The 113,556-nt window shown below is 55.5% G+C and carries 111 protein-coding genes, 2 tRNA genes and 2 pseudogenes (2 of these 115 running past the window's edge); 71 read left to right on the top strand and 44 right to left on the bottom strand.

Annotation, left to right across the window (positions count from 1 at the left end; genetic code table 11):
• Nucleotides 1-229, bottom strand: a pseudogene (locus RY075_RS10515) (LysR substrate-binding domain-containing protein) (its annotated part extends 191 nt beyond the left edge of the window); the annotation flags it as partial.
• Nucleotides 230-320: 91 nt separating this feature from the next.
• Here RY075_RS10515 and RY075_RS10510 point away from each other — a divergent pair.
• The 7 genes and pseudogenes from RY075_RS10510 to clcB form a co-directional block, all read left to right on the top strand.
• A pseudogene (locus RY075_RS10510) lies at nt 321-512 on the top strand (alpha/beta hydrolase); the annotation flags it as partial.
• A gap of 257 nt (nt 513-769) precedes the next feature.
• Entirely contained in the window at nt 770-1,519 is a 750-nt protein-coding gene (locus tag RY075_RS10505) for a YoaK family protein (RefSeq protein WP_338628534.1), read from the top strand.
• A gap of 250 nt (nt 1,520-1,769) precedes the next feature.
• Complete coding sequence (gene osmY, locus RY075_RS10500) at nt 1,770-2,480, top strand: osmoprotectant ABC transporter permease OsmY (protein WP_003857442.1); 711 nt, start codon at nt 1,770-1,772, stop codon at nt 2,478-2,480.
• A gap of 18 nt (nt 2,481-2,498) precedes the next feature.
• Nucleotides 2,499-3,398: an osmoprotectant ABC transporter substrate-binding protein OsmX gene (gene osmX / locus RY075_RS10495; protein ID WP_023324570.1), complete on the top strand. Its 900-nt coding sequence runs from the start codon at nt 2,499-2,501 to the stop codon at nt 3,396-3,398.
• A gap of 8 nt (nt 3,399-3,406) precedes the next feature.
• On the top strand, nt 3,407-4,054 hold the full coding sequence (gene osmW / locus RY075_RS10490; RefSeq protein ID WP_006808875.1) for an osmoprotectant ABC transporter permease OsmW: 648 nt from the start codon (nt 3,407-3,409) through the stop codon (nt 4,052-4,054).
• The gene (osmV, locus tag RY075_RS10485) at nt 4,054-5,202 is read left to right on the top strand and encodes an osmoprotectant ABC transporter ATP-binding protein OsmV (RefSeq protein ID WP_003857446.1); all 1,149 of its coding nucleotides are present in this window, start codon (nt 4,054-4,056) and stop codon (nt 5,200-5,202) included. The genes osmW and osmV overlap by 1 nt, the downstream gene beginning before the upstream one ends.
• Nucleotides 5,203-5,307: 105 nt before the next feature.
• Nucleotides 5,308-6,618: a voltage-gated ClC-type chloride channel ClcB gene (clcB, locus tag RY075_RS10480; protein ID WP_022651052.1), complete on the top strand. Its 1,311-nt coding sequence runs from the start codon at nt 5,308-5,310 to the stop codon at nt 6,616-6,618.
• Here the strand turns inward: clcB and bioD are convergent.
• The 3 genes from bioD to RY075_RS10465 form a co-directional block, all read right to left on the bottom strand.
• Nucleotides 6,553-7,248: a dethiobiotin synthase gene (gene bioD / locus RY075_RS10475; protein WP_015570628.1), complete on the bottom strand. Its 696-nt coding sequence runs from the start codon at nt 7,246-7,248 to the stop codon at nt 6,553-6,555. The two genes, clcB and bioD, sit on opposite strands and share 66 nt — an antisense overlap.
• Before the next feature lie 129 nt (nt 7,249-7,377).
• Nucleotides 7,378-8,598 carry a sugar metabolism global transcriptional regulator Mlc gene (gene mlc / locus RY075_RS10470; RefSeq protein ID WP_032658277.1) on the bottom strand — a complete coding sequence of 407 codons (1,221 nt, stop codon included), beginning with the start codon at nt 8,596-8,598 and terminating at the stop codon, nt 7,378-7,380.
• 121 nt (nt 8,599-8,719) lie between these two features.
• Nucleotides 8,720-9,625: a LysR family transcriptional regulator gene (locus RY075_RS10465; protein ID WP_003857454.1), complete on the bottom strand. Its 906-nt coding sequence runs from the start codon at nt 9,623-9,625 to the stop codon at nt 8,720-8,722.
• A 121-nt stretch (nt 9,626-9,746) separates the two neighbouring features.
• On the opposite strand from RY075_RS10465, the gene RY075_RS10460 reads away from it, so the two are divergent.
• The 4 genes from RY075_RS10460 to RY075_RS10445 all read left to right on the top strand — a co-directional run bounded on the left by RY075_RS10460 (nt 9,747) and on the right by RY075_RS10445 (nt 14,115).
• A complete protein-coding gene (locus RY075_RS10460; protein WP_003857455.1) occupies nt 9,747-11,000 on the top strand; it encodes an MFS transporter in 1,254 nt (417 codons plus the stop codon).
• 74 nt (nt 11,001-11,074) lie between these two features.
• The gene (locus RY075_RS10455; RefSeq protein WP_048243991.1) at nt 11,075-12,559 is read left to right on the top strand and encodes a carboxypeptidase M32; all 1,485 of its coding nucleotides are present in this window, start codon (nt 11,075-11,077) and stop codon (nt 12,557-12,559) included.
• A gap of 149 nt (nt 12,560-12,708) precedes the next feature.
• Nucleotides 12,709-13,014: an acid resistance repetitive basic protein Asr gene (gene asr, locus RY075_RS10450; RefSeq protein ID WP_180241191.1), complete on the top strand. Its 306-nt coding sequence runs from the start codon at nt 12,709-12,711 to the stop codon at nt 13,012-13,014.
• 279 nt (nt 13,015-13,293) lie between these two features.
• Nucleotides 13,294-14,115, top strand: a complete 822-nt coding sequence (locus tag RY075_RS10445; RefSeq protein WP_003857461.1) for a serine protease — start codon at nt 13,294-13,296, stop codon at nt 14,113-14,115.
• A gap of 5 nt (nt 14,116-14,120) precedes the next feature.
• On the opposite strand, the gene mdtI is transcribed toward RY075_RS10445, so the two are convergent.
• Together mdtI and mdtJ are read right to left on the bottom strand one after the other, a co-directional pair.
• A complete protein-coding gene (gene mdtI / locus RY075_RS10440; protein WP_003857463.1) occupies nt 14,121-14,450 on the bottom strand; it encodes a multidrug/spermidine efflux SMR transporter subunit MdtI in 330 nt (109 codons plus the stop codon).
• Entirely contained in the window at nt 14,437-14,799 is a 363-nt protein-coding gene (mdtJ, locus tag RY075_RS10435; RefSeq protein WP_003857465.1) for a multidrug/spermidine efflux SMR transporter subunit MdtJ, read from the bottom strand. Before mdtJ ends, mdtI begins: the two co-directional genes overlap by 14 nt.
• Nucleotides 14,800-15,220: 421 nt before the next feature.
• Here mdtJ and RY075_RS10430 point away from each other — a divergent pair, with 421 nt between their 5' ends.
• Complete coding sequence (locus tag RY075_RS10430) at nt 15,221-16,261, top strand: AI-2E family transporter (RefSeq protein WP_032609090.1); 1,041 nt, start codon at nt 15,221-15,223, stop codon at nt 16,259-16,261.
• Here RY075_RS10430 and RY075_RS10425 read toward each other — a convergent pair.
• Nucleotides 16,258-17,205, bottom strand: coding sequence for a zinc-dependent alcohol dehydrogenase family protein (locus RY075_RS10425; protein ID WP_302378523.1), 948 nt, complete (start codon nt 17,203-17,205; stop codon nt 16,258-16,260). The two genes, RY075_RS10430 and RY075_RS10425, sit on opposite strands and share 4 nt — an antisense overlap.
• The gene (locus RY075_RS10420; protein ID WP_003857470.1) at nt 17,198-18,232 is read right to left on the bottom strand and encodes an LLM class flavin-dependent oxidoreductase; all 1,035 of its coding nucleotides are present in this window, start codon (nt 18,230-18,232) and stop codon (nt 17,198-17,200) included. Before RY075_RS10420 ends, RY075_RS10425 begins: the two co-directional genes overlap by 8 nt.
• A 207-nt stretch (nt 18,233-18,439) precedes the next feature.
• Here RY075_RS10420 and yajD point away from each other — a divergent pair, with 207 nt between their 5' ends.
• The 9 genes from yajD (at nt 18,440) to pqqF (ending at nt 27,069) form a co-directional block, all read left to right on the top strand.
• On the top strand, nt 18,440-18,787 hold the full coding sequence (yajD, locus tag RY075_RS10415; RefSeq protein ID WP_003857471.1) for an HNH nuclease YajD: 348 nt from the start codon (nt 18,440-18,442) through the stop codon (nt 18,785-18,787).
• Nucleotides 18,788-19,046: 259 nt separating this feature from the next.
• Nucleotides 19,047-20,312 carry a Y-family DNA polymerase gene (locus RY075_RS10410; RefSeq protein ID WP_048210389.1) on the top strand — a complete coding sequence of 422 codons (1,266 nt, stop codon included), beginning with the start codon at nt 19,047-19,049 and terminating at the stop codon, nt 20,310-20,312.
• Nucleotides 20,313-20,416: 104 nt separating this feature from the next.
• Complete coding sequence (locus tag RY075_RS10405) at nt 20,417-21,436, top strand: dipeptidase (RefSeq protein ID WP_047365582.1); 1,020 nt, start codon at nt 20,417-20,419, stop codon at nt 21,434-21,436.
• Between the two features lie 138 nt (nt 21,437-21,574).
• The gene (pqqA, locus tag RY075_RS10400; RefSeq protein ID WP_002905689.1) at nt 21,575-21,646 is read left to right on the top strand and encodes a pyrroloquinoline quinone precursor peptide PqqA; all 72 of its coding nucleotides are present in this window, start codon (nt 21,575-21,577) and stop codon (nt 21,644-21,646) included.
• A 55-nt stretch (nt 21,647-21,701) separates the two neighbouring features.
• The gene (gene pqqB, locus RY075_RS10395) at nt 21,702-22,619 is read left to right on the top strand and encodes a pyrroloquinoline quinone biosynthesis protein PqqB (protein ID WP_003857504.1); all 918 of its coding nucleotides are present in this window, start codon (nt 21,702-21,704) and stop codon (nt 22,617-22,619) included.
• 2 nt (nt 22,620-22,621) lie between these two features.
• Nucleotides 22,622-23,377, top strand: coding sequence for a pyrroloquinoline-quinone synthase PqqC (gene pqqC, locus RY075_RS10390; RefSeq protein WP_003857506.1), 756 nt, complete (start codon nt 22,622-22,624; stop codon nt 23,375-23,377).
• 2 nt (nt 23,378-23,379) lie between these two features.
• Entirely contained in the window at nt 23,380-23,658 is a 279-nt protein-coding gene (gene pqqD / locus RY075_RS10385; protein ID WP_003857508.1) for a pyrroloquinoline quinone biosynthesis peptide chaperone PqqD, read from the top strand.
• Nucleotides 23,645-24,787, top strand: coding sequence for a pyrroloquinoline quinone biosynthesis protein PqqE (gene pqqE / locus RY075_RS10380; protein ID WP_302378524.1), 1,143 nt, complete (start codon nt 23,645-23,647; stop codon nt 24,785-24,787). Before pqqD ends, pqqE begins: the two co-directional genes overlap by 14 nt.
• A 5-nt stretch (nt 24,788-24,792) precedes the next feature.
• Complete coding sequence (gene pqqF, locus RY075_RS10375; RefSeq protein ID WP_302378525.1) at nt 24,793-27,069, top strand: pyrroloquinoline quinone biosynthesis protein PqqF; 2,277 nt, start codon at nt 24,793-24,795, stop codon at nt 27,067-27,069.
• 86 nt (nt 27,070-27,155) lie between these two features.
• Here the strand turns inward: pqqF and RY075_RS10370 are convergent, their stop codons facing one another.
• Together RY075_RS10370 and RY075_RS10365 are read right to left on the bottom strand one after the other, a co-directional pair.
• The gene (locus RY075_RS10370; protein WP_109948989.1) at nt 27,156-29,585 is read right to left on the bottom strand and encodes a glucose/quinate/shikimate family membrane-bound PQQ-dependent dehydrogenase; all 2,430 of its coding nucleotides are present in this window, start codon (nt 29,583-29,585) and stop codon (nt 27,156-27,158) included.
• A gap of 346 nt (nt 29,586-29,931) precedes the next feature.
• Nucleotides 29,932-30,351: a translesion error-prone DNA polymerase V autoproteolytic subunit gene (locus RY075_RS10365; protein WP_003857514.1), complete on the bottom strand. Its 420-nt coding sequence runs from the start codon at nt 30,349-30,351 to the stop codon at nt 29,932-29,934.
• 325 nt (nt 30,352-30,676) lie between these two features.
• On the opposite strand from RY075_RS10365, the gene RY075_RS10360 reads away from it, so the two are divergent.
• The gene (locus tag RY075_RS10360) at nt 30,677-30,877 is read left to right on the top strand and encodes a hypothetical protein (protein WP_003857516.1); all 201 of its coding nucleotides are present in this window, start codon (nt 30,677-30,679) and stop codon (nt 30,875-30,877) included.
• A gap of 46 nt (nt 30,878-30,923) precedes the next feature.
• Here RY075_RS10360 and RY075_RS10355 read toward each other — a convergent pair whose 3' ends face one another.
• Nucleotides 30,924-31,790, bottom strand: a complete 867-nt coding sequence (locus RY075_RS10355; protein ID WP_003857518.1) for an aldo/keto reductase family oxidoreductase — start codon at nt 31,788-31,790, stop codon at nt 30,924-30,926.
• A gap of 145 nt (nt 31,791-31,935) precedes the next feature.
• On the opposite strand from RY075_RS10355, the gene RY075_RS10350 reads away from it, so the two are divergent.
• Complete coding sequence (locus RY075_RS10350; RefSeq protein ID WP_003857520.1) at nt 31,936-33,597, top strand: methyl-accepting chemotaxis protein; 1,662 nt, start codon at nt 31,936-31,938, stop codon at nt 33,595-33,597.
• 32 nt (nt 33,598-33,629) lie between these two features.
• Here RY075_RS10350 and smrA read toward each other — a convergent pair whose 3' ends face one another.
• On the bottom strand, nt 33,630-34,193 hold the full coding sequence (gene smrA, locus RY075_RS10345; RefSeq protein WP_003857522.1) for a DNA endonuclease SmrA: 564 nt from the start codon (nt 34,191-34,193) through the stop codon (nt 33,630-33,632).
• Between the two features lie 348 nt (nt 34,194-34,541).
• Nucleotides 34,542-35,447 carry a LysR family transcriptional regulator gene (locus RY075_RS10340; RefSeq protein ID WP_003857524.1) on the bottom strand — a complete coding sequence of 302 codons (906 nt, stop codon included), beginning with the start codon at nt 35,445-35,447 and terminating at the stop codon, nt 34,542-34,544.
• 175 nt (nt 35,448-35,622) lie between these two features.
• Between RY075_RS10340 and RY075_RS10335 the strand changes: the two genes are divergently transcribed.
• The 6 genes from RY075_RS10335 (at nt 35,623) to uspE (ending at nt 42,498) form a co-directional block, all read left to right on the top strand.
• A complete protein-coding gene (locus tag RY075_RS10335) occupies nt 35,623-36,933 on the top strand; it encodes a M20 family metallo-hydrolase (protein WP_032658257.1) in 1,311 nt (436 codons plus the stop codon).
• The gene (locus RY075_RS10330; protein ID WP_003857528.1) at nt 36,933-38,378 is read left to right on the top strand and encodes a M20 family metallopeptidase; all 1,446 of its coding nucleotides are present in this window, start codon (nt 36,933-36,935) and stop codon (nt 38,376-38,378) included. The genes RY075_RS10335 and RY075_RS10330 overlap by 1 nt, the downstream gene beginning before the upstream one ends.
• A gap of 44 nt (nt 38,379-38,422) precedes the next feature.
• On the top strand, nt 38,423-39,949 hold the full coding sequence (gene abgT, locus RY075_RS10325; protein ID WP_325773788.1) for a p-aminobenzoyl-glutamate transporter: 1,527 nt from the start codon (nt 38,423-38,425) through the stop codon (nt 39,947-39,949).
• A gap of 9 nt (nt 39,950-39,958) precedes the next feature.
• Nucleotides 39,959-40,474, top strand: a complete 516-nt coding sequence (gene ogt, locus RY075_RS10320) for a methylated-DNA--[protein]-cysteine S-methyltransferase (RefSeq protein ID WP_003857532.1) — start codon at nt 39,959-39,961, stop codon at nt 40,472-40,474.
• 183 nt (nt 40,475-40,657) lie between these two features.
• Entirely contained in the window at nt 40,658-41,410 is a 753-nt protein-coding gene (gene fnr / locus RY075_RS10315) for a fumarate/nitrate reduction transcriptional regulator Fnr (RefSeq protein ID WP_000611906.1), read from the top strand.
• 137 nt (nt 41,411-41,547) lie between these two features.
• Nucleotides 41,548-42,498 (top strand): universal stress protein UspE, encoded by a 951-nt coding sequence (uspE, locus tag RY075_RS10310; protein ID WP_003857535.1) that lies wholly within the window; start codon nt 41,548-41,550, stop codon nt 42,496-42,498.
• A 38-nt stretch (nt 42,499-42,536) separates the two neighbouring features.
• On the opposite strand, the gene RY075_RS10305 is transcribed toward uspE, so the two are convergent.
• From RY075_RS10305 to pntA, 3 genes are all read right to left on the bottom strand, one after another.
• The gene (locus tag RY075_RS10305; RefSeq protein ID WP_003857538.1) at nt 42,537-43,649 is read right to left on the bottom strand and encodes a mechanosensitive ion channel family protein; all 1,113 of its coding nucleotides are present in this window, start codon (nt 43,647-43,649) and stop codon (nt 42,537-42,539) included.
• A gap of 107 nt (nt 43,650-43,756) precedes the next feature.
• The gene (pntB, locus tag RY075_RS10300) at nt 43,757-45,145 is read right to left on the bottom strand and encodes a Re/Si-specific NAD(P)(+) transhydrogenase subunit beta (protein WP_003857541.1); all 1,389 of its coding nucleotides are present in this window, start codon (nt 45,143-45,145) and stop codon (nt 43,757-43,759) included.
• 10 nt (nt 45,146-45,155) lie between these two features.
• Nucleotides 45,156-46,685 (bottom strand): Re/Si-specific NAD(P)(+) transhydrogenase subunit alpha, encoded by a 1,530-nt coding sequence (gene pntA, locus RY075_RS10295; protein ID WP_003857543.1) that lies wholly within the window; start codon nt 46,683-46,685, stop codon nt 45,156-45,158.
• Between the two features lie 535 nt (nt 46,686-47,220).
• Here pntA and ydgH point away from each other — a divergent pair.
• The 3 genes from ydgH (at nt 47,221) to folM (ending at nt 50,495) form a co-directional block, all read left to right on the top strand.
• Nucleotides 47,221-48,165: a DUF1471 family protein YdgH gene (gene ydgH, locus RY075_RS10290; protein WP_000769339.1), complete on the top strand. Its 945-nt coding sequence runs from the start codon at nt 47,221-47,223 to the stop codon at nt 48,163-48,165.
• Between the two features lie 185 nt (nt 48,166-48,350).
• A complete protein-coding gene (locus RY075_RS10285; RefSeq protein ID WP_109948992.1) occupies nt 48,351-49,733 on the top strand; it encodes an amino acid permease in 1,383 nt (460 codons plus the stop codon).
• A gap of 39 nt (nt 49,734-49,772) precedes the next feature.
• The gene (folM, locus tag RY075_RS10280; RefSeq protein WP_003857550.1) at nt 49,773-50,495 is read left to right on the top strand and encodes a dihydromonapterin reductase; all 723 of its coding nucleotides are present in this window, start codon (nt 49,773-49,775) and stop codon (nt 50,493-50,495) included.
• Here folM and RY075_RS10275 read toward each other — a convergent pair.
• Nucleotides 50,492-50,827, bottom strand: a complete 336-nt coding sequence (locus tag RY075_RS10275) for a GlpM family protein (protein ID WP_003857551.1) — start codon at nt 50,825-50,827, stop codon at nt 50,492-50,494. The genes folM and RY075_RS10275 overlap by 4 nt on opposite strands.
• 127 nt (nt 50,828-50,954) lie before the next feature.
• Here RY075_RS10275 and rstA point away from each other — a divergent pair, with 127 nt between their 5' ends.
• The 4 genes from rstA (at nt 50,955) to tus (ending at nt 55,113) form a co-directional block, all read left to right on the top strand.
• Nucleotides 50,955-51,674 (top strand): two-component system response regulator RstA, encoded by a 720-nt coding sequence (gene rstA / locus RY075_RS10270; RefSeq protein ID WP_003857553.1) that lies wholly within the window; start codon nt 50,955-50,957, stop codon nt 51,672-51,674.
• A gap of 392 nt (nt 51,675-52,066) precedes the next feature.
• A complete protein-coding gene (gene iraM, locus RY075_RS10265; RefSeq protein WP_058659747.1) occupies nt 52,067-52,486 on the top strand; it encodes an anti-adapter protein IraM in 420 nt (139 codons plus the stop codon).
• 324 nt (nt 52,487-52,810) lie between these two features.
• Nucleotides 52,811-54,109, top strand: a complete 1,299-nt coding sequence (gene rstB / locus RY075_RS10260; RefSeq protein WP_003857557.1) for a two-component system sensor histidine kinase RstB — start codon at nt 52,811-52,813, stop codon at nt 54,107-54,109.
• Between the two features lie 74 nt (nt 54,110-54,183).
• Complete coding sequence (tus, locus tag RY075_RS10255; protein ID WP_023314048.1) at nt 54,184-55,113, top strand: DNA replication terminus site-binding protein; 930 nt, start codon at nt 54,184-54,186, stop codon at nt 55,111-55,113.
• Here the strand turns inward: tus and fumC are convergent, their stop codons facing one another.
• Together fumC and fumA are read right to left on the bottom strand one after the other, a co-directional pair.
• A complete protein-coding gene (gene fumC, locus RY075_RS10250; protein ID WP_045897796.1) occupies nt 55,114-56,508 on the bottom strand; it encodes a class II fumarate hydratase in 1,395 nt (464 codons plus the stop codon).
• 182 nt (nt 56,509-56,690) lie between these two features.
• Nucleotides 56,691-58,337 carry a class I fumarate hydratase FumA gene (fumA, locus tag RY075_RS10245; protein WP_032609072.1) on the bottom strand — a complete coding sequence of 549 codons (1,647 nt, stop codon included), beginning with the start codon at nt 58,335-58,337 and terminating at the stop codon, nt 56,691-56,693.
• Nucleotides 58,338-58,536: 199 nt separating this feature from the next.
• Between fumA and manA the strand changes: the two genes are divergently transcribed.
• A complete protein-coding gene (gene manA, locus RY075_RS10240) occupies nt 58,537-59,712 on the top strand; it encodes a mannose-6-phosphate isomerase (protein ID WP_171854470.1) in 1,176 nt (391 codons plus the stop codon).
• A 99-nt stretch (nt 59,713-59,811) separates the two neighbouring features.
• Nucleotides 59,812-61,338, top strand: a complete 1,527-nt coding sequence (locus RY075_RS10235) for a YdgA family protein (protein ID WP_023324553.1) — start codon at nt 59,812-59,814, stop codon at nt 61,336-61,338.
• A gap of 101 nt (nt 61,339-61,439) precedes the next feature.
• On the opposite strand, the gene RY075_RS10230 is transcribed toward RY075_RS10235, so the two are convergent.
• Nucleotides 61,440-62,468: a Mal regulon transcriptional regulator MalI gene (locus tag RY075_RS10230; RefSeq protein WP_003857568.1), complete on the bottom strand. Its 1,029-nt coding sequence runs from the start codon at nt 62,466-62,468 to the stop codon at nt 61,440-61,442.
• A 179-nt stretch (nt 62,469-62,647) separates the two neighbouring features.
• Between RY075_RS10230 and malX the strand changes: the two genes are divergently transcribed.
• From malX to add, 3 genes are all read left to right on the top strand, one after another.
• On the top strand, nt 62,648-64,240 hold the full coding sequence (gene malX, locus RY075_RS10225) for a maltose/glucose-specific PTS transporter subunit IIBC (RefSeq protein WP_338628522.1): 1,593 nt from the start codon (nt 62,648-62,650) through the stop codon (nt 64,238-64,240).
• 50 nt (nt 64,241-64,290) lie between these two features.
• The gene (locus RY075_RS10220; protein ID WP_338628520.1) at nt 64,291-65,463 is read left to right on the top strand and encodes a MalY/PatB family protein; all 1,173 of its coding nucleotides are present in this window, start codon (nt 64,291-64,293) and stop codon (nt 65,461-65,463) included.
• 96 nt (nt 65,464-65,559) lie between these two features.
• The gene (gene add / locus RY075_RS10215) at nt 65,560-66,558 is read left to right on the top strand and encodes an adenosine deaminase (RefSeq protein ID WP_058659751.1); all 999 of its coding nucleotides are present in this window, start codon (nt 65,560-65,562) and stop codon (nt 66,556-66,558) included.
• Nucleotides 66,559-66,614: 56 nt separating this feature from the next.
• Here the strand turns inward: add and RY075_RS10210 are convergent, their stop codons facing one another.
• Nucleotides 66,615-67,655 (bottom strand): oxidoreductase, encoded by a 1,041-nt coding sequence (locus tag RY075_RS10210; protein ID WP_003857576.1) that lies wholly within the window; start codon nt 67,653-67,655, stop codon nt 66,615-66,617.
• A gap of 239 nt (nt 67,656-67,894) precedes the next feature.
• Between RY075_RS10210 and blr the strand changes: the two genes are divergently transcribed.
• From blr to gstA, 12 genes are all read left to right on the top strand, one after another.
• Entirely contained in the window at nt 67,895-68,020 is a 126-nt protein-coding gene (gene blr / locus RY075_RS10205) for a division septum protein Blr (RefSeq protein WP_151884424.1), read from the top strand.
• Between the two features lie 229 nt (nt 68,021-68,249).
• On the top strand, nt 68,250-68,465 hold the full coding sequence (ydgT, locus tag RY075_RS10200) for a transcription modulator YdgT (protein ID WP_000217941.1): 216 nt from the start codon (nt 68,250-68,252) through the stop codon (nt 68,463-68,465).
• Between the two features lie 85 nt (nt 68,466-68,550).
• On the top strand, nt 68,551-68,991 hold the full coding sequence (locus RY075_RS10195; RefSeq protein ID WP_015570663.1) for a DUF2569 domain-containing protein: 441 nt from the start codon (nt 68,551-68,553) through the stop codon (nt 68,989-68,991).
• 76 nt (nt 68,992-69,067) lie between these two features.
• A complete protein-coding gene (gene rsxA / locus RY075_RS10190; protein WP_003857582.1) occupies nt 69,068-69,649 on the top strand; it encodes an electron transport complex subunit RsxA in 582 nt (193 codons plus the stop codon).
• A complete protein-coding gene (gene rsxB, locus RY075_RS10185; RefSeq protein WP_003857583.1) occupies nt 69,649-70,227 on the top strand; it encodes an electron transport complex subunit RsxB in 579 nt (192 codons plus the stop codon). Before rsxA ends, rsxB begins: the two co-directional genes overlap by 1 nt.
• Nucleotides 70,220-72,241 (top strand): electron transport complex subunit RsxC, encoded by a 2,022-nt coding sequence (gene rsxC / locus RY075_RS10180; RefSeq protein WP_022650947.1) that lies wholly within the window; start codon nt 70,220-70,222, stop codon nt 72,239-72,241. Before rsxB ends, rsxC begins: the two co-directional genes overlap by 8 nt.
• A complete protein-coding gene (gene rsxD / locus RY075_RS10175) occupies nt 72,242-73,294 on the top strand; it encodes an electron transport complex subunit RsxD (RefSeq protein WP_003857588.1) in 1,053 nt (350 codons plus the stop codon).
• Between the two features lie 10 nt (nt 73,295-73,304).
• Nucleotides 73,305-73,925, top strand: coding sequence for an electron transport complex subunit RsxG (rsxG, locus tag RY075_RS10170; RefSeq protein ID WP_003857590.1), 621 nt, complete (start codon nt 73,305-73,307; stop codon nt 73,923-73,925).
• Between the two features lie 2 nt (nt 73,926-73,927).
• Complete coding sequence (locus RY075_RS10165) at nt 73,928-74,614, top strand: electron transport complex subunit E (protein WP_003857592.1); 687 nt, start codon at nt 73,928-73,930, stop codon at nt 74,612-74,614.
• Nucleotides 74,611-75,246 carry an endonuclease III gene (gene nth, locus RY075_RS10160; RefSeq protein ID WP_003857594.1) on the top strand — a complete coding sequence of 212 codons (636 nt, stop codon included), beginning with the start codon at nt 74,611-74,613 and terminating at the stop codon, nt 75,244-75,246. Before RY075_RS10165 ends, nth begins: the two co-directional genes overlap by 4 nt.
• A 613-nt stretch (nt 75,247-75,859) precedes the next feature.
• Nucleotides 75,860-77,368: a dipeptide/tripeptide permease DtpA gene (gene dtpA / locus RY075_RS10155; RefSeq protein WP_003857596.1), complete on the top strand. Its 1,509-nt coding sequence runs from the start codon at nt 75,860-75,862 to the stop codon at nt 77,366-77,368.
• 105 nt (nt 77,369-77,473) lie between these two features.
• A complete protein-coding gene (gene gstA, locus RY075_RS10150) occupies nt 77,474-78,079 on the top strand; it encodes a glutathione transferase GstA (protein WP_003857598.1) in 606 nt (201 codons plus the stop codon).
• Between the two features lie 90 nt (nt 78,080-78,169).
• Here gstA and pdxY read toward each other — a convergent pair whose 3' ends face one another.
• From pdxY to anmK, 5 genes are all read right to left on the bottom strand, one after another.
• On the bottom strand, nt 78,170-79,030 hold the full coding sequence (pdxY, locus tag RY075_RS10145; RefSeq protein ID WP_045344119.1) for a pyridoxal kinase PdxY: 861 nt from the start codon (nt 79,028-79,030) through the stop codon (nt 78,170-78,172).
• Nucleotides 79,031-79,096: 66 nt separating this feature from the next.
• Complete coding sequence (tyrS, locus tag RY075_RS10140; protein WP_003857600.1) at nt 79,097-80,371, bottom strand: tyrosine--tRNA ligase; 1,275 nt, start codon at nt 80,369-80,371, stop codon at nt 79,097-79,099.
• Nucleotides 80,372-80,496: 125 nt separating this feature from the next.
• Nucleotides 80,497-81,153 carry a pyridoxamine 5'-phosphate oxidase gene (gene pdxH, locus RY075_RS10135; RefSeq protein ID WP_003857601.1) on the bottom strand — a complete coding sequence of 219 codons (657 nt, stop codon included), beginning with the start codon at nt 81,151-81,153 and terminating at the stop codon, nt 80,497-80,499.
• A gap of 57 nt (nt 81,154-81,210) precedes the next feature.
• Nucleotides 81,211-81,540: a C-type lysozyme inhibitor gene (gene mliC / locus RY075_RS10130; protein ID WP_086527933.1), complete on the bottom strand. Its 330-nt coding sequence runs from the start codon at nt 81,538-81,540 to the stop codon at nt 81,211-81,213.
• 87 nt (nt 81,541-81,627) lie between these two features.
• Nucleotides 81,628-82,752, bottom strand: coding sequence for an anhydro-N-acetylmuramic acid kinase (anmK, locus tag RY075_RS10125; protein WP_022650944.1), 1,125 nt, complete (start codon nt 82,750-82,752; stop codon nt 81,628-81,630).
• A gap of 255 nt (nt 82,753-83,007) precedes the next feature.
• Here anmK and slyB point away from each other — a divergent pair, with 255 nt between their 5' ends.
• Together slyB and RY075_RS10115 are read left to right on the top strand one after the other, a co-directional pair.
• Nucleotides 83,008-83,475: an outer membrane lipoprotein SlyB gene (gene slyB, locus RY075_RS10120; protein ID WP_003857604.1), complete on the top strand. Its 468-nt coding sequence runs from the start codon at nt 83,008-83,010 to the stop codon at nt 83,473-83,475.
• A 193-nt stretch (nt 83,476-83,668) separates the two neighbouring features.
• Nucleotides 83,669-85,033, top strand: a complete 1,365-nt coding sequence (locus tag RY075_RS10115; protein ID WP_023313968.1) for a GGDEF domain-containing protein — start codon at nt 83,669-83,671, stop codon at nt 85,031-85,033.
• Nucleotides 85,034-85,068: 35 nt separating this feature from the next.
• Here RY075_RS10115 and slyA read toward each other — a convergent pair whose 3' ends face one another.
• The gene (gene slyA, locus RY075_RS10110) at nt 85,069-85,509 is read right to left on the bottom strand and encodes a transcriptional regulator SlyA (RefSeq protein WP_032634142.1); all 441 of its coding nucleotides are present in this window, start codon (nt 85,507-85,509) and stop codon (nt 85,069-85,071) included.
• 187 nt (nt 85,510-85,696) lie between these two features.
• On the opposite strand from slyA, the gene RY075_RS10105 reads away from it, so the two are divergent.
• Genes RY075_RS10105 through RY075_RS10095 form a run of 3 tightly spaced genes read left to right on the top strand, consistent with a single transcriptional unit; the run spans nt 85,697 to nt 88,829 of the window.
• Complete coding sequence (locus tag RY075_RS10105; RefSeq protein WP_003857607.1) at nt 85,697-85,933, top strand: DUF1656 domain-containing protein; 237 nt, start codon at nt 85,697-85,699, stop codon at nt 85,931-85,933.
• A 2-nt stretch (nt 85,934-85,935) separates the two neighbouring features.
• Nucleotides 85,936-86,796 (top strand): HlyD family secretion protein, encoded by an 861-nt coding sequence (locus RY075_RS10100; protein ID WP_110108814.1) that lies wholly within the window; start codon nt 85,936-85,938, stop codon nt 86,794-86,796.
• Nucleotides 86,796-88,829: an FUSC family protein gene (locus tag RY075_RS10095; protein WP_137042041.1), complete on the top strand. Its 2,034-nt coding sequence runs from the start codon at nt 86,796-86,798 to the stop codon at nt 88,827-88,829. Before RY075_RS10100 ends, RY075_RS10095 begins: the two co-directional genes overlap by 1 nt.
• Here RY075_RS10095 and sodC read toward each other — a convergent pair.
• The 3 genes from sodC to RY075_RS10080 form a co-directional block, all read right to left on the bottom strand.
• Complete coding sequence (gene sodC / locus RY075_RS10090; RefSeq protein WP_045332183.1) at nt 88,808-89,326, bottom strand: superoxide dismutase [Cu-Zn] SodC; 519 nt, start codon at nt 89,324-89,326, stop codon at nt 88,808-88,810. The genes RY075_RS10095 and sodC overlap by 22 nt on opposite strands.
• An 81-nt stretch (nt 89,327-89,407) precedes the next feature.
• Nucleotides 89,408-90,304 carry an aldo/keto reductase family oxidoreductase gene (locus RY075_RS10085; protein ID WP_023313962.1) on the bottom strand — a complete coding sequence of 299 codons (897 nt, stop codon included), beginning with the start codon at nt 90,302-90,304 and terminating at the stop codon, nt 89,408-89,410.
• A 48-nt stretch (nt 90,305-90,352) separates the two neighbouring features.
• On the bottom strand, nt 90,353-90,592 hold the full coding sequence (locus tag RY075_RS10080; RefSeq protein WP_232967690.1) for a DUF1289 domain-containing protein: 240 nt from the start codon (nt 90,590-90,592) through the stop codon (nt 90,353-90,355).
• Between the two features lie 147 nt (nt 90,593-90,739).
• Between RY075_RS10080 and eptA the strand changes: the two genes are divergently transcribed.
• The 5 genes from eptA to rnt all read left to right on the top strand — a co-directional run bounded on the left by eptA (nt 90,740) and on the right by rnt (nt 95,420).
• Complete coding sequence (gene eptA, locus RY075_RS10075; protein WP_109948998.1) at nt 90,740-92,380, top strand: phosphoethanolamine transferase EptA; 1,641 nt, start codon at nt 90,740-90,742, stop codon at nt 92,378-92,380.
• 26 nt (nt 92,381-92,406) lie between these two features.
• Nucleotides 92,407-93,006 carry a TetR/AcrR family transcriptional regulator gene (locus RY075_RS10070; protein ID WP_003857618.1) on the top strand — a complete coding sequence of 200 codons (600 nt, stop codon included), beginning with the start codon at nt 92,407-92,409 and terminating at the stop codon, nt 93,004-93,006.
• Nucleotides 93,007-93,059: 53 nt separating this feature from the next.
• Nucleotides 93,060-94,157, top strand: coding sequence for an alkene reductase (locus tag RY075_RS10065; protein WP_015570682.1), 1,098 nt, complete (start codon nt 93,060-93,062; stop codon nt 94,155-94,157).
• A 99-nt stretch (nt 94,158-94,256) separates the two neighbouring features.
• Nucleotides 94,257-94,664 (top strand): lactoylglutathione lyase, encoded by a 408-nt coding sequence (gloA, locus tag RY075_RS10060; protein ID WP_003857623.1) that lies wholly within the window; start codon nt 94,257-94,259, stop codon nt 94,662-94,664.
• Between the two features lie 96 nt (nt 94,665-94,760).
• On the top strand, nt 94,761-95,420 hold the full coding sequence (gene rnt, locus RY075_RS10055) for a ribonuclease T (RefSeq protein ID WP_003857625.1): 660 nt from the start codon (nt 94,761-94,763) through the stop codon (nt 95,418-95,420).
• A 79-nt stretch (nt 95,421-95,499) separates the two neighbouring features.
• On the opposite strand, the gene grxD is transcribed toward rnt, so the two are convergent.
• A complete protein-coding gene (grxD, locus tag RY075_RS10050) occupies nt 95,500-95,847 on the bottom strand; it encodes a monothiol glutaredoxin 4 (protein ID WP_003832760.1) in 348 nt (115 codons plus the stop codon).
• A gap of 337 nt (nt 95,848-96,184) precedes the next feature.
• Between grxD and RY075_RS10045 the strand changes: the two genes are divergently transcribed.
• Both RY075_RS10045 and sodB read left to right on the top strand, forming a co-directional pair.
• Nucleotides 96,185-96,943 (top strand): C40 family peptidase, encoded by a 759-nt coding sequence (locus RY075_RS10045; RefSeq protein ID WP_023313959.1) that lies wholly within the window; start codon nt 96,185-96,187, stop codon nt 96,941-96,943.
• 122 nt (nt 96,944-97,065) lie between these two features.
• Nucleotides 97,066-97,647: a superoxide dismutase [Fe] gene (sodB, locus tag RY075_RS10040; RefSeq protein ID WP_003857629.1), complete on the top strand. Its 582-nt coding sequence runs from the start codon at nt 97,066-97,068 to the stop codon at nt 97,645-97,647.
• A gap of 37 nt (nt 97,648-97,684) precedes the next feature.
• Here sodB and RY075_RS10035 read toward each other — a convergent pair whose 3' ends face one another.
• Together RY075_RS10035 and RY075_RS10030 are read right to left on the bottom strand one after the other, a co-directional pair.
• On the bottom strand, nt 97,685-98,851 hold the full coding sequence (locus RY075_RS10035; protein WP_003857631.1) for an MFS transporter: 1,167 nt from the start codon (nt 98,849-98,851) through the stop codon (nt 97,685-97,687).
• Nucleotides 98,852-99,012: 161 nt separating this feature from the next.
• Complete coding sequence (locus RY075_RS10030; protein WP_003857632.1) at nt 99,013-99,102, bottom strand: YnhF family membrane protein; 90 nt, start codon at nt 99,100-99,102, stop codon at nt 99,013-99,015.
• A 297-nt stretch (nt 99,103-99,399) separates the two neighbouring features.
• Here RY075_RS10030 and purR point away from each other — a divergent pair, with 297 nt between their 5' ends.
• A complete protein-coding gene (gene purR / locus RY075_RS10025) occupies nt 99,400-100,425 on the top strand; it encodes an HTH-type transcriptional repressor PurR (protein WP_003857634.1) in 1,026 nt (341 codons plus the stop codon).
• Between the two features lie 17 nt (nt 100,426-100,442).
• On the opposite strand, the gene punR is transcribed toward purR, so the two are convergent.
• Complete coding sequence (gene punR, locus RY075_RS10020) at nt 100,443-101,354, bottom strand: DNA-binding transcriptional activator PunR (RefSeq protein ID WP_003857638.1); 912 nt, start codon at nt 101,352-101,354, stop codon at nt 100,443-100,445.
• A gap of 112 nt (nt 101,355-101,466) precedes the next feature.
• On the opposite strand from punR, the gene punC reads away from it, so the two are divergent.
• Nucleotides 101,467-102,666 carry a purine nucleoside transporter PunC gene (punC, locus tag RY075_RS10015; RefSeq protein ID WP_003857639.1) on the top strand — a complete coding sequence of 400 codons (1,200 nt, stop codon included), beginning with the start codon at nt 101,467-101,469 and terminating at the stop codon, nt 102,664-102,666.
• A gap of 298 nt (nt 102,667-102,964) precedes the next feature.
• On the top strand, nt 102,965-104,113 hold the full coding sequence (cfa, locus tag RY075_RS10010; RefSeq protein ID WP_003857641.1) for a cyclopropane fatty acyl phospholipid synthase: 1,149 nt from the start codon (nt 102,965-102,967) through the stop codon (nt 104,111-104,113).
• Between the two features lie 31 nt (nt 104,114-104,144).
• Here the strand turns inward: cfa and RY075_RS10005 are convergent, their stop codons facing one another.
• On the bottom strand, nt 104,145-104,786 hold the full coding sequence (locus RY075_RS10005) for a riboflavin synthase (protein WP_003857643.1): 642 nt from the start codon (nt 104,784-104,786) through the stop codon (nt 104,145-104,147).
• A 225-nt stretch (nt 104,787-105,011) separates the two neighbouring features.
• On the opposite strand from RY075_RS10005, the gene mdtK reads away from it, so the two are divergent.
• From mdtK to RY075_RS09990, 3 genes are all read left to right on the top strand, one after another.
• Nucleotides 105,012-106,385 carry an MdtK family multidrug efflux MATE transporter gene (mdtK, locus tag RY075_RS10000; protein ID WP_003857645.1) on the top strand — a complete coding sequence of 458 codons (1,374 nt, stop codon included), beginning with the start codon at nt 105,012-105,014 and terminating at the stop codon, nt 106,383-106,385.
• 153 nt (nt 106,386-106,538) lie between these two features.
• Nucleotides 106,539-106,615 (top strand) — tRNA-Val (locus tag RY075_RS09995).
• Between the two features lie 4 nt (nt 106,616-106,619).
• A tRNA-Val gene (locus tag RY075_RS09990) sits at nt 106,620-106,696 on the top strand.
• A 178-nt stretch (nt 106,697-106,874) separates the two neighbouring features.
• On the opposite strand, the gene RY075_RS09985 is transcribed toward RY075_RS09990, so the two are convergent.
• From RY075_RS09985 to tssA, 9 genes are all read right to left on the bottom strand, one after another.
• The gene (locus RY075_RS09985; RefSeq protein WP_003857647.1) at nt 106,875-107,345 is read right to left on the bottom strand and encodes an Hsp20 family protein; all 471 of its coding nucleotides are present in this window, start codon (nt 107,343-107,345) and stop codon (nt 106,875-106,877) included.
• A 172-nt stretch (nt 107,346-107,517) separates the two neighbouring features.
• A complete protein-coding gene (gene glgS / locus RY075_RS09980; protein ID WP_022650936.1) occupies nt 107,518-107,718 on the bottom strand; it encodes a cell surface composition regulator GlgS in 201 nt (66 codons plus the stop codon).
• A 179-nt stretch (nt 107,719-107,897) separates the two neighbouring features.
• Nucleotides 107,898-108,020, bottom strand: a complete 123-nt coding sequence (locus RY075_RS09975; RefSeq protein ID WP_255580146.1) for a hypothetical protein — start codon at nt 108,018-108,020, stop codon at nt 107,898-107,900.
• Nucleotides 108,021-108,074: 54 nt separating this feature from the next.
• On the bottom strand, nt 108,075-108,470 hold the full coding sequence (locus tag RY075_RS09970; protein WP_072034766.1) for a hypothetical protein: 396 nt from the start codon (nt 108,468-108,470) through the stop codon (nt 108,075-108,077).
• A 331-nt stretch (nt 108,471-108,801) separates the two neighbouring features.
• Entirely contained in the window at nt 108,802-109,245 is a 444-nt protein-coding gene (gene tssE, locus RY075_RS09965) for a type VI secretion system baseplate subunit TssE (RefSeq protein ID WP_032661771.1), read from the bottom strand.
• Complete coding sequence (tssJ, locus tag RY075_RS09960) at nt 109,245-109,769, bottom strand: type VI secretion system lipoprotein TssJ (RefSeq protein WP_003857655.1); 525 nt, start codon at nt 109,767-109,769, stop codon at nt 109,245-109,247. Before tssJ ends, tssE begins: the two co-directional genes overlap by 1 nt.
• A complete protein-coding gene (tssG, locus tag RY075_RS09955) occupies nt 109,750-110,844 on the bottom strand; it encodes a type VI secretion system baseplate subunit TssG (RefSeq protein ID WP_074165190.1) in 1,095 nt (364 codons plus the stop codon). The genes tssJ and tssG overlap by 20 nt, the downstream gene beginning before the upstream one ends.
• Nucleotides 110,799-112,562: a type VI secretion system baseplate subunit TssF gene (gene tssF, locus RY075_RS09950; protein WP_048243957.1), complete on the bottom strand. Its 1,764-nt coding sequence runs from the start codon at nt 112,560-112,562 to the stop codon at nt 110,799-110,801. The genes tssG and tssF overlap by 46 nt, the downstream gene beginning before the upstream one ends.
• Before the next feature lie 32 nt (nt 112,563-112,594).
• On the bottom strand, nt 112,595-113,556 hold the 3' portion of the coding sequence (gene tssA / locus RY075_RS09945; RefSeq protein ID WP_232967693.1) for a type VI secretion system protein TssA. 613 nt of this gene lie beyond the right edge of the window; 962 of the gene's 1,575 nt are visible here — the last part of the coding sequence; the start codon falls outside the window, past its right edge; its stop codon occupies nt 112,595-112,597.

Raw genomic sequence — 113,556 nt, 5'->3', positions numbered from 1 at the left:
CCTCCATGTAGCTGTCGGAAAAGGCCCATTGCCCCTCCGGACGGTGAGTCACTCGCTTCCCATCCTGCACAAGCTCCCATTGATAGTGGTTACCGTCGGCGAACTGGTAGGCAATGCAGGGATGAGCATCCAGATCGGCGGGCGTCTGCGGAAAACCATAGCGCCGAAAATGCGCCGGAGCGGCAACCACAGCCATCTCCATATCGGGCGTGATGCGCACGGCAATCATCCGGCCCCAGCCGGACGCCAGCGTCGAATGAAAACATTCACCCAAACTGTCCGCTGTGCTGCTATGCGCATCATTAAGTTGATTTAAAACAATGGATTAGTAAGAAACACGAAATCCTGACGCCCGCGTTTCGATGGTGACAACCTGGGATAAGACCTTCGCCGAGAGCGATAAAGTCGACCACCGCAAGGTGACGTTCGAGAACCGATACGGGATCACCCTGGCTGGCGATCTGTACATTCCCAGGAACATCGGCGACCAGATGCTGGCTTCTCTTCTCGTCGTTGTGAATTACACCTATGTCTACACTGAATCAAATCTCATCCCGCTCCAGCGAGCATGCATACTGGGCCGGTATTTATGCCCGCCAGTCTGCTCGCGTCATCAGCAATAAAGCATTATATTAACAAGGTTATTTTATTTAATTACAAAACCTCGCACTCCTCCCGTTGAAATAATAATTAAGCAATATCCTGGTCAGCCAGCGACATCGCTTTGTTAGCTTGAGCGTTCAGGCAAAGCTCAAACCGGAGGTATTCTTTGCTGATTAAATTAAAGAAAGAACGAACGCATCAGGAGGATCGTCGTCTTGCCCTCTGGCTGGCGACCTCCGCGGGACTGCTGAATGCCATTGCGCTGGGCGCATTCGGCTTTTTTCCCTCGCATATGACGGGCAATACCTCGCAGCTATCCAGCGAAGTTTCCTCCACCGATCTCAGCGATATTCTTTTCTTCGGTGCCATTATTCTTTCGTTTGTCTCAGGTGCCATCGCTGCGCGGATTATTGTTATCTGGGTGATTATCCATAACGTCAGGCTGGTATTCAGCCAGGTTCTGTTTGTTGAAGGGCTATTACTGGCAGGGGTATCCCTGTACGAAATGTATTTTCACTCCTTTGCCACGAATCAGGAGATTATTATTTTCCTGTGCGGGTTGATGGGAATTCATAATTCCACCTCCACTCAGCTATCCGGTGGACGGGTAAGATCCACACACATCACCGGCACGCTGACCGATGCGGGCATTTCGCTGGCCTCCGTTATGGTCGCCATGATGCGCCGGGATTATTCCAAAGATACGGCCGCGCAAAAGAGTCAGCTCAAAACCCATTTAACTACCCTTTTCTCCTTTATCAGCGGAGGTATCGCGGGGCTGATCCTGTTCAGAGAGTTTGGATTCCACGCGATGCTGGCGCTGGGCCTGATGCTGGTGGTCGTCGCCGCCTTCTCTATCGTCCGCATCTCGTGGCGGGTACGAAAAGTGCGCGCCGCGCTTAGTCGACAGGTTTAATCAGCACGCCTTACGTGACATTGTCACGTAAGGCATGCTTCTTTAAGACTATTCTGCCTGCCCACTGACAGCCCTTATGCCATAAGGCTTCACCCAGGTTGTCACTAATTTCATAGGGTTACTGTTTTACCCCCTTCGCTGGAACCCTTCCGTTTCGCTTGCTATAGGTGAAGTACCCCTGCCGAAACATGGCATAACAACAGGCAACCGGTGGTTGCTATAACGCATGCGCACAGGGAGACACACCGCAATGCACCCATTACTTAAACGTTCGCTGCTTTTTGTCGGCGCGATTATCGTGGTTCTCGCTCTCCTCACCTGGGGAATTGGACTGGAGACGATTAAGGCGCGCCAGGTTGACCTGATCTACCTCGGGCAACAGCACCTGATTCTGGTCTTTTCATCAATGTTCTTTGCCCTGCTGGTGGGCATTCCAAGCGGTATTCTGCTGAGCCGTCCGGCCGCGCGTGGTATCGCCGAATATGTGATGCAAATCTTTAACGTGGGTAACACCCTGCCGCCGCTAGCCGTTCTGGCGCTGGCGATGGTGGTGATTGGCATCGGTGATAAACCGGCCATTATCGCCCTCTTTCTGGCCTCTCTGCTGCCGATTGTGCGTAACACCTATGCCGGGTTGTGCTCTGTTCCCGCGTCGTTGCTGGAAGCGGCAAACGGTATCGGCATGACCAAATGGCAGCGCCTGCGTCAGGTTGAGATCCCTAACGCGTGGCCGGTGATGCTTTCTGGTATTCGCATTGCCACTGCGATTAACGTCGGTACCGCACCGCTGGCATTCCTGATTGGCGCCAGCAGCTACGGCGAGCTGATTTTCCCTGGGATCTATCTGAATGACTTTCCGACGCTGATCCTGGGCGCGGCGGCCACCGCCCTGTTCGCCCTGATTCTGGATACGCTGCTGGCGGCACTGGGTCGACTACTGAGCCCGCATCTCGCGCGATAATTATAACAAGGAGCTTCTATGAGACTGTTTTCCGGCCTGACGGCGCTATGCGCCGCCGCGCTCTTCACCAGCCAGGCGCTCGCCGCGCCGCTGATCCTGGCAACCAAGAGCTTTACCGAGCAGCACATTCTCTCGGCCATGACCGTGCAGTATCTGCAAAAGAAAGGGTTTCAGGTGCAGCCGCAGACCAATATTGCAACGGTGATTTCCCGTAACGCGATGATCAACAGGCAGATTGATATGACCTGGGAGTACACCGGCACGTCGCTGATCATCTTCAACCACATCAACAAACGCATGTCGCCACAGGAGTCATACGAGACGGTGAAACGCCTCGACGCGAAGCACGGTCTGGTGTGGCTTAAACCTGCCGATATGAACAATACCTATGCCTTTGCCATGCAGCGCAAGCGCGCCGAGGCTGAACATATCAATACCATGTCTGAGATGGTGGCAAAGATTGAGCAGATCCGTAAAACCGATCCGGATAACAACTGGCTGCTGGGCCTTGACCTGGAATTTGCCGGACGCAGCGACGGGATGAAACCGTTGCAGGCGGCCTACAAGATGGAGCTGGACCGCCCGCAGATCCGCCAGATGGATCCGGGCCTGGTCTATAACGCGGTGCGCGACGGGTTTGTCGATGCGGGGCTGATCTACACCACCGACGGGCGCGTAAAGGGCTTCGATCTTAAAGTGCTGGAAGACGATAAAGGCTTCTTCCCGAGTTATGCCGTGACGCCAGTTGTTCGAAAAGACACGCTGGAGGCTAACCCGGGGCTGGAGGAGGCGCTGAACACCCTCTCAGCCCAGCTCAATAACGACGTTATCACCGACCTGAATAAGAAGGTGGATATCGACCATCAGTCACCGCAGCAGGTCGCCCGTGATTTCCTGCGTAGCAAACAGTTGCTGTAGGAGGCGCTATGGAGACGATTCACTATATTCTCGACAACTGGGACTATCTCTTAACCCTGACGCTGCAACACCTGTGGCTGGTGGCACTCGCCGTCGGCCTGGCGATTATTATTGGCGTGCCGCTGGGCATTTTAATTGTCCGCCATAAATGGCTGGCAACGCCGGTGCTGGGGATCGCCACCATTGTGCTCACCATCCCGTCAATTGCGCTTTTCGGCCTGATGATCCCGCTCTTTTCGCTGATCGGTCAGGGCATTGGCGCCCTGCCCGCGATTACGGCGGTGTTCCTCTATTCGCTGCTGCCGATTGTGCGTAACACCCACACAGCGCTCGACAGCCTGCCGCCGGGCCTGCGAGAAGCGGGACGCGGTATCGGCATGACCTTCTGGCAGCGTCTGCGCTGGGTGGAAATCCCGATGGCGCTGCCGGTGATTTTTGGCGGCATCCGCACCGCCGTGGTAATGAACATCGGCGTCATGGCGATTGCCGCCGTGATCGGTGCGGGCGGGCTGGGCCTGCTGCTGCTTAACGGTATTGGCGGGAGTGATATTCGTATGTTGATTGCGGGCGCGCTGATGATTTGTCTTTTAGCGATTGTGCTCGACTGGTTGCTGCACCGTTTGCAGGTGGTACTGACTCCGAAGGGGATTCGATAATGATAAAACTGGAAAACCTCACCAAACAATTTTCACAGAAACACGGCCAGACGTTTAAGGCCGTCGACAACGTCAACCTGAACGTGCCTGAAGGGGAAATGTGCGTGCTGCTCGGCCCGTCCGGCTGCGGGAAAACCACTACCCTAAAGATGATCAACCGTCTCATTACGCCAAGCAGCGGGACGATCCTGATTAACGGCGAAGACACCAGCGGAATGGACACCGTGACCCTGCGTCGCAACATTGGCTACGTGATCCAGCAAATTGGCCTGTTCCCGAACATGACCATCGAAGAGAACATTACCGTCGTGCCGCGCATGCTGGGTTGGGATAAAGCGCGCTGTAAATCCCGTGCCGAGGAGCTGATGGATATGGTGGCAATGGATCCGCATAAATTCCTTCACCGCTATCCGCGCGAAATGTCCGGCGGTCAGCAGCAGCGTATCGGCGTCATCCGCGCGCTGGCAGCGGATCCTCCGGTCCTGCTGATGGATGAACCGTTCGGCGCGGTCGACCCGATTAACCGTGAGGTGATCCAGAACCAGTTCCTGGAGATGCAGCGCAAGCTGAAAAAGACCGTGATGCTGGTGAGCCACGATATTGACGAAGCGCTGAAGCTGGGCGACCGTATTGCCGTCTTCCGTCAGGGACGTATCGTGCAGTGCGCCAGCCCGGACGAGCTGCTGGCGAAACCCGCGAATGAGTTTGTTGGCTCGTTTGTTGGCCAGGACCGGACGTTGAAACGCCTGCTGCTGGTATCGGCGGGCGACGTCACTGACCAGCAGCCGACGATTACGGTACGCGAATCGACGCCGCTGCCGGAGGCCTTCGCCACCATGGATGACAACGATATTCGCGCCATTACCGTGGTTGATGAGCACGGCAAACCGCTCGGCTTTGTGAAGCGCCGCGAAGCGCGTAACGCCAGCGGCAGCTGCGGGGATATTCTGCATCCGTTCCGTATGACCGGTAAGGCCGAGGATAACCTGCGCGTGGTGCTTTCTCGCCTGTATGAGAGCAACACCAGCTGGATGCCGATTGTGGACGAGGACGGACGCTATAACGGCGAGATATCCCAGGATTATATTGCGGAGTATTTGAGTTCAGGGCGTACGCGCCGGGCATTAAATATTCATAGCGAGAGTTAAGCATTCAGGCCGGGTACTGCCCGGCCTTTTTCCGCACGCATACCTTTTGCTAACCTCCCGATTTCCCGCCACAATATTGTATCGTCCCCGTTAAATCACGACTTCATGCAACGTCTTCACGCTTACCCCGACATCCGCGCGATGTTTCGCCGTCTCCTGATTGCTACCGTCACCGGCGTGCTGGCGGCGCTGGCCGTTGCGGTGTTCCGCCACAGCATGTATCTGCTGGAGTGGCTATTTCTCAGCAACGAAAGCGGAAGTCTGGTGAACGCCGCAGCCGCGTTATCGCCCTGGCGGCGGGCGCTGACGCCTGCGCTAGGTGGTCTGGCCGCGGGGATGCTGCTGTGGGGATGGCAGCGCATGACGGCACAACGTCCCCACGCCCCGACCGATTATATGGAAGCGCTTGAGACGGGTGACGGCCAGTTTGACTACGGCGCCAGCCTGGTGAAATCCCTCGCGTCGTTGCTGGTGGTCGCCAGCGGCAGCGCCATCGGCCGTGAAGGCGCCATGATCCTGCTCGCCGCCCTCGCCGCCTCCTTTTTTGCACAACGTTGTACGCCAAAATCCGAATGGAAACTGTGGATCGCCTGCGGTGCCGCCGCCGGGATGGCCAGCGCCTATCATGCGCCGCTGGCGGGCAGCCTGTTTATCGCAGAGATCCTGTTTGGCACGCTGATGCTGGCCTCCCTCGGCCCGGTGGTGATTGCCGCTGTAGTGGCCCTGCTGACCACGCGCCTGTTAAGTCCCGGCGCGAATACGCTATATGATGTCCATCTCAGCGAGATGCTTACGGCGGTGGATTATTTCCTGATCGTTGGCGTGGGTCTGCTGGCTGGCGTTTGCGGCCCGCTGCTGATGTGGCTGATGGCGGCCAGCCACAGGCTGTTTCTGCGTCTCAAACTCTCACCGCCGTGGCAGCTGGCGCTGGGTGGTCTGATCGTCGGGCTGCTGTCGCTGCTGACGCCGAAAGTATGGGGGAATGGCTATAGCGTGGTTCAGGCGTTTTTGCAGTCGCCGCCGCTGCTGTCGGTGATTGCTGGCGTCTTTATTTGCAAGCTGCTGGCGGTACTGGCAAGCAGCGGGTCCGGCGCGCCGGGAGGCGTGTTCACGCCAACCTTGTTCGTTGGTATGGCAACGGGAATGCTGTTTGCGCAGATCTTTGCGCTGTGGTTTCCTGGCTCTGAGACGGCGATCCTGCTTGGGCTGGCGGGAATGGCGACGCTGCTCGCCGCCACAACGCATGCGCCAATCATGTCGGCCTTGATGGTCTGTGAGATGACCGGGCAGTATTTTTTACTTCCCGGTTTGCTGGTTGCCTGTGTTGTGGCGTCGGTATTGTCGAGAACGCTACGCCACGACTCGATCTACGGCCAGCATACCGCCGAAAGCCGAGAGATCGATATAGTGCGCTAATTCGCGCTGCTCTGCGCGGGGCAGATAAGGCAGTTCGCCTACCAGCGGGCCAGGCAGCTTTTTGCTCAGCACGTCGATGATTTCAGCGTAGTGCGCAAGGCCCGGGTTAATACGATTCGCCACCCAACCAATCAGCGGCAGGCCGTCATTAGCGATAGCCTGCGCCGTCAGCAAGGCATGGTTGATGCACCCTTCCTGGATGCCCACGACCATAATCACCGGCAATTGCTCCTGCACCACCCATTCGGAAAGGGGACGTAAATCGTTCATCAGGCTGCGCCAGCCACCGGTCCCTTCAACGACAACGTGGTCAACCTTTTCACTCAGATTTGCCAGGCCATCAGAAAGCAGGCTGTAGTTGATAAGCCCACTGTGAGCGACGCTGCTTTCCTCTTCGCTTAACGCGATAGGATTGACGGCATCATAAGGCAGTTCCAGAGACGAGACGCTTTGCAGAACCAGGGCGTCCTTATTGCGCAGCCCTTCTGGCGTCTCTTTACTGCCTTTTGCAACCGGCTTGTATCCTGCAACGCGTTTACCGCTTGCCGCCAGGGCCTGGAGTAACGCGCGGGATACGACTGTCTTCCCGACAGACGTATCCGTACCAGTAATAAAGAAACGCTTAAGCATGACTCATTCCACCTCTTGGGTATGCTTCAAAATATAAACCAGGTAAATAATTCAGTGGGGAAAGTCTACGGGATGCGTGCGCTACCGGGCTTGAGATAGCGCAATTTTTCGTACATCTCTGGAAAAGAGTTAGCCCTGAAGCAAACGAATCAGTAACGAGCCGTTGTACATCGCATCTTTTACCAGCGCGGCGCCGGCCATCGTGCCCTGGTTGGAAAATTGCGTACTTTCGACCACGATGTTTTTACTGTACGCGGGAAGCGCCTGCTGATTGATGCAGGCGGAAATCGCCGGAAAGAGGATATCCGCCGCCTGGCTGAGCGGGGAGCCGATCAGTATTTTTTGCGGGTTAAACAGGTTCACCATAATGGCCAGAATGCGCCCGACATTATTGCCCACGCCGGTAATAATGTCCTTCGCCAGCAGATCGCCCTGCCTTGCCGCTGCGCACAGTGCCTCGACGCTCAACGGTTGACCGTGCAGCGTGGAGCTCATCGACTGGCTGAGCCGCACTTGCGCCAGCTCCAGCACGCTTTCGACGCTGGCAATCGTCTCCAGACAGCCATGGTTACCGCAGTAGCAGCGTTTTCCGTACGGATCGACCTGCGTATGGCCGATCTCCACCAGGCTACTGCTGCCAGCATGCAACAGACGCCCGTCGGTAATCACACCAGCGCCAACGTTATGATCAATCACCACCTGAATCACGTCGCGCGCGCCCCGGGAAGCGCCAAACAACGCCTCCGCCATCGTCCAGGCGCTGATATCATGCTGAATATAGACCGGTACACCGGTGTGGTTTTCCAGCACGTCGCCCAGCGGCATCTCTTTGACGTTTTCATAAAACGGCATGCGGTGCACAATGCCATTTTCGGTATCAATAATTCCCGGCAGGGTGATCGCAATCGCCGTTAAACGTTCAAGACGCTGCTGGTGACGAATAAAGAACTGGTCGATGTGGGTCAGAATGGCATCGAGAAGTGGTTGCTCTGCATCGAGCGGGAGTTCCAGCCGGTCTTCCACCACCAGCTTGCTGCTGAGGTCGCGCAGCGCGAGGAAGATTTCCCCGCGGCTAATCCGCAGCGACAGGTAGTGCCAGGCTTCCGTTTCCACCACCAGCCCTACCGCCGGACGGCCACGACTGCCCGGCTCCTGAATTTCTGTCTCCTGAACCAGATGGGCTTCCAGCATTTCGCGGACAATCTTGGTAATACTGGCGGGTGCCAGTTGTGCCAGGCGCGAAAGATCGATACGCGAAACCGGACCAAGCTGATCAATCAGGCGATAAACGGCGCCCGCGTTGGTCTGCTTGATCTGATCGATATGCCCTGGCTGACTATCAGCAACCACCTCGTACTCCCTTATTTTCGAGCTTCGAAATAAACTGAGGGCTATGGTGAAGCACTTCAATGGCTGACGTCAAATTTTTACTTAGCCATGTGATTTACTGCACATTTTCGCCCACTTTTCCCTATAAATAACGCCCGCGAGAAGCGGTAATTAATTGTTCTTTGAAACGCTGTGCCGCATGGCTCTGTTCATGATGTTTAGACCACACCAGCCACATCTCTGAGACTGCATCCTGCTCGGCTATCTTCACCCAGCGCATTTCCGGCAATTGTACCCGTTTAAACGAGGCCGGGAGAATCGACACGCCAAGCCCTGCGGCAACGAGACCAATGATCGTCATGGCTTCCCCCACCTCCTGCGCGATAGTCGGGACAAGGCCATATCGCCGCATCAAACCAAGAATATCGTCATACAACCCGGTTCCCACCTGTGGGTCAAAAAAGACAAATGGCTCTTTCGCCAGTTCAGCCAGCGTGACGCTGTGCTGCGCGGCGAGCGGATGATCCCGGGGGATCATCGCCATCAGCGGTTCGCGCAGGATCACCTGCCACGCCAGGGTATCAGGCAACTGCGTATTACGCATCAGCCCCAGATCGAGCGATCCTTCGTTAAGCGGCGATATCTGCTCGCGAGTATTTATTTCGCGCGTCTGAATATGCACATCCGGAAAGTTACGGCGAAACGAAGATAGCGTTTGTGAAACAGCGCTGATAAAGGGGGCCGATGAGGTAAACCCGATGCGCAGCTCTCCCGTCTCCCCGAGATAAAGCCGTTCCGCTCTGGCGGCGGCGTCCTCCACCATACTCAGGATTTGTCGGCTATCGGCAAGAAACTGTTTTCCCGCCGCCGTCAGGCTCACGCTGCGGTTGGTTCGCGCCAGCAGACGCGCCCCGACCTGCTGCTCCAGGATCTGTATCTGCTGGCTTAGCGGTGGCTGAGAGATATTCAGCCTTGCCGCCGCACGACCAAAATGCAGCTCTTCGGCGACGGCGACAAAATAGCGTAGATGGCGCAGCTCGATATTCATATTTTTAAAGTATCATTTGAGATTATTAATATATTAGACAGAATATTTACATTTTCCTACCCTAATCTTGTGGTCATACCCGTCACCAGAAACCACGGGGATGTTTAAGCAAGGATTATGTGTGAGCCGTACAACGACCGTTGATATCGCGCCGGCCAGCGACATTGATGATTTACCCGCAGCACCGCAGCCGGTTCAGTTTATTAAACGTGGTACCCCCCAGTTTATGCGCGTCACGCTGGCGCTCTTCTCAGCGGGTCTCGCCACTTTCGCCCTGCTCTACTGCGTTCAGCCGATCCTGCCGGTCCTGTCGCATGAATTTGGCGTGTCGCCAGCCAGCAGCAGTATTTCGCTCTCCATTTCAACCGGGATGCTGGCGATCGGTCTGCTGTTCACCGGGCCACTTTCGGATGCCATCGGGCGTAAGCAGGTCATGGTAACGGCGTTAATGCTGGCCTCCGTGTGTACCTTGTTGTCCACCATGATGACCAGCTGGCACGGCATTCTGATCATGCGCGCGCTGATTGGGTTATCCCTGAGCGGCGTGGCGGCGGTCGGGATGACCTATCTCAGCGAGGAGATCCACCCGAGTTTCGTGGCCTTCTCCATGGGGCTGTACATTAGCGGGAACTCTATCGGCGGGATGAGCGGACGCCTGCTCAGCGGTGTGTTTACTGATTTCTTTAACTGGCGCATTGCGCTGGCCGTTATCGGCTGCTTCGCCCTCGCTTCGGCGCTGATGTTCTGGAAAATCCTGCCGGAATCGCGCCATTTCCGCCCGACCTCCCTGCGTCCGAAAACGTTATTTATCAACTTTCGCCTGCACTGGCGCGATCAAGGGCTGCCCCGTTTGTTCCTGACCGGTTTCCTGCTGATGGGCTCGTTCGTGACGCTGTTCAACTACATTGGCTATCGTCTGATGCTTTCACCGTGGCATCTTAGCCAGGCATTAGTGGGTTTGCTCTCTGTGGCATATCTCACCGGGACATGGAGTTCGCCAAAAGCGGGCGCCATGACCGCGCGCTTCGGCCGTGGTCCGGTGATGCTGGTATCCACCGCCGTGATGCTGTTCGGACTGCTGATGACGCTTTTCTCTTCCCTGTGGCTGATTTTTGCCGGAATGCTGCTCTTCTCTGCGGGCTTCTTTGCCGCGCATTCCGTTGCCAGCAGCTGGATTGGCCCACGCGCGCGCCGCGCTAAAGGTCAGGCTTCGTCACTGTATCTGTTCAGTTACTATCTTGGTTCCAGCATAGCCGGTACGCTCGGCGGGGTGTTCTGGCATAACTACGGCTGGAACGGCGTGGGCGGATTTATCGCGCTGATGCTGTGCGCGGCACTGCTGGTGGGCGCGAGCCTGCATAAACGACTGCATTAACATTCAGCCCTCTTCGTGTTTAAATCGAGCCGATGCTAATTTTTGTCATGGGCTGATTCAGACACGAGGACTTCATGAAAAACAATAACTATCAACAACTCACCCGCACCTTCCAGCGCCTCTCCCGCTTCTCTCACCTCTCCTCCATCGCCAGCTGGGACATGTTCACCATGATGCCGCCAGGCGGCAGCGCCGCGCGCGGTGAAGCGCTGGCGGAGATGAGCGTCCTGCAACATCAGATCCTGACCGATAAAAAAGTGGGTGAATGGCTGGCGGCGGCGGCAGACGAAGATCTGAACGACGTTGAGCTGGCCAACCTGCGTGAAATGACGCGCCACTACCAGCAGGCAACTTTACTGCCGGAATCGCTGGTGGAGGCCAAATCGCTGGCGGGCAGCAGGTGTGAACACGCGTGGCGCACTCAGCGTCCGGCCAACGACTGGCAGGGCTTTTCAGCCAACCTGAAAGAGGTGGTGAAACTCAGTCGTGAAGAAGCCCGCCTGCGCGCTGAAGCTAAAGGCTGCACGCCTTACGACGCGCTGCTGGATATCTTTGAACCCGACATGACCAGCGCTCGCCTGGATGTGCTGTTCGGCGATCTGAAGTCCTGGCTACCGGAGTTGCTGGCAAAGGTTGTGGAAAAACAGGCTCAACGATCGTTCGTTCCGCCACAGGGTCCCTTCCCGACCGCCACGCAGCGCGAGCTGGGCCTGGAAGCGATGAAAATGCTTGGCTTCGATTTTAACGGCGGTCGTCTGGACGTTAGCGCCCACCCGTTCTGCGGCGGCGTGCCGGAAGATGTGCGTATCACCACGCGTTACGATGAAGATGAACTGCTCAGCGCGCTTTTCGGCGTGATCCACGAAACCGGACATGCCCGCTACGAGCAAAACCTTCCGCGAGCATGGGCCGGTCAGCCCGTTGCGCTGGCGCGCTCTACGGCGATCCATGAATCCCAAAGCTTGTTCTTTGAAATGCAGCTAGGCCGCAGCGACGCTTTCCTGAAGCATCTGCTTCCGGCGGTTCATGCCCGTTTCGGCAGCCAGGCGGCATTCAGCGAAGAGAATTTCATTGCCTGGAACCAGCGCGTGAAGCCGGGCTACATCCGCGTTGATGCGGATGAAGTGAGCTATCCGGCGCATGTGGTGCTGCGCTATGAGATCGAGCGCGCGCTAATCAATGGCGAAATTGAAGTCGATGATATTCCCGCGTTATGGGATGAGAAAATGCAGGCCTGGCTTGGGTTATCCACCAAAGATAACTATCGCAACGGCTGTATGCAGGATATCCACTGGACCGACGGCGGTTTTGGCTACTTCCCGTCTTACACGCTGGGGGCAATGTATGCGGCACAGCTGTTCCATGCCGCCAAAACTGCGCTGCCCGGGTTGCAGACATCCATTGCCGGGGGCGATTTCTCAGCACTGTTTGACTGGCTGCGTCAGAATATCTGGCAGCACGGCAGCCGTTTCAGCACATCGCAGCTCATCACCCAGGCCACGGGCGAAGACCTGAATATCCGCTACTTCCGCGAACACCTGACGTCCCGCTATCTGTAACCGAACGCGCCGGGGGTCCACCCCGGCGTTGTACATACGGTTACACGCCGATACCAATCACTCACGGAAACCCCGAATTTACAGGGATATAGTTATTTCAACGGCCCCGCAGTGGGGTTAAATGAAAAACCAAATTCGAGGGTATGAAAATGAAAAAAGTATTAGCTCTGGTTGTTGCCGCTGCTATGGGTCTGTCTTCCGCTGCATTCGCGGCTGAAACTACCGCCACCGCAGCGCCTGCGGCTTCCACCGCTGCTCCGGCCAAAACGGTTCACCAAAAAAAACATCACAAAGCGGCTAAACCAGCGGCAGAACAGAAAGCGCAGGCCGCTAAAAAGCACCACAAAAAAGCGGCAAAACCAGCGGTAGAGCAGAAAGCCCAGGCGGCTAAAAAGCATCATAAAAAAGCAGCAAAACACGAAGCGGCTAAACCTGCTGCACAGCCAGCAGCGTAAGAGTACAAGCTTAACCGTGCCCTTCGGGGCACGTTGGTAAACCGGCGCTGAACGGGTTTGCGGTCAGCGCCGTTTTTTTATCCGGAGGGCGTATGCTGCGGCGCTATCGGTTTGAGTTCATTCTTATCCTGCTAATTTTATGCGCGCTCATCGCCAGCCACTTTTATCTTTCCTGAATGTAGCACGCTGATTTTACTCCCACTTTCTCGCCGTCGCGTCTATAGTATTTTTATAGGGATCACTTTTAATAATCATAATTACCCCCCACCAGAGTGTGATATGCGTAAATCTGTTGTGTTGTTACTGGGAACGTTTAGCCTTTTTGCTGGCTTTTCACATGCGGATGATGGCGACGATGACGCCATTAGCGCCAAAGAGGTAAAGACGCTGTTTTTTGGTCATGACGATCGTACGCGTGTCACCGATCCTACCGAATCGCCCTGGGATGCCATCGGGCAACTGGAAACCGCCAGCGGCAATTTATGTACTGCAACCCTCATTACGCCACGCCTTGCGCTGACGGCGGGTCATTGCCTGTTAATGCCGCCTGAAGGCAAACCGGATAAAGCGATCGCCCTGCGCTTTGTGTCGCAAAAAGGAATATGGCGCTACGAAATTCACGGTATTGAGGGGCGGGTGGATCCGTCGCTTGGCAAACGCCTGAAACCGGATGGTGATGGCTGGATTGTGCCGCCCGGGGCGGCCTCCTGGGATTTCGGGCTGATCGTTTTACGTTATCCGCCGTCCGGGATCACCCCGCTGCCGCTCTTTGATGGCGATAAAGCCGCGCTCACCGCCGCCCTGAAAGCCGCCGATCGAAAAGTAACGCAGTCAGGCTACCCTGTTGATCACCTCGATTCGCTGTACACCCATACGGACTGCGTGGTGACGGGTTGGGCGCAAAACAGCGTGCTGTCGCATCAGTGCGATACGCTACCGGGTGATAGCGGATCGCCGCTGATGTTAAAAACCGATAACGGCTGGCAGCTGATTGGCGTTCAAAGTTCTGCGCCAGCGGCGAAAGACCGCTGGCGCGCCGATAACCGGGCGTTGTCGGTGACCGGTTTTCGCGACCGGCTGGAAGCCCTGGCGCAGCAGTAGGTCACTCAGGCCAGTTTAATCATGATCATGCCGGCGAGCAGTAATACCAGCCCTATCCAGCCTTTATTGTTTAAACGCTGCCCGAACATAATCCAGCCTGCCGCCAGGGTGGCGGCAATACCGAAGCCACCCCACAGCGCATAGGCCACGGACAGATCGATGCCTTTCACCGCCTGCGACAGGGCGCTAAACGCCCCCAGAACCGCGGCAATCGATAACAGGCCGTAGGCTTTGCGACGAAAACCGTCGGAGAACTTCAGAAAGACGTTCGCAATAATTTCCAGAACGATGGCGAAAGCCAGCCAGGCCGCGTGGATCCATTCAAACTGCTGCATGGGTCTGCTCCTTCTGCTGTTTTGCCGGTTTGCGTGTACCCGATTTAATCAGCACGATACCCGCGACCAGGGTCGTCAGCCCGGCAATTTTCATTGTCGTCAGGGTTTCATCAAATAACATGACGCTAAACAGCGTAATCAATAAAATACCAACACCTTCCCACAATGCGTATGCCACGCCCAGCGCGATTTTTTTAACCGCGAAAGAGAGGAAAATATAGGAAAGCGTAATCATGACCAGCATCAAAATAAAACCGGTGCTGCCATCACTCACGCTCGCCCATTTCATCGACAAGGTGCCGGTAATTTCAGCGACGATCGCCAGAGCTAATAAAATCCAGTAAAACATGTTTTTTCTCCTGCTTGAGAATATAATCCATCGAGGCTCACTGCGGACAGCAAACCAAAAAATTGGGAATTAAATCAGTTAGCTAAGCGCATAGCGCCAGCTCAGGCAGAAGACGTGACTATAGGGCGGAACGCCAGTGTTGCTCACCAGAAAGCAGGCAGAGGGAGGTTGAAAACAGAGCAGAGTTGTTTGAAAAATACGTCCTGAACAAATTGTCCATAAAATTACAATTATCCGCGGTGTTGCTTCTCGTCTTTGCGGATGAAAATTGTCCTCGGTAGTTGAACACGCCTGATTTGTATCATAAGCCGGGAATTTACTCAAAGCCTTTTCATTTCTTTACCCAGTCTGTTTGATTTTGGTTAGTTTTTTTAATCCGCTTTCCCCTCTATTATAAATAAAAAACTGTTCAGGAACGTCCATGGCCAAACCTATTATCACCCTCAACGGGCTTAAGATCGTCATCATGCTGGGCATGCTGGTGATCATTCTGACCGGCGTTCGTTTTGCGGCCGATATCATCGTGCCTTTTATCCTGGCGCTTTTTATCGCGGTGATCCTCAATCCACTGGTGCAGCGAATGGCGCGGCTGCGCATCCCGCGTGTGCTGGCGATAAGCCTGCTTATCAGTATTATTATCGTTGCGATGGTGCTGTTAGTCGCCTATCTGGGAACCTCCCTGAACGAGCTGGCGCGGACGCTACCGACATACCGCTCTTCCCTGGCGACCCCGCTGCTGCAAATTGAACCCTGGCTGCAACGCGCGGGTATCGAAGTCTCGGTTGAGGAACTGCTTAAATACATCGATCCGAATGCCGCCATGACGATTGTCACCAGCCTGCTGGCACAACTCTCCAACGCCATGACCTCGATTTTCCTGCTGTTCCTGACGGTTGTGTTTATGCTGCTGGAAGTTCCACAGCTGCCTGCAAAGCTCCAGCACATCATGGTGCGTCCGGTAGAGGGAATGGGCGCCATTCAGCGCGCGCTCGACAGCGTTTCACGCTATCTGGTGCTGAAAACGGCCATCAGCCTGGTGACGGGATTAGTGGTCTGGGGGATGCTCGCCGCGCTGGATGTGCGTTTTGCCTTCGTCTGGGGGCTGCTGGCCTTTGCGCTCAACTATATTCCTAACATCGGCTCCGTGCTGGCGGCGATCCCCCCTATCCTTCAGGTGCTGGTTTTCAGCGGTTTGTATGATGCCCTGATTCTGCTGGCAGGCTATCTGGTGATTAACCTTGTCTTCGGGAACATTCTTGAACCACGGATAATGGGACGCGGGCTGGGGCTTTCAACCCTTGTAGTGTTCCTGTCCCTGATTTTCTGGGGCTGGCTGCTCGGGCCTGTCGGCATGCTGCTCTCCGTTCCGCTGACAATTATTGTCAAAATTGGCCTCGAGCAGACCGCCGGTGGACAAAGTATCGCTGTACTGCTGAGCGACATGAGCCATAAGGCCGATTAATTGTCCATCGACAGCATGGGCTTGCCCGTTCTTCCCGCTTCGCGATAGTTGCCTACTGCCCGCTGCCATTCCGACAGCGGGTAGAGGGTGACATCGCTGCACTGACTGGCGCGCAGTTTAGGCCAGATGCGCCGAAACTCCGCCTGCCACGCCTCAGCGCTCAGCGCGTCCAGATAGTTACGAATGTGAAACCACGCCACGCACGGCAACGGCCGCTGCTGCCGGAAGGTCTGCCCGGAGAGCAGCCCGTAGCAGACAAAGGTGCCGGTTTCGGGCATCACGCTCAGGATCGTCTCCGCCAGGCTGCCGCCCGTGGCGTCGTACACCACGTCTGCGCGCGCGGCGGCAGCGTTGACGGCGGCCATATCGTGTTGCGCAATCGGGACGATCCCCTTTTCAGCCAGACGTTGAGCGTGCACGGGCGAGCGATGGATCCCGTAAACCGCCTCTGCACCCGCCTGGCGTGCCCATTGCCCGAGCAGAACGGCGCAGTCAGAACCGGCAGCGGTGAGCAGCACCGTTTTCCCGACCGGAGGATAGCGGTCCAGCATCATCTGTGCGGCAAGCGGATTGATATACGCCCGCGCGGCAAGAAGCGAGTCGACGTCGTCCGGGACGGGAACCGCATACGCTGCCGGGCAGTCGACATAGCGCTGCCAGGTTCCCTGCCCCCGTAACGGCAGGACCCGCTTGCCCAGCAGCGCCGGATAAGCGGCGGGCGTTTCGGTCACTATTCCGACCCCTTCATAACCGGCTATCGCAGGCAGCGACGTGCGATGGCGATATGCCCCGGTGATGGGAATGAGATCGGAGGCGTTCACCGGAGAAAAAAGCATGCGCACACGTATCTCTCCCGGCTGTCGCGGGGACAATGGTGTGGTTTCCGCTTGCAGTACCGATTCAGGCTCACCAAACCGGCGATACCAGAGAGCCAGATTACGCATTGCGATCGCGCCATCCCATTTCCGGTGCGACATGTTTCAGGATGGACTCGATCACATGTGCGTTGTATTCCACGCCCAGCTGATTCGGCACGGTAAGCAACAGCGTATCCGCTTCCGCGATCGCTTCATCCTTTTTCAACTGTTCAATCAGCTTGTCTGGCTCTGCGGCATAGCTGCGTCCGAAAATGGCCCGCGTTTTCTCATCCAGATAGCCCACGCTGTCGCTCTCATTGCGGCTTGAACCGAAATACATCCGGTCGCGTTCGTCCATCAGGGCAAAAATACTGCGGCTGACCGAAACGCGTGGCTGACGGGTATGCCCTGCCTCAGCCCAGGCCTGTCGGTAGGCACGGATCTGTTTTGCCTGCTGAATATGGAACGGCTCGCCGGTTTCATCATCTTTCAGCGTTGAGCTTTGCAGGTTCATCCCCAGTTTTGCCGCCCATACTGCCGTTGCATTAGAGCCAGCCCCCCACCAGATACGATCGCGTAAGCCTTCTGAATGCGGCTCCAGACGCAACAATCCCGGCGGGTTTGGGAACATCGGCTGTGGGTTAGGCTTCGCAAACCCTTCACCGCGTAATACATCAAGCAGTACCTCAGTGTGGCGGCGCGCCATATCAGATTCGGTTTCCCCTTCCTGCGGCACGTAACCAAAATAACGCCAGCCATCAATCACCTGCTCCGGGGAACCCCGGCTGATACCAAGCTGTAATCGCCCGCCGGAGATGAGATCTGCCGCGCCAGCATCTTCCGCCATATACAGCGGATTTTCATACCGCATGTCGATCACGCCCGTCCCGATTTCGATGCGTTTGGTTTTCGCGCCTATTGCCGCCAGCAAGGGGAATGGCGAACTGAGCTGGCGGGCAAAGTGGTGCACACGGAAATAAGCCCCGTCCGCGCCCAGCTCTTCGGCTGCGACCGCCAGATCGATGGACTGTAGCAGCGTGTCAGCCGCGGTTCGCGTGCCGGACTGGGGTGACGGCGTCCAGTGACCAAACGACAAAAATCCGATCTTTTTCATAGTGGAGTATCCTGATAAAGCATTGCGTTATCCCTACTCTACGCATTAACGGATGAGAATAAATGGTGATTATTTAACGGAATGCTTCAAATAAACTGACAGAAATACGCAAATCGCAGGCTGCCTTCCCGCAGAGGAGGCATTCTCCTGACATCTCATAATGGGATATAGTGTGAACTATTCTCTTTTTAACAGGTAACATCAGCAATGGCTCTGATCCCCAAAAACTACGCACGGCTGGAAAGCGGCTACCGTGAAAAAGCGCTAAAAATCTACCCCTGGGTTTGTGGACGCTGCTCGCGTGAGTTTGTTTATTCAAATCTTCGTGAACTCACGGTTCACCATATCGACCACGATCACACCAATAACCCGGAAGATGGCAGTAACTGGGAGCTGTTGTGCCTGTTTTGTCACGATCACGAGCACTCAAAGTACACCGAAGCGGATCAGTATGGCACCACCGTTGTCGCGGGTGAGGATGCGCAAAAAGACGTGGGTGTCGCCACGTTTAACCCCTTTGCCGATCTCAAGGCGATGATGGACAAGAAGAAGTAATATCGACGGCTTCACTGCCCATACCTGCCGTATGGGCACTTATATTCCTTAAACATTTCATTAAATACCCTTTCCGCCAGATTTGCCTCGCCGCCATTCTGAATATAACCCTCTTCCTCCTGCACCCGTACGACGTCACTCCTCGTTCCCCCTTGATCTTTGCTATCAATATACAATACTGTATATAAATACAGTATTTATTAACGGTGATCATAATGCAGTTTTTCACCCCACCTGGCGATACCAGAGCGAGCTGACCATGTTTGCACTGTGTGATGTGAACGCTTTCTATGCTTCCTGTGAAACGGTTTTTCGCCCGGACCTGAAGGGACGACCGGTGGTCGTGTTGTCCAATAACGATGGGTGCGTCATCTCTCGCTCCGCTGAAGCCAAACCCTTTGTGAAAATGGGTGAACCGTACTTCAAACAGAAAGATCGCTTCAGGCATCATGGCGTGGTTTGTTTCAGCAGTAATTATGAACTTTACGCGGATATGTCCAACCGGGTAATGAACACGCTTGAAGAGATGTCGCCTCGTAGCGAAATATACTCCATTGATGAGATCTTTTGCGATCTTACCGGGGTGCGTAATTGTCGCGATCTTTCCGATTTTGGGCATGAAATGAGAGCGACCGTACTGCAACGCACCCATCTGACCGTCGGGGTGGGCATCGCACCCACAAAGACGCTGGCGAAACTGGCAAATCACGCGGCAAAACGCTGGCAGCGCCAGACGGGAGGCGTTGTTGATTTATCCAATGTGGATCGTCAGAGAAAGCTGATGGCGGCGCTACCCGTCGAAGACGTTTGGGGGGTAGGACGTCGCATAGCGAAGAAGCTTGAGATGATGGGGATTAAGACTGTCCTGCAACTGGCAGACACCGATATCCGGTTCATAAGAAAACATTTCAATGTCGTGCTGGAGAGAACGGTGCGTGAATTACGGGGCGAATCGTGTCTTGAACTGGAAGAGTTTGCCCCGGTAAAGCAAGAAATCGTCTGTTCGCGCTCGTTTGGCGAACGCATCACGGAATATGACGATGTACGCCAGGCCATCTGTAGTTATGCTGCCCGGGCAGCAGAAAAACTTCGCAATGAGCATCAGCATTGCCGATTTATCTCCGTATTTGTTAAAACCTCGCCCTTCGCGCTTAACGAGCCATATTATGGCAATAGCGCGTCGGTAAAACTGCTTACCCCAACCCAGGATAGCCGGGATATTATCGGCGCATCAGTTCGTTGTCTGGATGCGGTCTGGAAGAACGGCCATCGGTACCAGAAAGCCGGCGTGATGCTGGGAGATTTTTATAGCCAGGGCGTCGCGCAACTTAATCTGTTTGACGACAACGCACCCAGGAAAAACAGCCAAAAGTTAATGGATGTATTAGACCATCTGAATGCTGAAAATGGCCGTGGCACGCTTTACTTCGCGGGACAGGGTATTCAGCAGCCGTGGCAGATGAAACGGGAAATGCTTTCACCCCGCTACACAACCCGCTTTGCGGATCTCCTCACTGTTAAGTGATATTAACAATTGCTGCTAAGTTGTAAATTTCTCCTTGCTGGACCGGACAAATCGGTTATCGTGCCAGGCAACTTTCGCAGCAATAAAAGACAGTGGGATGCGCTATGGCGATTTTTGATGGTCACAATGACCTGTTGCTTAATTTATGGCTTCACCATCGCCAGGATCCGGTAACGGCCTTCTTCTCCGGCATTGAGAAGGGACACCTCGATTATCCACGCATGCAGCAAGGCGGATTTTCCGGCGGGCTGTTCGCGCTGTTCGTGCCGCCGCAGGAGTATATCGCCCGCATGGCGCCACAATACGCCAGCGAGCCGTGGCAGCCGGTCGACATTCTCTGGCAGCAGCTGACGATCCTTAAGCAGCTTGTCGCCCACTCCGACGGCCGGGCGCGATTGTGCCTGAGCGCGGCGGATATCGAACGCTGCCGTCAGGATAAGGTGCTGGCGATGGTAGCGCATATTGAGGGCGCGGGCGGTTTTGACGGCGAGGGAGGCGATCTACAGGCTTTCTATGCCGCCGGGGTGCGTAGCATTGGGCCTTTCTGGAACATTGCTAACCGTTTTGGCACCGGCGTTAACGGGGCGTTTCCCGGCAGCCCGGACAGCGGCCCAGGGCTTACCGCAGAGGGTATCGCCCTCATTAAGCACGCTAATGCCCTGAATATGCTGATTGACGTTTCGCATATGAATGAAAAGGCGTTCTGGGATACCGCTCGTCATTCCTCATCACCGCTGGTCGCCACCCACTCCAACGCCCATACGCTGTGCCCGCAACCGCGCAATCTGACCGATCGGCAGCTGCTGGCTATCCGCGACAGCGGCGGCGTGGCTGGCGTCAATTTCGGCAACGCGTTTCTGCGCGCCGACGGTAAACGCGATAGCGATACCCCGCTGAGTACGATTGTTCGCCATATCGACTATCTTATTAACATCATGGGTGACGATCATGTCGCGCTGGGCTCCGATTTTGACGGTATTACGTTGCCTGATGACTTACACGATGTGAGTGGTTTACCACGGCTAATCAGCGCGTTGCGTGACAGCGGCTATGATCAATTTGTGCTGAATAAGCTGCTGTGGGGTAACTGGCAAAAGGTATTGCAAAATGTTTGGCAACAATAGGTTACGTTGTAAACATTAAGTTAATTCCTTACATCTTTCGGGTTGAGCTTTGCCCTCCTGTGACGCATTATTTGATGACCATCACAAAACTGGCACAAACAATGGCGTTGGTGCTGCATTTTTAAAGAGGAAAAAACGATGTGGAAGAAACCTGCTTTTATTGATTTACGTCTTGGCCTGGAAGTGACCCTGTACATTTCCAACCGCTAATCGCTCTGCCCGCCATCCGTGCGGGCATTTTTGTTTGACTACCTGGCCCATCTTCATGTTTATTAAAGTCCTCGGTTCCGCCGCTGGCGGTGGTTTCCCCCAGTGGAACTGTAACTGCGCCAACTGTCAGGGTTTGCGCGACGGTACCCTTCAGGCGACCCCTCGCACCCAGTCGTCGATCATCGTCAGTGATAACGGCAAAGAGTGGGTGCTGTGTAACGCCTCCCCCGATATCAGCCAGCAGATTGCCCATACGCCAGAACTGAATAAGAAAGAGGTTCTGCGCGGCACGCATATTGGCGGCATTATTCTCACCGATAGCCAGATTGACCACACCACCGGGCTGCTCAGCCTGCGCGAAGGGTGCCCACATCAGGTATGGTGTACGCCGGAGGTGCATGAAGATCTTTCCAGCGGATTCCCGATTTTTACCATGCTCCGGCACTGGAACGGCGGCCTTATTCATCACCCGATTGCGCCGCTCACCGCCTTTAGCGTGGAAGCCTGCCCTGATTTGCAGTTTACCGCTGTCCCCATCGCCAGTAACGCACCGCCCTATTCGCCGTGGCGCGACCGCCCGCTGCCGGGGCATAACGTGGCGCTGTTTATCGAAAACCGCCGCAACGGTCAGACGCTGTTCTACGCGCCGGGTCTCGGTGAACCCGATGACGCTATCCTGCCGTGGCTCAAAAAGGCGGACTGTCTGCTGATTGACGGCACCGTCTGGCAGGACGATGAACTCCAGGCCACCGGCGTCGGGCGCAATACCGGCCGCGACATGGGCCATCTGGCGCTCGGCGATGAACACGGCATGATGGCGCTGCTGGCCTCGCTGCCGGCAAAGCGCAAGATTCTGATCCACATTAATAACACCAACCCGATCCTTAACGAGCAGTCGCCGCAGCGTCACGCCCTTGCGCAGCAGGGAATAGAAGTGAGCTGGGACGGGATGAACATCACGCTTCAGGACTAACTATGCACATTCGCGAAACGCTCTCGCCGCAAGAGTTTGAGCACGCCCTTCGGGCGAAAGGCGCCTACTATCATATTCACCATCCGTACCATATCGCGATGCATAACGGCGAGGCCAGCCGCGAGCAGATCCAGGGCTGGGTGGCGAACCGGTTTTACTACCAGACGACGATCCCACTGAAAGACGCGGCAATTATGGCGAACTGCCCGGATCCGCACACGCGTCGCAAATGGGTGCAGCGGATCCTCGATCACGACGGCAGCAACGGTCATGACGGCGGTATCGAAGCCTGGCTACAGCTGGGCGAAGCCGTGGGGCTCAGCCGCGAGGACTTAATCAGCGAACGCCACGTGCTGCCCGGCGTCCGTTTCGCCGTCGACGCTTACGTTAACTTCGCCCGCCGCGCCAACTGGCAGGAGGCTGCATGCAGTTCGCTCACCGAACTGTTCGCCCCGCAAATCCATCAGTCGCGTCTCGACAGCTGGCCACAGCACTACCCGTGGATCAAAGAGGAAGGCTATTTTTATTTCCGCAGCCGCCTCAGCCAGGCCAGCCGCGACGTTGAACATGGTCTGGAGCTGGCGAAGCGTTATTGCGATAGCGCGGAAAAGCAGAATCGGATGCTGGAGATCCTTCAGTTCAAACTCGATATCCTGTGGTCGATGCTCGACGCGATGACCATGGCCTACGCGCTACAGCGTCCGCCTTATCACACGGTCACCGACAAAGCGGCCTGGCACACAACCCGACTGGTATAAGCATGCAAAAAAACTCCATCGTCGCCTTTCGTCGCGGCTATCGCCTGCAATGGGAAGCCGCTCAGGACAGCCATGTCATCCTCTATCCGGAAGGCATGGCTAAACTCAATGAGACCGCCGCCGCGATCCTCGAACTGGTCGATGGCCAACGCGACGCGGCGGCCATCATTGCCATACTCAACGAACGGTTCCCGGAAGCCGGCGGCGTGGATGACGACGTCGTAGAATTCCTGCAAATTGCTTATCAACAGAAGTGGATTATTTTCCGTGAGCCAGAATAAACCTGCCGTCAATCCACCGCTGTGGCTGCTGGCGGAGCTGACCTATCGCTGTCCGCTACAGTGTCCTTACTGCTCTAACCCGCTGGACTTCGCCCGGCAGGATCAGGAGCTGACCACTGAACAGTGGATTGAGGTTTTCCGCCAGGCGCGGGCGATGGGCAGCGTGCAGATAGGTTTTTCCGGCGGCGAACCGTTGACGCGTAAGGATCTGCCGGAGCTGATCCGCGCCGCCCGCGATCTCGCTTTTTATACCAACCTGATCACCTCGGGAATTGGCCTGACGGAAAGCAAGCTCGACGCATTCAGCGAGGCCGGTCTGGACCATATCCAGATTAGCTTCCAGGCCAGCGATGAAGTGCTCAACGCTGCGCTGGCGGGGAATAAAAAAGCCTTCCAGCAGAAGCTGGCGATGGCCAAAGCGGTTAAAGCGCGCGATTACCCGATGGTGCTGAATTTCGTCCTGCACCGGCATAATATCGATCAGATCGATAAAATCATCGAACTGTGCATCGAGCTGGACGCCGACGACGTCGAACTTGCCACCTGCCAGTTCTACGGTTGGGCGTTCCTTAATCGTCAGGGGCTTCTGCCGACGCGGGAACAGATTGCCCACGCGGAACGCGTGGTTGCCGAATATCGGCAAAAAATGGCCGCCAGCGGCAATCTGACCAACCTGCTGTTTGTCACTCCCGATTATTACGAGGAGCGGCCCAAAGGCTGCATGGGCGGCTGGGGGTCGATTTTCCTCAGCGTGACCCCGGAAGGCACGGCGCTGCCCTGCCACAGCGCGCGCCAGCTGCCGGTGGAATTCCCCTCGGTGCTTGAGCAGAGTCTGGAATCCATCTGGTATGACTCTTTCGGCTTCAACCGCTATCGCGGATTTGACTGGATGCCGGAGCCGTGCCGCTCCTGCGATGAAAAAGAGAAAGACTTCGGCGGCTGCCGCTGCCAGGCCTTTATGCTCACCGGGAATGCGGATAACGCCGATCCGGTGTGCAGCAAATCGCCGCATCATCATAAAATCCTCGAGGCGCGACGCGAAGCAGCCTGTAGTGATATGAAGATCGGTCAGCTTCAGTTTCGCAACCGAACCCGTTCTCAGCTTATCTATAAAACCCGGGAACTGTAACGATAATGACCATCCGCATCGTGGAACTGGCAGGCGGTTTACGCGCAACGCTGGTGCATCAGCCGCAGGCGACACGCGCGGCGGCGCTGGCGCGCGTGAGTGCCGGAAGCCATCACGAGCCACCGCGATTCGCCGGTCTCGCGCATTTGCTTGAGCACCTGCTGTTCCGCGGTAGCCAGCGCTATCAGGGCGATGATCGACTCATGGCCTGGGTCCAGCGCCAGGGCGGCAACGTCAATGCCACCACGCTGGCTCGCCACAGCGCTTTTTTCTTCGACGTTGCCGCCGAAAACCTGTCCGACGGCGTCGCGCGACTGCGGGATATGTTGCAGGCGCCGCTGCTTTCCCGGCAGGACATCCAGCGCGAAGTGGCGGTCATTGATGCGGAAAACCGGCTTATCCAGCAGCATGATCCCGCCCGGCGCGAAGCCGCGGCGCGCCACGCGATGGAACAACCGGAGGTTTTTCGCCGTTTTCAGGTGGGTAGCCATGATTCTCTGGGGCAAGACACGGGATCGCTGCACGCCGCGTTGCGCGGATTTCATCGCCGCTATTATGGGGCCAGACACCTGCAATTGTGGCTACAGGGACCGCAAACGCTGGATGCGTTAGCCGAGCTTGCCCATACGTTTGCGACAGGTTTTGCTTCAGGTGGCGTGCCTGAAGCCGCCCCCCCGTTACGCCTTAGCGCTGAAGCAGATTATCAGCTGGCAGTGACGGAGCGACCCGCGCTGTGGCGCTGTCCGTTGATCCGAAAAAGTGACAACGTCACCTTGCTTCGGGAATTTTTGCTGGACGAGGCCCCCGGAAGCCTGATTGACGGGCTGCGGGCGCGCGGGCTGGCAGAAGAGGTATCGCTGGACTGGCTTTATCAGGATGACGATTACGGCTGGCTGGCGCTAACGCTTGACGGCGAACGGCCCGAGGCCATAGACGCGCAAATCACGCGCTGGCTGCGGGCCCTACAGCAAACGACGCAAGAGCAACAGCGGCATTATTATAGGCTGGCACAGCAGCGCTTTAGCGCCCTGTCGCCCCTTGACCAGCTTCGCCAGCGGGCGTTTGGTTTTGCGCCCGGCGCGGCGCCGGTTGATTTTTCCGCCTTCTGTGCCGACTTACTGGCGGCGCCCACCTCGTATCTGGCCTGCAAAAAAATGGAAACCGCTGAAATTATCGCCAGCCAGGGATTTGCCCTGCCGCTTAGCCACTGGCGTCGCCAGCCGGTTGCGGATGAGAGCCCCATCGCGTTTTCCTTCTACCCGCAGGCTACCCAATATTCTGCCCCAGCCCTGACGCCAGAAGCCGTTCCGCTGCTGCATTTACCGGCGCAGGCACAAGCGCCGACGCTGATCCTCCGCAGGCCTTTTTATTCGCGCGTAAGCGAGTCACAGGGAGTGGCGATCGGCAAACAATTACGCCCTCTTCTGGCTGAAATGCGCCATATCGGCAGCAGCGGCGAGTGGCAAACGGTTGACGGTAGCTGGCAGCTAACCCTGCGGCTTCCTGACGCCGTGGTGATGGCGGAACCCATCATCGGGGCGATAATCGATCGCCTCTCCCGCCCCACACCGGCTATTACGCCTGCGCCAGATGGCATTGCGATCCGTCAGTTGCTTAAGCAATTGCCTGAACGACTGGCATCGGAACCGTCACGGAATGGCTGGCTGGCGGCGTTAGCTGGCGGCAGCGCCGGACACGCGCACGGGTTAGCCCGGCAGCTTGGCCTGCTCCGGGCGCCGGTTAACGCTAAGCCGTTGCCGTTAAGCGATTGTCCCGGCGGGGTCGAACACATTCCGCACGCCAGCGAGGATTCGGCGCTGCTGGTGTTTATTCCCCTGCCGCCGGGTGCGTCGCTCGCCGCGCTGCGGCTGCTGGCGTTATGCTGCGAACCGCGATTTTTCCAGCGCCTGCGCGTGGAACAGCAGATTGGCTACGTGGTCAGCTGTCGTTATCAGCGTATTGCCGATCGCGATGGCCTGCTGCTGGCGTTACAGTCGCCTGATCGTTCTCCCGTGAACCTGTTGGGTTGCTGCAAACGATTTTTGCGAGAGCTGACGCTGTGCGATGAATCCGAGTTCAGCCTATTGCGACAGCAGCTGGCGACGCAGATCCGCTCACCGATGGATGCCAGCGCCACGGCAGTGGCCGCCCTGCGCCAGCGCTATGGTTTGCCGGTGTTAACGCCGCAGGCTATTGATGCCCTGCAACCTGACGAGATAGTCGCGCTATGGCGCGAGATGACTCGCCGTCGCCGACGCTGGCGGGTGCTTTTCACGGGCTGACCGGAACCGCAGCTTTCTTCCTGTGCGTGGTTTTTAGTCAAAAAAAAGCCCCGTACTACGACGGGGCCAGGCTGCTTATTTCGCTGTTATTTATCCAGCGCGTAGGCAATCACGTAGTCACCACGATCCGGCGACTGGCGTGCACCGCCGGCAGAGATCAGAATGTACTGTTTGCCGGTTTTCGGTGATACATAGCTGATAGGTCCGCCCTGGCTACCCACCGGGAGACGCGCTTTCCACACTTCTTCCCCCGTAGAGGAATCAAAGGCGCGCAGGTAGTAATCCTGGGTTCCCGCAATGAAGACCAGACCGCCCTGCGTGGCCAGCGTACCGCCCAGCGTCGGCATACCGACAGGCATCTGCATACGCATTTTTACCCCAAACGGACCGGTATCCTGAACGGTACCGACCGGCACCTGCCAGACGATTTTCTGTGTTTTCAGGTCAATCGCAGAGAGAGAGCCAAACGGTGGTTTCTGGCACGGAATACCCAGCGGTGACATGAAACGGTTTTTGTTGACCGAATACGGCGTTCCTTTCATCGGAACAGCGCCCATACCGGCGTTCACGGCTTCACCGCCCGTGTTTGCCACTGCGCTTTGCGGATCTTGTTTAATCAGCTGGACCCACAGACCCAGACGCATGTCGTTGACGAAGATGTACTGGTTGTTCGGATCCGTGGACAGACTACCCCAGTTCATTCCCCCCAGCGAGCCCGGGAAGCTCAGGGAAATATCGGTTCCCGGCATCGTGTACAGACCGTCATAACGCATTGATTTGAAGCTGATACGACAGGCCAGCTGGTCAAACGGCGTCGCCCCCCACATATCCGATTCTTTCAGGGTTTCCGCGCCAATCTGCGGCATCCCCACAGAGCGCGGCTGCGTTGCCGGGTACTGTTCACGTGGAATATCCGCTGGTTTTACCGGAACCTCTTTCACTTCAGTGAGCGGTTTACCCGTCAGGCGATCAAGAACATAAATTTGCCCCGCTTTGGTGCCCACCACCACCGCGGGCTTGTTGCCCTCTTTTGTCGGGAAATCAACCAGGCTCGGCTGCATCGGGATATCGAAATCCCAGAGGTCGTTATGCACGGTCTGGTATACCCACTTCTCTTTCCCGGTAGTCGCATCCAGCGCGAGGATTGAGGTGGCGTATTTATGATCTTCCGGAATACGGTCAGCGCCCCACAGGTCGACGGAGGAACTCCCCATCGGGATAAACACGGTATTCATCGACGCATCCCAGGACATAGGGGCCCAGGAGTTTGCAGAGCTACGTTTGTAGTGTTCGCCCGGCTTCAGAACATAGTTCGGATCCGGATTACGCGGGTCGAACGCCCAGCGCAGCTGGCCGGTGATCACGTCATAACCACGTATAACGCCTCCCGGCATATCGGTGCTGACGTTATCCGCAACGCGGCCACCAACGACAACCGTCGTACCCGCCAGCGTCGGGGCCGACGTCAGCACATAGGTGGGATCTGACGCGTCGCCCATCCCTTCATGCAGGTTAACGCTGCCGTTAGTACCGAAGTCCGGACAGAATTTGCCGTTATCGGCGTCTAACGCGATCAGCTTACCGTCAATAGTATTCATCAGGATACGGCGCTGGCATGCAGTGCCCGGTGCGACCTGCGCTGGCAGAACCGGCGTGGAGCCCGCTACCGTTGGCTGTGCCAGCGGTTTGGTGGCATCAAAGTATGCCAGGCCACGGCAGCGCATCCAGATTGCAGATTTGGCGTTGATTTCCGCTTTCCAGATCTCTTTCCCACTATCGGCATCCACGGCGATGACGTTGTTATGCGGCGTACAGAGGAAGACACGATCGCCAACCTGTAGCGGCGTTTGCTGATCTTCTGCGCCATTGCCGTCCGGACTTTCCGGTACGTCACCGGTATGGTAGGTCCAGACCGGTTTCAGGTTTTTCACGTTGTCACGGGTTATCTGGTCCAGCGCCACAAAGCGACTACCGCCGGCCGTATTACCGTAGTGATCCCAGTTCTGCTGTTTCGCATCATCTTTTACCGGTACCAGCGGACGTTTTTCACCGCTAAACGGCACGGTCGGATGGGGTTGAAACATCTGAACAAAGGTGACGCCCATGGCGATAATAAGGACCGCGCAGACCCCCAGGGCCCCTTTTGCGCAGGACGGTTTTCCTTCACGTTTACGCAATGCAGGCCAGGTGGCAGCTGCCAGCACCATCAGCCCGGCGGGTACCATTAAACGGGAAACCAGCGGCCAGAAGTCGAGCCCGGCATCGAAAAATGCCCAAATCAGGGTGCCAAGAAACACCAGGGCAAACAGCCCCACGGCAGAGGACTTGCGGCGGAAGAACTGAATCGCAGAGAGCAGAGTGATAACCCCGGCGATGAGAAAATACCAACTCCCCCCCAGGGAAACCAGTTTAAAACCGCCGATAGCAAAAAAGAGCCCCGTTACAAGAAGTATCACACCCACCAGCAGGCACCACGGGCCTAACCAGCCGGATGAGCGGGGATTATTGTCTGACATAAAAATGAATCTCCTGATTACTTTATAACAGCAGGGTTTTATTGACTGCCACGATGCTAAAACCCTGCGTAACATCAATTGTTCGTGTGCGAATCATAAATTAAAATTATAATGTAGACAAAATGTATTCTGTCGGAAGAAAAGAAAACTCACTAAAGTGCAGGAACATAACAAAATAAAAAAATGGGATATCACTCTGTAATTCGCCAATACCGGAATATTTGACCAGTAAGTTCCGGCTTATGCGATGAATATCAGGTTTGCCGACAAGACAGCCCAGGTGCCGTAAGATTTTTGCATGATGAGAATTAACTTATTGCCTATTATTTAAGCTTCACAAACACGATCAGCTCGCGGATTTCACGATATACGTCACTACACCAAAGATATCGAGCGTATCGTCGCTGCCGACAATAATCGGTGAATAGGCGCTGTTCATGGGGTTGAGTTGAATATTGGGACGCAGCTGGAGGCGCTTCACGGTAAATTCGCCCTCTACCGCCGCAATCACGATATCGCCATGCTCAGGCTTGCGGGAACTGTCCACCACCAGCAAATCACCGTTATTGATCCCCCCTTCTATCATCGAGTCACCGGCGGCTTTGACAAAGTAAGTGGAGCTGGGATGGGCGACTAATAACTCGTTTAAATCGATACGCCGCTCTACATAATCCGCTGCCGGGCTGGGGAAGCCGCACTGTACTAAGTCGCTGAAAAGTGGAATAGCAACGATTTCACGCAACTCTGCGGGTCTGAAAAAGATCATGATAAACACCTCCACACTGTTTTTATATACAGTAGTTTTAACTGAGGTATCGATCAAGCCATGTCAGCGTAAGCGGCTGGCTACGCCTTAACCGCTTCGCTTATAACCCCCTATAGCAATGAAGATTATTTGTTTTGTAAATTTTTACGCACAGACAAGCGTAACGCGTCATAAAACATCACTACGCAATGACTTTCACATGACTATAAAAAGAAAACAAAGTAACAACAAGTCACTCCACATACACTATACGTTGACTTTATATTTAGACTAGCACATATTTTACAGCACAAATTAACAAGACAATTTTTGGAGGACGTTTTCTATGCCCGCCCGTGATTATCCCGATAAGCGTGTTGCTCGCGGTGTCGCAAAGGAGGCCGAACTCAGGATGTTAAGTGCGCGCATCGATCCTGCGCTGATGGAGTACATCCGCATTACTGCGTATGAAACACGGAAAAGTAAGCAGGAAATCGTGGCAGAAGCGTTAGCGCTTCACCGCCAAAGAAGTCAGATTGGATCATAAACAGCAAAAACCCGAAAAATCCTCCGGGCTTTTGCTGGTATCGGGATTACCCCACCAGAGAATTTAATGTCTCCAGCGCCTCAGGCGGCAATACCAGATCGGCTGCCGCCAGGTTTTCACGCAGATGCGCCACCGATGAGGTTCCCGGGATCAAGAGGATATTTGGCGAGCGCTGCAGCAGCCATGCCAGCGCCACCTGCATCGGCGTCGCGCCCAGTGAATCCGCCACCGCCTGTAGTCCGGAAGATTGCAGTGGCGTGAAACCACCCAGCGGGAAGAACGGCACCCAGGCAATCCCCTGCTGCGCCAGCGAATCAACCAGCGCATCGTCACCGCGATTCACAACGTTGTACATGTTCTGTACGCACACCACGGAAACCATCTTCTGCGCTTCAGCAACCTGCGAAGCGGTGACGTTGCTCAGCCCAATATGACGAACCAGCCCCTGCTGTTGCAGCTCCGCAAGGGTGCTCAGCGGCGCGGCAATCGAGCCTTCCGCCGGTCCGTGGGCGCTAAACATGATCCGCAGGTTAACCACGTCCAGCACATCCCGCTTCAGGTTACGCAGGTTATCATGCACCGCCTGCGTCAGCTCCTGCGCGGAAAACGCCGGCAGCCAGGAGGCATCCTCGCCGCGTCGGGCTCCGATCTTGGTCACAATCGTAAGGTCGTCCCGGTACGGATGAAGCGCCTCGCAGATAAGCTGGTTGGTCACATGAGGTCCGTAAAAATCGCTGGTATCAATGTGATTCACACCCAACGCCACCGCTTCACGCAGCACTGCCAGCGCCGCATTTTTATCTTTTGGCGGACCAAAAACGCCAGGCCCGGCAAGCTGCATCGCGCCATAGCCAAATCGTTTAACCGTACGCGTTCCGAGCGTGAACGTTCCGCTTTTATCTATGCTGCTCATGCTGACCTTCCTCATAAAAAATGATCCGGATTTACAACAGGTTCCGCAACGAAACCATTAGTTAAGCAATAGTAAAATTAAAGTTTAAATTCGCTACGACGATAGTATTGATGTAACCCTGCCTCTTCTCTTACGGATGACCGCCATGCTGAAAAATCTGCACGTGATTACCGGTATTATCTTTGCCCTCACCATATTCTGTCTGCTGCAAGTTGTCACGGGAGGGTTGTTCTACTCTGCCGTTAACAACGATCGTCACAACTTTCAGAACTCCGGGTTACTCAATGCCCAACAGGAAAGCCTGAGCGACAGCGTTAACACGCTGGTGAAAACGCGCGTTACCGTTACCCGCGTGGCGATCCGCTACCTGAAAAACCAGCGCGATCCGGCCTCTCTCGCGGCGATCAACACGCTGCTGGGCACCGCCAACGGTTCGCTGGCCAAAGCCGAAGACTATTACAAAAACTGGCAGGCTATTCCGCAGGTGAAGGGCCAGCATGCCGCGCTCACCGAAGAGATGCAGAAAGCCTGGAAGCAAATGCACGAGGTGATGCGCTTGTCCATTGAGTATCTGCGCGCCGATAACTATCAGGCCTATGGCGACCTGGACGCCCAGCAGGCGCAGGATGAGATGGAGGCGGTCTATACCCGCTGGCGCGCTGAAAACAACGTTCTGCTGAAAGCCGCCGCCGAAGAGAACCAGAGCAGCTTTACCCAGATGCAGTGGACGCTGGCGGCGATCTTCCTGACCGTGATCGCCGTGCTGGTGGTGATCTGGCAGGGTTTACAGCACCTGCTCCTGAAACCGCTCAACGCCATCATGAACCATATTCGCACCATCGCGAGCGGCGATCTGACGCAAAATGTCGCGATTGCCGGGCGCAACGAGATGGGCCAGCTGGCTGCTGGTCTGCACGAGATGCAGCAGTCGCTGGTGAGCACCGTCAGCGCCGTGCGCGGCAGCACAGATTCTATCTACACGGGCGCAGGAGAAATTGCCGCCGGAAGTAACGACCTTTCCGCCCGAACCGAGCAGCAGGCAGCCTCGCTGGAAGAGACCGCCGCCAGCATGGAAGAGCTGACTGCCACGGTGAAACAGAACTCGGATAACGCCCGCCAGGCGACGCTGCTGGCGAAGAATGCGTCTGAAACCGCCGCACGCGGCGGTCAGGTGGTGGATAACGTGGTGCGTACCATGAATGACATTGCCGACAGTTCTCAGCAAATTGCGCATATCACCGGCGTTATCGATAGCATTGCCTTCCAGACCAATATTCTCGCGCTCAACGCGGCGGTTGAAGCCGCCCGTGCCGGAGAACAAGGTCGCGGCTTTGCGGTCGTGGCAGGTGAAGTACGGACGCTGGCCAGCCGCAGCGCGCAGGCGGCAAAAGAGATCAAAGGGCTTATCGAGAACTCTGTCAGCCGGGTGAATACCGGCTCGGAACAGGTGAGCGAGGCGGGTGCGACCATGAAAGAGATCGTCGCGGCCGTGACGCGCGTAACCGATATTATGGCTGAGATTTCCTCGGCGTCTGACGAGCAGAGCCGCGGTATAGAGCAGGTCAGCCTGGCGGTCTCGCAGATGGACAGCGTCACGCAGCAAAACGCCGCGCTGGTACAGGAGTCGGCAACGGCGGCGGCGGCGCTGGAAGATCAGTCTGAACAGCTGCGTCAGGCCGTGGCGGCATTCCGGCTGAACGCTCAGGCATCGCCGGCGGCTCGCCCTAAAAACGTGAAAACGCCCGTACTGCTGCGCCCGTCAGCGGCAGGCGCGAATACAGCTGACGCGAACTGGGAAACCTTCTGAGTGACAGGCGGGCATCTCGCCCGCCTTCCTGATTAGCGGCTGCGCTTGGCGTGGCGTTCCCAGTTATCTCGCTTCGCATCCTCTGATTTACGCAACGAGACATAGCATGCTCCGCTGCCGCCGTGATGCGGCTGCGCTTCGCAAAAGGCCTGTACTTCGTCGAACTCGGTCAACCAGCGCGCAAGATAGCTGCGCACTACGTTAGGGTGCGACTGCTGTTCACGCCCTTTACCATGCACGATGATCAGGTTGCGTAGCCCGTCACGTCCGGCCTGGCGAATAAAGGAATAGACCAGCTGGCGGCATTGCTCCGCAGGCTGGCGTAACAGCGTTAAGCTGGCCTGACGGGAATATTTGCCGGAACGCAGCTTATCAAATACCCCCTGCTGTACCCCTTCACGCTGGAACATCAGCGGCTCGTCAAGGGGCAACAGTTCCAGAAACCCCAGCGTCAGAAAGTTATCGAGCTGCTCAGTATCTATTTCCTGACGCGCCCGCGTGTTGCGGCTCTGCTGCCAGTGAATATCCGCGCAGCGTTTGAGCGGCTGGACATCCTCCATGGCGTCAAGAAAAAGTGATTTGTCGTCAGGGTTCATGGAAATCCTCCGGCTACATCTGAGTGATGTACTATACCTGCGCCCGTTGCGGGTCTCAATCATCCGGGCACGGGTACAAATAATGGCTTAAGGAACAGATAATCGCAGACGCAATAAATTTAATCTAACCTTAACTTAAATTTCAGCCGTAATTAATTAAATAAATACGTTAAAAAATCGTGAAATCAATCACTCAACGTCCTTCTCTTTTAAGAAAAAGCTGTTATAACTTAATAAACCTGCCCAATGGATAATGCATGTAGGATCCGCGAAAGGATGCACGACTGTGTGTTCTGTGGAGTCTGTCTGATGTCGGGCAGACTCTATTTTTTATTGTTGTTATTTTTATTAAATTAATTTCCTGGCCTCTCTTCGAAACTGCGTGATTAATGATTCGGCAAGCGGTGTCTGGCGAGAATCACGACGCTGAATTAAATAATATGCCGCTTTAGGCAGGGTTTCGACAACCGGCAGCATTATCAGACGGTGCGCCAGAAGCGGATCGCAGCCCAGCTCCTGCGGTAAAATGCTGATGAAATCGCTTTGTGCGACGAGGCTAATACAGGAGGAAAAGGTCTCACAGACAACGCCAATTCGCGGTATTTGAGAGCGATGGTTAAAAGTATCCTGTAACTGCTTATAATAACTTCCCCGGGGCGTAGGCATCGTCCAGTTATATTGCAGAAGCTCATTAATTGAGGTCGCCCCTGTCGCCGGATGTCCTGCCCGACAAAATACGGCAAAAGGCTTTTCGAACAGCTTTTCAAACGTAAATTCGTGATCGTACGGCCCCTGATAATAGGTATTGATGGTAAAGTCCAGCTCACCCTGACGTAATTCATTAATCATCGACACCAGCTGGCCTTCCATAATCCGGACGTTGACCTGAGGATGCTGCGCATGAAAACGCGTAATGACGGCTGGCATCAGGCTGCGTGAAATGCTGGCTCCCATCCCAATATTGATCTGTCCGGCAAGCTCGCCCTGTCGCTGGCGGATGTCATCCTGCGCTGCACGCAGCTCTTCCAGAATCAAATTAGCGCGGTGATAAAACCCTTCCCCGCACTCGGTCAGCGCGACGCCTTTACTCCGGCGCACAAATAGCTGGGCCGCCATACCCTCCTCCAGCTCTTTAATGGATTTGGTCAGCGCGGGCTGCGAAAGATTAAGCGTCCGGCTGGCGCCGCGAATGCTGCCCTGACGCGCCACCTCGACAAACGCCCTGATTTGATGAAATTTAATCTGAAATGACATAACGAGACCGATAACCGTTGTTTATCAGAGTAAAGAAACTGTCATCTACTTTAATGGAAACGGATGTGCGAGGGTAATTCCTGAACGGTTAAAACTGTGAAAAAACGATTAGTGATAAGTAAAAACTATCACAGCGTGAAGCAGTTCACATATTTTAATGATGACAGGAAAAGATATGAACGCACTGGCGCAGTACATCCAGACATTAGCCCCACAACTGAGCGCATGGCGTCGCGATTTCCACCATTTCGCGGAATCCGGTTGGGTGGAGTTTCGCACTGCGGCAAAAGTGGCGGAGATCCTCGCCTCACTGGGTTACGAGCTGGCGATGGGTCGCGACGTGGTCGACGCCGAAAGCCGTATGGGACTGCCCGATGACGCCACCCTTTCGCGAGAGTTTGCCCGCGCCCGGGCGCAGGGCGCGCCGGAGAAATGGCTGGCGCCGTTTGAGGGCGGGTTCACCGGCATTGTCGCGACCCTGAATACCGGCCGCCCGGGCCCAACCCTGGCGTTTCGCGTGGACATGGACGCCCTTGATTTAAGCGAAGCGCTCGACGACAGCCATCGCCCGTTCCGCGACGGGTTTGCCTCCTGCAATCCGGGAATGATGCACGCCTGTGGCCACGACGGGCATACCACCATTGGTCTGGGGCTCGCGCAGGTGCTTAAGCAGTATGAAGCGCAGCTCAACGGCACCATCAAACTGATCTTCCAGCCTGCCGAAGAGGGTACGCGCGGCGCGCGCGCTATGGTCGCCGCAGGCGCGCTGGACGGCGTAGACTACTTTACCGCCATTCATATCGGAACCGGCGTTCCGGAAGGGACAGTGATCTGCGGCAGCGATAACTTCATGGCGACCACCAAATTTGACGTGCGCTTTACCGGAGTCGCCGCACACGCTGGCGGTAAACCGGAAGAGGGCCGTAACGCCCTGCTTGCTGCTGCCCAGGCCGCTATCGCGCTGCATGGCATCGCGCCACACAGCGAAGGCGCGTCCCGGGTTAACGTCGGGGTCATGCAGGCGGGCAGCGGACGCAACGTGGTTCCGGCTGATGCGTTACTTAAGGTTGAAACCCGCGGCGAAAGCGAGGCCATTAATCAGTATGTCTTTGAGCGCGCGCAGGCGGTAATTACCGGCGCGGCGGCGCTCTATGGCGTAACAGCCGGGATAAACCTGATGGGGGCGGCGACCTCCAGCGTCCCTTCCCCGGCCTGGGTCGATTATCTGCGCGAGCAGGCAAGCCAGGTGCCCGGTGTGACTCATGCCATTAATAAGGTCAAAGCGCCTGCGGGCTCCGAAGACGCCACGCTAATGATGGCCCGCGTGCAGCAGAACGGCGGCATGGCCTCGTATATGGTTTTCGGCACCCAGCTGAGCGCCGGACATCACAACGAAAAATTCGATTTTGATGAGCAGGTGATGAACGTTGCCATCGAAACGCTGGCGCGAACTGCGCTTAATTTCCCGTGGACGCGAGGTGTGTAATGCAGGAGAACTACGCTTTTATCGCTGATGCCATCGACACGCGATGTCAGACGTTTACCGATATTGCCGACGACATCTGGGATCATCCCGAAACGCGCTTTGAAGAGTTCTGGTCCGCCGAACGCCTCGCCAGCGCGCTGGAAGCCGAGGGCTTTACCCTGACGCGGGAAGCCGGAGGCATTCCCAACGCCTTTATTGCCAGCTACGGCAGCGGCAAGCCCGTTATCGCCCTTCTGGGCGAATACGATGCCCTGGCCGGGCTAAGCCAGCAGGCACACTGCGCGACGGCGCAATCCGCCACCCCGGGGGCGAACGGCCACGGCTGCGGGCATAACCTCTTAGGCACGGCTGCCTTTGCCGGGGCGGTGGCGGTGAAAAGCTGGCTGGAACAGCACGGCGGCAGCGGAACGGTGCGTTTTTACGGCTGTCCCGGCGAGGAAGGCGGCTCCGGTAAAACCTTTATGGTGCGTGAAGGATTATTTGACGACGTGGACGCTGCCGTGACATGGCACCCGGAAGCCTTTGCCGGGATGTTTAACGTCAGCACGCTGGCCAATATTCAGGCCGCCTGGCGGTTTAAGGGGATCGCCGCCCATGCCGCTAACTCCCCACATCTGGGACGCAGCGCGCTGGATGCCGTGACGTTGATGACCACCGGCACAAACTTCCTCAACGAACACATCATTGAAAAAGCGCGCGTTCATTACGCCATCACCGATACCGGCGGAATTTCGCCTAACGTGGTGCAGGCCCAGGCCGAGGTGCTGTACCTGATCCGCGCCCCGGAGATGGCCGATGCGCAGCAGATCTACGCGCGCATCGAGAAAATCGCCCAGGGCGCGGCGATGATGACCGAAACCACCGTCGAGTGCCGCTTTGATAAAGCCTGCTCCAGCTATCTGCCGAACCGAACGCTCGAAGCGGCGATGTACCGCGCATTGCAGCATTACGGCACGCCGGCCTGGACGGAAGAGGAACGCGAATTTGCCCGTAAAATCCGCGCTACGCTCACGGCAAACGATCTGCAAAACAGCCTGAAAAACATTGCCGCAACGGGGGCCGAAGAGGGAAAAGCGTTTGCCCGACGCCATCAGGAGACGTTGCTGGTGGATGAAGTTGCCCCTTATGCCATCACCGATAACGTGCTGGCAGGCTCCACCGATGTGGGGGATGTCAGCTGGAAGATGCCTGTCGCACAGTGCTTTAGCCCCTGTTTTACCGTGGGCACCCCGCTGCATACCTGGCAATTAGTGGCGCAGGGGCGTACCTCTATTGCCCATAAAGGCATGTTGCTGGCCGGAAAAGTGATGGGCGCGACCGCGCTGCATCTGCTTCAGGATGCCGACCTGTTGCGAAAATGCCGGGAAGAGTTCGAACAACACATAACAGAAAAACCGTACGAGTGTCCGATCCCGCAGGGCGTGACACCGTCACCTTTAAAATAAAAAAACACAACACAACAACACAACAACAGTCCCGAGGAACGCCCATGAGTATGTCTTCCATACCTTCGCATTCCCCATCCGGTAAGCTCTATGGCTGGGTTGAAAGGATCGGCAATAAAGTGCCGCACCCTTTCCTGCTTTTTATCTATTTAATTGTCATCCTGATGGTCGCGACGGCCGTGCTGTCCGCCTTTGAGGTGAGCGTGCGCAGCCCGGCCGACGGCAGCATGGTGGCAGTGAAAAACCTGCTCAGCGTTGAAGGGTTGCACTGGTTTTTGCCGAACGTGATTAAAAACTTCAGCGGTTTTGCGCCGCTGGGCGCCATCCTGGCGCTGGTGTTAGGCGCGGGACTGGCCGAGCGCGTGGGTCTCCTGCCCGCGCTGATGGTCAAAATGGCCTCGCACGTCAGCGCGCGTTATGCCAGCTATATGGTGCTGTTTATTGCCTTCTTCAGCCATATCTCGTCCGACGCGGCACTGGTGATCATGCCGCCGATGGGGGCGCTGATTTTCCTCGCCGTTGGTCGTCATCCTGTTGCGGGCCTGCTGTCGGCGATTGCGGGCGTCGGCTGTGGGTTTACCGCTTACCTGCTTATCGTGACCACCGATGTGCTGCTCTCCGGCATCAGCACAGAGGCAGCCAGCACCATCGATGTGACCATGCACGTCAGCGTGATCGACAACTGGTACTTTATGGCCAGTTCAGTGATTGTCCTGACGATTGTCGGGGGTCTGATTACCGATAAAATCATTGAGCCGCGCCTGGGTAAATGGGAAGGCCGGAGCGATGAAAAGCTGGAGACGCTGAGCAAAGAGCAGCAGTTCGGCCTGCGCGTAGCCGGGATCGTCTCGCTGGCGTTCATTGCGGTGGTGGCGCTGATGGTGGTACCGGAGAATGGCGTGCTGCGCGATCCGATCAAACACACCGTACTGCCCTCGCCGTTTATTCAGGGCATTGTGCCGCTGATAATTCTCTTCTTCTTCGTCGTTTCGCTCGCGTACGGCATCGCCACCGGCAAAATCCGCCGTCAGGGAGATCTGCCGCACCTGATGATCGAGCCGATGAAGGAGATGGCGGGTTTTATCGTGATGGTGTTCCCGCTGGCGCAGTTTGTCGCCATGTTTAACTGGAGCAACATGGGCAAGTTTATGGCCGTGAGCCTGACGGACGCGCTGGAGGCGGCGGGGTTGAGCGGTGTTCCGGCGTTTGTCGGCCTGGCGCTGCTGTCGTCCCTGCTGTGCATGTTTATTGCCAGCGGGTCGGCCATCTGGTCGATTCTGGCGCCCATCTTTGTCCCCATGTTTATGATGCTCGGCTTCCATCCGGCGTTCGCCCAGATCCTGTTCCGTGTCGCCGATTCCTCGGTGATCCCGCTGGCGCCCGTGTCACCCTTCGTTCCGCTGTTTTTAGGCTTCCTGCAACGCTACAGACCGGAGGCTAAGCTGGGTACCTACTATTCGCTGGTTCTGCCCTATCCGCTTATCTTCTTAGGGGTATGGCTGGTGATGCTGGTGGCGTGGTATCTTGTCGGCCTGCCGATTGGACCGGGTGTTTACCCGAGGCTGAACTAAGGAGTACTGATGCTGAGATTACTCGAAGATAAGATTGCGACGCCGCTGGGGCCGCTGTGGGTTATCGCGGATGAAGCGTTCAATCTGCGCGCGGTTGAATGGGAAGAGCACAGCGACCGGATGGTTGAGCTGCTCAACATCCATTATCGCGCCGAGGGATACGAGCGTGTTACTGCCCGTAATCCTGGCGGGCTGAGCGATAAACTGACGGCCTACTTCGAGGGCGATCTCAGCATTATTAATACCCTGCCAACCGCCACGGCGGGCACCCCTTTCCAGCGCGAGGTGTGGCAGGCGCTGCGTAATATTCCCTGCGGGCAGGTGATGCACTACGGTCAGCTGGCAGAACAGCTTGGTCGTGCCGGCGCGGCGCGCGCGGTCGGTGCGGCAAATGGCTCTAACCCCGTCAGCATTGTGGTGCCTTGCCATCGCGTGATTGGGCGCAACGGCACCCTCACCGGCTATGCCGGGGGCGTACAGCGCAAAGAGTGGCTGCTGCGTCACGAAGGGTATTTTCTGCTGTAATTCCCAGGCTTTTTGTGCTTAATTTTCTTCCTGTTAGGTTCATAATCCTTAATCATTCTGTGGAATTTCAAGGAGATGGCAACACGCTGCCGTCTCTTGTCTTTATTGGGGGTTTGCCAGACTTACGTCCTTACCAAAAAGATGTTAAAATTGACCAATATCAATTAAGGCTTGAGCAAACCTATGATCCCGGAAAAGCGAATTATACGACGCATTCAGTCTGGCGGTTGTGCTATCCATTGCCAGGATTGCAGCATCAGCCAGCTCTGTATCCCGTTTACTCTGAATGAGCACGAACTCGATCAGCTTGACAATATCATCGAGCGCAAAAAGCCTATTCAGAAAGGGCAGACGCTGTTTAAGGCGGGAGACGAACTGAAGTCGCTCTATGCTATCCGTTCTGGCACCATCAAAAGCTACACCATTACCGAACAGGGCGACGAGCAGATCACCGGCTTCCATCTGGCAGGCGATTTAGTCGGCTTTGACGCCATCGGCAGTGGCCATCACCCGAGCTTTGCTCAGGCGCTGGAAACCTCTATGGTCTGCGAAATTCCGTTTGAGACGCTGGACGATCTGTCCGGTAAGATGCCGAACCTGCGTCAGCAGATGATGCGTCTGATGAGCGGTGAGATCAAAGGCGATCAGGATATGATCCTGCTGCTTTCTAAGAAGAATGCCGAAGAGCGTCTGGCCGCCTTTATCTATAACCTCTCCCGCCGTTTCGCGGAACGTGGCTTCTCCCCGCGTGAATTCCGTCTGACCATGACGCGCGGTGATATTGGTAACTATCTGGGCCTGACCGTGGAAACCATCAGCCGTCTGCTGGGTCGCTTCCAGAAGAGCGGAATGCTGGCGGTTAAAGGTAAGTATATCACCATCGAAAACGGTGAAGCTCTGGCCATTCTGGCGGGTCACTCACGTAACGTGGCATAACTCTCCCGGATATCTTATGCCAGGTCGATAAATTTTCATGATTATTGATCTGGCAAAAACTTCCCCCCTGTTTCATTCAAGATATATAGGTTACTCTTTTACTTACAGACTGTGGTGACAGTAGTAAGGAGACCTGTATGGCAAAGTATCAAAACATGCTGGTGGCTATCGATCCTAATCAGGACGATCAGCCGGCATTACGACGTGCTGTGTATTTACATCAACGGATTGGTGGCAAAATTAAAGCCTTTTTGCCGATTTATGACTTCTCATACGAGATGACCACCCTTCTGTCGCCTGACGAGCGCACCGCTATGCGTCAGGGAGTGATCAGCCAGCGTACCGCGTGGATCCGCGAGCAGGCGAAATATTACCTGGAAGCGGGCGTACCGATTGATATCAAAGTGGTCTGGCACAACCGACCTTTCGAAGCCATTATTCAGGAAGTGGTGGCCGGTGGGCATGACCTGCTGCTGAAAATGGCGCACCAGCATGACAAACTGGAATCCGTGATTTTCACTCCAACAGACTGGCACCTGCTGCGCAAATGCCCTTGTCCGGTATGGATGGTGAAAGATCAGCCGTGGCCTGAGGGCGGGAAAGCCGTCGTGGCGGTCAATCTGGCCAGCGAAGAGGATTATCACAATTCGCTGAACGAGAAACTGGTGAAGGAGACGCTTCAGCTTGCAGACCAGGTTAACCATACTGAAGTCCATCTGGTGGGCGCCTATCCGGTTACGCCAATCAATATCGCCATCGAGCTGCCTGAATTTGACCCGAGCGTGTATAACGACGCGATTCGCGGTCAGCATCTGCTGGCCATGAAAGCGCTGCGCCAGAAATTCAGTATCGATGAGAACATGACCCACGTAGAAAAAGGGTTACCGGAAGAGGTTATTCCGGATCTGGCGGAGCATTTGCAGGCCGGGATTGTGGTGCTGGGCACCATCGGCCGGACCGGTATTTCTGCCGCGTTCCTGGGAAATACCGCCGAGCAGGTGATCGACCATCTGCGCTGCGACCTTCTGGTCATCAAACCGGATCAATATCAGACGCCGGTTGAGCTGGACGATGAGGAAGACGATTGACCCCAAAATGAAAGCCCGCCGGTAACGGCGGGCTTTTTTTATTGCGCTTCGCTCAACCGTTGCGCAGATGCCTCGTCGCCGGCATTCATCCAGGGCGCGTGCAGAACCATGCTCGGTAGCGCCAGCTTGATCTCCTGCTGGTTCAGCCCCTCCAGGATACGAATATTGATCTCCTGCTGAATATCCATGTACTTGTTGTAATCCGCCGTATTAACAATATGAACCACCTCGAAGGTCAGGCGATCGCGATCGAAGCCCAGGAAATGGGCGCGGTCAAACTTCGTTTCCCCGACGTCGGTAATGATCTGTTTGACCATCTCACCCACTGAACGCAGTTTTTCCGGCGCCGTGTCGCTGGCGACCCCGAAGGTAAAAACAATCCGCCGCGTTTGCATCCGCTTGTAGTTATGCAGCGTCTGTTGCAGCAGGATGGCGTTCCCGCAGACAATCTGCTCCCCGCTCAGGCTGCGGATACGGGTGGTTTTCAGACCAATGTGCTCTACCGTCCCGGCGACATCGTTAAACACCACAAAATCGCCGATTTCGAACGGCTTATCAAAACCGATGGAGAGCGATGCAAACACGTCGCTCAGGATCGTTTGCACCGCGAGGGCGATAGCAATACCCCCTACCCCAAGGCTGGCAACCAGAGCAGTGATGTTGACGCCCGCGTTAGCAAGAATAGACAGCAGCATCACTGACCAGACAATGGCACGGAGGATAAGCCCCGTGATCACCAGCGTCACCGGGTTTTTATGGCTTCCCGGCGCCAGCATGACGTGACGAAGCCACGACACCACCCCCTGATCCATCCACAGCGCCACCTGGATAGCGAAGACCAGGAACCAGGCGTGGCTCACGGTACCAAAGAGATGATCCGGTAAGTCGACGAAACGCAGGCTGAACAACAGCGCCACGACAAAAAGCAGGACGCGGCTGGTGCGGTTAAGCATATCCGTCAGGATAAAGCGCATCCGGTTGGTGCTGGGGTGCTTGTCGCCCCAGGTGGTGATCCCTTTCTTAACGAAGGCGATCAGGCGCGTCAGCAGCCAGTACACCAGCAGAGTCACAAAGACCACCGTGGCGACGCCGATCCAGAAAGACGGCGTCATCATCAGCTCGATGATGTCGAAGCGGGACAAAAATCGCATTACACCTCCTCGTATTACACAAAGGGTAAAGTATAGACAGAGGAGAAAAGCTGGCCGCAGAAATAAGAAAACCGCCCCAGAGGGCGGTTTGTCAGGATGAAGCGAAATTACAGCGCTTTCAGGATCGCATCCACGCTGGCCTTGGCGTCGCCAAACAGCATGTGGGTGTTATCTTTAAAGAACAGCGGGTTCTGCACGCCAGCATAGCCGGTGTTCATAGAGCGTTTGAAGACAATAACGTTCTGCGCCTTCCACACTTCGAGAACAGGCATACCCGCAATCGGACTACGCGGGTCGTCCTGCGCCGCCGGGTTAACGGTGTCGTTGGCGCCAATCACCAGCACGGTGTCGGTGTCGGCGAAATCATCGTTGATCTCGTCCATTTCCAGCACGATGTCGTAAGGCACCTTCGCTTCCGCCAGCAGCACGTTCATGTGGCCTGGCAGACGCCCCGCCACCGGGTGAATACCAAAGCGAACCTTGATACCGCGCGCGCGGAGTTTCTCGGTGATTTCCGCCACCGGATACTGCGCCTGCGCCACCGCCATGCCATAGCCTGGGGTGATGATGACGGAATGCGAGTTTTTCAGCATCTCTGCGGTGTCTTCCGCGCTGATTTCACGGTGTTCACCCACTTCCTCATCAGAACCGGTTGATGAGCCGTCAGAACCGAAGCCACCCGCGATGACGCTGATAAACGAACGGTTCATCGCCTTACACATGATGTAAGACAGGATCGCACCGGAAGAACCGACCAGCGCACCGGTGACAATCAGCAGGTCGTTGCTCAGCATAAAGCCTGCCGCCGCCGCCGCCCAACCGGAGTAGGAGTTCAGCATGGAAACGACTACCGGCATATCTGCTCCGCCGATAGACGCCACCAGATGCCAGCCGAACGCCAGCGCGATGATGGTCATCACCAGTAACGCCAGCACCTGCAAGCCTACGCTTTCGGTACGCACGAAGACCACCAGCAGCACAAAGGAAACGACCAGCGCCGCCAGATTCAGCTTGTGGCGGTTAGGCAGCATCAGCGGTTTGGAAGAGATCTTCCCGCGCAGCTTGCCGAACGCCACAATCGACCCGGTGAAGGTCACCGCACCGATGAAGATGCCGAGGAACACTTCGGTCAGATGGATGTTCACCAGAATCGGCTCCAGGCCCGGTTCGTGGTACAGGTAGCTGTTGAAGCCCACCAGCACCGCCGCCAGACCCACGAAGCTGTGCAGAATAGCAACCAGCTCCGGCATCTCGGTCATTTCAACGCGTTTCGCCAGACGAATACCAATCGCGCCGCCGATGATCATCGCCACCAGGATCCACGCCACGTTGCCGGTGTCCGGCCCAAAGATGGTGGCAATCAGCGCAATCGCCATACCGGCGATACCAAAGTTATTTCCCTGCTGAGACGTTTCGTGTTTGGAAAGCCCCGCCAGACTGAAAATAAACAGGATTGCAGCAACAATGTATGCGGCTGTAACTAATCCTCCAGACATATGCTACCCCTTAGCCTTTACGAAACATTTTCAGCATGCGCTGAGTCACGGTGAAACCACCGAAAATATTGATACTGGCGATCAGCACCGCAATGAAGCTCAGGAAGCTGATCCAGCCGCCATGACCAATTTGCAGCAATGCCCCGACCACGATAATCCCGGAGATGGCATTGGTGACCGACATCAGCGGGGTATGCAGCGCATGGGAAACGTTCCACACGACGTAGTAACCCACCACGCAGGAGAGCGCGAAGACGGTGAAGTGGCCAAGGAACTCTTTTGGCGCGACGTCCGCCAGCCAGCCAAACAGGATTATGACCAGCGCCATGATGGCGTATTTGCGCCACGGCGACGCAGGTTTTGCTGGCTCCGCGGGCTCTGGTGCCGCTTTCGGCGCAGCCTGAGGTTGAGCGGAAACCTGAATCGGCGGTGCAGGCCAGGTGATTTCCCCTTCACGCACCACGGTAACGCCACGCACCACCACATCATCAAAATCAACGGTAATGTTGCCGTCTTTCTCTTTGCAGAGCAGCTTCAGCAGGTTAACGAGGTTCGTACCGTACAGCTGAGAGGACTGGGTTGGCAGACGCCCTGGCAGGTCGGTATAACCGATCACCTTCACGCCGTTCGCGGTCGTCGTGACCTGATTTGGCACGGTATACTCACAGTTACCGCCGTTTTGCGCCGCCAGATCGACTATAACGCTGCCCGGCTGCATGGAATCCACCATCTCACGGGTGATCAGCTTCGGCGCCGGTTTACCCGGAATAAGCGCGGTGGTGACAATGATGTCTACCTCTTTTGCCTGCGCCGCAAAGAGCGCCATTTCCGCCTTGATAAAGGCTTCAGACATGACCTTCGCGTAACCATCACCGCTGCCCGCTTCTTCCTTGAAGTCCAGCTCAAGGAATTCGGCGCCCATACTCTGCACCTGCTCCTTCACTTCCGGCCGGGTATCAAACGCGCGAACAATAGCGCCCAGGCTGTTTGCGGCCCCGATAGCAGCAAGACCTGCCACACCGGCACCAATCACCATCACCTTCGCGGGTGGAACTTTACCTGCCGCCGTAATCTGACCGGTAAAGAAGCGACCAAACTCATGCGCAGCTTCGACAATGGCGCGATAGCCGGCAATGTTCGCCATGGAGCTCAGCGCATCCAGAGACTGCGCGCGCGAAATACGCGGCACGGAGTCCATCGCCATCACGGTGACACCGCGTGCCGCCAGCTTCTCCATCAACTCCGGGTTTTGGGCTGGCCAGACAAAGCTCACCAGCGTAGTGCCCGCGTTCAGCAGTTCAATTTCACTCTCTTCCGGTGCGTTTACCTTCAGAATGATGGGTGATTGCCAGACCTCAGCACCGTCCACGACGTCCGCGCCAGCCTGAGTAAAGGCCTCGTCATCGAAACTCGCCAGTGTGCCCGCGCCGCTTTCAATCGCGACGGTAAAACCCAGTTTAAGCAGTTGCTCCACCGTTTTTGGTGTTGCCGCTACGCGGGTTTCATTGGCTAACCGTTCTTTTGGTACCCCAATACGCATAGTTTTCCCTTCCATCGGTTTTTGATGATGGTTTGTCGATAATTGCCCACGGTTTGTATCAATTTTCACCATCGAGATATCGACGGAGAATGATTAACCCCGGAAAATAAAACAGTAACAAACTTTCTATAACCTACTGAAAATAGCGCCCGTGATCTACCGCCAGAAAACACTATTTCTTACTTTATCTGTGAAAAATAAGCGATCGGGGTCACTGACAGAGATATTTACCTTAAATTCGCCTTCAGGACCGATAAATCGCGCAAGCGAAGCGGTAAAAACATGATATAGCGCCATAAAAGAACAACTCATTAACATTAAATTAACTTGTAAAAGTCATATGCTTAATCAGTTTTGCTTGTGAAATGCCTGTTTTTTCCACATATCACAAAATGTTATCGAATCAGGTCCTTTGGTGAGCACAGGCTGTGAAAAATGCCGCAGACAGCGACGGGTGTTAAATGCCATAATCGGGACCGTCTCAAATTAACAACAACACCAGTACATGGTTTGCGCAAGGCGAAGGATTATTTTTATGAAGCTTAAGAACACACTCCTGGCGTCCGCACTTCTTTCCGCGACCGCCCTGTCTGCGAATGCCGCGACAGAGTTGACGCCGGAGCAAGCGGCAGCGTTAAAACCTTTTGACCATACGGTCATTGTGGGTCGCTATAACTCTATTGGCGATGCCGTCGCCGCCGCATCAAAAGCCGCCGATAAAAACGGCGCTGCCTCGTTTTACGTTGTTGACCAGTCCGATCAGGGCAACAGCGGCAACCAGCGCGTGACGATTGCGCTGTACAAAGAGAATGCCCCAAAAGCAGATGAACAGAAAAACCGCGTGATTAACGGCATTGTGGAACTGCCGAAAGATCAGGCTGTTCAGCTGGAACCGTATGACACCGTGACCGTTCAGGGCTTCTACCGCAGCCAGCCTGAAGTTAACGATGCCATCACCAAAGCCGCGAGAGAAAAAGGCGCTTACGCGTTCTATATCGTGCGTCAGGTTGATGCCAACCAGGGCGGAAACCAGCGCATCACCGCCTTCATCTATAAGCAAGATGCGAAAAAACGCGTAGTACAAAGCCCGGATGCCATTCCAGCGGATTCAGATGCGGGACGTGCCGCGTTAGCGAAAGGCGGTGAAGAAGCGAAGAAAGTGGAAATTCCGGGCGTAGCAACGTCTGCGGCACCAAGCGCTGAAGTGGGCCGTTTCTTTGAAACCCAATCCACCAAAGGCGGTCGTTATACCGTTACGTTACCAGACGGCACGAAAATTGAAGAGCTGAACAAAGCCACTGCCGCGCAGATGGTGCCGTTCGACAGCATCAAGTTTACGGGCAACTATGGCAACATGACGGAAATCTCCTATCAGGTGGCGAAGCGTGCTGCGAAGAAAGGCGCGAAGTATTACCACATCACCCGGCAGTGGCAGGAACGTGGTAACAACCTGACCATCAGCGCCGATCTGTACAAGTAACAAAACGGTTTCATAAAGGCGGCGCAGTGCCGCCTTTTTTGTTACTTTTTTTCTGATTTCTGCCACACGTCATTGCATGCATCCTTCACACTCCGTAAAATCCCGCGCCTTAGCGTGATCCACCATTTTTATGCGCCTTAGCGAAATAATTATTCTGGATTTGGACTTTTCATAACAGGAAGCCAATGGAAAAGAAACTTGGCCTGAGTGCGTTAACTGCACTTGTATTGAGCTCAATGCTGGGCGCGGGCGTATTCAGTTTGCCGCAGAACATGGCGGCCGTCGCCAGCCCGGCCGCATTACTGATTGGCTGGGGCATTACCGGTGTTGGGATTTTGCTGCTGGCATTCGCCATGCTGCTGCTGACCCGTATCCGACCGGATCTGGACGGCGGAATATTCACTTACGCCCGGGAAGGTTTCGGCGAGCTGATCGGCTTCTGCTCCGCCTGGGGTTACTGGCTGTGCGCGGTGATCGCCAACGTCTCCTATCTGGTTATCGTCTTCTCAGCGCTCAGCTTCTTTACCGATACGCCCGAACTGCGCCTGTTTGGCGACGGTAATACCTGGCAGTCCATCGTCGGCGCCTCGGTACTGCTGTGGATTGTTCACTGGCTGATTTTGCGCGGCGTCCAGACCGCGGCCAGCATTAACCTCGTGGCAACGCTGGCCAAGCTGGTGCCGCTTGGCCTGTTCGTCGTGCTGGCCTTCCTCGCCTTCCGTCTCGATGTCTTTACGCTCGATTTCAGCGGCATTGCGCTGGGCGTTCCCGTCTGGGAACAGGTGAAAAATACCATGCTGATCACCCTGTGGGTGTTCATCGGCGTTGAAGGTGCCGTCGTAGTCTCTGCCCGCGCGCGTAACAAGCGCGACGTGGGACGCGCCACGCTGCTGGCCGTACTGGCGGCGCTGGGCGTTTATCTGCTGGTGACGCTGTTGTCGCTCGGCGTGGTGGCACGCCCTGAACTGGCGGAAATGCGTAACCCGTCTATGGCCGGGCTGATGGTGAAAATGTTGGGTCCCTGGGGAGACGTGATTATCGCGGCGGGTCTGATTGTCTCCGTTTGCGGCGCCTATCTGAGCTGGACCATTATGGCAGCGGAAGTGCCGTTCCTGGCCGCCACGCATAAAGCGTTCCCGCGCCTGTTTGCCCGTCAGAACAAAAACAGTGCGCCATCGGCCTCTTTGTGGCTCACCAACATCAGCGTGCAGGTCTGTCTGGTGCTGATCTGGCTCACAGGATCGGACTATAACACGCTGCTGACCATCGCCTCCGAGATGATTCTGGTACCCTATTTCTTAGTGGGCGCATATCTGTTAAAAATTGCGACCCGCCCGACACACTATGCGGTAGGTGTCGGCGCCTGTATTTACGGTCTATGGTTGTTGTATGCTTCCGGACCGATGCATCTGCTGCTGTCCGTGGTGCTCTACGCACCGGGCCTGCTGGTGTTTATCTACGCTCGCCGTACGCATCAGCTTGATAATGCCCTTAAGCGCCGCGAAATGGCGTTGATAGGTTTGCTGTTAGTCGCTGCCGTACCGGCAACGTGGATGTTAATGGGATAGCGTCGCCTGTCCCATTGTTGAACTGAAAAGGAGATTACGATGGGACACACGCAGCAACGCCCAATATTGATCACTGGCGCAGGCCGTCGCATCGGCCTCGCCCTCGCCCATCACTTTCTCAACCTTCGCCATCCGGTTATCGTCAGTTACCGCACGGAATATCCCTCCATTGAAGGTCTACGAAATGCCGGAGCAGTCTGCATTCAGGCGGATTTCTCCACGGATGAAGGTATACTCGCCTTCGCGGACAAAGTGAAATCGACCACCCACGGGCTGCGGGCGGTTATTCACAACGCCAGTACCTGGCTTCCCGAAAAAGCAGGACATTCGCTCAGCGAAACGCTCGCCTGCATGATGCAGATCCACGTTAATGCGCCTTATCTGCTCAACCATGCCCTACAGGATCTGCTGCGCGGACACGGTCATGCCGCAGGCGACATTATCCATTTCACCGATTACGTGGTAGAGCGAGGAAGCGACAAACACATCGCCTATGCGGCCAGCAAAGCCGCCCTGGATAATATGACCCGCTCTTTCGCACGCAAGCTGGCGCCCGAGGTAAAGGTCAACGCGATTGCTCCGGCGATGATTTTATTTAACGAAGGCGATGATGCCGAGTATCGTCAGCAGGCGCTCAACAAGTCGTTAATGAAAATTGCGCCCGGTGAGAAAGAGGTGATCGACCTGATCGATTATCTGCTGACCAGCTGTTACGTCACGGGCCGAACGTTTGCCGTGGACGGTGGCCGCCCGCTGCGCTAGTGAAAGCGGCTCCAGAAGAAGATAAGCACCCAGGCGCTGAGGCTCCAACAGACCACCGCCCCGCCCAGCGCCAGGGGCAGACGCAGAAAACCGGTGAAGTACCACAGCGACAGCAGATAGATAAAATACGGGATGATCGACCACATCCCGAACACAATGGTGGCGCGCAGCGCCTCAATACCCCGCTCAGAGGCCACAATATAGTGCGCGATTAACGCAAAGGTGGGAAACAGCGGGATCAGCCCGGCAATGTAGTAGTTCTTCGTTTTAGCCAGCACCCCAATCAGCAGCACGACCAGCGCACCCAGCGTGGCTTTTATCACCAGCCCCATTCTTTTCCCTTAACAATCAAATAACATTCCCGTGCAGGATAACGGAAGTCCGGCTAATTTTGAAAGATTAATGGAAGGTTAAGATTGCGCGGTGTATGTTGACGTTTTTTGCGATGACAGACGTTGTATGAATAAGATTGTTTATGTTGAAGATGAACCCGAGGTGGGGCAACTGATCGCCGCTTATCTGGGTAAACATGATATGGAAGTGGTTGTCGAGCCTCGTGGCGATCGCGCTGAAGACGTCGTGACCCGCGAAAATCCGGACCTGGTGTTGCTGGACATCATGCTGCCCGGAAAAGATGGTATGACGCTATGCCGGGATCTGCGCACGAAGTGGGACGGTCCGATCGTGCTGCTGACCTCTCTCGACAGCGATATGAATCATATTCTGTCGCTTGAGATGGGCGCGAATGACTACATCCTGAAAACCACGCCGCCGGCAGTCCTGCTTGCCCGTTTGCGCCTCCATCTGCGTCAGCGTGCCAGCGGCGCGGAGCGTGAAGCGTCTGCCCCCTCTTTAACGCCGCACAAAGCGATGCGCTTCGGCACGCTTTCTATCGACCCGGTCAACCGACAGGTTATGCTTTCCGGGGAGCTGATTGCGCTCTCAACCGCAGATTTTGACCTGCTGTGGGAGCTGGCAACCCATGCCGGTCAAATTATGGACCGGGATGCATTACTGAAAAATCTGCGCGGCGTAAGTTACGACGGAATGGATCGTAGCGTTGATGTGGCGATTTCGCGTCTGCGTAAAAAACTGCTGGATAACGCCACGGAACCTTACCGCATTAAAACCGTACGCAATAAGGGCTATCTGTTTGCACCGCACGCCTGGGAAACCTGAAAAAAGAAACAAAACAGGAATATTCGAAAAATAACTCACGATGCATCGGAATTATTATCAGTACCCGTCGAAAGTTATCGATTATATGCATCGTCAGTTATAAAATATCCCTTGTTCTCATTCCTTCCTTGTATGCTATTTCGCTGGGCATTTTTCGCCTAAACAAAAGTATTCCTAATGTATTTCAGTGCTGTAGTACAATATATATTCAGCAGTGCAGGCGCCATCATCGATCAAAAATCCGTCACTTAAAAGCACATTGGGCTAAAAATAATCTTTACAATTGCTTTAATCATTATCTTATCCTTTTGAAAACAAAGGGGATAGTGGCGAGCGTATAAATAATATCGATCTTTTTCAATAGCTTACGTGTTTGCAGATATCTAATTCTCATGCTAAACCTTATACTCTCTCAATTATTTAATGAAAGAGGTATAGCAATGTCATGGAGAGTCATTAGCTCGGTAATTTGTCCTAACACGGGAATCGTTTATTCAAGCATCTTGGGCCTCAAGTTCTTGAAACTCATTATTTGGTATGAAAGCGATGTCTATTTGTACCCCGGTGACAGAATATATCCGACAAAAAATGGCGTCTTCATTAATGGTGTGTTCAAGCCTATATCGATATATAACATATCACCTTATAACGAGATGTTGTGGAGTGAAATTAAAAACAAGATGGCATGCCCATACAACCGAAACCAGCAAGAAGAGATATGCACATACGCGGTGCATTGCAACGCGCGGAAATGCCCGCATGGGTTTACCACGAATCCACTGATTGTCAGCACAGCTAAATCCAGACATTAACGAAGATCGATAATGCTCAGGTTACAACGCTAATTATTTCTGTCGCACCGTTTGTGCCGGATCCCTCTCGCTGGTTAACGCCATTAAATAAAGCCACCCGCAGGTGGCCTTTGTCATTGTTATTACGGATCAATAATACGCAATCGTAAATAAACTCGTTTAACTGAAACGTAAACGGATTTTCCGGGCATTGATGGAATAAAGCGATGCCGCGCTGAAATACCTCTCGACAATTACCCTTTTCAACTCATCATGCCTGACTTGCGCCCATGGCGACCCTGCTGGTAAAAGACGTGTAGTGAAGCCCCTGTTTCGGTGAGATTAATGAAAAAGCTGTTTGTGCAGTTTTACCTTCTGCTGTTTGTCTGCTTTCTGGTGATGACCATGCTGGTCGGGCTGGTCTACAAATTCACCGCAGAGCGCGCGGGCAGACAATCCCTCGACGATCTGATGAAAAGCTCGCTCTACCTGATGCGTAGCGAGTTGCGAGAAATACCACCTCATGACTGGGCGCGCACGTTAAAAGAGCTGGATCTGAATCTGTCGTTTGATCTGCGTATCGAACCCATGAAGGATTTTGACTTAGCGCCGCCTGCGATGCAGCGTCTGCGCGATGGAGACATCGTCGCGCTGGACGAGAAATATACCTTCATTCAGCGTATTCCGCGCAGCCATTATGTCCTGGCCGTCGGGCCGGTGCCCTATCTCTATTACCTGCACCAGATGCGCCTGCTGGATCTCGCCCTGCTGGGCTTTATTGCCATCTCGCTCGCTTTCCCTGTATTCATCTGGATGCGACCGCACTGGCAGGACATGCTGAAACTGGAATCCGCCGCACAGCGTTTTGGGGAGGGTCATTTAACTGAACGCATACATTTCGACAGTGGTTCCAGTTTTGACCGGCTCGGTATTGCCTTTAACCAGATGGCCGATAACATCAACGCCCTGATTGCCAGCAAGAAGCAGCTGATCGATGGCATTGCGCATGAACTGCGCACTCCGCTGGTACGCCTGCGTTATCGCCTGGAGATGAGCGAGAACCTCACCGGGGCGGAATCGCAGGCGCTCAATCGGGATATTGGCCAGCTTGAAGCGCTGATTGAAGAGCTGCTGACCTATGCCCGCCTCGATCGGCCTCAGACGGAGTTGCACCTCAGTACACCGGATCTCCCCGTCTGGCTACAGACGCATATTAACGATGTGCAGAGCGTTAACCCTCAGCGAAAACTGCTGACAGCCATTACCCCCGGCGCGTACGGCGCACTGGACATGCGCCTGATGGAACGCGTGCTGGATAATCTGATGAACAACGCCATGCGCTACAGCGAAACGACGCTGCGCATAGGTTTAGATTTGCAGGGAAGCCAGGCGATTCTGTGTGTGGAAGACGATGGCCCCGGCATTGAGCCGGCGGAGCGTGAAAAAGTTTTTGAGCCGTTTGTGCGCCTCGATCCCAGCCGCGACCGGGCTACCGGCGGCTGTGGTCTGGGGCTGGCTATTGTCCGTTCTATTGCCCAGGCGATGGGCGGTTCGGTTCGCTGCGAAGCGAGCGAGCTGGGTGGGGCCCGGTTCGTCTTTAGCTGGCCGATCTATCACAACATTCCCCTTCCCGTACCTGCCTGACCTAAACCGCACGCTGGCCTGACCCGGCGTGTTGTGCTATATCAATAGTATGTTGTAACTAATTAAGGGCTGCCATGACAACTTACGATCTCATCGAAAGGCTTAACACCACATTTCGGGAAATAGAGCAGGCGTTACTGACCCTCACGGGGCAACTTCAGGACTGCCGCCTGCTGGCCGCCCGCGTCTTTTCCCTGCCCGAGGTGGCAAAAGGCGCAGAACACGACCCGCTGAACACCATTGAGGTGACGCAGCATGTTGGCAAGGCGGCGCTGGAAATGACGTTGCAGCACTATCGTCGCCTTTTCATCCAGCAGCAGTCCGAAAATCGCAGCAGTAAGGCCGCCGTTCGCCTGCCCGGCGTCATCTGCTTGCAAACGGATGCCGCAACGCGTGAAGGAATTGAGGCGCAGATTACGCATATCAATACGCTAAAAGCCGCCTTTGAGAAGATTGTAACCGTTGAGTCCGGGCTGGCACCGGCTGCCCGTTTTGAATGGGTGCATCGCCAGCTTCCGGGGCTGATCACCCTGAATGCCTACCGCACGCTGACGGTACTGCGCCATCCCGCCACGCTGCGCTTCGGCTGGGCCAACAAGCACATCATTAAAAATTTCGCGCGGGACGAGATCCTGGCGCAGCTGGAAAAAAGCCTGAAATCGCCGCGAACGGTCGCCCCGTGGTCGCGGGAACAGTGGATTGAACGGCTGGAGCAGGAGTACCACAGCATTGCCTCCCTGCCAGCTGATACCCGTCTTAAAATAAAGCGTCCGGTGAAGGTGCAGCCTATCGCCCGTGTCTGGTATGCCGGTCAACAAAAGCAGGTGCAATACGCCTGCCCGACGCCGCTGATTGCGCTCTATGATGCCGATCAGGGTGCGGTGGTGCCGGATATCGGGGAACTGCTGAACTACGATGCTGAAAACGTTCAGCATCGATATAAACCCCAGGCGCAGCCGCTACAGCTGATTATTCCGCGGCTGCACCTGTATGTGGCGCAGTGATTATCTGAGGCTGCCCACCATCGCTTCCGGTCGGACCCAGGCATCAAACTCGGCGTCCGTCAGGTAGCCCAGCGCCAGCGCAGAGGCTTTCAGGGTAAGCCCCTCTTTGTGCGCTTTTTTAGCGATTTCGGCCGCTTTGTCATAACCAATATGGGTGTTCAGCGCCGTTACCAGCATCAGAGACTCATTCAGCAGCTGGCTGATTCGCTCGCGATTAGGCTCAATGCCCACCGCGCAGTGCTCGTTAAAGCTCTCCATGCCATCGGCCAGCAGACGAATCGATTGCAGTACGTTGTGGATCACCATCGGACGATAGACGTTAAGCTCGAAGTTACCCGACGCGCCGCCCATGTTAACCGCCACGTCATTACCCATCACCTGACAGCACAGCATGGTCATGGCTTCGCACTGGGTCGGGTTCACTTTACCCGGCATAATGGAGCTGCCCGGCTCGTTTTCCGGAATGCTGATTTCGCCGATGCCGCAGCGCGGGCCGGAGGCCAGCCAGCGCACGTCGTTGGCAATTTTCATCAGCGAGGCCGCCAGCCCTTTCAGCGCGCCATGGGTATGCACCAGGGCATCACAGGTCGCCAGCGCTTCGAATTTATTCGGAGCGGTAACAAACGGCTGCCCGGTAATCTTCGCCAGCTCTTCGGCCACGCGCACCGCGTACTCGGGATGGGTGTTTAACCCAGTGCCCACCGCCGTTCCGCCGAGCGCCAGCTCCGCCAGATGCGGCAAGCTGTTGTCGATATGCTTAAGGTTGTGCTCCAGCATCGCCACCCAGCCGGAGATCTCCTGGCCGAGCGTCAGCGGCGTGGCGTCCTGAAGGTGCGTACGACCAATTTTAACGATGTCGCGGAAGGCCTGCGCTTTCTCGTTAAGCGTAGATTTAAGCACGTTGAGCTGCGGGATAAGCTGCTCGCGGATTGCGATGACGGCTGCCACGTGCATGGCCGTCGGGAACACGTCGTTGGAACTCTGGCTTTTGTTCACGTCATCGTTCGGGTGGATCTTGCGCTCCATGCCGCGTAGGCCGCCAAGCAGCTCGCTTGCGCGGTTCGCCAGCACCTCGTTCATGTTCATGTTGCTCTGGGTGCCTGAGCCGGTCTGCCAGATGGCAAGGGGGAATTCGTCGGGATGTTTGCCCGCCAGCACTTCGTCGGCGGCATTGATGATGGCGGTGGCTTTATCGGCATCCAGCAGGCCCAGATCCTGATTGACTTTGGCGGCAGCGCGTTTGGTCAACGCCAGCGCCTGGATTAGCGAGACGGGCATTTTCTCTGTCGAAATGCGGAAATGCTCCAGCGAACGCTGGGTTTGTGCGCCCCATAGCTTGTCGGCCGGGACGTCGATGGCGCCCATGGAGTCTTTCTCGCGGCGATGCATTGTCATTACTTACTCCTTGATAACAAAGATGGGATTGCTCACATGCTTAAGAGATAAGTATTGATGACTTCTGAGAAACGTTATGGCGCTTTGTGCGCTCTTTTTGATGTCGGGTGGCGGCTGCGCCTTACCCGACCTACGAGTATGTAGGCCGGGTAAGCGTCAGCGCCACCCGGCAATTTACAGAATTACTTCACACACGCCGAACACTGGGAAGACTGGATCTGTTTGAAGAAGTCGTTACCTTTGTCATCCACGAGGATGAACGCCGGGAAGTCTTCCACTTCAATTTTCCAGATCGCTTCCATACCCAGTTCCGGGTACTCCACGCACTCAAGGCTCTTGATACTGCCCTGCGCCAGCACCGCCGCCGGGCCACCGATGCTACCGAGGTAGAAGCCGCCGTGCTTGTGGCACGCGTCCGTCACCTGCTGGCTGCGGTTGCCTTTCGCCAGCATGATCATGCTGCCGCCGTTGGCCTGTAACTGGTCGACGTAGGAGTCCATACGGCCCGCCGTGGTTGGGCCTAACGAGCCGGAAGCATATCCATCAGGCGTTTTTGCCGGACCTGCGTAGTAGATCGGGTGATCTTTAATGTACTGCGGCAGCCCTTCGCCGTTGTCCAGGCGCTCTTTCAGCTTCGCATGGGCGATGTCGCGGCCCACGATAATCGTCCCGTTCAGGGAAAGGCGCGTCGAGACCGGATACTGCGAAAGCTGCGCCAGAATCTCTTTCATCGGACGATTCAGGTCCACGCGAACCGCTTCCCCCTCGCCCGCTTTACGCAGTTCTTCAGGGATGTATTTGCCCGGGTTGTTCTCCAGCTTCTCGATCCAGATGCCGTCGCGGTTGATCTTCGCTTTGATGTTACGGTCCGCTGAACAGGAAACACCCATCCCCACCGGACAAGAAGCACCGTGGCGCGGCAGGCGGATCACGCGAATGTCATGCGCGAAGTATTTGCCGCCAAACTGCGCGCCCAGCCCCAGGTTCTGCGCTTCGGCCAGCAGTTCCTGCTCAAGCTGCACGTCGCGGAACGCCTGACCATGTTCGTTACCTTCCGTTGGCAGGCCATCGTAGTATTTGGTTGAGGCCAGCTTAACGGTTTTCAGGGTGCTTTCGGCAGACGTACCGCCAATCACAAATGCGATATGGTACGGCGGGCAGGCCGCGGTGCCGAGGGTACGCATCTTCTCGACCAGGTAGTTTTTCAGCTTGCCCGGGGTAAGCAGCGCTTTGGTTTCCTGGTAAAGATAGGTTTTGTTGGCTGAACCGCCGCCTTTGGCGATGCAGAGGAATTTGTACTCGTCACCGTCGACGCTGTAGAGGTCAATCTGCGCAGGCAGGTTAGTGCCGGTGTTCACCTCTTTGTACATATCCAGCGCCGCGTTTTGCGAATAGCGCAGGTTGTCTTCGGTGTAGGTATTGTAAACGCCGCGCGCCAGCGCCGCTTCGTCACCGCCGCCGGTCCAGACGCGCTGGCCTTTTTTACCGGTGATAATCGCCGTGCCGGTGTCCTGGCAGGTCGGCAGAATGCCTTTCGCCGCGATATCAGAGTTACGCAGGAATTGCAGGGCAACGTACTTATCGTTCTCGCTGGCTTCCGGGTCGCTCAGGATATCAGCAACCTGCTGCTGATGCGCCGGACGGAGCATAAAGGAAGCATCATGGAAGGCTTGCTGCGCCAGCAACGTCAGCCCCTGCGGGTCAACTTTGAGGATCTCCTGCCCTTCAAACTCAGAGACAGTAACGTAATCGCGGGTTAACAGATAATACTCGGTCTGATCCTGACTGAGCGGGAAAGGATCCTGATAATGGAAGGGTTTATTCGACATTGTTCTCTCACTTACTGCTTCGGTCTGTTTATTCAGGGCAGATGTTCCGCTGCCCGGCTTAAAAGCGAGTCAGCTTATCCTACACAATTTTTTAACAAAAACTGAGACTAGTACGACTTTTTACATCCGCAGGTTACTTCCATTCGGTTTATTGCTTTAATACGCGGAGTTAATTCCACATATGAATCAGGGCTTGATAATGCAAAAACTCATCAACTCAGTGCAAAACTACGCCTGGGGAAGTAAAACTGCGTTAACGGATCTCTACGGTATCGCCAACCCGGACAACCTGCCGATGGCAGAGCTGTGGATGGGCGCGCACCCGAAGAGCAGCTCAAAAATTGAAGATGCCAGCGGTCAGGTTCGCAGCCTGCGTGACGTCATCGACGCCGACAAAGCCGCACTGCTCGGCGATAAAGTGGCGAATCGTTTTGGTGAGCTGCCGTTTCTGTTCAAGGTATTGTGCGCCGACCAGCCGCTCTCCATTCAGGTTCACCCGAACAAAAAAGCCTCTGAGCTGGGCTTTGCCAAAGAAAATGCCGCCGGTATTCCGTTAGACGCCGCAGAGCGTAACTACAAAGATCCTAACCACAAGCCGGAACTGGTTTTCGCCCTCACCCCTTTTCTGGCGATGAATGCCTTCCGCGAGTTTTCCGAGATCATCTCCCTGCTGCAACCGGTCGCCGGGGCTCACAACGCGATCGCCCACTTCCTGGAAAACCCGAACGCAGAAGCCTTGAGCGAGCTGTTTGCCAGCCTGCTGAATATGCAGGGCGAGGAAAAATCACACGCGCTGGCGGTGCTGAAAGCCGCGCTGAACAGCCAGCAGGGTGAGCCATGGGACACCATTCGCGTAATTTCCGCGTTTTATCCGGACGACAGCGGTCTCTTCTCTCCGCTTCTGCTGAACGTGGTGAAGCTCAACCCGGGCGAAGCGATGTTCCTGTTCGCTGAAACCCCGCACGCCTACCTCAACGGCGTGGCACTGGAGGTGATGGCTAACTCCGATAACGTACTGCGCGCGGGCCTGACGCCAAAATACATCGACATCCCTGAGCTGGTTGCCAACGTGAAGTTTGTGGCGAAACCTGCTGCGGAGCTGCTTACTCAGCCGGTGAAAAACGGCGCAGAGCTGGACTTCCCGATTCCGGTTGACGATTTTGCCTTCTCCCTGCACGACCTCAGCGCAGACGAAACCGCCATTGCACAGGAGAGCGCCGCGATCCTGTTCTGTGTGGAAGGCGAAGCGACGTTGCACAAAGATAGCGATCGTCTGGTGCTCAAACCGGGTGAATCCGCCTTTGTCGCAGCAAACGAGTCGCCTGTCCGGGTGAGCGGCACCGGTCGCCTGGCGCGTGTTTTTAATAAGCTTTAGGGACTTACTGAATTTTTTAACAACTCTTGCTAAGCTAGTAACAGGCGTTGTAACACCAGGCGGTTTTAACCGCCTGGTTTCATTTTAGGGATAATCGCAATGAAAAAATCGGTCGTAGCGGTAGGAGTGATTGTTGCTTTAGGCGTGATCTGGACGGGTGCTTCCTGGTATACCGGGAAACAGCTGGAAAGCCGTCTGGCAGAGATGATGACGCAGGCAAACAGCGAGATTAAGCGCAGCGCGCCTGAAGCAGGTCTGGAGCTGAGCTATCAGAACTACCAGCGTGGCGTGTTTACCAGCCATATGCAGGTGGTGGTGAAGCCGGTTGCGGGTAATCAGAACGCCTGGCTGAAACCGGGCCAGAGCGTGGTGCTGGATGAAGTGGTCAGCCACGGTCCGTTCCCGCTGGCGCAGTTGAAAAAGTTTAACCTGATCCCCTCTATGGCATCCGCCAGAACCGTACTGGTGAATAACGAGGTGACGAAGCCGATTTTCGATATGGCGAAAAATGAGTCGCCGTTTGAGATCAATACCCGCATCAGCTATGCCGGTGATACGCATTCCGACATCGACCTGAAAGCCCTGAATTACGAACAAGGCACTGATAAAGTCGCCTTCAGCGGCGGTAATTTCCAGCTTGATGCCGATCGCGACGGCAAGAATGTCTCCCTGACCGGCGATGCCGCCAGCGGCCTGGTGAATTCAGTCAATGAATATAACCAGAAGGTGCAGCTTACCTTCAACAACCTGAAAGCCAGCGGCAATAGCCGTATGACTGATTTTGATGAGCGTATCGGCGACCAGAAACTGAGCCTCGATAAGATCGCCATTGCGATCGAAGGCAAAGAGATGGCGGTGCTTGAAGGCATGGATCTGGACGGTAAGTCTGACGTGTCCAAAGACGGTAAAAGCATCAACACCCAGCTGGATTACAGCTTGAAAAGCCTGAAAGTACAGAATCAGGATCTGGGTACCGGTAAGTTGTCCCTGAAAATCGGCAACATTGACGGCCAGGCGTGGCACGAATTCAGTCAGAAATACAGTAAAGAGAGCCAGGCTCTGCTGACCGATGCCGCCCTGCAACAGAACCCACAGGCTTACCAGCAGCAGGCGATGACGGTGCTGTTTAATAACCTGCCGATCCTGCTGAAGGGCGAGCCGGTGATTACCGTTGCGCCCCTGAGCTGGAAAAACGGCAAAGGCGAAACCAACTTCAACCTGTCGCTGTTCCTGAAGGATCCGGCAGCCACGACCGGCGAGCCGCAGACCCTGGCGCAGGAAGTTGACCGCAGCGTGAAATCGCTCGACAGCAAGCTGACCATCCCGATGGATATGGCAACCGAGTTCATGACGCAGATTGCGAAACTCGAAGGGTATGGTGAAGAAGATGCAGGTAAACTGGCAAACCAACAGGTGAAAGGCCTGGCGGCGATGGGCCAGATGTTCCGCATCACGAAGGTGGAAGACAACACCATTTCCACCAGCCTGCAATATGCTAATGGCCAGGTGACGCTCAACGGCGACAAAATGCCGCTGGAAGAGTTTGTCGGTATGTTTGGTATGCCGACGCTGGGCATGCCTGAACCGGCCGAACCGGCTGCGCCGCCGGCAGTACCGCAGCAGTAAACGAAAAACCCCTCGCATGAGGGGTTTTTTATTGCCGGGTGGCGCTGACGCTTACCCGGCCTCCGCTCCTGAGCCGTTGTAGGCCCGTGCAAGCAAAGCGTTTACTTCACCGTCACTAAGCGCGCAGCCACAATCTGATGCCCGGCCTGCACGTCCGTATTTTCAATGCGCTGCATAATTCGTTCTGCCAGGGTGTACCCCATTTCACGAGCCGGCGTCGTCGCCCAGACGATGGGGAGATCGTCTAACGCATTTTCACCGACATCTGCAAACGCCCCCAGCGCCACCTGATGGCCGAAGAACGTTTCTACCCCGCCCTCACCGCTCTGGCGTCCGGCGCGGATCAAACCGAACCACGCCCCCATCGCAATAACGTCGTTATAGCAAATCACCGCGCTGATCGTCGGGCTGTTGCGAAGCAGCGTGCCGATGGCTTCCGCGGCTTTTTTCTGGCTGGATTCACACTCCACCACCCATTCGCTGTGAAACGGCAGGCCATATTTGATGAGCGTGGAGCAGTAACCGCCCACCCGCTCGGCACGCGTCAGGGACGAGCTTTTACCGCCGAGCCAGGCGATGCGCTGATGGCCGCGATGAATAAGATGCTCGGTCAGCATTTGCGCGGCCTGCATGTTATCTGGCCGAAGGGTATCGGCTTCGTCGAGATAGCTGGCGCGCGACGCAAACACCAGCGGTACGCCTTTCTGCGCCGCGCGCTCACACAATTCACTGCCCACGCCGGACGCGCCGGCCACGATCACCCCATCCACCCCTTGCGTCAGCAGCAAATCTAGCCTGGAGAGCAGTTGCTCCGGTTCGCGCCCACCGTGGAGCAGGAAAACCATTCGCCCCTGCGCTTCAAGCGCCTCGGTCAGCCCGGCGGTCAGTTCTGCATAAAACGGCGACGCGAGATCGCGAACGATCAGCCCTATCACCCCGCTTTGCCCACCGCGCAGCGCCGACGCCTGGCGATTACGCACAAAGCCCAACTGCTCAACGGCCTCGTTGACGCGCTGACCCGTTGCAGGAGAGATGCGCCCCTTCCCGCTTAATACCAGCGAAACGGTGCTGACGGAAACCCCCGCCGCCAGCGCGACATCGTTGATGGTGATCTTTTTCGCTACAGCCATGTGGTGGCGTGACTCCTTGATAATGAGATCGCTAAAACGTTTTATCAATACGTTATCTTTATACTACCAGTAAAAGCCTGAGAATGTGATTTAGCGCGCACTAAAGTTTGATAAAACGTTTTATCTTCTCGCCCCATCGAGGTCGTTAAATCTCTTTCTACCCTTTAAGGAGTCGTTTTATGACGACGAAAGCAGCACAAAAAATATCGCTGTGGGAGTTTTTCCAGCAACTGGGTAAAACCTTTATGCTGCCCGTGGCGCTTCTCTCTTTTTGCGGGATTATGCTGGGGATCGGCAGCTCGTTAAGCAGTCATGACGTCATTACCCTGATCCCTTTCCTGGGAAATCCGGTACTTCAGGCGATCTTCATCTGGATGAGCAAGGTCGGATCGTTTGCCTTTAGCTTCCTGCCGGTAATGTTCTGTATCGCCATTCCTCTGGGTCTGGCGCGCGAAAACAAAGGCGTGGCGGCGTTTGCGGGCTTCGTTGGCTATGCGGTCATGAACCTTGCGGTTAACTTCTGGCTGACCGCCAAAGGGATCCTGCCGACGACCGACGCGGCGGTAGTGAAAGCCAATAACATTCAGAGCGTGATTGGTATTCAGTCCATCGATACCGGGATCCTTGGAGCCGTGATCGCGGGGGTGATTATCTGGATGCTGCACGAGCGCTTCCACAACATCCGCCTGCCCGATGCGCTGGCCTTCTTCGGCGGGACCCGCTTTGTGCCAATCATTACGCTGGTTGTGATGGGTCTGTTTGGTCTGATCATCCCTCTGATTTGGCCGATTTTTGCCATGGGGATCACCGGGATTGGCCGCATTATCAACGGCGCGGGTGATTTCGGCCCGATGATTTTCGGTACGGGTGAACGTCTGCTGCTACCGTTTGGTTTACAGCACATCCTGGTTGCCCTGATCCGCTTTACGGAAGCAGGCGGCACCATGGACGTTTGCGGTCATTCCGTTAGCGGCGCGCTGACCATCTTCCAGGCCCAGCTGAGCTGCCCGACCACTCACGGCTTCTCTGAAAGTGCGACGCGTTTCCTTTCTCAGGGTAAAATGCCTGCCTTCCTCGGCGGCCTGCCGGGTGCTGCGCTGGCGATGTACCACTGTGCCCGTCCGGAAAATCGTCATAAAATTAAAGGTCTGCTGATCTCCGGCGTTATTGCCTGCGTGGTGGGCGGTACGACAGAACCTATCGAGTTCCTGTTCCTGTTCGTGGCACCGGTACTGTACCTCATCCACGCCGTACTGACGGGCCTGGGCTTTACCGTGATGGCTGTGCTCGGTGTGACCATCGGTAACACCGACGGTAACGTGATTGACTTCGTGGTATTCGGTATCCTGCACGGCCTGTCCACCAAGTGGTATCTGGTGCCGGTTGTGGCCGCCATCTGGTTCGCGGTTTACTACGGGATCTTCCGCTTCGCCATCACCCGCTTCAACCTGAAAACGCCTGGCCGCGATACCGATACGGCCACCAGCGTTGAACTGGCGGTGGCCGGTACCGTTGGGAAATCCGGATATAACACGCCGGCTATTCTGGCGGCGCTGGGCGGTGCGGATAATATTACCTCTCTGGATAACTGCATCACCCGCCTGCGTTTGTCGGTGGCGGACATGTCCAAAGTGGATACCAACGCACTTAAAGCTAACCGGGCTATTGGCGTAGTACAGTTAAATCAGCACAATTTGCAGGTCGTCATTGGCCCGCAGGTACAGTCAGTGAAGGATGAGCTGGCAACCCTGATGCGAACCGTCGAAGCCTGATGCCTCGCCCCCCCTCGTCATGAGGGGGTTTTACTTTACGGAGCACCGTCATGTTTGATTTTTCAACCGTCGTGGATCGACACGGCACCTGGTGTACCCAGTGGGATTATGTCGCTGACCGTTTTGGCGCTGCCGACCTGCTGCCCTTCACCATCTCTGATATGGATTTCGCCACCGCCCCCTGCATTACCGATGCGCTGCACCAGCGAATAAACCACGGGGTGTTTGGTTACAGTCGCTGGAAAAATGACGAATTTCTGGCCGCCGTGGCGCACTGGTTCCGGCAACGCTTTAACAGTCAGATTGATACCGAAACCGTGGTGTATGGGCCGTCGGTCATTTATATGGTCTCGGAGCTGATCCGCCTCTGGTCCTCGCCTGGCGACGGCGTGGTGGTCCATACTCCGGCTTACGATGCCTTTTATAAAGCCATCGAAGGCAACCAGCGTACCGTTGTTTCCGTGCCGATGCAGAAAACAGCGCATGGCTGGGAGGGGGATATGGCCTCGCTGGAAGCGGCGCTATCAAAACCGGAAAACAAGGTGTTGCTGCTGTGTAGCCCGCAAAACCCGACCGGAAAAGTCTGGACTCGGGAGGCGCTGACCACAATGGCGGCCCTGTGTGAACGTTATGACGTAGCGGTGATCAGCGACGAAATTCATATGGACATGGTATGGGGCAAGCATCGTCATACCCCGTGGAATGAGGTTGCGCACGGTAAATGGGCGCTGCTGACCTCGGGTTCCAAAAGCTTCAACATTCCGGCGCTGACGGGCGCCTGGGGGCTTATCGCCGATGACGCCAGCCGTAACGCCTATCTGAATGCATTAAAAGGTCGGGACGGACTCTCTTCCCCTTCCGTGCTGGCGCTGACCGCGCATATTGCTGCTTACCGACAGGGCGAACCCTGGCTGGACGCGCTGCGGACCTATCTCGAAGAGAATCTGCGGTATGTTGCTCGCGAATTAAACAGTGCTTTTCCGGCACTCAGCTGGCAACCACCTGAGGCTACCTATCTTGCCTGGATCGACCTCAGCCCGCTCAGTATTGACGACAATACGCTGCAAAAGGTGCTTATTGAGCAGCAAAAAGTGGCCATCATGCCGGGATATACCTATGGAGCCGAAGGGAAAGGCTACGTTCGTCTGAACGCGGGTTGCCCCCGTAGTAAGCTTGAACAGGGCGTTCAGCGCCTCATCGCGGGCATCAACACGCTGCTGTAAATTATTTGCGCAACGGAATATTCCCTTGCGCAAATAGCTTTTTACCCCGTTTTGTTTTTATAATATGGCGCACTTTAACCAGCAAAGAGTGCGACCATGATTGATACACGCCTGCCTTTAACTGATATTCACCGCCACCTCGACGGAAACATTCGTGCCCAAACCATTCTCGATCTTGGTCGCCAGTTCAATTTAACCCTCCCTGCCGAAACGCTTGAAACCCTGATCCCTCATGTTCAGGTCACGTCGAACGAACCGGATCTGGTGAGCTTTCTGAGCAAGCTCGACTGGGGCGTGAAGATGCTGGCCTCGGTCGATGCCTGTCGCCGTGTCGCCTTTGAAAACATCGAAGATGCCGCGCGCAACGGCCTGCACTATGTCGAACTGCGTTTCTCCCCGGGCTATATGGCGATGACCCACAATCTCCCCGTAGCGGGCGTGGTTGAAGCGGTCATTGAAGGCGTGCGTGAAGGCTGCAAAACCTTTGACGTTCAGGCGCGTTTGATCGGCATTATGAGCCGTACCTTCGGTGAAGCGGCCTGTCTTCAGGAGCTGGAAGCATTACTGGCGCATCGCGACCAGATCACCGCCATCGACCTGGCCGGTGACGAGCTGGGCTTCCCGGGCAGCCTGTTCCTGTCTCATTTCAACCGCGCACGTGATGCAGGATGGCATATTACCGTTCATGCAGGCGAAGCCGCGGGGCCGGAAAGCATCTGGCAGGCCATTCGTGAACTGGGTGCGGAACGTATTGGTCACGGCGTGAAAGCCATTGAAGATCGCGCGCTGATGGATTTCCTCGCCGAACAACGTATTGGAATCGAATCCTGCCTGACCTCCAATATTCAGACCAGTACAGTGGCATCGCTGGCGCAACACCCGCTGAAAACCTTCCTTGAACACGGGGTGCTGGCTTCACTGAACACGGACGATCCGGCGGTTCAGGGCGTGGATATTATTCACGAATACAACATCGCCGCGCCGCAGGCCGGGCTGAGCCGCGAGCAGATCCGTCAGGCGCAAATCAACGGGCTGGAGATCGCCTTCCTGACGCATGAAGAGAAACAGGCGCTGCGCGATAAAGTTGCTCAGTAGTCCTCTTTACTGCCGGGTGGCGCTGCGCTTACCCGGCCTACGAAAGCGTTTGGCACTTATGCCAGACAGAGCGTTGCGCGATGTTTGGCAGATTCGATCCCCAGCTCAATGAGCTCCATAATCTGGATTGCCTGGCTTGCGGGAACCGGATTTTCACCTGAACCGTTCAGCGCGTCACGAATTGCGGCGTAATACGCCGGATAGTTCCCCGGCAGGGTCAATACCGTCTCTTCAACCAGCGCCTCACCCTCCGCACGCGTCACCACCCCGTCGCGCATGTCGTAGCCCCAGTCCTCCTGCGGTAAGCGTTCGCCATTTTTGAGGCGCTCTTCCTGCGGATCCAGGCCGAACTTCACATAGCTGCCGCGCGCCCCATGAATGATATAGCGGGCCGATTCCGCCGCCGCAAGCATTGTCCCGTGCAGCACAATGCGCCGCTGCGGATAACTCAAAATGGCATGGAAATAGTCGGTGGTCTGCGCCCCCGGCCTGAGCTGCGCTAAATCGACCGTCATGCTTACGGGCAGACCAAACAGATGAACGGCCTGATCGAGAAGATGCGGCGCTAAGTCATACCAGATGCCGCTGCCCGGTCCCGCCTGCTCGCGCCAGCGATCTCGCACCTGCGGACGATAACGATCGAAGTGCGACTCAAAAAAGGCAATTTCGCCGAGCGTGCCTTCGTTGAGCAGCGCTTTGACCGTCAGGAAATCGCTGTCCCAGCGCCGGTTGTGAAAGACCGATAATAACCGACCCAGACTTCGCGCCAGCGCATCCAGCTCGCGCGCCTGTGACAACGTCACGGTGAAGGGCTTATCGACAACAACATGTTTGCCTGCCTCCAGCGCCGCTTTCGCCAGGGGGAAATGAGTGTCGTTAGGGGTAGGAATGACAATAAGGTCAATATTAGGATCGTTAAACAGATGCTTAGGCTCCGTTACCACCGGCACAGCTGGCCAGTCGGCGCGGACCTTAGTCTCATCGCTGCTTGTGATGGCCGCTAGTTCCATTCCCGGCGTGCCGGCAACCAGCGGTGCATGAAAGGTTTTGCTTGCGTACCCGTAGCCAATAAGACCGACGCGGATGTTTTCACTCATCGTTTGCCCCCTCGCTGTGCGCTTATTTATCACTGGCCTTGTGCTTAACGCACACATTAATAATGTGCCCTGTGAGTTAAAATAGCATCTCACGACAGCGTTTTTTGTTACCTCGCATTAAAGTGCGCATAGGGGGCCGGGGAATCGTTCCCAAAGCGCTTGCTCTGAAGAAAAGGGCGCTGTAACATTTGTAATCTGTATTTATGGATAAATTACAAACACAAATTATGACGTCAATAATTAATCGAATCATTGAATTAGCGGGATGGATTGTCCTTGGGGTTTCAGTCGTGTTGCTCGGCATTGCCAGCCATATCGATAACTACCAGCCGCCGGAGCCTGTGACTGTCGCACAACAAAAGTAAGCCGTGTCGTCATAAAGCGTGACACATTACGTCATGGAACATATTGCCAGCCGTAATGAACGGGGTTACCCTTCTCTTTCAGGCATCTCCTGATGCCTGATTCTTCGCAAAGAAAACTCCTAATTTCGTCGCGTTACCCGAGTGGACAGTTTACGTCTTTATTAATCCGTTTATTATTCGAACGCATTACCTTTATGGGTATTACCCTTTTATATGGAAACTTATTAATATGACAGTTCAGGACTATTTATTAAAATTTCGCAAGATCAATTCCCTTGAAAGCCTGGAAAAACTGTTTGACCATCTGAACTACACGCTGTCGGATAATCAGGACATCATCAATATGTACCGCGCTGCTGACCATCGTCGCGCCGAACTGGTCTCTGGCGGTCGTCTGTTCAATGTGGGGGAAGTGCCTAAATCCGTATGGCGTTACGTTGTATAAGAAAGTAGCCTTCGGCGTGAAATGTTATATACTCTCCGCCCTGCAAATTTCTGTATAACATTTCGCGCAGACTATGGGAGAGCGTATGACCGCATTGCCTGGAGAGAGAATTGGGGGCTGGTTAATCGCCCCGCTGGCATGGCTGCTGGTGGCATTACTAAGCGCTTCACTGGCGCTGTTGCTTTACACCACCGCACTGGTTACGCCTCATGCTATCCAGACACTGATGTCCCAGAGTGCGCTCAATATTGCGACGTGGTTTGTGTCGTTCGTTTTCGCGATCGCGATGTGGTACTACACGCTGTGGCTGACTATCGCCTTCTTCAAACGCCGCAAAAGCGTGCCAAAGCATTACATTATCTGGCTGCTGGTCTCCGTGCTGCTGGCTGTCAAAGCGTTCGCTTTCTCGCCTGTGTCTGACGCGCTGGCGGTTCGCCAGTTACTGTTTCCGCTACTGGCGACGGCGCTTCTGGTCCCTTATTTCAAGCGTTCGACGCGCGTTAAGAAGACCTTTGTCAACCCGTAATAACCTTACAGTTAACCTGTTGTGGCCTGTTGTCGTTTATCCGATAATAGGCGGCTATTTTATTTCAGGCTAAATAATGACCGATTACTTACTGCTCTTTGTCGGAACTGTGCTGGTGAATAACTTCGTACTGGTGAAGTTCCTTGGCCTGTGCCCGTTTATGGGCGTCTCCAAAAAGCTGGAGACGGCAATGGGCATGGGGCTGGCAACCACCTTCGTGATGACGATGGCCTCCATTTGCGCATGGCTGATTGATACCTGGATCCTAATCCCGCTCGACATGCTCTACCTGCGCACTTTGGCCTTTATTCTGGTCATTGCGGTCGTGGTGCAATTTACCGAAATGGTGGTGCGGAAAACCAGCCCTGCCCTGTATCGCCTGTTGGGTATTTTTCTGCCCCTCATCACCACTAACTGTGCGGTGCTGGGCGTGGCGCTACTGAATATCAACCTTGGGCATAATTTCCTGCAATCGGCGCTGTATGGTTTTTCCGCCGCGGTCGGTTTTTCTTTTGTTATGGTCCTGTTCGCCTCGATTCGCGAGCGTCTGGCCGCGGCGGATATTCCCGCGCCGTTTCGCGGTAACGCCATCGCTCTGGTGACCGCAGGTTTAATGTCTCTGGCCTTTATGGGCTTTAGTGGTCTGGTGAAGTTGTAATGAGTGCTATCTGGATTGCCATCGCGTCCATCAGCGTGCTGGGACTCGTCTTTGGCATCATTCTGGGTTACGCCTCCCGCCGGTTTGCGGTGGAGGACGATCCGGTGGTTGAAAAAATTGATGAACTTTTACCCCAGAGCCAGTGCGGGCAGTGCGGCTACCCTGGCTGCCGCCCTTACGCTGAGGCGGTGGGCGTGCAGGGAGAAAAGATCAACCGCTGCGCGCCGGGTGGCGAAGCGGTCATGCTTAAAATAGCTGCCCTGCTGAACGTCGATCCCCAGCCTGTCGACGGCGATGAACAGGCCCAGGAGCCTGTTCGTGCCCTTGCTGTTATCGACGAAGCCAACTGCATTGGCTGCACAAAATGTATTCAGGCGTGTCCTGTTGACGCCATTGTGGGCGCAACGCGCGCGATGCATACCGTTGTGGCGGATCTGTGCACCGGCTGTAATCTCTGCGTGGCGCCCTGCCCGACGCAGTGTATAGAACTGCGCCCGGTTGAAACGACTACCGAAAACTGGAAGTGGGACCTTCAGACCATTCCGGTTCGCAATATTCCTGTGGAACAACATGCTTAAGTTATTTTCTGCCTTCAGAAAAGAGAAGATCTGGGATTTCGACGGCGGCATTCATCCGCCTGAGATGAAATCGCAGTCTAACGGCACGCCGCTGCGCCAGATCCCGCTGGCGACCCGTTACGTTATGCCCCTGAAACAGCATATCGGCGCGGAAGGCGAATTGTGCGTGAAAGAAGGCGATAGCGTTCTTCGCGGCCAGCCGCTGACCTTTGGTCGCGGACGGATGTTGCCGATACATGCCCCGACTTCCGGTAAGGTGGTGGCTGTTGCCCCCCATACCGTTGCCCATCCGTCGGCGTTGTCTGAGCTGAGCGTGATCATTGAAGCCGATGGTGAAGACCGCTGGATCGAGCGTGACGGCTGGAGCGACTACCGTTCCCACAGCCGTGAAGCGCTGATTCAACGCATTCATCAGTTCGGCGTGGCGGGTCTGGGGGGCGCAGGCTTCCCGACCGGCGCTAAGCTTCACGGCGGCGGCGATAAAATCGAAACGCTGATCATCAACGCCGCCGAGTGCGAACCGTACATTACCGCCGATGACCGTCTGATGCAGGACTGCGCGGCGCAGGTGGTGGAAGGTATTCGCATTCTTGCGCATATCCTGCAACCCCGCGAAGTGCTGATCGGTATTGAGGACAATAAACCGCAGGCCATTTCGATGCTGCGTGCGGTACTGGCGGACAGCCATGATATCGCCCTGCGCGTGATCCCGACCAAATATCCGTCCGGTGGGGCAAAACAGCTGACGCAGATCCTGACCGGAAAACAGGTCCCCCACGGAGGCCGTTCGTCCGACATCGGCGTGCTGATGCAAAATGTGGGGACTGCCTACGCGGTGAAACGTGCGGTGATTGACGGCGAGCCATTGACCGAGCGCGTCGTCACGCTGACCGGCGAGTCCGTCTCCCGTCCCGGCAACATCTGGGCGCGTCTGGGTACGCCGGTGCGTCATCTGCTGGAACAGGCTGGCTTCTGCCCGGGTAGCGATCAACTGGTCATTATGGGCGGCCCGCTGATGGGCTTTACCCTGCCGTGGCTTGATGTGCCGGTGGTGAAGATTACCAACTGCCTGCTCGCCCCTTCCCTGACGGAGATGGGCGAAACGCAGGAAGAGAAAGGTTGCATACGCTGTAGCGCCTGTGCGGACGCATGCCCGGCAGATTTACTGCCGCAGCAGTTGTATTGGTACAGCAAAGGCCAGCTGCACGATAAAGCCCAGGCGCATAACCTGGCTGACTGTATTGAATGCGGTGCCTGCGCCTGGGTCTGCCCAAGCAATATTCCGCTGGTGCAGTATTTCCGTCAGGAGAAAGCTGAAATCTACGCCATCTCCATGGAAGAAAAACGTGCCGCTGAAGCGAAGGCCCGCTTTGAAGCGCGCCAGGCGCGACTGGAGCGCGAGAAACAAGCCCGTCAGGAACGCCATAAGCAGGCTGCCGTGCAGCCTGCGGCGAAAGATCAGGATGCCATTAACGCAGCCCTGGCCCGCGTACGCGAGAAGAAAGCCACCGCCGCCCAGACGGTTGTGATCGCTCCGGGAGAAAAACCGGACAACAGCGAAGCGATTGCAGCCCGCGAAGCGCGGAAAGCCGAAGCACGCGCGCGTCAGGCGGAGAAAGCGCAAAACGCCAAACCGGAAGCCGACATCGACCCGCGTAAAGCGGCGGTGGAAGCGGCTATTGCCAGGGCAAAAGCCCGCAAAGCCGGTCAGCAGACAGTGGTGGTTGAACAGGAAGCGACGGATCCGCGCAAGGCGGCCGTTGAAGCCGCTATCGCCCGCGCCAAAGCACGTAAAGCGGCACAGCTACAACCTGCCGAAGAGAGTGAAGCCCCTGTCGATCCGCGTAAAGCCGCCGTTGAAGCGGCCATCGCCCGTGCCAAAGCACGAAAAGCGGCACAGCAGGACGAACTGCCTGCGGCCGCTAATGACGATCCACGCAAAGCCGCAGTCGCCGCCGCGATTGCGCGCGTTCAGGCAAAGAAAGCCGCGCAGCAAGCCGTTAACGAGGATTAAATGGTTTTCAGAATTGCAAGTTCCCCTTATACCCATAACCAGCGCCAGACATCGCGTATTATGATGCTGGTGTGCCTGGCCGCGCTGCCAGGTATTGCCGTACAGTGTTGGTTTTTCGGCTGGGGTACGCTTTTCCAGTTAGTTCTGGGTTGCGCCAGTGCCGTCGCAGCGGAAGCCGCGATCCTGAAGCTGCGCAAAATGGAGGTGACTCGCATCCTGAGCGATAACTCCGCCCTGTTGACCGGCCTGTTACTGGCCATCAGCATTCCCCCGTTCGCCCCGTGGTGGATGGTGGTATTGGGAACGGTGTTTGCGGTGATCATCGCCAAGCAGCTGTACGGCGGGCTGGGCCATAACCCGTTTAACCCGGCGATGATTGGCTACGTAGTACTGCTGATCTCCTTCCCGGTACAGATGACCAGCTGGCTGCCGCCGCATGAGATCGCCGCCACGGTGCCCGGCTTTATGGATGCCCTGCACGTTATCTTTACCGGCCACACCGCGCTGGGCGCAGATATGAACGCGCTTCGCATGGGCGTGGACGGCATCAGTCAGGCCACTCCGCTCGATACCTTCAAAACCTCCCTGCGTGCCGGACAAAGCGTGGAGCAGGTGATGAAATCGTCTATTTACAGCGGCGTACTGGCAGGTGCTGGCTGGCAGTGGGTCAATCTGGCCTACCTGTTGGGTGGCGCGTTCCTGCTGCAACAGAAGGCGATCCGCTGGCATATTCCGGTGAGCTTCCTGGTGACGCTGGCCGTCTGCTCGACGCTCGGCTGGGTTATCTCACCTGAGTCACTGGCCAGCCCGCAGCTCCATCTGCTCTCCGGCGCGACCATGCTCGGGGCATTCTTTATTCTGACCGATCCGGTCACCGCCTCTACCACCAACCGTGGTCGTCTGATTTTCGGCGCGCTGGCAGGCTTGCTGGTCTGGCTTATTCGCAGCTTTGGCGGCTATCCGGACGGCGTGGCATTTGCCGTGCTGCTGGCTAACATCACCGTTCCGCTCATCGACTACTACACGCGTCCACGCGTGTACGGTCATCGCTAAGGGTCGCGCCATGCTAAAGACAATGCAAAAACACGGCGTCACGCTGGCGATCTTCGCCGCCGCCCTCACCGGGCTGACCGCGCTGGTAAATGAACTGACGAAAACCACCATTGCAGAGCAGGCAATGAAGCAGCAAAAAGCGCTGTTCGATCAGGTGATCCCATCCGATCTCTACGATAATGACCTGCAAAAAAGCTGCTTTGTCGTGCAGGCTCCGCAGCTTGGTAAAGGACCCCATCGCGTTTATATTGCCCGCAAGGGCGATAACCCCGTGGGCGCCGTCATGGAAGCCACCGCGCCGGACGGTTACTCCGGTGCGATTCAGCTGCTGGTGGGCAGCGATTTTTCCGGCACCGTACTGGGTACGCGCGTGACGGAGCATCACGAAACGCCGGGCCTTGGCGACAAAATTGAAACACGCTTAAGCGACTGGATCTTACACTTCGCCGGAAAGATGATTCATGGCGAGGACGATCCTGCTTTCGCGGTGAAAAAAGATGGCGGCGAATTTGACCAGTTCACGGGCGCCACGATTACTCCGCGCGCGGTGGTCAACGCCGTAAAGCGCGCCGGGCTGTATGCCGAAACGCTGCCCGCGCAGATCAATCATCTTTCCACCTGTGAGGAGTGACCATGAGCCAGGTTAAAGAGGTTATCGTCCAGGGTCTCTGGAAGAACAACTCCGCGCTGGTGCAGCTGCTGGGGCTATGTCCGCTGCTGGCGGTGACGTCTACCGCCACCAACGCGCTCGGGCTGGGGCTGGCGACCACGCTGGTGCTGACCCTGACTAACTTTTCCATTTCTGTTTTGCGCCGCTGGACGCCGTCAGAAATCCGTATTCCGATTTATGTCATGATCATTGCGTCGGTGGTCAGCGTCGTGCAAATGCTGATTAACGCCTACGCATTTGGCCTGTACCAGTCGCTCGGGATCTTCATTCCGCTTATCGTGACTAACTGTATTGTCGTAGGCCGCGCTGAAGCCTTCGCGGTGAAAAACAATCCGGCCATATCCGCGCTGGATGGGTTTTCCATCGGCATGGGCGCGACTGCCGCCATGTTCGTCCTCGGCTCTCTGCGTGAAATTTTGGGCAACGGTACGCTCTTCGACGGTGCGGACGCGCTGCTTGGCGGCTGGGCGAAGTCGCTGCGTATTGAGGTGTTCCATACGGACACCCCGTTCCTGCTGGCCATGCTACCTCCTGGCGCCTTCATTGGCCTTGGGATGATGCTGGCGTTAAAATACCTGATTGATGAAAAACGTAAACGCCGCGCCGCTGAACGCAGCGTACAGGAAGGGATCCCCGAGAAAGCAGTATGAATAAAGAGAAACGCATTGCGATCCTGACGCGCCTGCGCGATGAGAATCCTCATCCAACGACAGAGCTGAACTTTAACTCGCCGTTTGAACTGTTGATCGCGGTGCTGCTCTCTGCACAGGCGACGGACGTGAGCGTCAATAAAGCCACGGCCCTGCTCTACCCTGTCGCCAATACGCCGCAGGCCATGCTGGAGCTGGGCGTTGAAGGTGTGAAATCCTATATCAAGACCATTGGCCTGTTTAACAGCAAGGCCGAAAACGTCATTAAGACCTGCCGGATCCTGCTGGAGAAGCACGGCGGTGAAGTCCCTGAAGATCGCGCCGCGCTGGAAGCGTTGCCGGGCGTCGGGCGTAAAACGGCAAATGTGGTGCTGAACACGGCGTTTGGCTGGCCGACCATCGCCGTGGATACCCATATCTTCCGCGTCTCAAATCGCACCCGTTTCGCGCCGGGTAAAAACGTGGAAGAGGTTGAAGAGAAGCTGTTAAAAGTCGTTCCTGCGGAATTTAAGGTGGACTGCCACCACTGGCTGATCCTGCACGGCCGGTATACCTGTATTGCCCGTAAGCCACGCTGCGGTTCCTGCATTATCGAAGATCTCTGCGAATACAAAGAAAAAGTCTATCCCTGAGCGTAAACCACCTTACTTCTTACCTGTTCAAGCCCTTAGAATTAACAAGGGCTCTGATATCTTCTCGATTGACCATAAATTGCCCTCTCTTTCTCCTTTACGCATTGTCGATTCTTCGGTCATTTAACACTCAAACAGGTTAATAGTTTTTTCATCACCAAAAATTTCTATACATCTGTGATCGCGATCACTCTGATAACCTGATGTTGGATTTTTGTTGTTAAAACCCGCCCAACCCCTTTGTCAGACAAGATTTCGTCTATTCAACACCGCACATAAGACCAGTCATTTTTCAGAACATGGGCTATATCACTGCCAATCACCCGAAATAGCAGAACATATCGCCATACAGCCATTAAACAGGGTCGCTCACAGTCAAAAAAACCACTAATTTTCAACCAATGAAATTTAAAGCTGCATAACATTTGCGGGAACCGATGATTATACCGCCAGAGTTATATGTAACAGATTATTACAAACGTATTGCCAGATGGGGCTGGATAGTGAACATTACCCGCCGTTTCCCCTCCCAATATAACTATAAAGCGGATGGACTACGGTCATCACGCTATGAACACCCCCGTTAATATGGGATGTAAAAAAAGAGGTATATGTGTCTACTGCAAACAATAAACCAACAGATGAGAGCGTAAGTCTTAACGCTTTCAAACAGCCTAAAGCGTTCTATCTCATTTTCTCTATCGAATTATGGGAACGTTTTGGCTACTACGGCCTGCAAGGGATCATGGCGGTTTACCTGGTTAAACAGCTGGGTATGTCTGAAGCCGATTCCATCACGCTATTCTCTTCCTTCAGCGCCCTGGTGTATGGCCTCGTCGCTATCGGCGGCTGGTTAGGCGATAAAGTCCTCGGTACTAAACGAGTCATTATGCTGGGCGCCGTTGTTCTGGCGATTGGCTATGGGCTGGTTGCCTGGTCCGGGCACGATGCAGGTGTGGTTTACATGGGCATGGCTACCATCGCGGTAGGTAACGGCCTCTTCAAGGCGAACCCATCTTCCCTGCTCTCTACCTGCTACAGCAAAGATGACCCACGTCTGGACGGTGCATTTACAATGTACTACATGTCCATCAACATCGGCTCCTTCTTCTCTATGCTGGCAACCCCATGGCTGGCCGCAAAATTCGGCTGGAGCGTAGCGTTTGCGCTGAGCTTCGTGGGTATGCTGATCACCGTTGTGAACTTCCTGTTCTGCCGTAGCTGGGTTAAAGACTATGGTTCAAAACCAGACTTCGAACCCGTGCACATGGGCAAACTGCTGGCAACCATCGTCGGCATCGTGATCCTGGCCGCTGTCGCCACCTGGCTGCTGCATAACCAGGGCGTTGCACGTGCCGTACTGGGCGTGGTTGCGCTGGGTATCGTGATTATCTTCGCGAAAGAAGCCTTCGCGATGCAGGGTGCGGCACGTCGTAAGATGATTGTGGCGTTCATTCTGATGCTGGAAGCGATCATCTTCTTCGTTCTGTACAGCCAGATGCCAACGTCTCTGAACTTCTTCGCTATCCGCAACGTTGAGCACTCCATCCTCGGTATCGCGTTCGAGCCGGAGCAGTATCAGGCCCTGAACCCGTTCTGGATCATGATTGGTAGCCCGATTCTGGCCGCTATCTATAACAAGATGGGCGACCGTCTGCCTATGCCGCACAAGTTCGCTATCGGTATGGTGCTGTGCTCTGGCGCATTCCTGGTGCTGCCGCTGGGGACGAAATTCGCGACCGACGCGGGTATCGTTTCTGTTAACTGGCTGATCCTGAGCTATGCGCTGCAATCCATCGGTGAACTGATGATCTCCGGTCTGGGTCTGGCGATGGTTGCGCAGCTGGTCCCTCAGCGTCTGATGGGCTTCATCATGGGTAGCTGGTTCCTGACTACCGCTGGCGCGGCCATCATCGCAGGTAAGATTGCGAACCTGATGGCGGTACCAGACAACGTTACCGACCCGCTGGTTTCCCTGAATGTCTACGGCACCGTGTTCATGCAAATTGGTATCGCGACCGCCGTGATTGCCGTACTGATGCTGCTGACCGCACCTAAACTGAATCGTATGACGCAGGACGACGACAAATCCGCTAAAGCGATTAAAACCGCGAACGCGTAATGTCATCGGGAAACGACTGAACAGAAGCCGCTAATTGATTAGCGGCTTTTTTTTTATCCGAACGCGCACTAACATAGCTGGAACCTCAGCAAAAAGGAGTTACCGATGAAACTGTTCTATAAACCGGGCGCCTGCTCTCTTGCTTCCCATATTACGCTTCGCGAGAGCGGTAAAGATTTCACGCTGGACGGCGTTGACTTGATGAAAAAGCGCCTGGAAAACGGGGATGACTTTTTTGCGATTAACCCAAAAGGGCAGGTTCCGGCCCTGCTGCTGGATGATGGCACCCTGCTGACCGAAGGGGTGGCGATTATGCAATTCCTGGCGGACAACGTACCGGATCGTCAGCTCCTAGCCCCCACCGGCAGCATTGCGCGTTATAAAACGCTGGAGTGGCTGAACTATATTGCCACCGAACTGCACAAAGGCTTTACGCCCCTGTTCCGCCCGGACACGCCAGAAGAGTACAAACCTACCGTGCGCGCGCTGCTGGAGAAAAAGTTGCAGTACGTTAACGACGCGCTGAAAGACGACCAGTGGATCTGTGGCTCGCGTTTCACTATCGCCGATGCCTATCTGTTTACCGTTCTGCGCTGGGCGCGCGCGGTTAAGTTGAACATGGAAGGATTAGACCATGTCGCATCGTATATGACGCGCGTGGCGGAGCGACCTGCGGTGGCGGCGGCGCTGAAAGCGGAAGGGTTGAATTAACGGAGCGGCCTGGGGAGCCGGGTGGCGCTGACGCTTACCCGGCCTACAAATTCCGTAGGCCCGTGCAAGCGCAGCGCCGCCGGGCAGTGTCTATAGCTGCGTTGCGCTAAAATAGTGCTCCGGCTTCGCGATGCGATCCTGTGCCGCGACGACCTGGAGCTCATATTCCTGCATCGTCTTCGTCGCAATCATGATTTCATAAACGGCTGCGGTGACGTGCTCCAGCGCATCGCGCAGGCTCGCGCCCTGCAATAGCTTCACCAGCAGCAAACCGCTGGTCACATCCCCGACCCCGACAGGCTGACGTGCACCGAAATCCACCAGCGGTCGACTGATATGCCAGGCTTCATCCTTCGTCACCAGCAGCATTTCAAAACGGTCCTGGCTCAACCCTGCGCGTGCCAGGTGTTTCACCAGCACAATCTCTGGCCCCTGGGCGATCAGCTCGCGAGAGGCGCTTACAGCCTCTTCTACGCTGTTAACCGGATGCTCGCTGAGGATCTCCAGTTCAATCAGGTTGGGGGCAATAATATCGCTGGCGGGCAATGCATGACGGACATGAAACTCCGCAACGCCCGGCGCTACGATGCAGCCTTTTTCAGGATGTCCCATCACCGGATCGCAGAAATATTTCGCCGCGGGGTTTGCCGCTTTCACCTGGCGCACAATGCCGAGGATATGTTCCCCCTGCTCCGCCGAACCCAGATAGCCGCTCAGTACGGCATCGCAGCGTTTAAGCTGGTCGATATCCGCAATCCCCTGAACGACTTCCGTCAGATGCGACGGCGGCATCACGCAGCCGGTCCATTTACCGTACTGGGTATGATTCGAAAACTGGACGGTATTGAGGGGCCAGACGTTAACGCCGAGGCGGCGCATCGGGAATTCCGCAGCGCTGTTGCCAGCATGTCCAAACACAACGTGGGACTGAATGGCGAGGATGTTCTTCATGTTGTACTTACCAAACCCTGTCAAAACAAAAGGGGCGTGGTTTCCCACGCCCCTGCATACTTTTAATTACTTCCAGCAGACCAGGCAGTAATTTTTCTTACCGCGACGCAGCAGCGTGTAGCGACCATAGAGACGGTCGTTCTCGGTAAAGGTATATTCCGGATCGGCCTGTTTTTCGCCATTAATGGTGATCGCGTTAGAGGCGATGGTTTTACGCGCCTGACCGCGAGACGGCTGGAGCTCGGAGTCCACCAGCGCCTGCATCAGATCGGCGCCTTTTTCCATCTCCACCATCGGTACGCCATCCTGCGCCAGCTGTTCGAAATCCGCTTCGCTTAAATCGCTCAGGGTCCCGTTGAACAGGCTCGCCGTAATGCGTTTCGCCGCCGCCAGACCTTCTTCGCCGTGAACCAGTTTGGTTACTTCGTCCGCCAGCACGTACTGGGCGCGTGGTGCTTTACCGCTGTTCTTGTCTTCTTCTTCCAGCGCATTGATTTCTTCGATATCCATAAAGGTGAAGAACTTCAGGAAGCGATAAACGTCGGCATCCGCCGTGTTGATCCAGAACTGGTAGAATTTATACGGGCTGGTTTTCTTCGGATCCAGCCATACCGCGCCGCCTTCGGTCTTACCGAACTTGGTACCGTCTGCTTTGGTGATCAACGGCACGGTCAGACCAAACACCTGATTCTGGTGGAGGCGACGGGTCAGATCGATACCGGAGGTGATGTTACCCCACTGGTCGGAACCGCCAATTTGCAGAGATACGCCGTGCAGCTTGTTCAGGCAGGCAAAGTCATACCCCTGCAACAGGTTGTAGGAGAACTCGGTGAAAGAGATACCTTGGTCGTCACGGTTAAGACGCTGCTTCACTGCTTCTTTGTTAATCATCTGGTTAACAGAGAAGTGTTTGCCGATGTCACGCAGGAACGTCAGCACGTTCATGCCACCAAACCAGTCGTAGTTGTTCGCCGCAATCGCAGAGTTCTCACCGCAGTCGAAATCCAGGAACGGTGCAACCTGTTTACGGATCTTATCCACCCACTCCTGCACGGTATCTTCGGTATTAAGCTTACGCTCAGCGGCTTTGAAACTTGGGTCGCCAATCAGACCGGTCGCGCCGCCAACCAGAGCGACAGGCTTATGGCCGGCCATCTGGAAGCGTTTCAGGCATAACAATGGAACAAGATGCCCCAAATGCAAGCTGTCAGCGGTGGGATCGAAGCCGCAATAGAGCGCGATCGGGCCTTGCGCCAGTCGCTCTGCTAACGCTTCCTCGTCCGTCACCTGGGCCACGAGGCCCCGCTCTTGCAATTGTTTAATCAAGTTACTGCTTGCCATCAAATTCTCCATGTATAAACGACTGCACCTTTGCCGGTACACGACTTTTCGCCTGATGCGAAAGGACCATAGAATAAAGCGCCAGCGCGGTGTGCGCTAGCGCTTAAATCAACAAATTTTGGGGATTACGGTGCCAGTCTGTCGATTTTCCAGCCACCGTTGTCGCGCTGGTATAAAAAGCGGTCGTGGAGACGGTGTTCACCGCCCTGCCAGAATTCCATCTGCTCAATGGGGATGCGGAACCCGCCCCAGAAACTCGGCAGCGGTACTTCACCCTGCTGAAACTTCTGTTTGAGTTCGAGGAATTTACTCTCCAGCACGCCGCGGGCTGAGATTCGGCTGGACTGTTTAGAGACCCAGGCACCGATCTGACTGTCGCGCGGGCGGCTGTGGAAATATTTCACCACTTCAAGCGTAGAGAGGCGCTCCGCCTTGCCGGTAACCATCACCTGGCGCTCAAGCATATGCCACGGGAAGAGCAGGCTAATACGCGGATTATTTTCAAGGTGATGCGCTTTACGACTGCCCAGGTTGGTGTAGAACACCAGCCCTTTCTCGTCATAATGCTTGAGAAGAACGATGCGTTGATACGGCTGACCATTTTCATCAACCGTGGCAACGACCATCGCCGTCGGGTCGGCCAGTTTCGCTTCGCAGGCCTGCTTCAGCCAGCGTTCAAAAAGCACCAGCGGTTCGGCGGGAAGATCCTGGCGTCGCAGACCGCCTTTGGTGTATTCACGGCGCAGATGCGCAATTTGCTGTAGTTCGTCGTTATCTGACATGGCGTTAGCTGAAAGTGAGATTGGGTGGCGCTATTGTGCGCGCCCCCTTCAAAAATCTCAACGCTTCGGATTTTGAAGCTGACAATTGTTCAGCACAATGCGGTCACGCTTGTAGACGGTGGCGCTGTCGCCTTTCGACCAGAAGACGTAGATCCCGTCTGAGTAGCGCGCTCCGGAGGCCGACATTCCCTGCTTCAGCGTCAACAACTTATTGTCATAAACAAAGCTGGCTTCCTGACGCGGGTTGTTCAGCTTCACCGTCAGCGGTTTTTCATCACAACGATATTCCAGCGTATCGGTTTGCATACGCTCAACGAACTGGTTATAGACGCTGCATCCGGTCATAAGAAAAGGTACAGCAATGAGAAGAAGTTTTTTCATGGGCAGATTCCGAAGACTATCCTGGTCCTGGAGGGCCTAACCGCCCTCCTGTTTTTCCCTATTTTACGGGTTACGCCTCCCGCTGAATTTCAGTTAACTCTGATTATGGCGCGGGTTTGCGGGGAAAATGGCCCCGAGGACGCTCGCCTCCCGCGCACCGGTTACGGAGGGTAAATTACCCGGCAGACCGGCAACCGTACGCCAGGCAAGCCAGGCGAAGGCCAGCGCTTCCATATCGTCTCCGCTGATCCCGGCTTCATCAGTGGTCGTGACTTCGGTGCCCGGCAGCAAGGCGGCAAGGCGTGCCATCACCAGAGGGTTTCGGCTTCCGCCTCCGCATACCAGCAAGCGCTCACACCCGCCGCTCAGCAACACCTGTTCAGAGATCGACACCGCGGTGAGCTCCGTCAGCGTAGCCTGAACATCCTGAGGCGCAAGGCCGGGGAAGCGCGCCAGCTGACGTTCAAGCCAGCCGTAGTTGAAATATTCCCGCCCCGTGCTTTTTGGCGCAGGCAGAGCAAAGAAAGGATCGCTTAACAGGGTTTGCAGCAAGGGAAGGATCACTTTCCCCTGGCTGGCCCACTGCGCGTCTTTGTCATAGGCTTTACCGCTCTGACGCCAGATCCAGGCATCCATCAGCATATTACCGGGTCCGGTATCGTACCCCCGCACGGGTTGCCCGGGAATAAGCATCGACAGGTTGGCGATCCCGCCGATGTTCAGGACCATCCTGCGCTCTACCGGGTGCGCCAGCAGCGCCTGATGAAATGCCGGAACCAGCGGCGCCCCCTGCCCGCCGAGGGCCATATCACGACGACGGAAATCACCCACCACCGTTACGCCGGTTTTTGCCACAATCTGGTTGTTATCGCCAATTTGCATCGTGTGCGGCGCCTCGCCGACAGGTTCATGCCAGACGGTCTGCCCATGGCAGCCTATTGCCACGATGTCCTGCGGGTGGAGTCTTTCCTGCTGCATCAGGGCCAGTACCGCATCAGCAAACAGCGCCCCCAGACGCACATCCAGTTGGCCCAGTTGGGAAAGCGTCAGCTGTTGCCCCTGGCAGATGTTCAGGATCTCTTCTTTTAACGAGACCGGAATTGGCCAGGTCAGGCTTGCCTGCTGCGCCACCATGTTTTCATCAATGGCGGCCAGAACGACATCCACACCGTCAAGACTGGTACCAGACATCACACCGATATAGCGACCCGATTTCATGCGCTTTCCTTACGTTACATGGGCTAAGTGCAAACACTCCATCATAAATAACGCGGCTTTGCTATGCGGTGATAATAATTTTTAACAATCTCAGACCTGTAGCACAGGCGATGTTTGTTTATGTCCCGTTAAGCCCTGTTCAGGTAAAATTTATTTATTCGGCATGCAAAGATATGAACTGTGGTCAGGAATGCCATATAATTTAGCCATGACGGATGCCCCAACCGGGCGTTTTTTGGTGAACAGGAGAGTCAAATGATTTTACGTGTACTGGGCGTTTCGCTGATTGGTTTAACACTGGCGGGTTGTGTGAATGACAGTTCACTCTCCGGCGACGTATATAGTGCTTCTGAAGCTAAACAGGTACAGAACGTGACATACGGTACTATCGTTAATGCCCGTCCTGTTCAGATTCAGGGTGGCGATGACACGAACGTGGTGGGCGCAATCGGCGGTGCTGTGCTGGGTGGTTTCCTGGGTAATACCATTGGCGGCGGCACCGGACGTTCTCTGGCGACCGCAGCGGGCGCAGTTGCAGGCGGCGTAGCGGGTCAGGGCGTTCAGGGTGCGATGAACAAAACTCAGGGCGTTGAGCTGGAAATCCGCAAAGACGATGGCAGCACTATTATGGTTGTGCAGAAACAGGGTAACACCCGCTTCTCTGCTGGCCAGCGTGTTGTTCTTGCAAGCAACGGCAGCCAGGTCACCGTCTCCCCGCGTTAATATCCTGATGGATGTGGTCTTTCAGACCGCATCCATTTACCAAAATCATCATTTCCAATAATATATTGGAACAATATATTCACATGGTGAATTATTCATTTCACCCGTTCTTGTCCGTGCGCAAAGTATTTTTTATTTCCCTCGCTTAGACTCTTCGCAATCTCTTTTTCCTTTTTTAATTTTTAAATTCTCTATGCTTGCGATCTGTCGATTTGTAAAGAACCGCTTTGTGGCCTTCGCGCTTGGGTGTATTGTTATCATTGCCGTATTACAAGGTTTTTTTATAAAACTTGTTGAATGGGTTCCTTCGTTTTCACCTTTGTTTTTCCCTACGCTGACGATATTTCTTCTGGTGTTCCATCTGTTTATTGCCTGTTTTATGGCAATGAAATACTGGTGCGACAAAAGGCGATTATATCTTGTTCCCATTGCCCTGGCCTTTGCCGGTTCGGCGTTACTGATGGTGGGGACACTGGCCAGCTTCCCGGCCTGGCTTGATCTCTATCAGTTCAACGAAGCGAACTATAACGACGCCATGATTTTCTACATGTTCCGCCACTTTTTAATGGCGGTGCTGATGATCGTCGCAGCATTACTGTATACCCTGCGCAATTCTGCGCTCTCACGAAGCGCCCATGTTGGTATCGTTGTCGGCGCCTCGCTCTTTACGGGCTGTATGCTTGGGCTGGCATTGTTCTATTCCAGCCATTCAACCCTGCTCACACTGGACCTGGTGGATAATGAAACCCGACAGTTTATGGTTCTCTGGAGCCAGGCGATCAATATCATTTTGATCGTCCTGTGGGTAGTAACGTTAATCACCCTGTTGGCCATTACCCGCGTGAGGAATTTGTTTTGGGTCGGCGGCAATTTTTTATGTGTCTGTTATATCGTCACTCTGCTCATGCTATTGTTAGGCGGACACGCTGAAGATATTTCATGGTACCGGGCACGGTTATTCGAAACTGTCGCTACGTTAATGATTATTTTCATCTTACTTTCCGACGTATTTAATTTGTATCGTGACTCGCATGTAAAATATCAGCAGTCTTATCAAAATTCCATCCGCGACCCCCTCACCCGTCTTTATAATCGCAGCTATTTCTATGATTCATTAAATCACGCGCTAAACACGGCCACGGTGACACATCCGGTGTCGGTGGTCGTGAGCGATCTTGACCGTTTTAAACGCATTAACGACTGCTACGGTCATTTGCAGGGGGATAGGGTTTTACAGTTTGTCTCAAACCTGTTGACCGATTCGGTGCGACCGCAGGATATCGCGGCGCGGATCGGCGGCGAAGAGTTTGTGCTCATGCTGACAAATACACCGTCCGATGTCGCGCATCAGGTTGCCGAACGTATTCGCCTCAAGTTGAGCGGGTTTGACAAGGCCAGCAGCGGTGGGCAGCTTCCGGAACCGATTACCATTAGTATGGGAGTATTCACCGCTACCTCGCCGGAAACCAGCGCTGAAACCTGTGTGGAAAGCGCGGATAAAGCCATGTACGAGGCAAAAGAGACGGGCCGCAACCGGGTGGTGGTGTTCAGAACATGACAAAGGCCTTGCACGAGCAAGGCCAGTGAACAACGTCAGTCGCGCGACTGTAAATCGTGGATGTTTTGCTCAAGACGGGCGATGAGTCCGATCAGCATCTCCAGCTCAGCGGGTGAAATACCGGCCAGGATCTCTCCTCGCGTTTTACTGATGACGCTTTCCATCTCAGTAATAATCGGGGCCGCTTTTTCCGTCAATTTGATCCGCTTGGCGCGACGGTCGCTGGCGCAGGTTTGTCGGGAGATGAGTCCCTTCTCTTCCAGCTGGTCAAGGGTACGCACCAGGGAAGGCTGTTCAATACCAATCGCTTTTGCCAATTGGATCTGTGACTGATCGGGCGGAAGCTGATGGATGTTGTGCAGCGTAACCCAGTGCGTCTGTGTGAGTTCCAGAGGTTTCAGGCGATGGTCAATCAGAGCACGCCAGATGCGTACCAACCTTGCCAGATCAGAACCTAATGGCGATTCCAATTTCATCTCCTTATAATTAGCTTGCTAAGTGATTATAGTGATTTTAGAATAGTTTGCAGTATTTGTATTGCCAAAACAAATGCAATCACGGTATTCATCATTCCTTAAAGGATGATTTACACTGAACGGTAATGCGCCATCGCATTGAAATCTGCCATTGTGGCCCTCATTCCACCGCAAAGGATCGCTGCTTGTGACGTTGTTTTCCTTCTCCGCAGGGTTGCCCCTCCAGGATCTGATTGTTGGCGCATCGGTCTACTTTCCGCCACTGTTTAAAGCCGTGATGGTCGGTTTTGTGATCTGGCTCATTGCGCATCGTCTGCTGCGCGACTGGATGTATTCCGGTGAAATCTGGCACCCGATGTTAATGGATCTCTCCCTGTTTACCCTCTCCGTCTGTCTTGGCCTTGCCGTGTTAACCGTGTGGTGAGAATAGCATTGAAAACGTTAAAATATTTTTCCACTCTTTTCGTCTTAGCGCTGGCGCTTATCGCCGGCTGGTGGCTCTGGAATTATTACATGCAGTCGCCCTGGACGCGTGACGGCAAGATCCGCGCGGAACAGGTCAGCATCACGCCACAAGTGTCCGGCAGTATCAGCGCGCTGCTGGTGAAGGACAACCAGTTCGTTCATGCGGGTGATGTGTTATTCCGCATCGACGAGACCCCTTTTCACATTGCGGTGCTCAATACCCAGGCGCAGCTCGCAAAAGCTCAATCCGATCTGGCAAAAGCCAATAACGAAGCCGAACGTCGCCGACATCTGTCGAGGAATTACATCTCTGCGGAAGATCTCGATACCGCCAATATCAATGTAAAAGCCATGCAGGCCAGCCTGAAGGTTGCAGAGGCAACGCTGAAACAGGCCGAGTGGCAACTGACCCAGACCGTTGTCAAAGCTCCGGTGGATGGATGGATCACGAGCCTGTCGACCCGTGTGGGGGATTACGCCACCACAGGCCAGCCGGTCTTTGCCCTGGTCGACAGCCGCTCTTTCTATGTTGTAGGTTATTTTGAAGAGACCAAGCTGCGCCATATCCGCGAGGGAGCGCCTGCCCGAATCACGCTTTACAGCGGCGCAGAAACGTTACAGGGTCACGTTAGCAGCATAGGTCGGGCAATTTACGATCAGAGCGTGGAAACCGATTCTGGCCTGGTGCCCGACATCAAACCCAACGTACCGTGGGTGCGTCTGGCTCAGCGGGTGCCTGTTCGCGTCGAGTTTGATCAACTGCCGAAAGACATTACCCTGGTCTCTGGCACAACCTGCACTGTCGCCATCGGATCGCGATGATGAACCTGGGAGCTCTCTCCTGGCGCAATACGCCGTGGATAAAAGCGACACGGCCGCAGTGGCGTTACGCGCTGCGTAACGGCATCGCCATGTGCCTTGCGCTTACGGTTGCCTATTATCTGAATCTGGATGAGCCTTACTGGGCGATGACCTCTGCGGCGGTCGTCAGCTTCCCTACCGTCGGGGGCGTTATCAGTAAAAGCCTCGGGCGCGTGGCGGGTAGCCTGCTGGGGGCAACCGCCGCACTGCTTCTTGCCGGCCATACTCTGAATGATCCCTGGCTCTTTTTGTTAAGCATGTCGGCATGGCTGGGGCTGTGTACCTGGGCCTGCGCTCATTTTACCAATAACGTTGCCTATGCGTTTCAACTGGCGGGTTACACCGCGGCCATTATCGCCTTTCCGGTCGTCAACGTGCTGGATACCACCGAGCTGTGGGATATCGCCCAGGCACGCGTGTGTGAAGTGATGGTCGGCATTCTGTGCGGGGGCGTCATGATGATGATCCTGCCCAGTACCTCAGATGGCACTACGCTTATCACCGCCCTTAAAACGATGCACGCACGTTTGCTGGAACATGCCAGCCTGCTCTGGCAGCCTGACAGCAGCGATGACATCCGCCTCGCGCACGAAAAGGTCATCGGCCAGATCCTGACCATGAACCTGTTGCGCATCCAGGCTTTCTGGAGCCACTACCGTTTTCGTCGCCAGAACACGCTTCTGAACTATTTATTGCACCAGCAATTGCGGATGACGAGCGCGATCTCGAGCCTTCGTCGGATGTTGCTGAACTGGCCTGCACCGCCAGCCCATACCCGGGAGATTATCGAGGCGCTGCTCGCTACCCTTGCGCGTTCGGATGCCGATATTTATACCGTGGCCCGCATTATCGCGCCGCTCGCCCCAGCGGATGAATATGACTACCGGCATCGCGCCTTCTGGCAGCGTCTGAACTATTTCTGCCGCCTGTATCTGCGCAGCAGCCGCTGGTTAAAAGCCGTCGAGAATGCCACGCCCGTCACCGAATTTTCCGTTCCCGGTAGTCCTGCTCTGGCGCGGCATACCGACGCAATGGAGGCGCTGTGGAGCGGTTTTCGTACGTTTTGCGCGTTGACGGCCGTAGGCGCATGGGCCATCACCACGCAATGGGATGCGGGCAGTGCGGCCCTGACGCTTGCGGCAATCAGCTGCGTGCTCTATTCCGTCGCCGCTTCCCCCTTTAACTCCCTGACGCTTCTGCTGCGTACGCTGGTGCTGCTGTCGCTGTTCAGCTTCGTGGTGAAATTTGGTTTGATGGTGCAGATAACCGACCTCTGGCAATTTCTGCTGTTTCTCTTCCCGCTATTAACCACCATGCAGTTGCTCAAACTGCAAATGCCTAAACTGGCCGGTCTGTGGGGTCAGTTAATTGTTTTTATGGGCTCATTTATCTCTGTAACGAATCCACCGGTTTACGATTACGCTGATTTTCTCAACGACAACCTGGCGAAGATCCTCGGCGTGGGGCTGGCGTGGCTGGCTTTCGCCGTGCTACGCCCGGGCTCGGACGCGCGTAAAAGCCGCAGGCATATTCGGGAGTTGCGCAGGGGTTTTGTCGATCAGCTGAGCCGCAGGCCGCATCTGCGCGAAAGCGAGTATGAATCGCTGGTTTACCATCATGTCAGCCAGCTGAACAACAGCCAGGATTCACTCTCCCGTCGCTGGCTACTGCGCTGGGGCGTGGTGCTGCTAAACTGTTCGCACGTGGTGTGGCAGCTGCGCGCCTGGGAGACGCGTTCCGATCCGCTGTCGCAGGTCCGTGATAACTGTATTTCCATGCTCCGCGATGTGATGAGCGAGCGCGGGGTGCAGCAGCGCCCCCTGAGCGTCACGCTCGCCGAGCTTCAGCGTATTTGCGACGCGCTGGCGCACCATCATCAGCCTGCGGCCCGCGATCTGGCGTCCATTATCTGGCGGCTGCACTGCTCCCTGTCACAGCTTGAACAGGCGCCGCCACCCGGAACGATTGGCGATCAGATCACCCCGCAGGCATAACGCGCCCCGCCGCCGCCAAGCGGTTTAGGTTGATCGGACATGTTATCGCCGCCCACGTGGATCATCAGCGCCTTGCCTTTGACCTCGTCAAGCTTTTTGAGTCGTGCCGCCACAACCGGATCGGTGGCTTTACCATCGTTATTTACCACCAGCACCGGCAGATCGCCGAGGTGCCCCATCCCTTCCGGGCCTTCATGCTTACCGGAGTTCTGCGGGTCGAGATGCCCCCCTGCGGCTTCCGCAGCTGTTGGTTTCCCCTCTTTCATCGCGGGTTGACAGCTGCCTTTAGCATGAACGTGAAAACCATGTTCGCCGGGTGGAAGAGCCTTGAGATCGGGAGCAAATTCCAGCCCTTTATCGGTTTCGGTGATTTTCACCGTCCCGATGGACTGACCTACCCCCTGAGAAGTGACGAGATTCATTTCAACGTCCTCGCTGGCTGCCTGCGCCCCTGCGCAAACAACCAGCGTGACCATTGCCAGAGCAAAACGCTTCATATGACCTCCACGGGTTATTTTTTGCACCTTAAGTCTATACCAGAGGCGCAGATTTCACCGGAAAGTCAGGTTCAGGCGTGCTCAGGGTACGTCGTAGCCCAGCGCCGCCTTACGAATGCGGAACCACTGCTGACGCGTCATATCCAGCTCCTCAGCAACAAGCGCAGCGCGGACACGCTCAATTTTGCCGGAGCCAATAATTGGCAGCGGTTTAGACGGCAGGCGCAGGATCCAGGCGTAAACCACCTGCTCGATACTCTCCGCATTCAGTTCGCGCGCCACCGTTTCAAGCTCGTTACGCAGCGGCTGGAATGCCTCATCGTTAAACAGACGGCCGCCTCCCAGGCAAGACCATGCCATTGGACGGATGCGCAGCTGTTGCAGTTGGTCGAGCGTGCCATCCAGCAGCAGCGGCTGATGAACAGGCGAGATCTCCACCTGATTCGTCGCCAGCGTAAACGGCAGGCGAGACTGCAATAGCGCAAACTGTGCCGGGGTGAAGTTAGACACGCCAAAATGGCGCACTTTGCCGCTCTGGTGCAGCGTCAGGAAGGCTTCCGCGACCTCATCCGCATCCATCAACGGATCGGGACGGTGGATCAGCAGCAGGTCGATACGATCTGTGGCCAGGTTGACCAGTGACTGCTCGGCGCTTTTAACGATATGCGCGCTGTCAGTGATGTAATGTCCAAGCGCATGCTCCGGTTTTGCTGTGGTGGCAATACCGCATTTGGTCACAATCTCCATTCGTTCACGCAGCCCCGGCGCACGCTTCAGCGCTTCGCCAAAGGCGGCCTCGCACTGATAGCCGCCATAAATATCAGCGTGATCGACGGTGGTGATCCCGAGATCGAGATGCTCTTCTATAAAGTCCGCCAGCTGGACCGGAGACATATTCCAGTCCATGAGGCGCCAGTAGCCCATAACGAATCGGGAGAATTCCGGGCCCTGTGGGGCAAGGGTAATACGCTGAACCATAACATTTTCCTCAAGGAAGTCATGTCACCAGTATACGCAATTACCCTGCTAAAACAGTGAAGGTTGCTGAGGATCTTCGGGTTCAACCGCTTTGTTTGCACGAATTTTACGCAGCAGACGCTGTCGGCAAAGCCGTAAGACCTCCTGCTTTTGCGCGTCGCTGAAATTTTGCCAGTTAAAACGTTCATCGCGCGTGCGCATGCAGCCACGACAGTATCCTCGTTCATCAACCTGGCAAATACCCCGGCACGGGCTCTGGACAGGGAAAAATTCCAGTTGCTCTGCCACACCTACCTCCAGAACGTCATTATTCCCTACAGTGAAGACCCTAAATGGCTTGCATGCAAGGATGTCTGCCACAAACAGGACATTAAGGTTTCGCTAATCTTCCCTTCTTATACTCGCCGCATTGATATAACGAATGGTCTGCTCATCATGTGGTTCGCAAAAAAGTTACACTGTAACGATATAAAATTTACTCTGGGCTGTGCACTTTTCTTTACCGTACTGAATGCACTGTTTATCCAGCGCAGCTGGTCAATTATTGCGCCTGCGCATCTGCACGATGTCCTGTTTGCTGCCAGCGTGCCGCTGGTACTGTTCTGCGGCTGGGTGATTGTCTTCAGCCTGTTAAATATCCCCTATATTCGTAAGCCGCTCCTGATTGTCCTGACCCTGGGATGTGCCGCCGCGACCTGGTTTATGTATACCTATGGCGCGGTTATCGATCAGAACATGATTGTGAACGTGTTCGAGACTAATTCTCAGGAAGCGACAGCCCTGGTGACGCCGCAGATGATCCTGTGGCTGGTCGTAGCGGGTCTGGTTCCATCTGTTGTGTTAGCCCTGACGCGCATTCGCACCGGAAAATGGTGGTATGCCCTCCTGACGCGCTTCGCCGCTATGCTGGGTGCGCTGCTGGTGATCATTCTGGTCGCGTCAGTGTTCTATAAAGACTATGCTTCGCTGTTCCGCAATAACAAAAGCATCGTAAAAATGGTCACCCCGGCGAATTACGTGAGCGCCGTGGTGAAATACAGCAAAATGCGCTGGTTTGCCGGCGACCAGACGCTGGTCCGCATTGGCGAAGATGCTCATAAAGGCGCGCTGATTGCCAGCCAACGCAAGAAAACCGTGCTGGTTGTGGTGGTGGGCGAAGCCTCCCGCGCTGCAAACTACTCGTTAAATGGTTACCCGCGTGAAACCAACCCCGAGCTGAAAAAGCAGGATGTCATCAACTTCCCGCGGGCCTCCTCCTGTGGCACGGAAACCGCTGTTTCCGTCCCCTGCATGTTCTCCGGCATGACGCGGAAAAAATATGACGCGGACCTCGCCCATCATCAGGAAGGTCTGCTTGATGTGCTTAACCACGCCGGGTTCAACCTGCTGTGGCGCGACAACGACGGCGGATGTAAAGGCGCCTGCGACCGCGTGCCGCACACGGACATGACCCAGTGGAAACTGGATCAGCTCTGTAAGGACAAATCCTGTATCGACGACGTTAACCTGTACCGCCTGGACAACGTGCTGGATGGAATAAAGCTGGATACGGTTCTGGTTATTCACCTGATGGGCAGCCACGGTCCGGCCTATTACAAACGCTACCCTGATAGCTTCCGCAAGTTCACCCCAACCTGCGATACCAATGAAATTCAGGATTGCGATCATCAGTCGCTGATCAATACCTATGACAACACGATTCTGTATACCGACAGCGTCGTCAGCCGAACCATCGACGCACTGAAAGCCCGGCAGGCCAACATGAACACGGCGCTCATTTACCTCTCCGATCACGGTGAATCGCTGGGCGAAAGCGGAATTTACCTGCACGGTACGCCGTATATGCTGGCCCCGGAGCAGCAAACGCATATTCCTTTTATGTTCTGGCTCTCCCCGGATTATGCGAAAAACTTCGGCGTAAACACGGATTGCCTGCGTGACCATGCCGCAAAAGAGGCGGTTTCACAGGACAATTTATTCGCCACCGTTCTGGGCATGATGGACGTGAAATCAGCGGTTTATCAGCCGCAGCTGGATATTCTGTCACAGTGTCGTCGCCAAGCGGGCTTGCATTAGACCGAACGGTCTATTAGAGTAAGGGCATGAGCAGACACACTGAACACGATACACGAGAACATTTGCTGGCTACCGGCGAGCGCCTTTGCATGCATCGCGGGTTTACCGGGATGGGGCTTAGCGAGTTGTTAAAAACCGCTGAAGTACCTAAGGGATCGTTTTATCACTATTTTCGTTCCAAAGAGGCGTTCGGCGTTGCCATGCTGGAGCGGCACTACGCCAGCTACCATCAGCGCCTGGCAGCCCACTTCGCCAGCGGTGAAGGTGACTACCGGGATCGTGTTCTGAACTACTATCAGGAAACGCTGACGCAGTTCTGTCAGCAGGGCATCATCAGCGGCTGCCTGACGGTAAAACTGTCTGCCGAAGTGTGCGATCTCTCCGAAGATATGCGCACCGCCATGGATAAAGGGGCCAGCGGCGTGATTGCCCTGCTGGCTCAGGCGCTGGAGAGCGGGCGCAATGAAAAAACGCTCTCCTTCTCCGGCGATCCGCTCACGCAGGCACAGGTGCTCTATTCCCTCTGGTTAGGCGCCAACCTGCAAGCAAAAATGTCTCGCAGCGCCGTGCCGCTCGAAAGCGCGCTGGCGCACGTGAAAAACTGTATAACCGCGCCTGGCGTGTAGCCGGCGTTTTTATTTACACTTTTACTAGTCGACTGGTCTACTCAGGAGCCATTATGTCCGCTGAAAAGCTGTTTACCCCACTGAAAGTGGGTGCCGTTACTGCCCCAAACCGCGTGTTTATGGCCCCACTCACCCGTCTGCGCAGCATCGAGCCGGGCGATATCCCAACGCCATTGATGGGTGAGTATTATCGTCAGCGCGCCAGCGCGGGCCTGATTATTTCCGAAGCCACGCAGATTTCTGCCCAGGCAAAAGGCTACGCCGGTGCGCCGGGTCTGCACAGCCCGGAACAGATCGCCGCGTGGAAAAAAATCACCGCAGGTGTTCATGCTGAAGATGGCCGTATTGCGGTTCAGCTGTGGCACACCGGACGTATCTCACACAGCAGCATCCAGCCTGGCGGTCAGGCGCCGGTTTCTGCTTCTGCCCTGAACGCCAATACCCGTACTTCCCTGCGCGATGAAAACGGTAATGCGATCCGCGTTGACACCACCACGCCACGCGCGCTGGAGCTGGACGAGATCCCGGGTATTGTGAATGATTTCCGTCAGGCCGTCGCCAACGCCCGTGAAGCGGGCTTCGACCTGGTTGAGCTGCACTCTGCGCACGGTTACCTGCTGCATCAGTTCCTGTCCCCTTCTTCCAACCAGCGTACCGACCAGTACGGCGGCAGCGTTGAAAACCGCGCGCGTCTGGTGCTTGAAGTGGTGGATGCTGTCTGTAATGAGTGGAGCGCAGACCGCATTGGTATTCGTGTCTCCCCGATCGGTACTTTCCAGAACGTCGACAACGGTCCGAACGAAGAAGCAGACGCGCTGTATCTGATTGAAGAGCTGGCGAAACGCGGTATCGCCTATCTGCACATGTCCGAGCCGGACTGGGCAGGCGGCAAGCCTTATAGTGAAGCCTTCCGCCAGAAAGTGCGCGAGCGCTTCCACGGCGTGATTATCGGGGCGGGCGCGTATACGGCAGAGAAAGCTGAAGATCTGATCGGGAAAGGCCTGATCGACGCCGTGGCCTTTGGCCGTGACTACATTGCTAACCCGGATCTGGTTGCCCGTTTGCAGAAGAAAGCCGAACTGAACCCGCAGCGCCCTGAAAGTTTCTATGGCGGCGGCGCGGAAGGTTATACCGACTACCCTTCACTGTAATCCCGCTTTGTACATTGATAGCGGCGACCTTTCGCCGCTATACTAAAACATCGTTTCTGTTCAAAAAGATAATCCATTCCACTGGTTAATGAGGAAATTATGCGCCTACTTCACACCATGCTGCGCGTTGGCGACCTGCAACGTTCCATCGATTTCTACACTAACGTTCTGGGCATGAAGCTGCTGCGCACCAGCGAAAATCCGGAATATAAATACTCTCTGGCGTTTGTCGGTTACGGCCCGGAATCTGATGAAGCGGTAATCGAGCTGACCTACAACTGGGGCGTGGACAGCTATGAGCTGGGTACGGCTTACGGACACATCGCGCTGGAAGTGGATAACGCCGCCGAAGCCTGCGAACGTATCCGCAGCAATGGCGGTAACGTCACCCGTGAAGCCGGTCCGGTTAAAGGCGGTACCACCGTCATTGCGTTTGTGGAAGATCCGGACGGTTATAAAATCGAACTGATTGAAGCCAAAGACGCTGGTCGCGGTCTGGGCAATTGATCCCGCAGGGCGCACTATGCGCCCGTTGTTTTGCTGCATCCCCTCTCAAAATTTGCCATAATGCGCACTGCTTTTTCCCCCTTGTAAGAGACCCTGATGTCCGATAACGCTCAATTTACCGGTCTGTGCGACCGTTTTCGTGGTTTTTATCCCGTTGTCATTGATGTTGAAACAGCCGGATTTAACGCTAAAACCGATGCGCTGCTTGAGATTGCCGCCATCACGCTGAAGATGGATGAACAGGGCTGGCTTGTACCGGACACCACGCTGCATTTCCACGTTGAACCCTTTGAAGGGGCAAACTTACAGCCAGAGGCGCTGGCCTTTAACGGTATCGATCCGACAAACCCGCTGCGCGGGGCGGTAAGCGAATACGAGGCGCTGCACGCCATTTTCAAAATGGTGCGCAAAGGCATGAAAGAGAATGACTGTAGCCGCGCCATCATGGTAGCCCACAACGCTACGTTCGATCACAGCTTCACCATGGCTGCCGCCGAGCGCGCCTCGCTAAAGCGTAATCCATTTCATCCGTTTGTGACCTTCGACACCGCCGCGCTGAGCGGCCTGGCGCTGGGGCAAACCGTGCTCTCGAAAGCCTGCATCACGGCGGGTATTGCGTTTGACGGTACCCAGGCGCATTCCGCGTTATACGACACCGAGCGTACGGCGGAGCTGTTCTGTGAGATCGTCAACCGCTGGAAACGTCTGGGCGGCTGGCCGCTGCCGATGGGCGACGAGGCCGATCTTCAATCGTAGGTTGGGTTATCAACAGCCCCCCAGGACAAAAAAAAAGCGACCAACATAATGTGGTCGCTTTTTTATATCCGCAGAAAACTTATTCTGCGTCCGGCTCTTCGGTTTTATACTTCGCCGCAGTCTCTTTGATCAGCTGTTGCAGTTCGCCGCGCTGATACATTTCAATCAGGATGTCGCATCCGCCAACCAGTTCACCATCAACCCACAGCTGTGGGAAGGTCGGCCAGTTTGCGTATTTTGGCAATTCAGCGCGAATGTCCGGGTTTTGCAGGATATCAACGTAAGCAAAACGCTCACCACAGGCGGACAGCGCCTGAACCGCTTGCGCGGAGAAGCCGCAGCTTGGCAGCTTCGGAGAACCTTTCATGTACAGGAGAATCGGGTTTTCAGCGATCTGGCGCTGAATTTTTTCAATAGTGGTGCTCATGTCTGCTTCCTTTAACTTCTGTTACGGCATCAGTCTGACATTGTAGCGGGTCAGGCCGACATCGGAAAATAACATTTTTGTCACGTCTAATTATTTTATCGCTTATCGCATAAAGTTGCATTGCTAATGTCGCTTATCGCCAGACGGGGTGCGGTTTTGCTTAAGGAGCGAACAGGAGTGCGTCAGAATGGTGAATTTTTTTGCACTTGCTAACGAAACATAATTTTTGAATGAAAAATGCTATTAACTTCTTCTGATTTTATGGATTAGAATCGACAGGTTTTGTAAATCTCACGCGGGTATGCATTGTGGCCTGCATTTATCAGGGGACTGCCCAGTGGCGCGGATAACTAAAATCTCGATGACGCTCTGTGCTTTACTGTTTACCACACTCTCATTTACGCCAGCGGCGAACGCCTCTGAACAGGCGCGGCATTCTGCTGTACAAAAAACGCATCTGGCAAAATCCACAGAACGTAAGAAAAAAACCACCAGCAAAACAGTTAAGAAGAAAATCACCGCTCAGACCAAAAAGACCGCCTCCAGTAAAACCAAAACTCTCCGCTCCGGCACGCACAAAACCACCCGCACAACCGCCAGCCTGGTGAATGAAAAATGCACCGTGCGCAAAGGCCATAAAACGAAATGCGCAAAAGTGACGAAGCTGGCTGACGTGCATAAAGCGCGCATGCAGAAAGCGCAAAAAACGGCGATGAACAAACTGATGGGGCAAATAGGTAAGCCGTATCGCTGGGGTGGCACCTCTCCGCGCACCGGTTTTGACTGTAGTGGGCTGGTTTATTATGCCTATAAAGATCTGGTGAAGTTTCGCATTCCACGCACCGCCAATGAGATGTACCATCTGCGCGACGCCGCCCCTGTAAACCGTGGCGAACTGCAAAATGGCGACCTGGTGTTCTTCCGCACCCAGGGACGCGGTACGGCCGATCACGTTGGGGTGTATGTGGGTAACGGTAAATTTATCCAGTCACCGCGCAGCGGTCAGGACATTCAGATCACCTCTCTCAGCGAAGATTACTGGGTGCGCCACTATGTGGGTGCACGCCGCGTGATGACGCCAAAAACCATCCGCTAGCCCCTGCCCTGCCGCCTCTGTGGCAGGGTAAGTTCCTCTTTTGCATACCCTTTCAATTTGCTATTCTGTCCTTGTTGTCTGTAGGGTTATTGGCAACGTATAAAACTATAAGGAGAGAAGCAATGTCGTTCGAATTACCTGCACTACCGTATGCAAAAGACGCCCTGGCCCCGCATATTTCCGCGGAAACCCTGGAGTACCATTACGGCAAGCATCACCAGACCTATGTCACCAACCTGAATAACCTGATCAAGGGCACCGATTTTGAAGGCAAAACGCTGGAAGAGATCGTGCGCAGTTCAGACGGCGGCGTATTCAACAACGCCGCACAGGTGTGGAACCACACCTTCTACTGGCACTGCCTGGCCCCGAATGCAGGCGGAGAACCTGACGGTGAGCTGGCGGCAGCGATTAACGCCGCGTTCGGCAGTTTCGCGGATTTTAAAGCGAAGTTTACTGACGCAGCCGTTAAAAACTTTGGCTCCGGCTGGACCTGGCTGGTAAAAGAGGCTGATGGCAAACTGGCTATCGTTTCCACTTCTAATGCGGGTACCCCTCTGACCACCAGCGCCACGCCGCTGATGACCGTGGACGTATGGGAACACGCCTATTACATTGATTACCGTAATGCGCGCCCGAACTACCTGGAACACTTCTGGGCACTGGTTAACTGGGAATTTGTTGCGAAGAACTTCGCCGCGTAAGAGACACGCAGAAGGGGCAGCCCTTCTGCGTTTTTGTTTATTCCGCCGTACACACCGCTTGAGGCTGTTTACGACCAGACATTATCACCAGCAGCAGGCCGAGTGCGGCAATGATCGCCCCCATCACCGGCACAAAGCTGTAACCCAAACCACCGGAGATCACCGCCCCGCCCGCTGCGGCCCCTAGCGCATTGCCCAGGTTAAACGCACCGATATTCACCGATGAAGAGAGCCCCGGCGCTTCGTGTGCAACGCGCATTACGCGCATCTGCAACGGTGGCACCACGGCAAAGGTTGCGGCGCCCCACACCACCATGGCAATCGCGGCACCCACTTCGTTACGCGCCAGCCACGGAATCGCCACCATGATGACAATCAGCAGCGTTAAAAAACCTTTCAGCGTCCCACTCACGGAGCGGTCGGCAAATTTCCCGCCGAGATAGTTGCCAATCGAGAACCCGACACCAATCAGCACCAGCATCGCGGTAACAAAGAGTGGCGTTGCGTGGGTTATGTCGTGCAGCACCGGGGAGATATAGGTGTAGAGCGTAAACATCGCCCCGGCCCCCAGCACCGTGGTGAGCAGCGCGGACAACACCTGAGGACGCATCAGCACCGCCAGCTCTTTACGTACTTCCGGACGTTCTCCAGCACTTCCTTTCGGCAGTGAGAAGAACAGCGCAACCATCGCGACCACGCCCAGTCCGGCGGTTGCGAGGAAAGACATACGCCAGCCGATGGCTTCTCCCAGCCAGGTGGCGGCGGGAACGCCGCCGATATTAGCGATGGTGAGGCCCATAAACATAGTGGCTACCGCGCTGGCCTGCTTATGTTTTGGCACCACGCTGGCAGCAACAACCGAGCCCAGTCCGAAGAAGGCGCCATGGTTGAGGCTGGTAAGAATGCGCGAAAGCATCAGAGTGGTGTAATCGGGCGAAATCGCGGAAAACACATTGCCGAGAGTGAAAATCGCCATCAGGAAAATCAGCGCGTTGCGGCGCGCACGGTGCGAAAGCAGCAGCGTCATCAGCGGCGCGCCCACCATCACGCCGATCGCGTAGGCGCTAATTAACATACCGGCCGCAGGGATAGAGACGTCTACCCCCCGGGCGATAACAGGCAATAACCCCATCGGGGAGAATTCAGTGGTGCCAATCCCAAAGGCGCCAATCGCCAGGGCCAGCAGGGGAAAATTGATTTTCATGAAGAGACTCCGGATACCGTGCCATAACCCGGCACAGAACTAAGAAGTCAAAAGCATGACATCAATCACAAAAAATGAGAAGTTAACATTTTGGCAAAAGATTTTTGCCGGAGAGGTAACAATAGCGGCAAGAGAGGGAGAAGGTTCTCCCTCCGCCTGAATCAGTGCAGTGCAGCGGTTAAACCACCGGCAACAATCAGAGCAAGAACAACAATGGTGGTAAACAGCGAAAACTTCAGATCGGTACTCATCAATTTTTCTCCTTTTATTCACCCTAGGAAAAGTGAGCTTGCTCATTTTTACACAGTTCAGGTCAAAAATCTTCCAGGATTTAAACGGATATCCACTTTACCTCTTCCCCTTTTCATCAAGATAGGACAAAATTCCACGCTAAATTTATTAGCGTACCGGCCACTGACCCCCTCCTGACGTCCTGTGTCGTTTTCCCGGCGTGTCGCAACTCATGTTTGCGTAATAAGGGTGAGAGAAGGCAAACGTTTACCTTCAATTTTTTCAGGAGCTTAGGATATGGTCTGGAGTGACATTTAATGGCAACAATTAAAGACGTAGCAAAACGCGCAAACGTTTCCACTACAACCGTATCACATGTTATTAACAAAACGCGTTTCGTCGCTGAAGAGACGCGTAATGCCGTCTGGGCGGCAATCAAAGAACTGCACTACTCGCCAAGTGCCGTCGCCCGCAGCCTGAAGGTTAATCACACCAAATCGATTGGCCTGCTGGCCACCAGCAGTGAAGCGGCCTATTTTGCTGAAATCATCGAAGCCGTTGAAAAAAACTGCTTCCAGAAAGGCTATACCCTGATTCTGGGCAATGCGTGGAACAACATTGAAAAACAGCGCGCTTACCTGTCAATGATGGCGCAAAAGCGCGTCGACGGTCTTCTGGTAATGTGTTCTGAATACCCTGAGTCGGTCCTTTCCATGCTGGAAGAGTATCGCCACATTCCGATGGTGGTCATGGACTGGGGCGAGGCGCGCGCAGACTTCACCGACTCCGTTATTGATAACGCCTTTGAAGGCGGCTACATGGCGGGGCGTTATCTGGTAGAACGCGGTCATCGTGAAATTGGCGTGATCCCGGGACCTCTGGAGCGTAACACCGGTGCTGGCCGTCTGGCCGGTTTCATGAAAGCGATGGAAGAGGCGCTGATCACCGTGCCGGAAAACTGGATTGTTCAGGGCGACTTCGAGCCGGAGTCAGGCTATCGCGCCATGCAGCAGATCGTCTCCCAGCCGCATCGCCCTACCGCGGTGTTCTGCGGCGGTGACATCATGGCGATGGGCGCGCTATGCGCGGCAGATGAACTCGGCCTGCGCGTCCCCCAGGATATCTCGGTGATCGGCTATGACAACGTGCGCAACGCCCGCTTCTTTACCCCGGCGCTGACCACCATTCACCAGCCGAAAGATTCGCTGGGTGAAACGGCCTTCAACATGCTGCTGGACAGGATCGTCAACAAGCGTGAACAGTCCCAGTCCATTGAAGTTCACCCGCGCCTGATAGAACGCCGTTCCGTTGCGGACGGTCCGTTCCGCGACTACCGTCGTTAATCACTTTCCGGGGCCAGCTATGCTGGTTCCCGCAACCACTCCCGGTTCAGCGTTTCGCTGTCTCCCAGATAATCCAGCAGCCAGGCCATGGCGGGCGAGACGTCGTTTTGCTGCCACGTCAGACAGCATGCGGCATCCGGGAAGGGGTTTTCCAGCGTCAGAGCCACCCACTCTCCCGCGTCGATGCGCGGGCGCGCAAAATGCACCGGCACCATGCCAACGCACAGCCCCGCGCTCAGACAGGTGGCTGACGACTCCCAGTCCGGCGCGACCACGCGGCGCTGATTATCCAGCAACCAGGTAATGCGCTTGGGCAGCGAGCGGGAGGTATCTTCCAGCACCAGCGAGGGCCAGTTGCGTAATGTGTCATCGCTCAGCGGCCCTTCCAGCGCTGCCAGCGGGTGATCGCGCGCGACCACGCAGGTCCAGCTCAGCATGCCCATGTCGCGAAACGCGTAGCGCCCACCAACCGGGATCGCCTGGGTTGCACCAATCGCCATCTCCGCCCTGCCGTCCGCCAGCGCATCCCAGACGCCGTTGAACACTTCCTGCGAAACACGCAGTTCGACGTCGGAAAAATGACGATAGAAATCGACGATCATCTGCCGGGTCCGCTCCGGCTTAACAATGTTATCCACCGCGATAGCGAGATGCCCGCGCCAGCCGTTGGCGATCTGCTGGCACTGCTCACGGGTGATCTGCATTTTTTTGATGACAGACCGCCCTTCCTTCAAAAACCACGCTCCGGCAGGCGTGAGCTCCACGTCGCGATGACGCCGCTCGAACAGCGGCACCGCCAGCCACGCTTCCAGCTGACGCACCGTGTAACTGATCGCCGAGGGAACGCGATGCAGCTCCTGGGCGGCGCCGGTAAAGCTGCCGTTACGCGCCACGGCATCAACCACTTCAAGGGAATAATCTGACCACATCTTTAGCCTGCAAATTTTTTGAATGCACCCGCCAAATATTAGCGTTTCACAAGCCGCTTTGCACTCCCTACACTCTGCGCCAACGTACACCTGCCTCCTCAGGAGAAAAAAAGTGCAACCCAGGAAAGGATTTTTAGTCTGGCTCGGCGGCTTAAGCGTGCTGGGCTTTTTGGCGACCGATATGTATCTGCCCGCGTTCGCCGCGATGCAGGAAGATTTGCAAACCCCTGCCGCCGCCATCAGCGCCAGTTTGAGTTTGTTCCTCGCCGGTTTTGCTTTTGCGCAATTGCTGTGGGGGCCGCTCTCGGATCGTTTTGGCCGTAAACCCGTCCTGTTGTTGGGGCTGGCGATTTTTGCCGCAGGCTGTCTGGGCATGCTGTGGGTCCGCGATGCCGCCTGGCTGCTGGCGCTGCGCTTTATTCAGGCGGTCGGTGTCTGTGCCGCTGCGGTGACCTGGCAGGCGCTGGTAACCGATTACTACCCCGCCTCGCGCACTAACCGCATATTCGCCACCATTATGCCCCTGGTCGGCCTGTCGCCGGCGCTTGCCCCGTTACTGGGCAGCTGGATCCTGGCGCATTTCGACTGGCAGGCCATTTTCGCCACGCTCTTTGCTATTACGCTGGTCCTGATGCTGCCCGCGTTCGGGCTTAAACCGGCGCATAAAAAAGAGACGCATCCGGACGCGAAGCCCATCACCTTTACCTCTTTACTGCGGTCGAAAGCCTATCGCGGTAACGTGCTGATTTATGCCGCCTGCTCTGCCAGCTTCTTTGCCTGGCTGACCGGTTCGCCGTTCATTCTGCATGACATGGGCTACAGCCCGGCGGCTATCGGCCTGAGCTATGTACCACAGACCATCGCCTTCCTGGTGGGTGGCTATGGCTGTCGCGCCGCGCTGCAAAAATGGGAAGGCCAACAGATGCTGCCCTGGCTGCTGGTGCTGTATGCGCTAAGCGTGATTGCGACCTGGGCTGTCGGCTTTATTCCCGGCGCCGGGCTTGCAGAAATTTTGATTCCGTTCTGCGTCATGGCGATCGCTAACGGGGCCATCTACCCTATCGTTGTAGCCCAGGCGTTGCGTCCATTTCCGCAGGCGACAGGCCGCGCTGCCGCGCTGCAAAATACCCTGCAACTTGGCCTGTGCTTCCTGGCAAGTCTCGTGGTCTCTGCGTTGATTGCAACCCCGCTGCTCACCACTACCAGCGTGATGCTGATCACCGTTGCGCTGGCGGGATTGGGTTATCGCATGCAGTCCTCCGCGCTTCGCGAGCAGAATGACAATGCACAAACCGAAACGTCGCACGCCTGATTGCGCGGGAAACTATGTTAAAAACCAGTGATTAGGTAGCTAACAATTTTCTGTTGAATCACCAAATTTTGCGGCCTATACTGAATTTGGTTCGATTAAATACGATAAATATTAAGTGTTAACGGGAGCCGGAGCGCTCCCGTTTTACCATGGAAGGCATTTCGGCAAGGGTTATCTCCCTTCCTCTGTTCTACGTCGGATATTAGCCTCGCGGGCATTTACCGTGAGATTTCTCACAAACCAAAAAAGCGTCTACGCTGTTTTAAGGTTCTGATCACAGCAAGGTGATGGAGAAGCTATGAGTTCATCGTGTATAGAAGAAGTCAGCGTTCCGGACGATAACTGGTCCCGGATCGTCAGTGAACTGTTGGGACGTGCGGGCATTACGATTAATGGCTCATCCCCCTCCGATCCCCAGATAAAGCATCCCGATTTTTTCAAACGCGTGTTACAGGAGGGATCGTTAGGGCTGGGTGAAAGCTATATGGACGGCTGGTGGGAGTGTGAGCGGCTGGATATGTTCTTCTCCAGCGTATTACGCGCCGGTCTTGAAAAACAGCTCCCTCGTCATTTCAAAGATACCTTACGTATCGCCTCCGCCCGCCTGTTCAATCTGCAAAGTAAAAAACGGGCATGGATCGTCGGTAAAGAGCATTACGACCTTGGCAACGATTTGTTCAGCCGTATGCTCGATCCTTTAATGCAGTACTCCTGCGGATACTGGAAAAAAGCGACGACCCTGGAAGAGGCGCAGCAGGATAAGCTGCAACTGATCTGCGATAAATTGCAGTTACAGCCCGGTATGCGTGTGTTGGACATCGGCTGTGGCTGGGGTGGTCTTGCCTGGTTTATGGCGAAAAATTACGGCGTCAGCGTAGTCGGCGTCACGATTTCGGCTGAACAGCAGAAGATGGCGCAGGAACGCTGTCTGGGACTGGATGTTGATATTCGGCTTCAGGACTACCGCGACCTGAATGAGCAGTTCGATCGTATTGTTTCCGTAGGTATGTTCGAGCACGTGGGGCCGAAGAACTACAAGACCTACTTTGAGGTCGCCGATCGTAACCTGAAGCCTGACGGAATTTTCCTGCTACACACCATCGGCTCTAAGCGCACCGATAACAATGTGGACCCCTGGATCAACAAATATATCTTCCCGAATGGCTGTTTACCCTCTGTTCGCCAGATTGCGAACGCCAGCGAACCGCATTTTATTGTGGAAGACTGGCATAACTTCGGCGCAGATTACGACACGACCCTGATGGCCTGGCATGAACGTTTCCAGGCTGCATGGCCTGAAATCGCCGACAACTATTCGGAACGATTCAAACGGATGTTTAGCTATTATCTGAATGCCTGTGCGGGCGCGTTCCGTGCGCGGGATATACAGCTGTGGCAGGTGGTGTTTAGTCGTGGGATTGAGCACGGCTTGCGGGTGGCTCGCTGAAAAAATAACCCCGGTTTCCCGGGGTTAATTTTTATTCTTCTTCCACGGTCTTTATTATCGCCGCCTCTTTCGCCGCCAGCACGCGCTCAACGGTATCCACGACCGCCTGGGTCTGCGGATCAATTTCGATATTTACGCGCTGCCCCAATTTTTTTGCGCCAAGCGTAGTACGTTGCAGCGTTTCAGGAATTAAATGCACGCAAAAACGCGTTGGCGTCACTTCACCGACGGTCAGACTAATCCCATCGATGCCAATAAATCCTTTATAAAGGATGTATTTCATTAATGACGGATCCTGCACCTTGAACCAGATTTGACGGTTATTTTCCGAGGTCACGATTTTCGCCACTTCTGCGGTGGTCATAATATGGCCCGACATCAGATGCCCACCAATCTCATCGCTGAATTTCGCCGCGCGTTCAACGTTGATGATATCTCCTACCACCAGCTCACCCAGGTTAGTGATGCGCAGCGTCTCTTTCATTAAATCAAAGCTAATCTGATTACCGTTAATTTCGGTCACCGTCAGGCAGCAGCCGTTATGCGCTATCGACGCCCCGGTTTCAATGCCGTCGAGCATATATTCAGGCAGCTCAACCACGTGAGTGCGGAAATTCGGTTTTTCATCAATGGACACCACTTTGGCAGTGCCCTGCACAATACCAGTAAACATGCTTACAGCTCCTGTTCATTCCGAACGGCGATGACACCGTATAATCCCACCACAATAACAGTTGAAAAAACAGGTTGCCAGTGATGCGCAATTTCTGGCGATTTTTTCACTAGATAATTAGTTAAACCCCGCTACAATAGCTGGCATCCCTCTGTTTTTTCTTCTTGCTGCCAGTAACGGCGGCCTTTTTAGTCTCTCAAATAACTACAATACAAAGGTGTTCACGTGCAGAAGTATATGATCGAAGCGCGTCAGTTATTGGCACTGGCAATACCGGTGATCGTCGCGCAGGTAGCCCAAACCGCAATGGGATTTGTGGATACGGTAATGGCCGGTGGTTACAGCGCCACCGATATGGCCGCCGTGGCGATCGGAACCTCAATCTGGCTCCCGGCCATTCTGTTTGGTCACGGCCTGCTGCTGGCGCTAACGCCCGTCATCGCACAGCTTAACGGCTCCGGTCGACGTGACCGCGTGGCCCATCAGGTGCGCCAGGGCTTCTGGCTGGCCGGGTTCGTCTCCGTCCTGATTATGATCGTCCTGTGGAACGCCGGGTATATTATTCGCGCCATGCATAATATCGACCCGGCGCTGGCGGATAAGGCGGTCGGTTATCTGCGCGCCCTGCTCTGGGGCGCGCCCGGCTATCTGTTCTTCCAGGTGGCACGTAACCAGTGTGAAGGGCTGGCAAAAACCAAGCCGGGCATGGTGATGGGCTTTATCGGCTTGCTGGTGAACATTCCCGTGAACTATATCTTCATTTACGGTCATTTTGGCATGCCGGAACTCGGCGGCGTGGGCTGCGGCGTGGCGACGGCAGCGGTGTACTGGGTGATGTTCGGAAGCATGCTCACCTACATTAAGCATGCGCGATCCATGCGCGACATTCGCAACGACACCACCTTTAGCACGCCTGACTGGTCGATGTTGACCCGCCTGACACAGCTGGGTCTGCCCATTGCGCTGGCGCTGTTCTTTGAAGTGACGCTGTTTGCCGTCGTCGCCCTGCTGGTCTCGCCGTTAGGGATTATTGATGTGGCAGGCCACCAGATCGCGCTGAACTTCAGCTCTTTGATGTTTGTTCTGCCGATGTCGCTGGCGGCTGCGGTGACGATTCGCGTGGGCTTCCGTCTGGGGCAAGGTTCTACGCTGGATGCGCAAACGGCTGCCCGCACCGGGCTGGGCGTCGGCGTCTGCATGGCGGTCTGTACCGCCCTCTTTACCGTGCTGTTGCGTGAGCAAATTGCCCTGCTCTATAACGACAACCCGGAGGTAGTGACTCTGGCCTCGCACCTGATGCTGCTGGCGGCCATTTATCAGATCTCTGACTCCATCCAGGTCATTGGCAGCGGCGTGCTGCGTGGGTATAAAGATACGCGTTCCATCTTCTTTATCACCTTTATCGCTTACTGGGTGCTGGGTCTGCCGTGCGGGTACATTCTGGCGCTCACGGATCTGGTGGTGGATCGCATGGGGCCAGCCGGATTCTGGATGGGCTTTATCATCGGCTTAACGTCTGCGGCCATTATGATGATGCTGCGCATGCGTTTCCTGCAACGTCAGCCCTCTACGGTTATTTTGCAGCGCGCTGCACGTTAATGACCCTGTAGCCGCCGGCTGGCGGCTACTTTCTCTTCACTTTGCGCGGTAATGAAGCAATCGCGTGAAATCAGAGAGAAAAATGCATTTTCCCTCTTGCCACCTTGGTGCTGTGCCGCTAATATTCGTCCCCGTTGTCACCGACAACACAATGCGTTCATAGCTCAGTTGGTTAGAGCACCACCTTGACATGGTGGGGGTCGTTGGTTCGAGTCCAATTGAACGCACCATCTTGCGTCTGTAGCTCAGTTGGTTAGAGCACCACCTTGACATGGTGGGGGTCGATGGTTCGAGTCCATTCAGACGCACCAATCTGTTTTCTCTCACATTTCATTCCCGTTCAGCCTCATGCAGAGGCAGCAAACCTTTTAAGCACATCGAAAGTGACCTCCAGCCCGCGCGTACCGGGAAAAGCGGAATGGCATAAGCCCCATCAGGTTAGCAAAACGCCCGGCGTTTGCCGGGCGTGAAAACAACGTCAGTCAACGATTACGGCTTATGTTCAATCGCTGGGTTGTTGTTGATGGCGATGCGCTGCGGTTTCTCTTCTTCCGGGATATCCTGGTGTAATTCAATTGCCAGTAAGCCGTTTTCCAGCGAAGCGCCGGTCACTTTCACATGCTCCGGCAGACTATAGCTGGCCCGGAAGTCGCTGCGGCTGATACCCCGATGGATCCACCCTTCTTCGCCGTTTTCGGTTTTCTCCTCTTCACGTTTACCGCTGATATTCAGCTGACCGCCAACGGTTTCAATTTCCAGTTCGCTCTCTTTCCAGCCCGGCACGCTGAGCGTCAGTTCATAGCGGTTATCGCCCAGCCGCCGGATATTGTAAGAAGGCGTGGAGGGCAACGGCGTACTGCCGGTTAGCTGGCTAAAAAGGCGATCGATACGGTTAAAACGGTCCGCAAACAGAGAGTCGGAGAGATCGTTCAACACGGGAAAGGTTCTGAGAGTCATCATGTACCTCCTGAACAGTAAAAAAGAATATTCAAAAAGTTCATGTCTTATGGGCAGGTGTTCCTTACCCGCTTTCTATATGAGGTTACCGCAAAATATTTCAACCTCAGGAGCCTGCAAAAATGTAGCTGGAACCTAAAAAAGCAACGGGCCGTTAAGCCCGTTGTTCGTTACATCATCGCAGTTCTATTACTCTCGCCCGCTCAGCCTGCTTTCGGTAGTGGTCATATCGCTCCCGGAACCATGCCTGCTGTTTATTACTCATATTGCCGGTCACGGCATCGATATCAACTGGCTGGCCCAGGGCGTACATACGGGCAAAACTGCGTGCCAGAAAATCAAAATTCTTTAATGCGTTTATATCTTGTCGCTTCATTAGCATATCCCTCCAGTCGCTGTGGTTACTGTTCAAGGTCATATGCTTTTCTGATCTCAGTATCCGCCTGAAAAAGATCGATTTTTGAGCGATGTGTGCGCATCCATCTGCCAGTGTTCACATTTCAGGAACGACAAAACTCTTCAGCCCTGGTCATGATTTTCCCTCCCTTTTATCACTCATGCAGAAAACATAAACGCCAGCCATGCAGTAAGTTCGCCACGTATCCGGAAGGTGCGAACGGCGTGCTTTAATGCCATACGCTGTAACAGGTCGCCCAGCGCGTTCAGGTGGGTTTCCACCTGCAAGCGTCTTATCAGTTCGAATAACAGACAAAGAACGTCTACACTGGCGGATTAATACTGATTACCTGAACAAATGGGTAAATGGGTGAATCCGGGCTTGTTGGCCAAATAGAGAGGGGCGCATGTAGGTTGCCGCGGTTGTGTATCGAACTGCGCATTGTTTTCTACAACACGCTGCTCCTGGCCTTTCACGGCTATTCTCTTTTTCGTCTGCGCTTTCCTGGCGGAGGGGGAGGGTTTTACCTGCCGGGGCAGTTCGGAGGCACCATAACCTGAACAGAATCGCTTCGACTGGCTCAGACTTCCGTCATTGCAGACAAAACGACCATCCGATGTACAGTGTGCTATGCCACCTTTTGAGCCAGAGCAGGGCTGTCTTCCACGGGCGGCACCAGCCTGCATGTTAAAAAGTACACTGACCGTAAGAAGGAGAATTCTCATTTTCATATCTGTATCCATGATTGACGTCATCATACTCAGGGTATCCCCTCAGCCATTGACCTTTTCGCCAGATAAAATGCAATGACTCATGGCGAAGAAATCAATTATTAATATTTCAGTACCCGCTACAGCACAAGCTCTACAATAACTCATTGAAAAGTAACTATTTAATGTATCTTTTCTGACCAGGGTAAAATAAATATCTGGTCGTTCATGTTGCCTGCTCGCCCAATTTTCATGAAGTGGTTATTTACGCAGGCGAAACTCTGCAATATGCATCCTCGCGATGTCGGTAAAAGATGTGGGGTGGTTTTGCGTGCTGAATTTCAAAATTGGCTCACAATCGGGCTGTATTATCCAGATACTGCTGTTGTTTCAGATGACGGATTAATACCCTGCCCTCGGGCATAAACTCCGTGCCGTAGCGCACCAGCCCCACCCCCTTCAGCTCCGCATCAATGGCGTAGCGGAGTTCACCGGGCTGAATCTGTTCCTGCATCACCACATTAATCCGGCTCAGGCGCGGCTCGTATTTCAGCAACACAGCCGACAGTGTGGTAATCAGCTGGTGGGCGGTCCCGGGCATTCCCTGGAGGATTTTTGTCATATCCGGCAGACCGTAGCCCGGCAGGTGAGCCAGCGTACCGGCGCGGCAGTTGAGGATGCGCTGCATGTTATCGAGTACTGATAAAATCAGCTGGTTCTCCTCACTGACACTGTGCAGGTCAAGCCCGCCGGCGAAGTTACCGTACAGCATGTCATACAGAGACGGACGCGGCATCATTCCCCCTCCAGCGGTTTCAGCGTCAGACGATTATTACTGACTTCGATAACCCGCGCCTTATCCGGGTCAAGGTCGTCACGGGTCAGGGTAATACGCCAGGTATCATTTACCTGGTCCGGTGCCATAAACATCCCCGCCACCGCCACAACCTGCGCGCTCTCTTCCATCGGCATATCCAGCGTCACCGATTCGCCAGGGCGCAGGCGGATATCCTTTTCCGCCACAAGATCGGCTTTAATGGCCTGAGTGTCACTGGCGAACAGCGACGGATAATCAGTACTGTCAAACGCCTTACGCTCTTTAAGCTGGTAAATTCGCACCACCGTTGCCAGCGATGCCCCCTTCGCGTTGTTGTTCACCCCTTCGCGCGCCTGAATATCCAGGTGAAGGGTTTTCACCTGTCTGTAAAAAATGGACTTCGTGACGGCGACGGTGCCATCCGTCACTTTCTGCGTCAGACCGCAGCCGGTTAACAGGGTCGCCAGAGTGATTGCCAGCGCTTTACCAGCGGTAATCGCCATCTTCATCGTTTTTCCTTCGCTGAATGTTTTCCCGGACGCGCTGAAAGCGTCCAGGGTGAATGGTGATAATGTCGTTTCTGTTCTGTTGCGGATTAAGGGGACGCAGCACTGCCGTGCGCCCGACCTGCGCGATCTGTTCCGCATTGCAGGACAGCCGCGCATCCGGCAGCAAATGCCGGGCAACGCATAACTGCATACGTACATCCAGGTGCGCGCCCAGCCACACGTGCAGCAGCGCCATCAGGTCAGCGTGCAGGTCACCGCCCGGCAGCCAGCCCCGGATCTCTTCCGGGTTGTCCGTGCTCAGGCGCAACAGCACCTGGCCGTTCACATCCGTGGCATGCGTGCCCATCACCGGACGGTGCTTCAGGCTGACCGGCTGGCATGTACTCATCGCAACCGGCTGCTTCAGCGGGATACGGCAGCGGTCATGGTGATAAACCTGCGTGCGCGTATCCGGTGCCAGCAGCCGCACCAGCGCCCCCATTCCCTCCGCCGTCCGTCCCGGCAGCATCATCACCGGCAGCAGCGCCAGAAATCGCGACAGCGGCGTACCGGCTGCCTGAGCGCAGCCGGGTATCCCCAGCCCCGCCAGGCCCAGCAGGTATTGTGATGTGTTGTCAGCGCCGCCGGCCTGAAAGGTGGCCGGGTACGAATACTTACGCCAGATGCGGTAATACTGGGTAATCAGCCGGTGACTGAAAATATCCAGAAAATCCTGCGTCGCGTCGTGCCCTTCCCGTCGCTGAGCGATATCGTCGGTGTAGTGGGTCGGCAGCGGCGACTCCACGCCGTACAGCCCCATAAAGGTGACGCGCACCGACGGCGGCAGGTGCGGATGTTCCGGGTCTTCCATCCCCCGGATTTCACCGGACGGAAACCCCATCCCCGGATGCGGGCGAAAACGCACTGGCTCCTGCCGCACCCGCCAGTCGCTGCCGGGCACCGGCATCTCCGGCAGGCTCTGTTCCAGCAGCTGGCAGAAGCGGTAAAAATTCATATACGGCAGCTGGTGCCGTACCTGCGCCATCAGCCGGGCAGGCGCGGACTGTGATTCTCTTTCCACCGGATACATTTCCCTTCTGGCTGAACAATCAGCGTGAGCTGGTTAAACTGATTCATGTCGGCATACAGGGCGAAAAAACGGTTAAGCAGTTCGCCAAACAGGTGGATATCGCCCTCTCCGGTAAATCCATTACTGTCGAGCGTCACCTCCACGTCCAGCCCGCGCAGCAAAAAACCGTCCTCAAAGCGCTGAATGCGGTGGTGCCTGACATCCAGGATGGCATCGAGGCGACGGTTGTTCAGCTCGTCGTCCCGCCAGTTATAGAGCGAGAGCGTGCCGCGCAGCACCAAAGCGCTGCTCATCATATTGAGAAACCGGGAGCCCAGATGGCTCATCACCCGCCAGTGGAAACGATCCTCCGCAGGCGGGTATGCGGGCAGCGTCGGCTTGCAGAGATTACGCACGGTGAGGGGCGTGTCATAGACCTGTTCACAGCGGTCCAGCAGCGTGCTCTGCAACGCCCGGCGCGGTAACTGGCCGTTGGTGCCAGTGATGCGCAGCGAGACTGTCTCCCGCTCCAGCATCCGGTCAGCTTCCCACTGCTGGCCGCCCAGTATCAGCCAGGTATCGTGCATCCCGGTGACGCCCCGCTTCACGCGGGTGTGGTAATATCGTTCCGGCGCATGACGACGCATCATGCCGCCCTGATGGCGAAAACTGGTGAACGGCACATAGTGCGCTTCGCCGGTACGCCCGGAGCCGTTGACGCTGTCCACCGAGTAAATCTCGGTATGCCCGTCCTGAAGACGTTTCGGGCGCAGCAGGTATTCACTCTCCAGTCCGCTGATGATCAGCGGGTCGGCTTCCAGGGTGAACAGGTTAATTACCGGCACGCAGTGCAGGCGCAGGCTGCTGTCTGTTACCGGTAAATCGCTCTGCCATACCTGGCTGAACACCACCTCGATATCGAAATACGCCGTACCCGCCGGAAGCGTGATATTTTCCAGCCCGTTAAGATGGACGAACATAAACTTTTCGCGGAAGGTGAAATACTCCAGCAGCAACTGATAACCGCTGAAGGCGCTGTCGCCCTTTGGCCACAGCCGATCTTCCTCAGCAAAACCGCCCGGGGAGAAATAACCGTCCAGTGCGATCCGCTCCGTCTGCCCGGGCAGGCGAATGTACAGCGCCGCCTGGCGTTTTGTCAGCCAGAGGTGCAGGCTGCTGCCCGTCACCCTATCTTCGCCCAGGTACAGCGGCAGATGCCGGAGGTCCGTCTGCGGCCAGTCCGCCTGCGTACTACAGGCAAAACGCACCCGCAGGAGCGAACGCCCGTCAGGCTCCGTGGTCATAATGACCTTTTCCACCGCGAGCGGATTCAGCGTCAGATCCCGGGTGGTGCGGTAGCGGCAGATGGTGTTTTTAGGACCGACCGGGCGGGAGCTGATTTCCAGCCCGGCGGACAACGTTTCCGCCATTTTCATCGCCGGCACATCCGGGGACAGTGCCACCACCGACAGGGACGGGATGGTACGCAGGTAGTGCGGCCACAGCATACTCACCAGACTTTCGGTCAACTCCGGCAGGTCGTCATCTATCTTTTCGCGCAGACGTCCCATGGAGAAGGCGAAGCCCTCAAACAGCCGTTCAACATACGGGTCAGGTGTGCCGGCTTTGTCGAGGTCGAGCATTGCCGCCCGGTCGGGGTGCGTCTGCGCGAACTCTTTCGCCGCCTCGCGCAGGTAGCGCATTTCAGCGTCAAAATAACGCAGGGTTAAATCTTCCATTTAATTTCTCAGCGTTCAGGGAGCAAAAAGGGTCAGGCGCACAGTACGGCCGCTCTTGCCGGGTCGATGGCAATCAGCCCCGCCAGCAGATGTTCCATCTCCGGATTCAGGCGTGTTTTATCTGTATCATTACGTCCGGCCTTCATCCGCAGCAGCTTCAGGCGCCGGGCTTTTACCTCGAACAGCAGGTCCGGCTCCCACTGCGTGAGCGTAATAGCAGCCGCACAACCATCCAGCTCGCCCAGCAGGTGCAGCGCCAGCTCGTTTATACCGGTCTGTTCGGCCACTCTCGCCATTAACAGGCGCAGCAGCCAGCGGCTGCGTGCCGTGGTGATACCAGGACGATTTTGCAGCCAGGACAGCGCCACATCGGGGCCGTCGCTGTCGGCAAGTGTGAGCGCTTCGCTCTCCAGTTGCAGGATATCGTTATCGCCGGAAGCGGTCGCCGCTGTCACGGCTGAGTCCTCCTGCCAGCCCCCGCCGCTGTCCGTTACATGCTGCTGAATCCAGTTCAGGGTCACTTCATCGGCGAACGGCGTACCGTCGTTAAAGGCCAGCGTTTCCAGCCCGGTCAGGCGCGAGAGCAGGCCTTTCAGGTCGGCCTGGATAATCGCCGCCTCGTGCTCCTGCCCGGATTTCAGCAGCGCCTGGTGCAGATACCACTGCACATCCAGCCACAGGTGGTTTGCGCCGCGCGACAGCAGGCTGTCCGCCTCTTCCATCAGCTCACGCCAGCTCTGTTGCAGGTAGAGCCGTTTCAGCAGTGCGCGCTGATCCGGTTTTGGCGGCTCGATGCGGGTTTTGCCGTCGGCCAGAAGCGGCGGTAGCTGGCGCAGGGTGTCGTGACGCAGGTTCTTTATCAGCCGGTGGGCGGATAACCAGCCGTCCGGCTGATTTCTCAGGTAATCCGCCAGGATCCGCGCCTGGGCCAGAAGCTCCTGGCCTGAGGCTATGCCGGTCAGGGCGGGGATCTCACCGGCGGGCATGAAGTGAC

It is taken from the genome of Enterobacter sp. JJBC (assembly GCF_036936505.1).
GTDB lineage: Bacteria > Pseudomonadota > Gammaproteobacteria > Enterobacterales > Enterobacteriaceae > Enterobacter > Enterobacter hormaechei_C.
This window is presented reverse-complemented; position numbering and strand designations above follow the sequence as displayed.

What these genes read in the sequence shown, in the direction of transcription:
- osmY (WP_003857442.1), top strand. Translation starts at nt 1,770, where the DNA reads ATGCACCCATTACTTAAACGTTCGCTGCTTTTTGTCGGCGCGATTATC.
- osmX (WP_023324570.1), top strand. Translation starts at nt 2,499, where the DNA reads ATGAGACTGTTTTCCGGCCTGACGGCGCTATGCGCCGCCGCGCTCTTC.
- osmW (WP_006808875.1), top strand. Translation starts at nt 3,407, where the DNA reads ATGGAGACGATTCACTATATTCTCGACAACTGGGACTATCTCTTAACC.
- osmV (WP_003857446.1), top strand. Translation starts at nt 4,054, where the DNA reads ATGATAAAACTGGAAAACCTCACCAAACAATTTTCACAGAAACACGGC.
- clcB (WP_022651052.1), top strand. Translation starts at nt 5,308, where the DNA reads ATGCAACGTCTTCACGCTTACCCCGACATCCGCGCGATGTTTCGCCGT.
- bioD (WP_015570628.1), bottom strand. Translation starts at nt 7,248, where the DNA reads ATGCTTAAGCGTTTCTTTATTACTGGTACGGATACGTCTGTCGGGAAG.
- RY075_RS10465 (WP_003857454.1), bottom strand. Translation starts at nt 9,625, where the DNA reads ATGAATATCGAGCTGCGCCATCTACGCTATTTTGTCGCCGTCGCCGAA.
- RY075_RS10455 (WP_048243991.1), top strand. Translation starts at nt 11,075, where the DNA reads ATGAAAAACAATAACTATCAACAACTCACCCGCACCTTCCAGCGCCTC.
- asr (WP_180241191.1), top strand. Translation starts at nt 12,709, where the DNA reads ATGAAAAAAGTATTAGCTCTGGTTGTTGCCGCTGCTATGGGTCTGTCT.
- RY075_RS10445 (WP_003857461.1), top strand. Translation starts at nt 13,294, where the DNA reads ATGCGTAAATCTGTTGTGTTGTTACTGGGAACGTTTAGCCTTTTTGCT.
- mdtI (WP_003857463.1), bottom strand. Translation starts at nt 14,450, where the DNA reads ATGCAGCAGTTTGAATGGATCCACGCGGCCTGGCTGGCTTTCGCCATC.
- mdtJ (WP_003857465.1), bottom strand. Translation starts at nt 14,799, where the DNA reads ATGTTTTACTGGATTTTATTAGCTCTGGCGATCGTCGCTGAAATTACC.
- RY075_RS10430 (WP_032609090.1), top strand. Translation starts at nt 15,221, where the DNA reads ATGGCCAAACCTATTATCACCCTCAACGGGCTTAAGATCGTCATCATG.
- RY075_RS10425 (WP_302378523.1), bottom strand. Translation starts at nt 17,205, where the DNA reads ATGCGTAATCTGGCTCTCTGGTATCGCCGGTTTGGTGAGCCTGAATCG.
- RY075_RS10420 (WP_003857470.1), bottom strand. Translation starts at nt 18,232, where the DNA reads ATGAAAAAGATCGGATTTTTGTCGTTTGGTCACTGGACGCCGTCACCC.
- yajD (WP_003857471.1), top strand. Translation starts at nt 18,440, where the DNA reads ATGGCTCTGATCCCCAAAAACTACGCACGGCTGGAAAGCGGCTACCGT.
- RY075_RS10410 (WP_048210389.1), top strand. Translation starts at nt 19,047, where the DNA reads ATGTTTGCACTGTGTGATGTGAACGCTTTCTATGCTTCCTGTGAAACG.
- RY075_RS10405 (WP_047365582.1), top strand. Translation starts at nt 20,417, where the DNA reads ATGGCGATTTTTGATGGTCACAATGACCTGTTGCTTAATTTATGGCTT.
- pqqB (WP_003857504.1), top strand. Translation starts at nt 21,702, where the DNA reads ATGTTTATTAAAGTCCTCGGTTCCGCCGCTGGCGGTGGTTTCCCCCAG.
- pqqC (WP_003857506.1), top strand. Translation starts at nt 22,622, where the DNA reads ATGCACATTCGCGAAACGCTCTCGCCGCAAGAGTTTGAGCACGCCCTT.
- pqqD (WP_003857508.1), top strand. Translation starts at nt 23,380, where the DNA reads ATGCAAAAAAACTCCATCGTCGCCTTTCGTCGCGGCTATCGCCTGCAA.
- pqqF (WP_302378525.1), top strand. Translation starts at nt 24,793, where the DNA reads ATGACCATCCGCATCGTGGAACTGGCAGGCGGTTTACGCGCAACGCTG.
- RY075_RS10370 (WP_109948989.1), bottom strand. Translation starts at nt 29,585, where the DNA reads ATGTCAGACAATAATCCCCGCTCATCCGGCTGGTTAGGCCCGTGGTGC.
- RY075_RS10365 (WP_003857514.1), bottom strand. Translation starts at nt 30,351, where the DNA reads ATGATCTTTTTCAGACCCGCAGAGTTGCGTGAAATCGTTGCTATTCCA.
- RY075_RS10360 (WP_003857516.1), top strand. Translation starts at nt 30,677, where the DNA reads ATGCCCGCCCGTGATTATCCCGATAAGCGTGTTGCTCGCGGTGTCGCA.
- RY075_RS10355 (WP_003857518.1), bottom strand. Translation starts at nt 31,790, where the DNA reads ATGAGCAGCATAGATAAAAGCGGAACGTTCACGCTCGGAACGCGTACG.
- RY075_RS10350 (WP_003857520.1), top strand. Translation starts at nt 31,936, where the DNA reads ATGCTGAAAAATCTGCACGTGATTACCGGTATTATCTTTGCCCTCACC.
- smrA (WP_003857522.1), bottom strand. Translation starts at nt 34,193, where the DNA reads ATGAACCCTGACGACAAATCACTTTTTCTTGACGCCATGGAGGATGTC.
- RY075_RS10340 (WP_003857524.1), bottom strand. Translation starts at nt 35,447, where the DNA reads ATGTCATTTCAGATTAAATTTCATCAAATCAGGGCGTTTGTCGAGGTG.
- RY075_RS10335 (WP_032658257.1), top strand. Translation starts at nt 35,623, where the DNA reads ATGAACGCACTGGCGCAGTACATCCAGACATTAGCCCCACAACTGAGC.
- RY075_RS10330 (WP_003857528.1), top strand. Translation starts at nt 36,933, where the DNA reads ATGCAGGAGAACTACGCTTTTATCGCTGATGCCATCGACACGCGATGT.
- abgT (WP_325773788.1), top strand. Translation starts at nt 38,423, where the DNA reads ATGAGTATGTCTTCCATACCTTCGCATTCCCCATCCGGTAAGCTCTAT.
- ogt (WP_003857532.1), top strand. Translation starts at nt 39,959, where the DNA reads ATGCTGAGATTACTCGAAGATAAGATTGCGACGCCGCTGGGGCCGCTG.
- fnr (WP_000611906.1), top strand. Translation starts at nt 40,658, where the DNA reads ATGATCCCGGAAAAGCGAATTATACGACGCATTCAGTCTGGCGGTTGT.
- uspE (WP_003857535.1), top strand. Translation starts at nt 41,548, where the DNA reads ATGGCAAAGTATCAAAACATGCTGGTGGCTATCGATCCTAATCAGGAC.
- RY075_RS10305 (WP_003857538.1), bottom strand. Translation starts at nt 43,649, where the DNA reads ATGCGATTTTTGTCCCGCTTCGACATCATCGAGCTGATGATGACGCCG.
- pntB (WP_003857541.1), bottom strand. Translation starts at nt 45,145, where the DNA reads ATGTCTGGAGGATTAGTTACAGCCGCATACATTGTTGCTGCAATCCTG.
- pntA (WP_003857543.1), bottom strand. Translation starts at nt 46,685, where the DNA reads ATGCGTATTGGGGTACCAAAAGAACGGTTAGCCAATGAAACCCGCGTA.
- ydgH (WP_000769339.1), top strand. Translation starts at nt 47,221, where the DNA reads ATGAAGCTTAAGAACACACTCCTGGCGTCCGCACTTCTTTCCGCGACC.
- RY075_RS10285 (WP_109948992.1), top strand. Translation starts at nt 48,351, where the DNA reads ATGGAAAAGAAACTTGGCCTGAGTGCGTTAACTGCACTTGTATTGAGC.
- folM (WP_003857550.1), top strand. Translation starts at nt 49,773, where the DNA reads ATGGGACACACGCAGCAACGCCCAATATTGATCACTGGCGCAGGCCGT.
- RY075_RS10275 (WP_003857551.1), bottom strand. Translation starts at nt 50,827, where the DNA reads ATGGGGCTGGTGATAAAAGCCACGCTGGGTGCGCTGGTCGTGCTGCTG.
- rstA (WP_003857553.1), top strand. Translation starts at nt 50,955, where the DNA reads ATGAATAAGATTGTTTATGTTGAAGATGAACCCGAGGTGGGGCAACTG.
- iraM (WP_058659747.1), top strand. Translation starts at nt 52,067, where the DNA reads ATGCTAAACCTTATACTCTCTCAATTATTTAATGAAAGAGGTATAGCA.
- rstB (WP_003857557.1), top strand. Translation starts at nt 52,811, where the DNA reads ATGAAAAAGCTGTTTGTGCAGTTTTACCTTCTGCTGTTTGTCTGCTTT.
- tus (WP_023314048.1), top strand. Translation starts at nt 54,184, where the DNA reads ATGACAACTTACGATCTCATCGAAAGGCTTAACACCACATTTCGGGAA.
- fumC (WP_045897796.1), bottom strand. Translation starts at nt 56,508, where the DNA reads ATGACAATGCATCGCCGCGAGAAAGACTCCATGGGCGCCATCGACGTC.
- fumA (WP_032609072.1), bottom strand. Translation starts at nt 58,337, where the DNA reads ATGTCGAATAAACCCTTCCATTATCAGGATCCTTTCCCGCTCAGTCAG.
- manA (WP_171854470.1), top strand. Translation starts at nt 58,537, where the DNA reads ATGCAAAAACTCATCAACTCAGTGCAAAACTACGCCTGGGGAAGTAAA.
- RY075_RS10235 (WP_023324553.1), top strand. Translation starts at nt 59,812, where the DNA reads ATGAAAAAATCGGTCGTAGCGGTAGGAGTGATTGTTGCTTTAGGCGTG.
- RY075_RS10230 (WP_003857568.1), bottom strand. Translation starts at nt 62,468, where the DNA reads ATGGCTGTAGCGAAAAAGATCACCATCAACGATGTCGCGCTGGCGGCG.
- malX (WP_338628522.1), top strand. Translation starts at nt 62,648, where the DNA reads ATGACGACGAAAGCAGCACAAAAAATATCGCTGTGGGAGTTTTTCCAG.
- RY075_RS10220 (WP_338628520.1), top strand. Translation starts at nt 64,291, where the DNA reads ATGTTTGATTTTTCAACCGTCGTGGATCGACACGGCACCTGGTGTACC.
- add (WP_058659751.1), top strand. Translation starts at nt 65,560, where the DNA reads ATGATTGATACACGCCTGCCTTTAACTGATATTCACCGCCACCTCGAC.
- RY075_RS10210 (WP_003857576.1), bottom strand. Translation starts at nt 67,655, where the DNA reads ATGAGTGAAAACATCCGCGTCGGTCTTATTGGCTACGGGTACGCAAGC.
- ydgT (WP_000217941.1), top strand. Translation starts at nt 68,250, where the DNA reads ATGACAGTTCAGGACTATTTATTAAAATTTCGCAAGATCAATTCCCTT.
- RY075_RS10195 (WP_015570663.1), top strand. Translation starts at nt 68,551, where the DNA reads ATGACCGCATTGCCTGGAGAGAGAATTGGGGGCTGGTTAATCGCCCCG.
- rsxA (WP_003857582.1), top strand. Translation starts at nt 69,068, where the DNA reads ATGACCGATTACTTACTGCTCTTTGTCGGAACTGTGCTGGTGAATAAC.
- rsxB (WP_003857583.1), top strand. Translation starts at nt 69,649, where the DNA reads ATGAGTGCTATCTGGATTGCCATCGCGTCCATCAGCGTGCTGGGACTC.
- rsxC (WP_022650947.1), top strand. Translation starts at nt 70,220, where the DNA reads ATGCTTAAGTTATTTTCTGCCTTCAGAAAAGAGAAGATCTGGGATTTC.
- rsxD (WP_003857588.1), top strand. Translation starts at nt 72,242, where the DNA reads ATGGTTTTCAGAATTGCAAGTTCCCCTTATACCCATAACCAGCGCCAG.
- rsxG (WP_003857590.1), top strand. Translation starts at nt 73,305, where the DNA reads ATGCTAAAGACAATGCAAAAACACGGCGTCACGCTGGCGATCTTCGCC.
- RY075_RS10165 (WP_003857592.1), top strand. Translation starts at nt 73,928, where the DNA reads ATGAGCCAGGTTAAAGAGGTTATCGTCCAGGGTCTCTGGAAGAACAAC.
- nth (WP_003857594.1), top strand. Translation starts at nt 74,611, where the DNA reads ATGAATAAAGAGAAACGCATTGCGATCCTGACGCGCCTGCGCGATGAG.
- gstA (WP_003857598.1), top strand. Translation starts at nt 77,474, where the DNA reads ATGAAACTGTTCTATAAACCGGGCGCCTGCTCTCTTGCTTCCCATATT.
- pdxY (WP_045344119.1), bottom strand. Translation starts at nt 79,030, where the DNA reads ATGAAGAACATCCTCGCCATTCAGTCCCACGTTGTGTTTGGACATGCT.
- tyrS (WP_003857600.1), bottom strand. Translation starts at nt 80,371, where the DNA reads ATGGCAAGCAGTAACTTGATTAAACAATTGCAAGAGCGGGGCCTCGTG.
- pdxH (WP_003857601.1), bottom strand. Translation starts at nt 81,153, where the DNA reads ATGTCAGATAACGACGAACTACAGCAAATTGCGCATCTGCGCCGTGAA.
- anmK (WP_022650944.1), bottom strand. Translation starts at nt 82,752, where the DNA reads ATGAAATCGGGTCGCTATATCGGTGTGATGTCTGGTACCAGTCTTGAC.
- slyB (WP_003857604.1), top strand. Translation starts at nt 83,008, where the DNA reads ATGATTTTACGTGTACTGGGCGTTTCGCTGATTGGTTTAACACTGGCG.
- RY075_RS10115 (WP_023313968.1), top strand. Translation starts at nt 83,669, where the DNA reads ATGCTTGCGATCTGTCGATTTGTAAAGAACCGCTTTGTGGCCTTCGCG.
- slyA (WP_032634142.1), bottom strand. Translation starts at nt 85,509, where the DNA reads ATGAAATTGGAATCGCCATTAGGTTCTGATCTGGCAAGGTTGGTACGC.
- RY075_RS10095 (WP_137042041.1), top strand. Translation starts at nt 86,796, where the DNA reads ATGAACCTGGGAGCTCTCTCCTGGCGCAATACGCCGTGGATAAAAGCG.
- sodC (WP_045332183.1), bottom strand. Translation starts at nt 89,326, where the DNA reads ATGAAGCGTTTTGCTCTGGCAATGGTCACGCTGGTTGTTTGCGCAGGG.
- RY075_RS10085 (WP_023313962.1), bottom strand. Translation starts at nt 90,304, where the DNA reads ATGGTTCAGCGTATTACCCTTGCCCCACAGGGCCCGGAATTCTCCCGA.
- eptA (WP_109948998.1), top strand. Translation starts at nt 90,740, where the DNA reads ATGTGGTTCGCAAAAAAGTTACACTGTAACGATATAAAATTTACTCTG.
- RY075_RS10070 (WP_003857618.1), top strand. Translation starts at nt 92,407, where the DNA reads ATGAGCAGACACACTGAACACGATACACGAGAACATTTGCTGGCTACC.
- RY075_RS10065 (WP_015570682.1), top strand. Translation starts at nt 93,060, where the DNA reads ATGTCCGCTGAAAAGCTGTTTACCCCACTGAAAGTGGGTGCCGTTACT.
- gloA (WP_003857623.1), top strand. Translation starts at nt 94,257, where the DNA reads ATGCGCCTACTTCACACCATGCTGCGCGTTGGCGACCTGCAACGTTCC.
- rnt (WP_003857625.1), top strand. Translation starts at nt 94,761, where the DNA reads ATGTCCGATAACGCTCAATTTACCGGTCTGTGCGACCGTTTTCGTGGT.
- grxD (WP_003832760.1), bottom strand. Translation starts at nt 95,847, where the DNA reads ATGAGCACCACTATTGAAAAAATTCAGCGCCAGATCGCTGAAAACCCG.
- sodB (WP_003857629.1), top strand. Translation starts at nt 97,066, where the DNA reads ATGTCGTTCGAATTACCTGCACTACCGTATGCAAAAGACGCCCTGGCC.
- RY075_RS10035 (WP_003857631.1), bottom strand. Translation starts at nt 98,851, where the DNA reads ATGAAAATCAATTTTCCCCTGCTGGCCCTGGCGATTGGCGCCTTTGGG.
- RY075_RS10030 (WP_003857632.1), bottom strand. Translation starts at nt 99,102, where the DNA reads ATGAGTACCGATCTGAAGTTTTCGCTGTTTACCACCATTGTTGTTCTT.
- purR (WP_003857634.1), top strand. Translation starts at nt 99,400, where the DNA reads ATGGCAACAATTAAAGACGTAGCAAAACGCGCAAACGTTTCCACTACA.
- punR (WP_003857638.1), bottom strand. Translation starts at nt 101,354, where the DNA reads ATGTGGTCAGATTATTCCCTTGAAGTGGTTGATGCCGTGGCGCGTAAC.
- cfa (WP_003857641.1), top strand. Translation starts at nt 102,965, where the DNA reads ATGAGTTCATCGTGTATAGAAGAAGTCAGCGTTCCGGACGATAACTGG.
- RY075_RS10005 (WP_003857643.1), bottom strand. Translation starts at nt 104,786, where the DNA reads ATGTTTACTGGTATTGTGCAGGGCACTGCCAAAGTGGTGTCCATTGAT.
- RY075_RS09985 (WP_003857647.1), bottom strand. Translation starts at nt 107,345, where the DNA reads ATGATGACTCTCAGAACCTTTCCCGTGTTGAACGATCTCTCCGACTCT.
- glgS (WP_022650936.1), bottom strand. Translation starts at nt 107,718, where the DNA reads ATGAAGCGACAAGATATAAACGCATTAAAGAATTTTGATTTTCTGGCA.
- RY075_RS09970 (WP_072034766.1), bottom strand. Translation starts at nt 108,470, where the DNA reads ATGAAAATGAGAATTCTCCTTCTTACGGTCAGTGTACTTTTTAACATG.
- tssE (WP_032661771.1), bottom strand. Translation starts at nt 109,245, where the DNA reads ATGCCGCGTCCGTCTCTGTATGACATGCTGTACGGTAACTTCGCCGGC.
- tssJ (WP_003857655.1), bottom strand. Translation starts at nt 109,769, where the DNA reads ATGGCGATTACCGCTGGTAAAGCGCTGGCAATCACTCTGGCGACCCTG.
- tssG (WP_074165190.1), bottom strand. Translation starts at nt 110,844, where the DNA reads ATGTATCCGGTGGAAAGAGAATCACAGTCCGCGCCTGCCCGGCTGATG.
- tssF (WP_048243957.1), bottom strand. Translation starts at nt 112,562, where the DNA reads ATGGAAGATTTAACCCTGCGTTATTTTGACGCTGAAATGCGCTACCTG.